Source organism: Blautia faecicola, assembly GCF_004123145.1.
Lineage (GTDB): Bacteria > Bacillota > Clostridia > Lachnospirales > Lachnospiraceae > Oliverpabstia > Oliverpabstia faecicola.
This window is the reverse complement of sequence record NZ_SDKC01000001.1, coordinates 552,472-667,814: the sequence shown is the minus strand read 5'-3', so window position 1 is coordinate 667,814 and position 115,343 is coordinate 552,472. Positions and strand designations below refer to the sequence as shown.

The window sequence follows — 115,343 nt, the reverse complement described above, 5'->3', positions numbered from 1 at the left end:
GGATATAAATTTCTTTCTGATTCGTTTCTATTTTGTGAATGGCTCTGATTAACCGCCGGCTTCCTTCTGTATCATCCAGATTTAGATATTCCTTCACCGTTTTTCCCTGTTCCAGCCGCTTCATCAGCCAACAGATAAAGTTTCTCGCAACCGGTGTGCTACATTCCGTTTTCAGTTCCTGTAACACCGCCAGCTGCGCCTGCTGCATCTGTTTTTCCGGAACCCGTCCCAGATGGCGATAGATTTCATCCACTTTTTCATCGCACAATACTATTTTCTGCAGAATATGATTTTTCTTTCCCCCTTTCCATACGGAACAAGTATATCCCATTTCTTCCAGATGTCCTGCTGTCCCATGAATTTCTTCATAAGCCAGTGAATTTTCATCAAAGTATATCGGCATGGTTTTGGGAGTTATCGGAAAAGCGATATGAACAGCTACTTCATTTTCCCCTCTGGATAACCTGCTTCTTTCATAAGAATCCAGTAAGGTTTGTAAAATTCGTTCTTCATATCTCATGGCAGTATTTCTCCACAAAACTCACTTTTTCATCTGTCATTATCAACAGCGTTTCCTCCATAGAAGGACCAATATACTGAATTTTATCTGGTGGTGCGGCAATAATAAGCTGTAATGGCAGACGATTCATAAACTCCAGTACACCACTGATCCGCTCATCGTCCATATTGTTAAATGCCTCATCAAACATCACCAGTCCTGTCGCTTCTCCTCCAATACTATTGGTATAAAGCTGTACAAAAGATGCCGCAACTGTCACATAGAACGGAGTCTGTGTCTCACCACCGCTCTTTTCTTCACGGACTTTGGAATAGTAAGAAAAAGTTCCATCTGAATGGATAATTTTTATATCATAATCCATATAGGTCCGATAATCGGTAAATTCTGCCAGCGTTTTTGAACTGCTTTCATTATTTAATGCCAGACGTTCAAACAACTCATCAATCACTTCTTTATGAGTTTCATGAAAGATACCGCTGAAAATAGATTCTCCCTGGATCACATTAAAATCATCCATGATCATGTCATAATAATTTCTGTAATGTCCGCTTGGCATATAGATAAATTCATATCTTTCATTACTGAATGTAATATCTTTCAATGCTTTGTTTAATTCCCTGAATTCACTCTGTGCCTGCTTCATATTTTCCTGCAGTTTTGCAAGGAACTGTTCTCTGAACTCTTCCTCTGCGGAAACACGGGCAGACTGTACCTTTTCTTCATACTCCAGAACGACTTCATGTATGTATACCTATCTGAAACATGTCCGAGATGCCTCACTCCAAATTTTCTTCCTATATCATGCAACAACCCTAATATATACGCCTTCTCAGTATCCATATTTCCACATGCACCGGCAATTTTTTCCGCACAGTAAGCCGCTGTCAGACAATGTCTTCCCCAAGATCCCGGATTGCAAGACACGCCACCCAAAAGCAGATTTAATTCCATATTTAATTAAAACTTCTGCTAAATCTCCACTAATTTCGCTGTAACTAATTCATCGTAAAACAATAGCAGGCTACCTCTTTGATATACTTTCTTCTATGTAATCAAGTTAAGACTTGTTACTCCCGAATGAGCATATCGTATCAGTTACCTGCTATAATTTATGTGAACCGAAAATTTTTCAAATTCAAATCCGTACTTTGTAGACCAGCGATTTTTAGTTTTTCAATCTGCTTAACAGCATCTGATAATGTCTTTGCCCAATATGCCGTCCGGCACATTGCAGACCGTCGACGCATTCTCTGACCTCATCCGAAGTCAGTTCCTGTTCCTCATAAGCAGCCATAAGAATACCTATCGTGCCCATGATTCTAATCCCCATCTGAGCCGATACATTTCTTCCCTTTGCTTCATCCATCAACAACAGATCCGCTTTTAATTCATCCGCCAGAACAATCGCCTCACTCTCGCCCTGATCAAGCCCCGTTGCTCTTTTCAATATACTGGCTGATTCTGGATTATTTACAGGCTTCACTGCAATGAATTTCGTTTGTCTGATCTGATCCGCTTCCAGCCGAAATCGTTCATCTACTGTCAGTTCATCAAAAACTGCCTGTGGAATTAAAACATCACCAAACAATTTTTCCAGTAAATCTATACGATTGATTTTAAGAAGTGATATCAACGGTGTTGTATCAGAGACAACAATCATACAGCAGCCTCCTTCTTTTTCACTTCTCTAAAAGCATTCAATTCATCATCCAGATCATCCATCGTCATATCAAAATAAGAATATCCAAGCTTATCGTACAGATCAATCAACTCTGATTTACGTATTCCCAGAATTTCAGCCGCACGACCATGAGATATCGTCTGATTCAGTATATATGGATACAACAACAATGCATTTCTGGTCAACTCCATCTCTGGATTCACAGTTACCAGATATTTTGACATTCCTACCGGAACTTTAATCGTTACAGATTCAGTTGTTAGCATAGTATCACGTCCTTTCTATTGGAGTTCTTGATAGACTCAATTTCGATCATTCTTTTTCACTCGTCTGTCTTTTCTATATTATATCTATTCTCACAATTTTCCACAACCATTTTTCACTGCCAATATCTTCTCTGATATTCTTTCCACCATGTTTATTATATGGCAAAATCAGTAAAATTTAACGTAGATTTTTAATGTATAATATTCCAGCAAATACTATCCATATGCCTTTCTGATCTTCCTCAGTTTAAATTACTCATCATCTGAATACTTATTTTTCTATCAGACTGAACTCTACAAATTTTTCACCATCAGAATCTCCCCACCATACGTTCCATCATCATATTTATTAGCGTGTGGAATTCTGCCACATTCGTTAAATCCAAGTCATTTTTTCTATATCCATGAATATACGTTTCTGAGAATGCTTCATGCATAATCACATCCTTTTTTTGAGCAGGTTCATGGCTTCTTTTTACAATATAAGCATATCAAAAAAGCAGAAGATATCTAATCCATTTCGGAATAAATATCTTCTGCTTTTAAGTTAATGACATTGACATAAATGCAGGCTTTCAGCATTTCTTGTCACTATATTCTTATTATACACCAACAGCTATAAAATTCAACGCAGCTTATTACGTCAGAATTGCTATCTCTTATACATGGTTTTTTCTTCCCCATCATCGGCGTTAGGAATTCCTGTGCCGAGCTGATCCCAGTTCAATATAACAGAATCAGTAAACGCATTGATAACCAGACCAGTTAATACATATCGTGATTCTTTTGCCATATTAATCGCATCAGAAATATATACTTCTCTTTGATAAAATTTCTTCCCATACTCTTTCATTTCCGCTGCACTTGTAAACACAGGAAAATAATATCTTTCTCCATTTTTCAGAATATCCATCTGGTTCTTCTCGCTGATATAGGGAACCCATACTTTACTGGTCTTCAAAGACTCTATCATGTCATTTTCTGCAGACCAGCTTTTCTCTTTTTTATAAATATTCAGTGCTTCTTTCAAACTTTTCGATGCGCCGGTTGAAACAAAACCATGATTCTCTTCCGGCTTCTTCTGCCAGTAAGTTTCGTTATTGGCAGCCTGGGATGTATGATATTGCGCATATGCATTATTCTGCGTTCTTCCGTCTGTGCTGTTTCCAGCAGGATTTCCCTGATTGTTTCCAACAGAGATTTCCTGATAAAGTTTCCATTTTTTATCGATCCGGATCGCACCAACTATAGAGAGTAAAAAGGATATAGCACCGATGCCTACTGATCCACCTGATGTAATTGCCAGAAGTACATATACCAATTCTATTATAGCCAGAATATAAGCCATTGTTGTTGTTTTCTTTTTAATTAAGAGAATTCCCAGAACAATACTGACAACCATAAACAACAAATTGAGCTTTACTGCTCCCATCTGGAACAAACCATCAAGGCTTCCTCCATTCCGAAGTATGCTTTGCGATATGTGTCCTATACTCGATAGAACGAATATACCTGATACGATAGATACCACACCTGCCCAGGTAAAAAAGGAACGGATCTTTTTAAAATTAGGTAATGCTGTAAATTCTTCCTTGGTAAGCCCCTTTGGAAGTGTACTGAGATCTACTTTTTGATTTTCTGCCATTTGTATTTACTCCTTTTATGTCTGCTCGTATTTCCAATTGTACTTTTTTATATTTGCTTTTATCTCTACTCTGTCTTCAGGACATATCTGACCTCTACGCGCCTGGATGCTGCAGCGTCTTCTTTGCCTTCTCCGTCCAGAATAAGATTGTTTTCTCCATTACCGACAACTTCGATAACATTCGCAAGTTCCGGATAACCTGCCTTAATATAATCTGCAACAGTCTGTGCTCTTTCCTCAGAAAGTTTTAAATTGTAAGCCTCGTCGCCTGCAGAATCGGTATAGCCCTCCACTACGATTGTGGATACCTTTCCTTCTTCTATCGCACCGGATATTACCGGTACATAGGCTGCAAGGAACTGATCCAGATAAGCCTTTCCCTCATCTGTCAGCTTCGACTTGTCCAAGGCAAACAGCACATTATTATCCATCTGTACCGTTCCCGTTGACTCATCGATCTTCGCAGAATCAAGACCCTGCTCTTTGAAAGCTCCCATGAGTCCGCTTGAGACCGCTGTCTGGTTTTCTTTCAGTTCTCCCAGCTCCTGTTCACTCATACTGCTCACATCTGCATCTGTCGCCAGATTATCACTTAATTCACCATTCCAATAAGCAGTAGAATCATAAACATAAGGATACCATTCGCCATCCACACAGATGGACAGACCGCCATCTGCTCCTCCATTTGGCCGGGCAGTGAGAAGAAAAATACCCGCGAGTTTTCCCCCTTCGCCTTCCTCGGATTCTCCAAGATCGTAATCATAGCGATAGGTACTGTCCCAGGTAAGGGCAAACTGATTACCTTCAATCTGTGCTGTTACATTCTCAGCTCTTTTGCCATCTGCCCACTCAATAGAAGAATCATAACCTTCTTCCGTACTCATAGTTATGTGAACGATTCCATCATATCCTGCTGTAGAATTCTCAGCATATCCCCATTCGTAAATTCCTTCATTCTTTTTTTCCGCATAAAGCATAGAAAAAGATTTAAGTCTTGTACTTTTTCCATCCTTAGACAAAATCAGATCCAATCCATCGAAGCCATAAGAGTATTCCGTCCATTCCTCGCGGTCCTGCACATAATACTCCAGCTTCGTTTCATCCTCTTCATCCGTAATCAAAGCTTCCAATCCCATATAGAGTTTGTCACCAACTACTTCATAGGCAAACTGGAAGAAATTATTTGTGGAATAAGAATATTCTCCATCTTCACTGTATTTTTTTCTTTCGACAAAGTTGACACGCATATGATTATATTGCCAATACTCATGCAGTGCGCTGATCTGCTGGTCTGTCAGCCCCACCTCATCTTTCAATTCTTCGTCGGTTTTTCCGGCAAGGTCCGAATTCAGAAAATCAGTATCTGCCTGCAGCTCTACAGGGAGAATCTGTACTTCGTATTCTTCCGAATCTGCAAGCTGCAAAGTCATATAGTCATAATCATCTGCATGCTTCTCCGCATAGGAACCATCTTCATCTTTATACTCTTCTTCGTTCCGATAACTTCCGTAAAGCATATAAGCCTGCGGATCTGACCCCAGATTCACCAAATCCGTTATTTCCATTTCTATATTTTGGGTTTGCATACTGACACTGCTACTACTGCTCTCACTACTATTCTTAATACCGGTTCCACACGCCGTAAACACCGCTGTGGACATCAAAAGGCCGAACCATACACAAAACTTTTTCATATCTTTCCTTTTCCCTTCAGCTTACTCCGTATAAACACTAAAAAACTGATCCGCCTGATCCACAGCATTCAGATCTGATCCCAAAATATCGATAGCTAACAGATAACGGGGATCCTGTTCGTTTACCAAATACACAGTCACACCATAAAAAGGAACGTCATAGTTTTTAAATGTGTATTGTGCCGCATAATGTTTCTCACCTAAAAATGTGATTTCTTCCACATTATTTTGAAATTCTGTAATCTGTGCATCTTCTCCCACAGCTTCTTTAATATCTTCCTCAGTCGCCACTGAATTCTCCGCTATGGTCTTTTCTTCATCCCACACACTTGTATCATCTAAAGCTGCAGCATTTTGAATGTTCACTCCAATATAAGTATCCTCATCCTCTGCTTCAAAAACTGTCGCGCTGCCCAGTGCTATCAGCGATCTTATCCAATCATAGGTGCTATCTGCATTAGAGGCTTCGATGGTATCCGCGTTTAGTTCGAGATTCGTTCTCTTTTCCAATGTATACGTATCCGGGAGGGCAATTGCAAAGCCAAAGGATGGGTTCTCGTATCCCTGGGATACATACCTTCCGATCATATCATTGCTTACTTTATCCTCCTCACCGGCAGCATCTGCTTCGGATTCGTCACTTGCATCTGTCTCTTCCTTTACAGATCCCATCAGTCCATCATCTGATTTTGATGATATATTGTCAGGTGACATCTTAATTTCTCCACATCCTGTTAACCCGGATAAACACAGACACCCTGCCGCAATAAGTGCAAAAATTTTATCTTTTCGATTTCTCATTCTCTCTCTTCCTTTCTTTTCCTGTAAATGTTCAGTACACTCGCAGGATGCTACCTGCTGAATAATTCCCTTGGCTTATCTTACGTTTTAAACCTTTCCACCCGCTTTCATCAGATATCCTCATTTACAAGGAGCAAAAGTCCCGGTATCATACCGACCCAGGTAGCCGCTATCTTTAAGCCGTTGCTGACCGGCTCCCGCCTGTCTATTCTGTTGAGAATTTTCTTTCTGATAGGGATACACCATAGCAGACCAATGCCGAGAGTACAGACACCCATCACAACTGTACAGATATTCAAAGACTTCCGTATCGCTTTCAGTTCCTTTTCATCCGGATAAGCACCTTCCAGCACAGCAGGTTCTGCTCCTGTATTCGCTTTTCCTTCTGTTCTATGTGTTGTAGTCTTTCCTGCATCATGAGTGACCTCATTTACGGAATCCCATCCTCCATGATCATCCTCACCTGCGGAACCCCATTCTCCTGTCAACTCATCTTTACCACCTGGTGGTGTAGGATCTTCATATGGCTTAGGCTCCGGTATCACCGGCATGCTTCCGTCAGTCTGTAATGCAGCCAGCGCCTGATACATCTCTCTGGCAGAAGAAAATCTGTCTTTTGGTTCATACGCACATGCTTTCAGAACAATATTCTGTAATTTTCTGCTTCCATATTTGGGTGGTGGCAAGGGATCACCTGTCACTCTTCTCAGCTGTGCCTGCTCGTTTTCTTCATTGCTGGGTATATAATCCGCATCGATAAAAGGGCGCTTGCGGTTGTTCAGCATCCAGTAAAGAACCAAGCCGAGACTGTAAATGTCAACCTCTTTCCCATATTCTTTTCTTGTAATTACTTCCGGTGCCATATATCGATCTGAGCCGGCAATCGTCGCCTGAGTTGTGTGATACATAGTTTTGGCAATTCCGAAATCGCCTAATTTATAATCTCCAAACTCCGATACCATAATATTTTCCGGCTTAATATCTCTATGTACGATATGTTTAGACTCACAAAGTATAAGCGCAGAGCAGATATCCATTCCGACTTTTATAACCTTTTCTTCCGGAATACTTCCTGCATACTGTTTGATCAACATAGTTAACGGGGTCAACAATTCCATCCGGATAAAAACATCCCATCCGATCCCGTCTTCATGCGGTTTTGTTGCAAAATCGTCGCAGCTGACAATATTCGTCTGCCCCTTAAACGCCAGCATGATCTGATACTCATCGACATACCGGTGGAGCATATCCTTATATTTGTTTCTTACGCTGACAATATCGTAACCATCTGTAAAATCCGCTTCAATGTCTTCTTTATCCTTGGGGAAAGAAATCACTTTTATGGCGGCATCTTCCATGACACCTGCAGAATTTCGCTGTGCCTGATATACACTGCCGTAGCCGCCCCGTCCCAGCTTTTTTACAATCTTCCATCCCTGCCAGGGCAGCGACGGATATCTCTCCTCTTCCATTTGCCTCTCCTCTGATTCTATCTGTTTATTTCCAGTACGATCGCTGTAATATTATCCTTACCGCCTGCTTCTAAAGCCGCTGCGAGGATTGTATCTACACACTTTGCCGGACTTTGCGTCTGCAGCAACATAGTTTCCAAAAACTCTATGGACACCATGTCACTCACACCATCACTACATATAAGAAAGCGATCTCCTTTTTTAAGCTGCAGGCTGTCCGCATATGGGAGCACGCGCACTTCCTCAGGATCCATTCCCATATACTGTGTCAGATATGGTTTTCGTCCATGAATCCCATTTTCTTTCATATAGGCTTCATCGGTCTGATCTTCGGAAATCTGCTGAAGTTTCCTGTCTCGTAAGAGAAAGCATCTGCTGTCCCCCACATTCACAGTCCATACCTGACTGCCTGTAAAATACAGTCCTGCCAGAGTAGATCCCATCATCTCTGCATTCAAACGAAGGGTTTCCTTAAATATCCTGTCATTTACGTGGGTGCACATTTTTTCCAGATAGTCTTTTTTATCTGCAATATCAGCTGCTTCTTCTGCATTCAAATACTGCTCTGTTGCCTTTGCAGCCATATAGGAAGCAATTTCACCATATTCTCCGCCTCCCATACCGTCAAAAACAGCAAAGAACCGATCCTTTTTTAAGGAAAAGCTTTTTTCCAGGATACTGCCAAGTCCATTGTTATCGCTTGCCATATAGCGGCCCGCGAAGAAAAAATTATCCTCATTGTTTTTTCTTCTCCTGCCTGTATGACAGCCACAGGCGGCAGAGATTCTCCCGAAGCCTGTCATTATGATACTATTCATCATTTTCATCGGTTTCTTCCAACGCAGTTCGAAAAACCTGCAATTGTGCATCTACAAAACCTACGAAAGATACGTTCTCGATATCCTCCTGCATAAAAAGGAACATGGTTTCTGAATCGATATAACCTTCCGGATAGGGAATCGCGATATAATCGTAGGTTTTTTCATCCCCTTCCATTTCAACCTCAATGCCAATTGTCATTAGCTTCTTTGTCGCACCTTTTAAAGTTACGACACTTCCATTTGGTAATAATTGCTTTGCCATTTTATTTTCCTTTCTCCTCTTAACCAAACGCCAGATCTGCTATTGTACTGCCAAGTTTGCCTGCTGACTGAATCGCTTTCATCGCACCTGTGACGACATCATATCCAAAATTACCTACAGAGGTTGGATCTATGCGAAGCACAGTCTTAATGATTCCATCTTTCTTGTAAAGTTTATGTGTATTTTCGATCACGTCCTTCATGTGAATTTCTCCCCACACCTTTGACGTTCCTGCGGTACCGGTTATTGCGGTTTGAAATTTTCCAAAAGATTTTCCAAGCTGATCTACACCATTTAAGAAAGAAACAATGTCCACTCCTGTATAGACCCAGTTGCCCATCTCTTCTCCCAGCTTCTTATCTCCAAAGAGGGCTTCTCCCGTCTCTCTGCCTTGTTTTACAAGAAATTCCTTTAATAAATTTGTATTACCGATCTTGTTAAAGTCGCCGGTATAGGTGTATGTTGCATCCATCATGGCATTATAAACATCATTACCGGCACTAAGCGCAAGGCAGGTAGCTACCGGAAGTGCTGCACCACCGGAACCTGCTACCAGAGCTACCGCACCGGCAATTTTGATGACACCTTCGCCGACTTTTACAGCGGCTTTACCATATTGAAGAGCTTTATAAACAAAGCCTTTCTCATCATAGGATTTTTTTATTTTTGCAACAGTCTTCTTCCCCTTTTTAATAACTGCTTTCGATACTCCTGCCAAATCTGCTTTCAATGAGTCCAGAAAACTGTCTTTTTTCTTTTTACTTTTTACTTTTACTTTCTTGGATGTCTTTTCGGCTTTCCTGTAATCCTCTATGACATCAATCACACCTTGTACCTGCCCGGAACTGATTCCCGCGCCTGCTTCTCCTCCAAACACCTTAACAAGAGACTGGTCTACCGACTGCATGGTTGCGGCACTGTTTTTCGCCGCAGCAGCCCCGCTGGAAAGAAGCTCTGTAATACCTGTGAAACTTTGCTGGGCACTGCTTATTTTTCCTGCGAAATTATGTGCTAACAGTTCACTCCAATGATTGTTTGTATCATTCAAGGTACCTGTAACCTTTGAAAACAGGGCTTCATACTCTGCTGTCAGATTCTGCATTTCACCAGCCTGCGCCAACAGGGTTTCCGGATCTAATATAATTCTGGATGCCATTCTTCTCCTCCTGTCCTTACAAATGTACTCCCGGAGTCTTTCTGAGAGTACATTACAGTTTCAAGCTTGCCAGCTCAATCACGGAAGACAACTTAAAATCTTCTGGTCCGCCTGATTTGCAAATCGGCATTACCCCTTCCGGGAGATTACTTGTCCTGTTTCCGGCTCCGATCGGCCGGATCGAAAGTATGGATCCAATCATACTTTCGACACTGGTAAACATTTCTGATATATTTTTCTCATCTGTCGTAAAGTTCTCTGCAACTATTTTCATGACATTTGCAAAATTTCCAGATTTCTCACTGATTTTCAAAATCTCCCGGGCATTCGAATGGGTGTAATCATTGATAGCATCCCTCTCTTTGCAATTCCAGTTATTATGTTCCGTGATGGAAGTCAGAATTCTTGCAGCCTCCTCCACTTCTCCATAAGCATTTGCAATGGTCTGTGCAATTTCCGTAATCGTCTGTGGATTCACATCTATAATCATCTTCTCATCTCCTAGCATCCCCTGATAGCACTTGCACCTTCCTGATCTCTTGATGCAAATTTTGTCCTGGCAGCCTCCATATAGGAGATAAATTCCTGTAAAAGTTCTTTCATCTGCCCTGCTTTTTGCATTCTCTCTGTCATAATATTAATATACGCCGTGCTTGCCTCTCCCTCCCAGGAAGAAGCAATCTGTGCCAAAAGTGACTGCGTCCGCGCATTCAAAGAATCCAGTTCATTCACATAAGCTCTCATAGAGGAAATATTATTCTGCAATCCATCTGTGTCGATTCTGATATTAGCCATGTCGAATCCCTCCACTCTAAACCATATTTTGTGATGCCATAATCGCCTTAAGCATTTCATCCTTTGCCTTATACACAGCAAGCACATGGCGAATATAATTTGTTGTTTCTTCCAGATTATTATCGAGCCTTTGAATCTGGTTGATCAGTTCCTGAGATTTATCATAAATAGCCTGTGCCGTCTGGCCTTTCGAATTTGCCCCTTCTGTCTGCGCTGCTCTCAGGCTCTGCAGTGCATTTTGCAGGATAGCCTGTGCCCGCTCGATTTTTCTGATATCCTCTCCGGCCGCGACATCATCAATCGTTATTTTTCCATTTTCATCTCTGTATGCCATTTTTTCAGTCTCCTGTCAGAATCTTTTTTACCTGCTCACAAACGACATTTTTTTCAACCAGGCGAAGTATCTTTTCCTCTGCCTGTTCCGGATCCATTTCATAGAAATATCCGCCTTTTTCTGCGTAAAAATAAAGACAGGTATCCTTTCCAATATGAGTACCTTTCAGAATGATACTTCTTTCTGCCTGGTCAGTCGCGATATATGCTTCTTTTTTCTCCGTCTGCACATTGTTTTCCAAAAGGGGAGAAAGCATCCTTTCTATCCCCTCTTTGTCCTGCACCCTGATCCGGTACTCCTGTGACCGGCACTCTACGGATGTGATCCGATTCTCCATATGATGAAATTTATAATGTACAGATTCTCCGACCTCTTCCCGCAAGATCAGTTCCGATTCATACATTCCCTGATAAAGAGGCTGTAATATTTCTATACATGCCGGCTCTACTTCCAGGTTGCCCAGGAAATCCTCCTGGGCATATCCCTTTCTTTCAAGACTATCCAGAATTTCCTGTTCTTTTATTTTCCCCCGTTTTCCAATATCCTTCATAGCGGCAATATAATCATAATCCAGATATTTTCCGCCGCTTACTTTTCCGATATAATAGATTTCTTCCGGGGACAGTAGTAATTCCTTCATTCTTTCCATCGCTCATTCCTTACTGACCCATGGATGCTGCAAGTCCTCCGTCAGTTTCCTCCATAGTATTGGCAGCGGTATCCAGCTTTTGTGCAAAGCTTTCCAGAAGTTCTCCAAAAGCCGTAAACTGACCATTGTAGCTTTCAAAATTTGATACATAAGCTGCTGCAGCCTCACCTTCGAATACGCCACTCATACTGTTTACGATTGTACGCATGCTGCTGATACACTGTTCAAAATTAGCTTTTTCACTGCGAAGACTTGTTGCGTTGCTTCTCATTTCCTCTGGAGTTACAATAATTTTCATTTGATTTCCACCTTTCTTTGATACGTCATTTCTGACTTTTTTATTCTTAAAAAACCTGTAAGGTTTTTAAGCTCCTGTCATTTGCTGATTTCTTTATTCCGGATACATTATTCTATTTGTATCCCTGTATTTCCAGGATATCTCCATTCCATACACACTCTTCCAGTAAAGAATTCTCCGGGTTTAATCTTCTACCTGTTCTTTTGTCCATAAAGCTGACCTTTTCCGGGTCAAACCAGGACAATGGATCCAGTCCTTCCAGCGAATCTGAAATATCCTGCATCAGATCTTTGATTTTCTGATGAACAGGAAGTTCCAAATCATATTCTTTTTTCTGATTTATTCTTATTGTGACTATGATTCGATTCATCTCCCTGCCTCCTGACTGTCTATGCACTTGATTTTCCTGCCGCCATTATCTGCAAAAAAGATTCCAAACCCTTTCTCCAGCTCTGCATTTCTCTGGCTTTGCGCAAAATTATTTTTATAAAAGCCTTCGTAATGCACTGCCGTATCAGACAACGCCAGAGCAGTTCCGGAAGATTTGAGATCCACGCCGAGCTGATCCTGCGTATAAAAATTGAAAAGATCGCCCTGCCGGATCCCACAGAGAACCAGCACACCATAGCCTTTCGTCTTTGTCATGATCCGGTGCAGCTGCATCTGTATATCATCCGGTAAGCTGTTACATTCTTTTATGTCATCAATAAGCAGGATGATCCAGGGTTCTTTCTCGATTTCCGTCGCAGCTTCTTTTCTTCTCTGCATACGACTCATCAATTCCTTTAAAATCTGAGCGAATACATCCTGTACTTTCTCGACTTCTGACAATCGCGCATAAGCAGTTCCTTTCTCCTGCAGCTTCGCCAGAGATTTTTTCTCTGTATCCAGACAATATAAAAGTGTATTTTCATCCACTTCCAATACCATCTGCCCTATTCTCTGAAGCATTGTGCTCTTTCCACATCCAACTCTTCCGGTAACAGCCATTGCCGTTGTTTCTCCCGGTTTTACATAAACCGCTTCTATGCTCTCTGTATCCAGTCCAACGGCTATCCCCTGCTCGCTGCCGCTGAGATCTGCCATGCTTTTCACCGAAATACTTTCCGGAAGAACCGGTATCTTCAAAGCCGGCTTTCCTCTCCAAGCTTCTGTCATGCTTTCTGCTTCTGCTTTCAGCGCCATTTCCCGCTCTTTATCATTTTCTCCCGGTTCGTACATTGCCTTCTGGAAATTGATCAGTTCCTGATTTACTTTGATCAGAGCGTTACCCACTCTATTCGGTAATCTTGTGTCCCTCACCTGTCCTATCAAAGTGCTGTATTCACTCCGGTCGGCCTGCATGAAAGAAATTGCCCCGGAAACATTGGCTGTCAGCTTATAAGGCACGCCTGTATTATTTACACCTGTATAAACAAAATAGATTCCTTTTGATGGTCCCTCACTGAAAAGACGAACAAATACGTCTTTATAATCCTGGTTTGACTCCAGAATGCCACTGAAGCGGTCGATCAAAACAAAGACAGCCGGCATCTCTTCACTGACCAGTTCCCGGTAAGCTTTCAGAGAATCCACTCTCTCCTGATTGAAAATTTTTCTTCTCTCCTCCTGAAAACTGATCAGCATATTTATGAGCTTGCCAAGCTTTTCTTCCTGTCCGGATCCCACAACGCCTCCTACCTGCGGGAAAGCCTCCATACCGGCCATATCTGCAATGATATAAAGATGTATATCCCGGGGAGAATACATGCGGCATAAAGATGTTGCAATTGTCCGAAGCAGAGATGTCTTCCCTGTCTGGGGGCTTCCAAAGACCCCAAAATTGCCTTCCTTCAGGAAGTCCATATACTGTACTCCCTGCATCTGAAGCTCCGGCCTGTCAAATATACCAACCGGCACCGATAACCATGGAGCCTCTGTCATCTCCCATTTTTCTCCGTCAAAGCTGCCTTCCACCGGCAGCTTCTTCCAGCTGAAGAGATCCGGAAGTTCTGTTTTCCACGGTGATGGCTGTTTCTCTATACCTGCCGCTTGGGCTGTTTTCGCTATATAAGCTATCACAGCCTCAATTTCTTTCTTATCCGAAACAAATCGTGTATGATTTTCTTCTACTGTTTTGATGCGCGAACCATCCATGGTTACATAACGCACTTCCAAAGCACCCTGTTCTTTATTTTCCCGATAAGGAGCACCGGACCAGGCGGATTGAATCAGTGCGAAGGTTTCTGCCTTTTCGGAGGTTCCAACCCTTACATAAGCTCTTCCTGCCTGTGTGATCATGGCCGCATCCGGTTCATGAATCATCACCTTACTGGCGGCAGCGTTTTGCACCTTCATACAGATCTGATACTGGGTATTATTCCAGGTTCCCTCATCTACCGCATCTGCAGGACTCTGGGTAGCCAGAATCAGATGTACTCCCAGAGAGCTTCCCTTTGCAGCTATGGAATCAACCATTTTCTTGACAACCGGTCTTTCCTTGATCAGCTCTTTAAATTCGTCAAACACAATCAGAAGCCTTGGTACAGCTTCCTGAAATTCTCCCTTGTGATGCCCTTTTATGTACTCCTTGATATCCTTGGCACCTACCGAAGCAAAAATGTCTTCTCTTCGCCGCAGTTCGTACTCCAGAGATTGCATACATCTGTCAATGCCACTGCCAACATCTGTAATAATCCCACAAACATGTGGCAGTTCTTCAAGAGCATATGCCGTACTCCCGCCTTTATAATCAATCACTACAAATGAAACATCTTCCGGATGATAATTGCAGGCAATGGACAAAAGCCATGAAATAAGTAATTCACTCTTTCCTGATCCTGTCATACCTGCCACAAGCCCATGAGAGCAGTGTCTGTGAAGGGATAAGGAAAACAGCTTGCCACCCTCTCCTTCTCCTAAAGGTGCCGTGATATTCACAGCACTGTCATTCTTTTTCCATCTCTCCAGTACGTTCAGATCCCGCACCCTGTTTACATCCATGCATTGCAGGAAGGTAAGCGAAGATGGGATCTGTCCCCTGGCAGCGGCATCTTCAGCCTCGATCGCCGACATCTGTCTGCAAAACGCATCAAACTTTCTCTGCGAAATCGGCGGATCCATAGTAAACCACATTTTTTCATCTGCTCTGTATTTGTAAAAAGCAGTAGCCGTCCTGTCATCATAAGGATCGTCTACATTTACGATATACTGACAAAAGTTCGGCAGATAATACTGTTCATCATATAAAAAGATTGTTGAGATACCCATTGCAGGATCATTTTCGGAAAGCATAGGCAGAAAGCACTCCGTTTTTTTCCTGGAAGCAAAAAGAAAAATATAATGTGGAACCGGACTCATCCCGTTTTTCCATTTTGCCTGAAAATCCGGATCTTTTCGTTCCGCAAGGATACTGTTTACTTTTTCCCGGAATTTCGCATAAGAATCCACATGGTCTTTTTCTCCGCTTAGTGTGGCGCTCTCGAAAGATTCTGCAGTAAGTGGATCAAAACTCAAGTATCTCGTCTGTAATTCATCATCCCAGATATGCGGAAGCCAGCGCATAGATTTCCATTCTTCCTCTTCTTCCGGATCAAAAACGCCTACAATACGAACGTCTCTAAAGAAATGTAGTGTGGAAAGTGAAACCAGCAGATTCTTCAGTAAGTCTGTTACCTTGCGTCTGTTTCCGATCACACCCACAGAACTATACTTTAGGAGATCCAGTCTGGCAGGAACATCATCTACCAGATGCGTCTCCTGTATAATCCGATCCGTTAACTCCTCCAGTTCATCCCTTTCCATATGAAAATCGTTGACATCCGTAGGAGGCTTTACCTCTACGCAAAGAGGGGCGTACCCGGCTCCCATCCTGACTTGTAAAAAGTCTGAGTCTGTCGCTGTTCTCTCCCATAAAGAAGTCGACATCTTATTTAAAATTGTTTCACAGATTTCCGGCGCAGGATTCTCCTGATTCGTGATTTCTCTTTGCTTTTCTCCAATGGCACGAATATGTGCTTTTTCTCCGGCAATATAGTCCGCATATTTCCGGAAGCGTTCTTCTTCTTCGACCATAAGCATCTTACGTGCTTTTTTATTACTGTTTCCAATCAAACTCCCAACAGGAGAAATCATCATCGCCGCGCGCATAGCAAGCATAGCAGGAGAAAAAGTCGACATGGCAATGGATGCTCCCGCCATGGCACCGCTGCTTAAAAGTGGCAAAAAGTTCGCTTTTCTGATAGAAAATTTTTGTGGTTTATTGGGTAAATGCGATAATCTCACCTCATCCACAGGCAAAGACTCTCTGATTCTCGGCGAGCGATGGTATATAGGATATCCCTTCCGCGTAGAGACAATATCCGTCGCCATCCCGGGGTGATTGATCTCCTTCTGATATTTGAATTCCGGTGTTTCATGAAGGTTATAAAAATATAGTCTGTTCTCCTTGCAGATCATACGCAGATCACAAATGTCAATTTCGTCCCCGGATTTCAGCATTGCTTTTTTCACGGGACTTCCATTCAGATAGGTGCCATATGTGCTCTCCAGATCCTCTATTCGAATTCTGCCTCTTTCGGCTGTGATAAGCAGGTGATTTCTGCTCACATAGGACTCATTCAGAACAATATCATTCTTTTTAGATCTTCCAATATGAATCTGACACTCATAAGGAATAGCATATGATTCCGGATATTCTCCTGTATCCCTTGTAAAACTTACTTCTATCTTCGGATATCCGCAAATGTGAACTAATCTGGCTTCTTCGTTAATTTCCTTTACTGACAGAGGGATTGTCTTTGCAGTTAACTTCAATACTTGTTTTTTTTTCGTTAAAACACATCCCAAGCTGCCCATCTATACCAAGCTCTGACATCGGAAATAAATCTTTTTTTCCGGATCCAAGGGTATATTTTATTCCGCCTTCTATATTCACTCGATATAAGTATTTTTCAGTTAAAATTGTAACTACATAGTTCATATTGTTCTTTCGATTCCTTCCTGCAGGTACAAGATATCTTCTCTCTGTTTTATTCAGGCATCGTAGCTGTTCAGTATCTTTACAGTTACAAGCCCAAATGTCTCGCGGGATACTACCTGCCGAATAGTTATCCGACATCTTTTCATATCAGGTTCAGCAGAACTTCAAGCTTCCTGTTTTTCGGGAACGCCGGTGTTCCATCTTTTTTCATAATTTGCCAAACCATGAAATAGATACCTTCGATCGGTGGAGTTGCAAATTCCACTTTGACGGAGATCCGTTCACCAGGCATAACACGTTTTTTGAATGGTACACATAATTCTCTTTTTGCGTACGAAAAGTTATCCCCATTGATACACTCTAAATAATACTCATTCCATATAGTTGTTCCTGTATTTTCAATGATCCATGTATGCGAATGCAGCTTTCCCGAGATACTTGTGACCGGATGCCGGGGTATTTCTTCTATTACCTTATAATTCCCGCCATTTTTTACCCGGGATATTTTCTCATCTTCCAAATCCAATACCATGAAATGTAATCCTAGTCCTAATCTGTCCGGAAAAGCCTCATTACCATTACCATCTTTCATTTTCCAGTTCATAACATAAGTTCCGGGTGTTTCCGGTGCATAAAACGATACACTGGGAGACACCTTATCCCCCGGGTAAACAATTTGGGGGAGAGGAAGGATTCTGTTTTTTTCGTCTAATTCAATCACAGACTGGTTGCATTCGTAATAACGATTTTCCCATAAAATATTACCCACATTTTTCATTACCCACGTATGATTTATTATTTCTCCGGGAGATACAATGCCCATATCCGGTGGGTATTCATATTGAAATAATATGCCGTCTTTCTCTGTTGAACTATTACTATCCTCTTCTTCCTTAAAATGTATATTATGTTCCCGATTATATATATACTGTATATAAATCTGATTAATTTCTTTTGGGAAAATGGCCAAAAGGACATAAAACGTCAGGACGTTTTCCCATCTTGTTTTCAGGCGGTTCGCCTCAGTATCAAACAAATATCTTCTGAGATTTCTGGAAATCTCAACTTCTTCTTCATCTATGATCTGCAAAAATCTGTCATTCATGCACTCTTCAGAAATCTGACCGGATAAAAGAGTCTTCGCTTTTCCTTCTATCCTTGAAATAGTCCATGGATGTTCAAACAAATATGTACGCAATGCTGCAATATACCGTGCTTCTTTTTTACAATCTGAAAGGAATCTGCTTCTTCTCGCTTTGTCATTCCAGATTTTATAATTAAGCCATCGTATTTCTATCGGAAGAAGTTCTTCGAAAAACTCTTTTTTCGAACGATATTTGGGAGGAACCTTCCAAACGGATGGGAGTTTTCCACATTTACCTGGATAAAAAATCTCATAAACTTCTTTTAAATTCATTCCGGCTGCCCTCTCTTTATTATCAGTAAACGCGATGGTGCTGAGCGATAGTTGTATTCTATCATTATAAGGTTGTATTTGCATTGCTTTTTAAGTTGTAAAAATTATTTGTTCTTTGGCTTTATTCTCCGGAATTCCATAAAATGCTTCTCCGATATATACTGAATCTGTTCCATCATCTTCTTGGCAAAAGAGGAAATATACTCCCGCTTAAATTCTTGCTTTTTTCTTGCGATTGCATTAATGATTCAAATGCTATACAATTTTGAATATATTCGCTAAAATAGAATCTAATTTCTACAGAAAGCGAGGCACACATCATGAAACTTACTATTCTAGGTACCGGCAATGCCATGGTCACGAAATGCTACAATACCTGTTTTGCTATTGAAAATGATGGTCACTATTTTCTGGTTGATGGTGGCGGTGGCAATACTATTATGAAGCAGTTAAAAAATGTGGATATTGACTGGCGGGAAATCACAGATGTCTTTGTTACGCATAAACACATAGACCATATTATGGGAATTGTCTGGATTATGCGTCTGTTTGGTCAAAATATTGCAGAAAAAGGTCTGGAGCGGGAACTGAATATTTATGGGCATGAAGAAGTCATTCATATCCTGCACTCCATGGCAGAATTGCTCCTTCAGAAGAAACACTGCGCTGCCATTGGCAAACAGATTCATATGATTAAAGTAAAAGACGGAGAAGAAAAAGACATTCTAAAACATAAAGTAACCTTTTTTGATATTCAATCTACTAAGGCAAAGCAGTTTGGCTTTTCCATGGCCTTAGACGATGGGGAAAAATTAACCTGCTGCGGTGATGAACCATTTAACCCTTGTGAGGAAACATATGCCAAAGACAGCAAATGGCTTCTTCATGAAGCATTCTGCCTTTATGCGCAAGCTGACAAATACCAGCCCTATAAGAAGCATCATTCCACGGTAAAGGATGCCTGTGAACTGACTGAAACCCTACAGATCCGGAACTTGATCCTGTATCATACCGAAGATGACACACTAAAGCATCGGAAAGAGCTATATACAAAAGAAGGCTCCATGTATTACCATGGAACCCTCTATGTCCCGAATGATCTGGATAAATTTGAATTATAAATAACGCTCGTATAACATAAGCAACAATCCACTTTTCTTTGTTTCCAAATATAATGCTTGTCACAACATCCACAAACTTTAACTATTGTCTTAAAAGTACAATCTATTTTTCCGGAAAATAATAATACGAAAGGATGCACTCCGGTAACTTCTCCATTACCTTGGCACATCCTTTCGTATTATTATTTTCTGTTATTCTTCTTAATGACAGCTATGGCTTCCACATCCATGCTCGCCACAGGTATGTCCTTCCCCGTGGCTGTGCTCGTGATGAGAACACTTCACATTTGGATTATACTCAAGTGTTTCATTGATAAAAGCTTCTACTGCTTCATCTGCATCTCCGGAAACTCCTCCGAAAAGCTTGATGCCTGCTGCCGCTAACGCTGTCTGTGCGCCGCCTCCGATTCCGCCACAAATCAAAACATCTGCATTCAATGCATTAAGAACTCCTGCCAATGCGCCATGTCCGCTTCCATTCGTATCTACTACTTCTGAATGTACTACTTTTCCTTCCTCTATATCGTAAATCTTAAATGTCTCTGTGTGTCCAAAGTGCTGGAAAATCTGTCCATTTTCATATGTTACTGCTATTCTCATAATACCTTCTCCTTTTTCTGCTGCATATTTTTTGTAAATTTCCTGTTTGTAACATCCTCCAAAGCTGCAGTTGCCGCTCTGACCGTCACAGATTCTGAAATCCCCGCCCTCAATTCTGAGCGGATGTCCGTCAATAAGTGCATCTGCTATTTTCTTCCGGGCAATCTCGTAAATCCGCTGGACCGTCGTTCTTGCAATCTGCATAGATACTGCACACTGCTCCTGACTGTAACCTTTCTTGTCCAAAAGACGGATTGTCTCGTACTCATCTACCGTCAGAACAATGGGTGTTTTTTTCTCCGTATCATCTGCCGGAAGAAATTCTAAAACATTGGGGAAATGGCAGACTTTTCTGCATTTTACTGGTCTCGACATAAACTGCTCCTTGCTCTCTTTTCTTATATAATAGTCCTATAAAAGGCATATGTCAATAACGTTTTTGACATATGCCTTTTATAGACCACCTAATAGTATTACTTATTTTCATTATTTTTTAATTTACAGATGCCCTGCGTCATTGTTCCCATTGGACAAAATGCACACCAGGTTCTTGGCTTATATAACGTCATTACGATCAACCCTAACAGCAGAGATGTAAGCATCAAACTATAAAATCCAAAACTAAACTGTGCCACCCAATCAGCTACTGTTCCTGCAGTATATGTCCATCCCCATGGAACACGGAAGGTCCAAAATAGTTTGATGGCTTCACGCAAGGAGGATGCTCCGGCACCAACTAAATATGTCTGAAATACCATGTTACCAAACATTGTAAGGAAAAATATCAAAAAGCCATATCGGAACCATTTTGAACTCATCCATCTCGGGGTTGGTTTATTTCTTGAGCATTTTAAATCTCCACCAAGCTTACTAAAAAGCTGGCCACGTCCACACAAATGATTACAGAAAAATTTATTTCCACCGAATATTGCTATTCCTAACGGCACCAAGAAATCAATCATCCCAAACCAAGCGAACAAAATATTAAAAAAACCAAGAGCAAAATAAATGATCGCCCATATCCATAAATAATCATACCAATGCTTCTTTTTCTTCACACTGTTACCCTCTCTCTCATTTCAATACAGCCTACTGGACAGGACTTTGCACATTTTCCGCATCCTACACACAATGTTTCTTCTACTACCGCATAGCACCCACGATGGACTTTAACCGCTGCCAACGGACAAGTATTTTCGCATACTCCGCAGGCAACGCATCTTTTTTTATCGACACTTGCCACTCTTTTTGCCAATGCTTTGTTCCCCTTTCAAATTTGTTATCTCTATTGTACCTGAAAAAGGTAAATTCTTCTGTGATATTATTACATAAGAATTTACCTTGACCGCTAATAACTAAAATGACATATTTTTATTATACATCACCTTTATATTTATATATGATGTTTAGAATCTCCTCAATTGTTCTAATAATTATTTTTTGTTTTTCTTTCATTGTTATAGATTTGCTTTCTTCTTCAGATAACGAAGAATAAAGGTGGATAGTATTAGCATGATGCCATATTTCATCGCAAATTTTCTCAATTTCATCAGTACTCCGAAATGCCTGATCTGTTTGCATTTGCAAGTGTTCTCGTTGCTCTTCCAGATGATTCATCTGTTCTAGTAACTGATCCCTTTCTTTCTGCAATTGATCATGTTGTGCTTGCAGTTGATCCATTTGTATTTTAATTTCGCTCATCTTATCTTTCTGTCTCCGCATAAGCATCATCAAATATGCAACTATGAATGCAAATAATAGTATTATATACAGCATAAACGTCTCCTCACGACACATATATTTTGACGGTTTTCCGAAAATCAACTATCGACAATGGCATAGAAAGAATAGTTACTTTCCCTGGTTCCTTTTTAATCTCAACAGAATCGGAATTACCTGTGATTAAAATTACAGGTGTCGTCCTGTCAGCACGCCATGGCTGATTCGGTTGTCTCGTCATATCTTCGGTAACAATCCAAAGATCCGGCTTATGTTTTCCTAATGTTGTTTTAGCACTTTCCGGTGTGTAAAACAGCATGATCTGCTCTGAAATAAACTGCAATGCTTCTTTTAATCCTTTTGCATAGCGTTCATTGCCACAGATCAGTGCAATAATAGAAGCATCTTTCTTTTTTTGTGTTACCTGAATAAAATCTAAAACTGGTGTATTATAGAGACTAAAGTCTTTTTCCAAATTAACTTTATCATAGTAACTCTTTGCCGCTTTGCACATTCTCAGACAAAACTGTTCTATGTCTATACGAATATCGATTCTGTTCTCCTGTATGTTCATACTGTCCAACTGACAAACTGACATTCCACAGTTTAATCCAAGATGAAAGTGTATATTATTTTCATCATTTAAAAATCCTTTGTTTTGATGAAGATATTCACACCGAAGCTGCCAACAGCGTTCTCCGCAAATATATGGCTTTTCATCGGATTGAGATAGTTTAAAGTGCTCCCCTGCATATTCATCAAACCAGCGGATATACTGGGTTCCCACATCACGGGTCGGATTTTTTTGCCGATCCAGCATAACCCGCCCATCTCGATAATGTTTAACAATTTCCGGGAAAGCAATACCTCCGCAAATATCTGGCAAAGTCAATGCCAATGCCAGTGCAGACTGCCATCGTCTATCTACAATATTCAGTTCTACCTCTTCAATTCGGTCCAAAAATGTAAAACTGACATCTCCCTGCATTCTTTTTCCCTCCCTCATATTTACATCAATCATGTACTATAATCAGTATATTTTTATTTATGGCATATGTCAATTATAGAATTGACGCATCTTAAAAAAGCAAGTATACTATGTTCATAAAGGAGATAACTGTTATGAACTTCGAAAATTATTTTCCACTATGGAGTGACTTAAACATAGCACAGAAAAAACTAATTTCAGACAATTTAATCACACAGGTTGTTAAAAAAGGAACGATCATTCACAATGGAAACCTGGACTGTACTGGATTATTACTGGTTAAATCCGGGCAGCTTCGAACCTACATACTTTCAGATGAAGGACGGGAGATTACACTTTACCGTCTGTTCGATATGGATATGTGTCTTTTATCCGCCTCATGTATCATGCGGTCCATCCAATTTGAAGTAACCATTGAAGCAGAAAAAGATACGGATCTTTGGATTATCCCTGCTGAAATCTATAAGGGTATCATGAAGGATTCTGCTCCTGTCGCAAACTATACCAATGAGTTAATGGCTACCCGTTTTTCTGATGTCATGTGGCTGATTGAACAAATCATGTGGAAGAGTTTGGATAAGCGTGTTGCTTCATTTCTTTTAGAAGAGACCTCTATCGAAGGAACAAATGAATTAAAGATCACTCACGAAACCATCGCCAACCATCTTGGTTCCCACAGGGAAGTTATCACTCGAATGCTCCGATACTTTCAAAGCGAAGGACTCGTCAAACTCTCCCGCGGTAAAATCACAATCCTTGATTCGAAAAGACTGGAAACACTACAAAGATCATAAAACTGTTTTTCTATAACATTTAAAGAATCCTCCATTTATCAGAATTATGAAAGTCGTTCTAATAAATGGGGGATCTTTTTATACTACGATTAAACTATAAAAAATTTGTTTATTTCTAATAATCCATACCGCATGCATATGCCCTTTCGATCAGCGTACGGTCATTAACCACTGCATCATAGAAGCGGAATCCACCGGAAAAGTTATATGTTTCATATCCATTTCCTTCCAGAATACGGCTGGCAATGTAACTGCGCAGACCACTTTGGCATATCAGATACACAGGCTTTCCTTTCTCAATTTCGTTAATTCGTTCCCTCAGTTCATCTACAGGAGTATTTTTGAATCCATTAATATGCCCCCTGCTAAATTCATCTACCGTTCTCACATCCAGCAACACAGCATTTTTATCTTTAGAAATCTTATCCATATCTTCCAAATGCCATTGTTTTAAGGTCCCTTTTGCTATATTGTCTATCATGAATCCTGCCATATTTACATGATCCTTTGCAGAGGAATAAGGCGGTGCATATGCGAGATCCAAATCTTTCAACTGGGTTGCCTTCAGCCCTGCATGAATTGCTGTTGCCAGTACATCAATACGTTTATCAACTCCTTCATATCCAATAATCTGAGCACCAAGCAAGCGATAAGTCTCTTTTTCAAAAACCACCTTCATGGTCATCACTTTTCCACCGGGATAGTAACCGGCATGACTCATAGGCGAAAGAATTACTGTATCTACCTCTAATCCTGACTTTTTGGCATTGGTTTCATTGATACCTGTGGTAGCTGCTGTCATATCAAATACTTTGATAACGGAGCTTCCCTGACTGCCCAGGTAACGGCTATCACCGCCACAAATGTTATCAGCAATGATTCTGCCCTGTTTATTGGCTGGTCCTGCTAAAGAAATCAGCGCATCATCACCCGTAACATAATGTTTTACCTGAACTGCATCACCTGCTGCATAAATATCCGGTGCAGAAGTTTCCATTCTGTCATTCACTACGATACTTTCTTTGATGCCAAGTTTCAGACCGGCTTCTTTTGCTAATGCTGTGTCTGGTGTGACTCCGATTGCCAGCACTACCATATCAGCCTGAAGGGATGGATTATCTTTTAATAAGATCTCCACTCCATTGTCTTTTCCTTTAAATCCTTCTACTGTATAGCCTAGTACCAGTTTTATTCCATGCTTTCTCATTTCATTATGGATCATGGATGCCATATCCGGGTCAAATGGATTCATCAGCTGCTTAGGCCGCTGGACGATTGTAACATCCATGCCAAGCTCCCTCAAATTTTCTGCCAGCTCTAAGCCAATAAAACCTCCACCAGCCAACACTGCAGATTTTGGATGATTCTTACTAATATATTCCTTTATCCGAAAAGTATCTTCTACTGTACGAAGTGTAAAAAGCTTATCAATACCTACTCCAGGAAGTCTCGGCTGTGTTGGCTTTGCACCTGGAGAAAGGATCAGCTTATCATATTTTTCTTCAAATATCTCACCATTCTCCAAATTTTTCACTGAAACAGTTTTACGATCCGGATGTATGGAGATAACTTCATGATGAATTTTCATGTTAATACGGAAGCGTGCGAAAAAACTCTCCGGTGTCTGTAGTGTAAGTTCTTCCTGATCTGTGATCACATCGCCAATATAATACGGAAGCCCACAATTCGCATAAGATATGTATCCAGATCTTTCAAATACAGTAATTTCTGCATGTTCATCCAGTCTTCGTATTCTTGCTGCAGCTGTAGCTCCTCCGGCTACACCGCCTACGATTATTACCTTCATCTTATTTTTCCACCTTTCCTGAATAAGCAACAATGCCACCGATATTATTTACTTTAGAATATCCCATTCGTTGCAACAACCCTGTTGCTTGACGACTTCGGGCTCCGGAATAACAGTATACAAACAGTGGAATTTCTGTATTTTTCGCTACTGAAACAACATTGTTAAGTTGTTGTAACGGTACATTTTTACTTTCTGGTATATTCCCTTCCTGATATTCCTGCGGAGTACGTACATCCATCAGAACTGCACCAGCAGTCCTTTTATATTCCTCTATCCCTTGATTAATATTCGCCTGTTTAAGGAAATCAAAAAATCTCATTAGCGCACCTCCTTAAAGCATTTCTAAAATTGCATTCTTAGGTCTCGCACCTGAAACCTGTTGTACAATCTTCCCATTCTTCATAACCACCAAAGTTGGGATACTCATAATACTAAATTCACTTGCCAGTTCAGGCTGCTCATCCACATTGATTTTACCAACTTTGATATCAGGGCGTTCACCTGCAATCTCCTCTATGACAGGAACCACCATACGACAAGGAGCACACCAAGGCGCCCAAAAATCCAAAAGGACAGGTTTATCAGAATTCATTACTTCATTCTGGAAATTATTTTTATTGATATTAATTGCAGTCATTTTATAATCCTCCCTATCATTACTTTGTGGCTTTATTATAATCTGAATTTTATTTCTTTTCTGTGATGACATCACCATACCACATTGCCTTAACTTCTTGCCATACCATCTACACTTAGTATAACACCTGTAATATAACTCGCTTCATCTGAAGCAAGAAACACAAATGCATTGGCAATATCTTCTGGCTGTCCAAGACGACGCAATGGAATTCTTTCAATCATAGGTTCGATAACTTCCTTTGGCACGGCCTTCATCATATCAGTTTCTGTAATCCCAGGTGCAACTGCATTAACACGAATACCTTTAGGTCCTAGTTCTCTTGCTAATGATACAGTCAATCCGTTTACTGCAAACTTGGATGCAGGATAAGCAAACCCACTTGGCTGTCCAGAAATACTCACCATGGAAGAAGTTGAGAGAATGACCCCCTTGCCTCTTGCCACCATACATTCTGCAGCTACACGAGTAGTATTAAATACTCCTTTTACATTTAGATCCATGACTTTATCAAAAGTCTCCTCTGTATAATCCATAAATGAAGTGTTTTCTGAAATTCCTGCATTATTTACCAGTATATCGACACATCCATATTTTTCAATTGCCTCTTTAAAGGCCTTTCTGACAGACTCCATGCTTGCAAGATTTGGACTAATTCCAGCAACTATTGCATTGGGATATTTTTCTTTTAATTTATCTACAGCAGTATCTGCCGATTCCTGTGAACTTGCCGCCAATACAACTGTAGCGCCTTCCTTCAAGAATTTATCAGCTGTAGCAAATCCTATGCCACGGCTTCCACCCGTAATGATTGCAACTTTATCTTTTAATCTCATTTAGACTACCTCCTTACTTAGTTTCTAGCTACATTATAAGCAAAAGGTAGATTATTTTCTGTGATATCATCACAAAATATCGCAATAAAAAACCCTGTTGCTCACGCAACAGGGTTTTGATTTATCCATCCATATTTAACACAAGATTAGGCTTCTATTCAACTTCTGAAAACTGATCTTTTCCAACATTACATAATGGGCATTCAAAATCTTCCGGAACATCCTCCCACTTTGTTCCTGGTGCAATACCACCTTCAGGATAACCTTCCTCTTCATCATATTCCCATCCGCAAACGTCACATACATATTTCATTCGTTTGTTCCTCCCTAAAAATATATTAATACGCAGTATATTTTACTGTTGTATCTGAATTATTTTGTAATCTTGGCACAAATGTCAAGTGTTTTTAGCATTTCCAGAACCTATGAAGATTGCAGTATGCATATACTTCTTCTAAAGATTCTCCATCGCAAAGACAAGAATCTGCTACCGGCTCCTGCCCTGGATTTAACTGTTTTCTGTATATTCTCTGGTTTGTATTTAATGTAATCCACTAAATGAAATGCTCTTCAAGCATTGGATGTTTTGTCTCTCCGATCACGACATGAACATGACTGCCTTCTACCGTATATACAGGTACATGCTTCTCAACAGTAGCATATGTCTTCATCGGACTGGCAAACGGAATACCATGACTGATATCCATTGCTTATCCCTCTGCCTTGTTCTTGTCTGCATCGATAAGGACAAGCTCTGTAAACAAGCCACTCTGCATCAGAGCAAATATCGATGCCGAACCAACAAATCCACAGCCTATCATTACTGCTTTTTTTGAATTAATCACTTCCTTCTTCGTAATAATCTCATCCCCTTAATAATTCTCTTCATGTACTTCAAAATAGCTCTGTGGATGATTACATACCGGGCATACTTCAGGTGCCTTGGTTCCTACCACAATATGTCCGCAGTTACGGCATTCCCATACTTTAACTTCACTCTTTTCAAAAACTTTAGCAGTTTCAATATTCTTAAGAAGTGCACGATATCTTTCCTCATGGTGCTTCTCAATCTCACCTACTGCCCTGAATTTTGCTGCAAGCTCAGGGAATCCTTCTTCCTCAGCTGTTTTAGCAAAGCCTTCATACATATCTGTCCACTCATAATTTTCGCCTTCTGCCGCTGCCGCCAGGTTTTCCTTTGTATCACCAATTCCTGCTAATTCCTTGAACCACATCTTTGCATGTTCTTTCTCATTATCTGCGGTTTTTAAAAACAATGCTGACATCTGCTCGTAGCCTTCCTTTTTCGCTACAGAAGCAAAATAGGTATACTTATTTCTTGCCTGCGATTCCCCTGCAAATGCCTCCTGTAAATTTTTCTCAGTCTGTGTTCCTACGTATTTGTTTGCTGCCATTTCTTTTTCCTCCGTTTTCTTTACTATTTTTTCAAAATCTGATGCTGGGTGCTTACATAAAGGACATATAAAATCATCCGGTAATTCTTCTCCTACATATTCGTATCCACAAATTCTGCAACGCCATATTGTCTGCCCATCCTCGGTTTTTCCGACTGTCTGTGGCTTAGGTTTAATATTATTCTGGTAATAATCATATGTGACAGAAGGAACATTACTTAAAACTTCCATATCTGTTATCTCACCGATAAACATTGTATGTGATCCTAAGTCCTCCGTTTTATTAACTGTTACAGAAATGTATGCATTTGTACCTTCTGTAATATAATAAATACCATTTGTACCCCTAGCACACTTTTCAAATGCTTCAAATTTATTGGTATCCCTTCCTGATTGGAAGCCAAAATGTTTGAACAATTCAAACTGTGCCTTCTGACTTAAGACTGATACTGTGAATTTTCCAGTTCTCTGAATCATGTCATGCGTGTAATTTGCTTTATTGACACAGATACTTAACTGGTTCGGTTCAGAAGCTGCCTGAATGGCTGTATTAATAATACATCCATTGTCTTTTTCATCTTCTCTGGCAGTCAGTACAAACAATCCATAACTCAACTTATACATTGCTTTCCTATCCATTTTTTTCCTCCTTTACCTTCTCCCTGCATTTTGGGCAAATACCTTTAAATGAAATATCATAATCCAAAAATTCGATTCCATGAGTGTTATGAATTCTTTCCAGCAAATCCGGTATTTCATCCATATCCACATCTGAAACTTCACCGCATTTTGCACACCTGACATGGTAATGATTTTTCAATGAAAAATCGAACCTATTCGGTCCATCCGGAACTTCAACCTTCCTTAACGAACCCTCATCTACCAATATATCAAGATTTCTATATACAGTTCCTTTTCCGATTGTAGGATGTGCTGCTTTTATAAATTCATACACTTCATTTGCTGTAACATGTCTTCTCATTTCGTATACGGCATTTCTTACAAGATCTTTTTGAATGGTATTTCTCCTACTCGTCATCAGTCCTCCTTGTTAGGATTTGTTCTTAATAAGGATTATATATCATTATTATTCTATCGTCAATAAAAATAGTAATAATTCTCATTATTACAAAAGATGCCCGTGCGCGCTTCTTTAATCTAATCATTTTTCTATTTTTCGTTCAAAAACATATTCAGTATCTGATGATAAATCAGACCGGAATGAATAACCAAGTCTGTCGAATTTCTTAATATCCACCGGATTCTCAATATTATTTTCTGCCATAAATCTGACCATTTCACCACGAGCCATCTTGGCATATGTACCTTTTGTTACCATTTTATCTCCAGAAGCTTCACAAAATGTAACCGAAATATATCTGTCCTGTGGTGTCAAATACTTTTCTATACATTTTGAGTATTCTTTTGATGCAAGATTAATGATAATCCTGCTGTCATCTATTACTGAGCGGTATAACAAGTCACCCCAGTACTCATACAGATTTTTGGCATCTCCAATCCTGATCTTTGCCTGCATTTCCAAACGATAAGGTGTCACACCATCCATTGGTTTCAGAGCACCATAAAATGCAGACAATATTCTCAAATGATTTTGCACATACTCAAGCTGCATATCTTCAAACACAGATGGTGCCATATATTGAAAAGCAATTCCTTCATATGATAAAACAGCCGGACTGAGCATCTGATAAAGATTCATATTTCCCAATCTATTGAAATTTTGTTCTGCAATCTTGTCATTACATTTCCAAATGCCTTTCAGTTCCTCTTTTGACTTACTTTTCAACCAACTTTGTATCTCTGTCGTCTTTTCAATAAATTCAGGCAATGCATCCGGTGCTATGCTGTCAGTATCTGTAATCATCTTTTTAGCAGGGGATAATATTATCTTCATTAATCTAATTCCTTAAGCATATTTTCAGGATCATCTGCAGCCTTGACTTTATCATTTGCCTTTATAATAACCCCCTGTTCATCAATAAGATATGTGGTTCTTACTACTCCCATAGATACTTTGCCATAATTTTTCTTTTCTTTCCATACATCATAAGCTTCAATAACTTTTCGCTCTGGATCTGCTAAAAGTGTAAATGCCAATCCATATTTTTCCTCAAATCTCTTGTGAGACGCTACAGAATCCTTACTGACTCCAAGAATAACTGCACCTTTTTCGGTAAACTGAGGGTATCTCTCGGAAAAACCACATGCCTGTTTCGTGCATCCCGCTGTATTATCCTTGGGATAGAAATATAAAATCACTTTTTTTCCTGTATAATCCGATAATCTATGTATTTTTCCATTTTGATCGGGCAACTCAAAATCAGGTGCCTTAATTCCTACTTCCAACATTATTTATTCCTCCCTATCTGTAACTTTCTCTTTTTTTGCCTTTTCTTTTCTATTCCCAGTAATCATTTTATGACCTGTATATATCGCCATTACCATACATAACATAGAACTTAAAGCAAAGTATTTATGACTTGATTTTAGCTTTTTATATCCAGTGTAATAAGTCCCAAACATTGTAATTAATGCTCCAACTGATCAATATTTATGTGCTTTCATGTAATTCCTCCATTTTTTCAGTGTATTCAATTGTAATTATACTCTACCACATTCCTATGTCAATTTGACAATAGCACATTTCTTGTATTTCTTCCTCTGAAAAAATATGATCCTTATATTTATCCCCCATATCAGTTTTAAATCTATCAAGGCAAGCCTGAACTAAAGGATCATCTGAATCCCAATTATTGATATCAATCCCAATTATTGATATCAATCTCTTTTCTTTTTAACTTGTCTTTTACAATTAATACCCAACTTCTTCCTGCCTCTTCTAAAGTAACAATAGAGCTAAGCAATCCAATTGCCGCCATTAGATCCATTCGTCAATTACCTTCTCTCTTAATTCTTGTATTCTTATCCTAACCACATTGGTTAAGATGTGGTTAGGATATTTTCTTACGAAAAATATTTCTGATTTTTACTTGATGGCTTTTTCGGTATAGTCATCTTTAACACACCATTTTTCAGCATAGGTGTTAAATACTTTCTTCTAAAACTTGTCCTGCTATCAAAATCAAATTCATCCATTATTTCTTGGACCGACTTCGGGTCTTTACAAAAATCGATAATCAGCTTATTCACATCCTGACCATTTTGGTTAGGATGATGGTCAGGATGCTGACCATCATCTCTCAACAACCTCAAATACCTATCACAAGCCTTGCAAAGAACCATAATTCCAGCCTTATTAATCTCGTATTCCGGCAATGGTCCATCATACAACGCACAGGCTTGTATCTGTAATTTTATTAGGAATTCGCTCTAATAAATCTCTTGCATTATCAATACCTACAACATTACCATCGTCATCCGTACCTATGTATATTGTTCCACCGTAGGCATTGGCATGTCCACAAATCCATTTTTAATACTCATCCTGCCATGATTCCTTCCACTCTATGGATTGATGTTCATTTTCCTTCATATATCCATCAACTTTCCAAATTACTACTTGTCCACTTCCGTAAAGAAGTATTCCAATGTATCTACAAACATATTTGCATCAAACAATTCTTTTATCTGTTCCCGATTCATCCAAGCAACCTGTGCCACTTCATCCGTTGTAGCATTGCCCAAATCAACCTCTCCATCATATTCAAACAGCCAAACATCCATAATATCATTAAAGATTTTTCCCTCAATGATTTTACGTGTCTTTGTAAAAAGAACTTGTCCATTTTCCGGCAACAAATCAACACCAACCTCTTCCTTTGCCTCTCGAATTGCTCCCTGTAAACTATCTTCTCCCTTCACAACCGAACCGCCTACACATTCCCACATCAAAGGATATGTTGGCCTATTTGCGGAACGCTGCGAGATAAGGTACTCTCCCTTAGAATTACGAATCCAGACATGCACCACCAGATGGTATCCTTCTATCGGTAACTGTTCTCCTCTGATATGGTCTTTCCCAAGAAGTTCTCTATTCTCGTTATACAAATCCCATATTTCTGCGTCTGGCACATACTCCACAATATCCCCAAAGTCTGCATGTAAGGTTTTGCAGATTTTGCTAAGAATCGTTAGGCTCACCTCTTCATCACGGCGAAGCTTTGTCATTGTATTAGGAGCAATTTCTGCCTTCTTACGCAAATCCGATTTGCTCATTTCTTTATCCACTAATAATTTCCATAATCGTTTATATGATACAGCCATAATAGTATCTCCCATTTTATTTCCTATTTCGGTTACCCAACCAACTTATCCAACATCTCGATAATCTTTTCTTTCTCGCCACTACCATTAGTCATAAATCTCAGTAATGGAACTTCATACAACTCCATTATATGATTTTTTAACAAATCTCTTGAAGCCTGAACAGTATCCTCTTTATGGTATTCATATCCGTCAACTTCAATCGCCAACACAGGCTTTTTACCAATTCTGTTATAAATCAGAAAATCTAAATGTGTTGCTGGATTCATTGCATACTGACATTCCTGCTCATTTAATAGTTCTGGATTCTTAATCAACATATTCAACGGAAAATGACAAACAACATCCAGGCTTGAATACTTGTTAGCAGAGATAATGTCCTCTATCAATGAATACATCAGATTTTCCGAATCATATTCTGATACTTTTTTGTGCTTCTGCAAGTATACCCTTCTTTCCTCAGTATACTGCTTGTAAAGGTAATCAAAAATCGAATAAATCTTGCTTTCAGTAACCTCAAAATTATTATACTGAATGTAATCTATCAATTCTGTTATATTACGCTCTCTTGATTGCTCGTTTCCAGTTACAACCAGCATCAATTTCTTTTTGGCTCTTGATACAGCAACATTGATTAAATATGGATCATCTGCAAAATCAGATATTTCATCATCCACGGTAGATATAATAATATTCTCTTTCTCCTTGCCCTGGAACTTATGCACTGTAGCAGCATCAATATCTGTAATCTCCTTGCTTAATGCTTCTACCTGATTTTTGTACGGTGCAATAATTCCGGTTTCTTCCGGATTTGAAACATATTTTGGTATAATCTCATTTTTAATAACATCTATCTGGCGCTGACTATAATGGTTACGCTCATGATTTCCCGCCACTGTTTTTACTACAGATAAAACATCCTCTTCACCCTTATCCGTTGTCATTATAATCAATTCTCCACGGTAAAATTTCTGGTTACAGAAATTTATTATTTTAGGGTGACACCTGTAATGTTCCCGCAACAATGTTTGTGTTACATTTGGCATAACATCCAAAATGGATTGCAGAAAACTGTTTGTATACTGATATCCTTCACTCACATTAAAACTGTCAAATATAGCTTTTGCTTTGGCTTTTATATCATCTGTAATAACATTGGGAAGTTGCTTGGTATCCCCCACAATAACAACATTCCTTGCACAGGACAATGCCAACGCACCAGTTGCAATATCTACCTGTGATGCTTCATCCATGATAAGGTAATCATACACCACATCTGAATTCAGGCTGTTTCTTGATGAAAATGTTGTACTTAATATAACCGGATACTCAGCCAATACATCGTATGGTTCCTTCCACAGATTATTTTCACTAAAAGTTTTCCTACTGCTGTTACCTTCATATTTCCTTGCCAGTTTGTCTTTTAGGACAACCATTGACTGATTGCATAAATCCTCAAGCAAATTCTTATTAACACTATTTAAATACTTTTCAATATCTGCAATTTCCGCAGACAACTCCGCCTGCTTCGCACAATAATACATTGCCTGAAAGGTTGTAATTATCTTTGAAATATCTTGTTTATAGAAATTCCAATCGATTACTCCATATTTTAATAAGGCTTTTATCTTAAACCAGAATCCTATTGCCTTTTTTTCTTCTGAAATCAACTGGCACTCCTGCCACAATACCATCCAATGTTTTGAAGATAGTTTTTTCTTAAACTTTATATTGTCTGTTTCAACATCCGATTCTTCAACATATTGATTGAAATATTCCTGTTCAGTAACCAACTGTGAAAGTTCCTGCCTTAAACACGCCAGTTTTTCCTGCTTATCAAAAACACTTTTTAACTGACTGGATTGCTCTGCTATTTCCTTCTGCAAAACACTTGGATCTTCTCCCGTTTTCCACGACGAAAAATCGGGATAAGCAGCGTCCTGATGCTCAACAAATAATTTCTTATTTTTAGAACTTCCTAATGTTGCAGCAATAAAACCCAAATTGTATTTTGGAGAAGATAATTTTTCATATACATTTTCCGTTGCCGAATTATTATTGGATACTATCTGTACCGTTTTCCCTTGCATTAATATATTGGCAATAATATTCAATATCGTTTGTGTCTTCCCTGTTCCTGGAGGCCCCTGTATAACACTAATCTGATTCTCCATGGCATTTTTTACAGCCTTATACTGACTGTTGTTGCATCCAAATGGAAAAATTGGAATATATTCACGTCCTGCTCTTTTTCCTTGCAATGATGATGGATTCAAATACTTTGCTAAAGCTACATCACTACCCACAAAAGAAATCTTGTCAAACTTCTTAGACAATAATTTTTCACCAGTCTCTTCATTCTTAAGATTACTCAAACCTGCAATTTGCTTTATATATTCAAATACATTTGATGACTGACTTTGATTAAGACATGACTCTATAATATGCAAGTCGTTCCGACGATAGTCTCTTTCACTACCATCGCCAAAACAAATGTGCCAATAAGACTCACTTCCGCTTCTAAATACATATATTGCATTAACATCAAAGAACTCTCGTCCTTCTCTGCTAATCCGATACATGTTAGGATTCAAAACCTCCGGATCAGTCAACTTTTCCACATTCAAATATGCATACGAGTATGTTTTTCCATTATTGAATTTTACATCCCATTTTTGGGTATTTCTATTGTAACCACATGACATTATTTCGGATGTCTTTATTTCACGCTTGATAATGACCATATAATATCGTGTATTCATCTATTCCTCACTACTTCTTATCCGCACGCTGCTTGCCCTTAAATTCCTTCTGCACATGGCAATGTTCCTGTTTACCAACCAACTTATCACCTTCAAAATCCAGTTCTATAATATATGGCATCCAATCTATAATTCTCAGAAAATCTTCACATCCAAAGCTATTGTCATAAAAATTCAATATCGTACTAAGGGCAGTACCATGGGTTCCTATAACAATCTCTTTATCTGTATTATCTGATAAAATCTCGTTCAACGCCTCTATATTACGATTTTGAACCATAGCAATGGATTCTCCACCATCTTCATGATAATCATGGTCAGCCCAGCGTTTCTGAAACATTCCGTGGTTGTTTCCATCAGAACCTTTTTCACGCTCCCTTAATCTCTCATCCGTTATAATCTCTTTTGTGAAAAAAGCTGCTGCCTCTGCAATAGTATCCATACTACGTTTATATGGACTACAATAAAATGCATCTATTTTTTTGTCCTTCAAAAATTCCAATACAATCTCAGAATCTTTCTTTCCTTCTTCTGTCAAAGGTCTCGTTCTGTCTTCTTCCCAATCATGCTCCGGTTGTGCGTGACGCACAAAATACACTTTTGTCATACTATATCAGCTCCATTTCATCTTCCATTTTTACAAATCCGTATCTCTCATACAAAGGTCGTCCCATATCCGTTGCCTCTAATGCAATCTGTAGCACACCCTGTTCCTTCGCATCCTTCACCAGCAAATCCAATGTGTGAATTGCAATTCCCTGTCTTCTATATTCCGGTGCCGTATACATATTCATAATATACGCCTTTTTACCTGTCGGATTATGATAGGTCGGCATAACCTGATAAAAGCTGACACCACCAGCTCCGATAAACTTTCCGTTATCATACACCAAATATGCAATATGCTCTCCGTTTTTCAACGCACGCCTATAGTATGCATATGATTCCTCCTCCACAACGGACATATCCTCATCATCTGACAATTTGTTAGCGGCACGAAGGACAATTATTCTTGTTCTTACCAATTCATCGATATCTTCCATTGTTGCTCTTTTATAGTAAAGCTGTAATATTTCATCTAAATCATTTTTGTTTGCTTCTCTAATCATTTTTTCATCCAATCTATATCTTAAAGTTTCATCAGCCCATTTTCATCAAAGTAATAAATATTCTCTTTCTTATATCCATACTTTGAATCTGGAAATGATATGTGCGGTTCAAATGTAAAATACTTCACATCGCCAAGCTTGGTCATATTACCTTTTTCAATGTAAACTCTATCACCTTTAGTTTTCACAATGGAATGTCCCAGGTTGCCCATAAAATCAAGATTCACAAATCCATTTTCCACTATGCACTCATTCATATGATAGTACAATTTCTCAAAGGTTGTTTCCTTCGTAGCAAAGCGTAACAATTCTGCATGTAATTTCTCTTCCATCTGGAGACCGCTTTTCCATTCCGGATTTTTAATCAGCCCTATATTCTCTACAACCATGCCGTTTTCTACAATAATAGTTCTCGCATAGTCTCCCCAGATATTCCCCACCTGCGGACTTAAATCAATGGTTATTATATCGTTATTTCCTATAACTCTATCCGAAGTTACATACTGCTTACCAGATACAGAAACAGTTGTTTCATCTCCTGCAAATACAAATGCACCAACATCCCAATACCAGAACGAATCTGCACCCAACTCTAACAGTTTTTCCTCAGATAACTTTCGTATCTCGAGTAAATTCATTCCCGGCTTGATAGTATTCTTTATGTATTCTATAGTCTGTTTTGCTGCCAACTGTATCTGGCTGTAAGACTGCTTTTCTATCTGCATATACTTTTCAATCAATTTAGGCTGAATCAACGGATATGTCCAGTTTTGTGGCAACTCATCCATAAGTACAACCTTTTCCATCTCACTATCCAGTTGACCTGAAAATTCCCTTATCTCCGCAAAACATAATAATCCAAATGTTTCCTCACCGGTCTCATTTACACTATTCTTACCCGTAACGGAATAAACACATATTGGATTAATATCAAACTGTATGGCACCTGTTTCTTCCTGAAGTTCTCTCTTAGCAGTTTCCAAAATATCTTCTCCAACTTCGCGATGACCTCCCGGAGCCTCATAGGTATCTCGCTCCTTATGTTTGCAAAATACCCATTTACCATTGCTCTGTGAAATAATTACTGCAAATTTCAATAGTGAATCATCTACTGTATCATAAAATTTTACTTCCAACATATCACTTTTCTCCTTCCCATTCTGCCATAAACTCTTCAAGAAAGTCCTTCATAACAGCTTGTCTATGCTCAGCCATTTTCTTTGCAGTCTCAATATTCATCATATCTTTAAGCAGCAAGAGTTTTTCACAATCATCAGCAAATATTTCCTTAACAAATTAATTGCACTTTCTATCATGATCCCAAACCTCCAGTATTAATCGCTAATTCAGATTTAAAATATTCTTGAAGAATTCTAAAAAACCATCTTCAACAGCCACCTGCTCTAATTTATCTTCCGGCAAATCGTAATAGTATTTATTCGTCTTTATATCAAGAGATATGCTATCCAACGGGAATCCCTCTTTTCTAATCGTGCTGTGAGGTTTATCTGTTAAAATAAATTTCTCGCTTTCCATAGACGGCTCCATTGCCTCATATATATGCGTATTATCCATTACAAAACAAATTGCATTCCTGTACCTTGCCACAAGATTCCCATATGCTTTTACCAATCCTGAATAATAATCTATCATTTCATCATCTGACAAACATTTTCCATTCACATTACGAACATGCACGCCAGGCTGAACCTCATCTGGGACATTATCAAAATACAATCCTGAATCACAAGAAAATACAGGAATTTGAAAAGCCTCATAATATGCCATTGCTTTCAGCCTTGCATTTTCAAGAGGGGTATTGCCATCCTCTATTACTTTTGGAACAATCTTGCCCTCTGCTCTCATATCATTTAATCCAATTAATTCTATATCTAACTGCTCAAGTCGGTTCCTCATTGCAGATAATTTTGCCAGATTCCCCGTTCCATATAGTAATTTCATTTTATTATTACCTACAACCCTTTCAAATCCTTTACATCACAATCTCACTATCAAAATACTGTTCCTGAAAATGAATCTGCTCACAGATTTCTTCCTTGGTAAATGCCATACCTTCCGGTGCAACAACCCATTTCTCTTCCACATCATCATTTCTATGAACAATAGCGATAATCTTACCTGTGAACTTTTCTATCGCTTCATCCACACCTAATATGTAAACATCCTGCTCTTCTCCGTCCGGTGCCATGATGCCTTCCACATACCCATAATTTATTGGATAATACATATTCTTATGTTCTGGGTGGTAACTGCCCAATGGTCTGTCAACAGTTACGGTTACTGTTCTACCAATAACAGAACTAATTTCTGCATACTCGATAATATCATGTCTCATTTTCTATTCTTCCTTTAGCAAATCCGCATATACCTTTGCTACAATGCTATTCGCATCCATTTCACAGGTAATAAGCTGTTCCTTAAGAACAGCAGAGAAATCTTTTTCTCTCCACCATCCGCGCATATGTTCCTCACCAAATTCTTGGCTTTTACTCCTTGTTTGATGTCGTCTTATCGTCTCCTCAAACGGAATATCAAAATAATACGAATATACATTTGAACCATATAATTCGTTCGCCACCTTAAACAAGGGATTATACCATTCCTCGTACATAATTCCTTCCAGAATAACAATATCACTATGCTCATATCCATATTTCAAAAGTTCTATCATAAGCGGTAATGCTTTAGTATCTATGCCATCTTTAACCCACAATATATTCCTTCTGATTTCATCTTGCGAAATGAGCATTGTATTGTAACCAAATTTCTTTTGTAATTCCTTAGCCACCGTTGTCTTTCCACTTCCCGAATTCCCTCTAAGTATAATTAGTTTTCCCATATCCTCTCCGTTACTCAAAATACCATTATCTTAATCAAAGCATAATTTTCACCTACAAACTCCATTTCTTCCAGCATATCACATCACATATTCTCCTTCAATAAACTTTCGCATTTTCTTGCGATTGTTTCTCAATTAGTAGTATCAAAAACTCCACTAGACTGATTCAGGTGCTATAGCCCACGCCATAGCACCCAAATCATTACAACTATCTGCTATTCCTATTTCGCTCGCCCTTCTTCTCTCGCATGCCAGATTTATAAGTGAACCGTTTTTTCTCAGCGAGATGCAAACGATACCTCCTTGCATAGCACTTTCTCTGGTACGGTGAAAAAACAGCTTTTCTTGCCGGCAGTAATGAAACAGCTCGATTTACAAGAGCTGCAAGACTTGCGTCCCCATATCGAAACATAGCTTCCAGACTCTCCCTGCACAAATCCTCTGAAATGGTATCCAATCTTTTAAACCGCTTCATCCCCGGAACCTTTACAGCGATATGTTTGCCCTGTTTTACTTCAAATCCCAGCTTCTCCAGAAGAAATATAAAATGCTCCATATTTTCTGCACTGATAGCACAAAATAAGGCATCCTGCTTGATCCATTTGGAAAACAGGAATTTCCTATGATGGTAATATAGCAGGCAATTCAGTTACTCCGGATACAGCATATGCCAATGCAGGACTTCCATATGGTCCTATGCCCCAAAAACGGCATCAGGAAAAATAATCCCGATGCCGCAAAGAAAAGCTATCTAATAACAAAACAATGTGAAATAGAGTAATTGCGGTTAGTAGCAAAAGAAAAAGTCTCGGAATCCGCTTGTTTAGCGGATTCCAAGACTCGCGGCTACTATTCAAACTCGCAAATAAAATCTCACCACTATACTTTTTAGTATTATGGTTCTATTTGGTTTTATATGTGTTCAACTGTCGTGAATCCATAGGCTGTACTGAACGGTGTTATCAATTTGTTATCACATCTCTGTTATCACTCAAAGATTCTCGTGATATCCTGATATCGGTTAACTACACGATAAATCTCTACATATTCGTTACCAACCTTGTAGATAATCACATAATCTTCCCATATTGCATATTTATAATCTGTCCGAAAGCTGACTCGTTTAGAAAGATCGGATCCCATTCCCGGAAACATCTGAAGATTTTCAAATTTTCCGTAAATTTCCTTTATTGTCTTTGCAGCATATTCTTCATTATCCTCAGCAATGTAATCCCGGATATCTTTCAAATCCTTTGCAACAATCGGATTGATCCGCAGTTTTAACATCTTATTCCCCCACAAGTGCTTTCAATTCATCCAAATCCAGCCAGCCTTCTCCGTCTTTCACTGCTTCTTCAGCTTCCTGCAACTTCAGCAGAAGTTTTTTCTCTGCACGATCACGCTCATAGTCTTCAATATCCATGACAACGAAACGTCCTCTGCCATTCTTAGTCAGATATACCGGTTCTCCTTTGTGACAGTTTTTCAGAACTTCATTATAATTTCTCAAATCAGATACTGGTAAAATATTTGCCATATTCTTTCAGCTCCTTCCTTTGATTTCAAATTGTTTCTTCTACTTTTATTATACACGAAAAGCTGTAAAATTCAACGTAGATTTTTACAGCTCTTATCATTTCTATATATTTTTATCGCAATCTATTTCAAATACTGAGCAAAAATCGCCTCCAGTTCTTTATTCCCTTTCAAAAATTCATACTCTTCTTTATTTTCAATTTCTGTAGCTAATGCGCGAACAAAATTATTTCCAACGCCTGAAAAAGACTTTCCCTGTACTGTATCCGCATATCTGTAATATAAAGGTGATTCCACCATCTTCCATGGCTTCTGTGACTCCATCAGCACTTCTTTTATCAACTGAATACATTTTTCTACATCCTTTCGATACACGGCAATCAATAGATATGGTACTACTTTACCGTAATCCCACAGACCAAAGAACGATACCATATGTTCTGTGATTTCGGCAATCTCCTCTGCTTTACAATGATTTCCGATTTCTTCTTCCATTTCTATCAACTTATACAGATAGTTTTGTATATTCGTAACTGTCTGCATCAGTTTTCCCTCTAAAAAGAACGCCGCAACATCTGTCCCTTCCTGGTGTGCTAATACATTCGTTTTCATAATTGTGGCATCTATCACAGTATCTGGAATTTTATCCAAAAAGATGTTTGCTTCTTTATATTTTTCCATTTGTATATATTTCGCCGCAAGCATAAAAATACTGGAAATCCTTACCTTTTCATCCGGACTTTCAGCAGTTTGTTCCAGCCATTCAACAATCACATTATTACATTCCAACTTTTTCTCATCATCGATATCGGATAAAGTTAGCGCCGCATTTAAAACAGTAGCAATTGAATAAATCAACGAATCACAATGAGGATATTCCTTTATTTTATTTTTTCCCATCTCAAAGGCTTTTATAAAGCTATCCAATGAAACTTCCGAAAGCTCATTCACAAATTGTCCAATCTCTTTTTCTGTCAATTCTTCACGAAATGAAAATAATTCATTCATATCAATTTTTAATAATCGAGCAAGTGCCGGAAGTAATGATATATCTGGATATGTGTTTCCTTTTTCCCATTTATTTACCGCAGGAGTAGAAACGTCCAAATAATCCGCCACCTGTTCTTGAGTTAATCCCGCAGTTTTCCGATAGTTTTTTATCTTCTCACCAATTTGCATTGTTCCTACCTCCTGTTTATATTCTCATTATAGTATTCCTAATATGTGTTTCCAATTGAGCTTTCGTTTAATTATGGCTTCGATTTCTTAACTAACGGTTAAAATCTGCGAGAAAAATGTTCTATTTTATAATTCGGCAGATCAAGATATCCTTAAATTCAATTAATTCAAAAATAAGTGTATCAGTACTCCAATCAAGAAGCAAATCATCGCTGTAACACCCGCACTGATAATAACCTTTAATATATTTTGATAAGGACGTTTTCCCACTTCAACTGCCTTATGAAGTTCATCCAATTTTTTTCCTCCGTAAGTGCAACAATTTCCTTATAAGTTTGTATATCATTTTTCTTTTTTAGTTTTTCAACCTTTAACGCCCAGTACTTTGTAATAATAAATAAAATCCCAAACGGAATATACGCATACCTCCCGAGCCACATAAACAAAGGTACTGCCGATATAACATCTGGGAACTTTGCCTGCAATGACCAGGAAACCCTGTTCAGCCAGTTCCTGATTCAGCTTACGAATAATCTTATAAGCATGTCCAACAGAAACGCCCAACATCTCAGCGAGTTCACTTGCGGTAATATAAATTTTGTTTTCTCCTATCATATTTCTTTCCCCCCTTTTCAATCGTAGCTTTTTCTCTACTTTTTTATATTTTCATTATATGTAGCGGCATCGCTATTGCCAAGTATTTTAAAATGTCTATAGAAAAATTTTTTAATCATGGTATAATGTAGCTATCTCGATACAGAAAAGGTGATAAAAATGACCATAGGCGAAAAGATTAAGTATTGCAGAAAACAAATCGGTATCACACAGGATAAATTGGCTGAATTAACTGGTATCCATCCTGTTTCCATTCGAAAATATGAAACAAACAAAATGCAGCCACAACCTCCTCAATTAGAGAAGATCGCAGCAGCTCTCGGTGTTAGTTATAACGCACTGAACGGCAGTGACACTGCCGGGCTCCGTCTGAAAACAGTCGGTGACCTCATGGGCGTACTTATGGTGCTTTGTAATTCCGGCATCCTACAGATCAGTGGTGAACGGGGAGAAGATAATCTATTGAAAGAAGAAACAGTCTCTATCCAATTCAATCCTATCCTTTCCTCTTATCTGAAATTTGGATATACCACCAGAGGAAAAGCACACACATTATCCTTGCAGGATATTCTGCTAAATATTAAGAGCTACAAAGTGTTGAATGACCTGTTAAAATGGGAAAAAATGAATTTCATCTACCATAGTGCTTTAAAGTCTGCCGGAGAAAATCCAAACGAGGCTACTCAAGCAGCTATTGATGAAATTGCAGAAACGAAAGAACAAGTAGAATTGGAATTGCAGAAAAGCCAGATATTACTTGATACATCTAATGGCGTTAAAGTAAAAGTAAATCCTAATTCTTTGAAGTGAAAACTTGTTATAAGGAGCATATATGTCAAATAAAATAGATAAGCCAAAACAAACTGCTCCGCAGCTAATTACTAAAATGAAAAGTAAGGGCATCACTTTTAAATACATCACTGAAGAAAAGGCTGCTGAGTATCTTACTGATAAAAACAATTACTTACGCACCGCTGCATATCGGAAAAATTATCAAAAATATAATAACGGTTTAAATATTGGGAAATACATAGATCTTGACTTTTCCTATTTGCAAGAGCTATCAACCATCGATATGCACTTTCGTTTTTTAGTATCAAAAATGTGTTTAGATATTGAACACGATCTCAAAGTGCGAATGTTAAAAGATATAGAAACCGATTCTACAACCGATGGCTATGATATTGTAAATACATTTCTAAGTCACAACAGCTACATCATTGGCAAATTGGAAGCTACCAGCGCTTCTCCTTTTACAAGTGATTTGATTCATAAGTACTTTACAGTCCAACGAATATATAACCCTCAAAAAGGGAAAAAAGAAAACAAAATCACCTTATATGATGACTGTCCAGCTTGGGTTCTTTTAGAAATACTTACATTTGGCGATTTTATAAAATTCGACGGTGTGAAATTTTTTCTGTAAATTCAGAGCTTCTATGATAATTGATGCGGCTTAACAGCAGATTTCTGTGTTAAGCCGTTGTTTATTTAATAGCAAAAATAAGCTGGTATGTCAAGAGCGCCCAGAGAATTCTGGGCGTATATTTACTCTTGATATTCCGGCTTTTATTGCTATATCTGCATTCTGTCCGGGTACATGACTTCGAGTTCACCACGGACTTTGCCCCAATTACGGATTGGCATTGTCCATTTTTTGGCTATTTCAAAAGTCCCCAGGTATAGTGCTTTCACCAGTGCCTGTGAGCTCGGAAATACGCTTCTCTGCTTGTTTAGCCTGCGATAGCATGAATTCAACGATTCAATGGCATTTGTAGTATAAAACGCAGTACGAACCTCTTTGGAAAATTTAAAAATCGGGGAGATTGCGTCCCAGTTATCATGCCAGCGGTTCATGGCACTCGGATATTGTCCCGACCATTTTTCGGTAACGGTCTTTAACTGTTTTCTGGCAGCTTTTTCATCGGCAGCTGTATAGATTGTTTTTAAGTCTTTAGCAAAAGACTTCATATCCTTGTTTGCAACGTATTTGAGTGTATTTCTCACCATATGCACTATGCAGCGCTGTTGTTCCGTTTCAGGAAATGCGGCGGAGATTGCATCCTTGATTCCTGTCAGTCCATCAGAGCAGAGAATAAGAATGTCCTGAACGCCTCGATTTTTCAGACTATTCAGCACTGACAGCCAATACTTGCTGCTTTCATTTTCACCTACAACAATGCTTAATACTTCTTTCATTCCGTCTTCGTTAATTCCAAGGACGACATATGCAGCAAGCTTTCTGATCACACCATCGTCACGCACAGAAAAATGTACAGCATCAATAAAAACGATTGGATATACCGCTGACAATGGGCGAGTTTGCCATTCTTCTATTCTGGGAAGAAGCTTATCTGTGATATCGGATACCATTCCTTCACTGACTTCAAAACCATAAATATCCTCTATCGTTTCTGAAATCTGTCGTGTGGTCATTCCTTTTGCATACATCGAAATGATCTTGTCATCGATGGAAGAGATGTCTTTCTGGCGTTTTGGAAGCACCTGCGGCTCAAAGGAACTCTGGCGATCCTGAGGAACATTAACCTCAAATTCACCATATTTGCTTCGAACGGTCTTAGGCTTGGTTCCATTGCGATAGTTAGGCTCGCCGGATCTTTCATAACGATCATAGCCAAGATGATTATCCATTTCTGTTTCAAGCATATCTTGGATTGTTCCGGACAGAAGATCCTTTAATGCCTCCTGGATATCGTCAGCAGACTGGATATCATACTCTTGGAGCAATCCCTGAATCAGATTTCTCTTTCCTTCAGTCATTGGTTTTGGTTTGTAAACTTCTTTTTTTCTGTTTGCCATAATAAAAGGCCTCCTATGATTTTAATATTTTATCATAGAAGACCTTTATATTGTTTAATTTACAGAATTTTTTTCACAGGCTCTAAAATTCTACGAATTTTACTACTCTACAAGATCATATAGCAAAATATCTTTCCCTGTTATAAACCTTGTCAAGAGTTTAAGAAACGGAGCCGCACATAATAATTGTATATTAGCAGATTTGGCACATGGAACTTCTCGTCCGCCTGCAGAAATTAGCCAGGCTATTGCAAAAATAGCTTCTATCAATACCACTCAACGGCAGAAGAAACTCTCTTGTCGTCCAATGCTTGAATTCATAGCTTTGCTTTATACTTACAATTTAATAGTATCAGATAAGGTGAAACATCATAGAACACTGGAATTAGAAGATTTGTTCTTCAACCGAATGCTCCAAAAAGGAGGTTTTTTTCTAAAAAATGAATTGATTAAAAGCAATTACGAATTTGCTTGCAAGGTTATTGACTTTCTCTTTTAAAAATTTTCAAATCATAGTTAGAATAATTTGTCAATACTTTTTTTCAAAATCTGTTGACTTTTTGGATCTATCTACATATAATAATATCAGAATCATAAAAACGTATTACGTTTTTGTAAGGGCGGCGTTGCGACGGCGTTCTATTTTTTTGTTCAAAAATAAATTGTACTCAACAGACATAGTAAGAGCCCGGAAACCCGCATAAATGCTGGATTTCCGAGCTCCATTTTTGTTCCGGGGCACACCACATTATCCTCAAAGGACAAAATCCAGTATCCTCACTATCCTCACATCCCACAGCAAAGCTACACAGCAAAACCCTCCGGCACTACAGCGCAATTCCACAGCACATTCCGCAGTGGTAATCCTGACAACCCAACTTCTATTGCGTCCCATATAACAGTATCATCTTACACAGCAGCACTATCGCAATGTCACTTTCGCAGCATCATCCAAAGCATCCCACACACCCTGCAACATCAGGAAATATCAACGTTTCGCAGTGTTACCCATGCCCTTGTAGTTTCGCAGCAAACTCACGCAGTGATGTTTCGTCTACTTCTATTCTATACAGAAAGCTGTAAAATTCAACGTGGATTTTTACAGCTTTTTCCGATATCACGTTGCTTATTTACGCCTCATTTTATCTGAGTCAGAATCCTGTGTGACCGGGGCAGAAATGACAAAAAAGAACAGCAACAGAGCTACGCTGCGGTATTACTCTCTGTTGCTGATAGGATAATCATTTTTGCCTTTTACAGGATAATAGGGTGTGCCCTGTGATATAGTGAAATATATATTAGGAAATAAAACGATACTGTATAAGAAAAGGTAAATTCTTTTCGTACACAGTTTTTTCATGACAAACGGCTGATTTCCACGCTATTTTTAACCCAAATGGCTGCATGAAAATTGTACACAAAACCATTTGTTTTTTTATACAGCAGTATCCATTCGATTTCCTAATAAAGGAAGTTGAAAGCATCCGATTATTGTGATATATTAAACATAAAGAAAGTCACCTGCTGTAACAGATGCCTCTTAGGAGCCCCACTCCAAAAGGTGGAGTTTCCCAAGCTAGCTTGTTTCTCTAAATAGTGACGCCTACTCTGGTTGCGACAGAGTAGGCATTTTTATTTTCGCTTGTTTCTCTTGTCGAGAAAGGCAAGCAACGCAATAACTAAGCTGCCAAAGGACATCAGCAGAGCGAATATCCCAATGAAAATCGAAATGATCTCATAAGCCGTCATCGGCGCCACGTCTACACTCCGTTTCGGTCGGCGCTAAACAAGCGTCCCCCGGACGCTTAACGCCCTGTCATGGGTACTTTTCTTAGATAGTATCCTAATATAAGAACTAATGCTTCTGCAAGGATAAATAAAAATAATTGATTATCTGTTGTTATTTCAACCCTGCCTCCTTAAACTTTTCCAATTTGTAATGATGCTCATTATCCAATTCCTTAACACCATTTTTGTAATCATATCCAAATTTTCTATAAAACTCCGTTGCTGTAATGGATGCCGGTATCTCAATTCTGCTTGCTCTTACATAAAATTCATCCGTTTCTAATGTATTTATGATTTTTCTTCCAACACCCTTTCCATGAAATTCTGGGAGGACAAAAATGGACAAAAGTATACTTTCTGTTTCACTTCCCCAAAAACTTGAGATAGAACCTGTTCCAATTATTTTTCCATCAAATTCAAAGACATACATATGCGCATAACTTGCCACATTCAGAACCTTTTCCGTATTGTAAGCCTTTGCAAGTTTCTCCATTGCTGATATGCCATAATCTTTACTGTTAACCTCTAAGAAATTCCTGACAATAAGATTTCTGACCTCTTGGGCATCCTCTTCCTTAAATCTCCTTACCTTCATATTTTCTATCATTGACTATCTCCTCAAATCTGCTTTGAAACAAAGTGTACAATTTCTTTCCCTGACTCAAGGATATATGGTATCAACTCTAAAGGATATACCTTAGTACCCTTCTTTAAATCTTCTAGTGAAACCCAACAGAAATCCAAATCAATTCTTTCATTATCCAGCTCATCATATCCATGAAACACACCATCTAATGGAATATTATCATCCATCAGATGTACATTATAATATAAGCATATCTGATGACAGGGTCTTTTTCCCCATGGAAAATAAATTTCTCCGATTGCTAACAAATTATCTACCTCTATCTTAGCATGAAGCTCTTCTTCAAATTCCCGTTTAAGAGTTTCCATACTTGTCTCCATAGCCGCAACATGTCCGCCAATAATGGCATAATCATCATTCTTCGGACGCTGTAACAAGATTTTACCATTATGTTTCAATATACCGCCAACTCTGTATGAAAATACAAAATCATCATTTTTAAATAAAATATCCACTTAACCACCTCCAACCTGTTCATAAAACTTGTAGTAAAAATATATTTATAAGATCATAAATCTCCTGGTGCAAATGTATCTTTCTCACATATAAGGTAAATGTCTTTATTCATTTTCCCCTCAAAATATCGCTTCAAATTCATATTGGAATTCCACTTGTCCTGCGGATAAAAGCCATACCTTTTCTTTACGTCATTCATCCTATTTTCTATATCAAGAACTCCTTCCGCTCCTGCCAAACAATCGCACAATTGAATTAACCGGTCATATTCATCATATATGGTCTTTGCTAATTCAGTTTTTATAATTGTCAATTCTTCATCTGTAACATCAAATTTTCCGATGTATTCATCTATCGTATGATTATTAAAAGAATGGGTTAAACATATCTTTGCTACTTCATCATATCCCAATGATTTCATATATACGTATCCATCATAAACATGTCCAAGATGTCTTACACCAAATTTTCTTCCTATATCATGTAGTAAACCTAATATATATGCTTTCTCAACATCCATATCACCACATGCACTTGCTATTTTTTCTGCACAGTGTGCTGCTGTTAAACAATGTTTTCCCCAAGGTCCCGGATTAAATAATAACCCATCACGAATTAACTTCAGTGCTTCTTCTCTTGTTGGCAACATAGCTTGTACCTTCTTCCTTTTTTATTTACCTTTTCAAAACTGATAACTCCATTACTCTCCCCACAAATAGAGCCAAACCAGAGCCATTTGATAAAACAAATGCCGGAAACCCGCATAAATACAGGCTTTCGGCATTTTAATCTGTTATTCAAACTCCTTTGCGGACTGCGTTTCATGACACGCAAAGGCTGTTATTAGAAGCTTATGTTTCGAACATGCGTTCTGATTTTGTGCTTTTCGCACCGCTTATGATGGAATAAACTCCAAAATAACTCCATTCTACTCTTTGTTATTTTGTTGTTCTTCTCTTGCGTACAGGAGATCCAATGCCTGACATACAACACCACTCATGCTCTGATAGTGTCTTTCTGCATACTCAACAAGTCTCTGTTTTTGTTCTGGAGTCACCCGTACTCGTATGTTTTCTTCTTTGCCATCTTTTGGTGTTTTTCTAGCCAAACATATCACTTCCCTTCCACAAGTGCAGTTTACTACTGATTACTACAAAATGTCAATCTATTTTTGTTATTTATCTATATATTCTCTTGGACTAATCTTGAGCTATCTTGGACTAATTTACTTCTCACTCCTGTAGATCTTTATCTACAATCTCCCAGTAACCATTCTTTGGAGATCCATGTCTTATAAGAATACCATATTCTTTTAACTTCTTAATATTGTTCTCTATATTTCGACTGGCAACACCGATTTTTTCAGCTAACTTAACCGCTGATAATTGATGATCTTCTGAAAGCAATTTTATAATCTTTTGCTGTGTATCGTTGAGGTCTGTTCTCCACGCTACTTCCGATGTTTCTCCGATGCTTCTCCGATGCTTCTCCGATGCTTCTCCGATGTTTTCTTTTTCATTTATCATCTGAAATGAATTACGAAACAGCTCTACCCGAAACATATTATCGAATTCCTGAAATTTCGGCTTCGGAAGTCCATACTCTTCTGCAGCATTAAGGATTCTTTTTATTCCGCTTCCCCATGCCTCTACAAGTCCCATCTGACTGAATATATTGGCAATGCCTTTATTCCGGATCTTCGAATGACCATTCATGACTTCCTCATAAGTTAATCCGTTATATAATCCACCCGGAGAAGTCACCTCCAGTCTGTCATCATAAACTGCGACCTGAATACAAGATTCATCCAACAGGTTACGGTGACAATGCGCATTAATAATCATTTCCCTGATTGCTTCCGGCGGTAGCTCATATTTCTCTTTTCGCACCAAGCCATCAATTGTTGCTCCAAGCCGAATATTTCTCAATACAAAATCTACTGCTTCTTCGATTTGTGTATAAATTGGTCCTGTAAATTCTCTCTTATCCAGAAACACTGCACGATCTTTTCCCTTGAATACCGCACATTGTGTTTTGGAGAATGAAAAATAATCTGATGTCAGCAACGCATAGGCATTCGTTGCCAGAAGCTGTCCCTCGCTCTGCTTCAAGATTTTCCAGTTTATCAGCTGCTCTTTCTTTACAGAATGTTCTGACATTCCTGCTTTCTTCCGGAACTTTTCGATATCCTGACAAAGTTTCTCTGTTGCTTCCTCTGAAACAGGATAACCCACACAGGTAAGTTCATCCCATGAGATTCTGGCACCTTCCATTTCCAGCTCTTTTATCTTCTCTGGAAATGCCTGTCTTGATGTACCTGCTACACGGATGTAAGTACCATTATCTTTTCCCTTTGATTTCAGATAATATGGTCTATTCTTTCCTGCTTCTACTGATACAACAATAACTGTTTTCCCGCTTACCGTCTGCGGCTCAATATCAGGAATGATCTGTGGCACACAGGAATCAGAAACTGCATTGGCAATTCCATCCATCAGCTGAAACAACACATCATTTTCCACACCAACAATCTGGTGTGTTTTATCATCTACTCCAACAATCAGCTTGCCACCTTGTGTATTGGCAAAAGCTACGATTGTCTTCATGTACTTTTCACTTTTATCAGGTAAGGATACCTTGTACTCAATATTTTTCGATTCCCCGGAAAACATAGTATCTTCTACCATTCTTTCACTCCTAATCTATACTCGCACCACTGGTGCGAATAATTCTATTTCCAGAGTAAACCTCTCTGGATCATTAACACTATTATACGTTCTATCCTTCTTTTCTAGCAAGCAAGAAAACAAAACAGTTCATTTTTTCTTACCATTTTCTTCTGTTCTTTTTTGATTCCAGATAAAGTCTCGTCATCTCATCCATGAAAATAGTTTTGTCCTCATTGGCCATAGTTCCACTGGCAAATAAAGCAGCTGTCTGTTCAAGAATCTGTCTTGCCTGTTTAGCACCAGAATATTCACTTGGCTCATCATTACCCAAGCACACGGTTTCATTATCATCCATAAGATAAGAAACCCTACACTGAAATGCATCTGCCAGTTTTTGATATAAACTGCTCTGCTTTGGATATCGTCCATCAACTTCCCAAGCTCGAATTGTTCTATAAGAAACGCCCACCATAGCACCCAGCTTTTGTTGAGTCATTTTTTTCTCTATTCGCAACTTTCTAATTTTATCACCAAATGTCATAAATATACTTCTTTCTACTTTTGTATGGTTTGTATCTTTAAAATCATAGTAAAATTATCGTTGCTCCGTGTCACCCTGGTCAGAGCCATTATTGTCATTATTTCTCCGTATGTATGTGTCTATTACTTACAAAATTCAAATGCCACATAATACACATAATCATTTTTTGAAAGATAATCTGTTTTGCTATTTATAAAATCGTCTAAAGTTGGAACACTCATTTCGTCGTTATCATAAACAAAAGCAATTAGTGGCTGTTGCTCACTGTATTTAATGTCTACGGCATTTTTTATTTCAGTTGCCGTTCTGCCATAGTATTCTCTATCTTCAACATTTTCTAAAATAGGAATTTCAGTTGACAACTTATTTCCATCTCCGGAAACAATTAATTTAATTACATAATTATCGAAATCCGGCACCATTACAATTTCACCACTTTTTGGCGAAGCAATATCTTCAAATCCCATTTCTACTTTATCGTGATCACTCAATTTTCCTGATTCGTATCGGTAAATATGTAATCTGAGTTTTTTATATTTATCCGTTGTGATAAACTTATATACGAATGCTCCATCCGATCCAGCAAACAGTTCTGCTGTCTGCATTTCTATACTGTCTTTTGCAACAGGCGAAATGTAATTCTGTGGTTTTTTCAAACGGTATATGGTAAATCCGATTACTGATACCACACAAATAAAAATAAATACTAATATACATTTCATAACTTTCAGACATTTCTGCTTATTTATATTATCTTTGATCACTTCAATGATATTTGTTTCTGACTTCTGAATCATGTTCTCTTGGGCTATATCTTCTCCAGCCAGAAACTCATTGAGGCTAATACCAAGAATTGAACAAAGTTCTTTATAAACAGATACATCCGGAAGGCAAACGCCTCGCTCCCATTTAGAAACAGACTTATCACTCATACCTAATTTTTCTGCCAGTTGCTTTTGTGTCATCCCCAGGGACTTTCGTTTACTTGCAATATATTTTCCAATTTTAATAAGATCCATCCATCTACCTCCTTTTTTATTGATCATACTCTATTTTAGAGAAAAAACACACCCCTCGAAGGTAGAATATTAAAAGGGAACGCAAAAACGTCCCCTTTATAAGTTCCTGTTGTTCCTCGATCTGGTTTATCATATTCTCCATCAGCGGAATAACTTCTCTGCTTTCTTCTAATGTCATTCAATCGATCCTTCCATTGCTTTAATAAAATTCCAACCTGTCCAAACACTTCCTGCAACTTTTTCAATATTGCATTCTGCTTCTTGATAATTCGATTTTCCTCTACAAAGGACTTGATTGAGATTATCGACATTGCCAAGGAGAAACATTTAAAACTCATCCTTGGCACCTTTGAGGTGGACTGTACAGGGGATACCTTAGACCCGATGGTTGAAGGCATGGTCAAGATGATGGGCGTATTTGCGAACTGGAACGCAACATGATTTCCGAACGTGTCACCTCAGGAATGCGAAATGCCGCCGCCAAGGGGAAAGTCATCGGACGTCCCCACACGACCGTTACAGATATCCCCCAGCGTTTCATGAAAAGTTATCCACTTTACGAGAAGCACAAAATCAACCAGTCGGAGCTTGCACGGATAACCGGACTAAACAGAGGTACAGTTAGAAAATATATAAAAATGCTGGACGAAAAAAAGACGAAGTATTGGGAAATTAGGATTTTTAGAAAATCTATTTTTATGCTATTAAAAAATCAGGAAATAGATTTGAGTAAAAAACCAATTTCCCAATTTCTGTAAATGAATATTTATTTTCGCTATTCCTCCCCGTTGGGGAAGTGAGACACCGCCCCCACCGATTTCCCAAAAATGTTCCCAAAAACATAAAAAAATCCCCAAAAACAAGATTTAGGGGAAATTTTTTATTTTGGGGAAAAATCATAAAATCGCTGTAACCCTTGATTTTACTGGGTTTGCGGGCAGTTGCCGCTTTTCCCAAAAACGGCATATTGAAAATATACTATGTTCCGGGGCACACCACATTATCCTCAAAGGGCAAAATCCAGTATCCTCACTATCCTCACATTCCACAGCAAAACCACACAGCCAAACCCTCCGGCACTGCAAAACCCTCCGGCACTGCAGCGCAATTCCACAGCACATTCCGCAGTGGTAATCCTGACAACCCAACTTCTATCGCGTCCCATATAACAGTATCATCTTACACAGCAGCACTATCGCAATATCACTTTCGCAGCATCATCAAAAACATCCCTCACACCCTGCAACACCAGGAAATATCAACGTTTCGCAGTGTTACCCATTCCCTTGTAGTTTCGCAGCAAACTCACGCAGTGATGTTTCGTCTATTTCTATTCTATACAGAAAGCTGTAAAATTCAACGTGGATTTTTACAGCTTTTGCCGATATCACGTTGCTTATTTACGCCTCATTTTATCTGAGTCAGAATCCTGTGTGAACGGGGCAGAAATGACAAAAAAGAACAGCAACAGAGCTACGCTACGGTATTACTCTCTGTTGCTGATAGGATAATCATTTTTGCCTTTTACAGGATAATGGGGTGTGCCCTGTGATATTTGCAATTATTCAAACTCGACGAATCCTAATCAATTTTGTTTAGAGATTATTCTCTGTCGTATTCGTGGTACTTTTGATTATTTGATATATCCATATTATCCTGCCCATATGGGCTAATGTTATCAATTTGTTATCGGGATTGATAACAGTCGCCCTGTCACTGCGGATAATAGCAATATGTTCCAGCTCAAATTATAAGCGATTTTGCTTGGAGAATCAAGCACTGTCCTGACAATTATTATAAACTAAATCATTTGGTGCCTATAGATAATTTTCTATTCTATTCACTCTTAAGCATCGAAAAATAGAGGCCCCGAAAGCCTGATTGTAAGCCGTTTTTAAGGGATAAACTTTGAGGGGGAAGGTTTGTACCTTACCCTCTATTTTGTGTTTGAAAGCGCAACAATCCATCAAAGCTTTTTCCCGATCATCATAAGCCAGCGCTGATTAAAATAGATTTTCCCATTTTTTTCATAAGGATTAAAGCCTGTTAATCCACTGCCATTTATTTCATCCATAAGCCATTTGGATATGTCTGCGGCTATTTGGGCAGGTGTATTAGTAAGAGCGAGCCAAGCAGATAATGAAACAGGAAGTTCCGTGCAATCCATCGTTGTAATAGGCAAGCGACTATCTTGGAACATTTCTGTAAATTCTTCCTTGCTCAAATTACGCATATGTGAGGGATCACGCAGGGTTTCTATTTCATCTTCTGTATTGCGCAATGTTTCTTCGGCTGCCTCCATATCCATGACAACCAGTTTACCGCCTGTTTTCAATACCCGTACCATTTCTGAAAAACAGCGTTTTGGATTTGGAAAATGGTGAAAAGCAAGACGGGAGATTACAATGTCAAAGCTGTTATCTGAAAATGACAATTTCTCGGCGTCGCCCTGCACAAAATCCATATTCAAAAGCCTTTGTTTTGCGGCTTCAGCTTTTCCAACAGCAAGCATAGCGGTTGTCATATCAAGGCAGGTCACATTTTTTACACATGGGGCAAGAGAACGCCCGCAGATACAAGTTCCTGCCGCCACCTCTAAAACGGTATCTGTTTTTTGAGGCTTGACACACGAAATCATATGTTCCAAGTATTCCTGCTTTGTAAAGTTCATTGATTTTGTTTCAAAGTTCTGCGCCTGCTCAGTAAAGGATTTTTGGATTGTTTTTGCATTGGCTGAAATCATAAGGCTGTTCCTTTCTTCGGTACGAAAAATAAGGACATATCCGTTTTCTCTAATGTGAGCAGTTGTACTTTTTTCTCAATGCCGCCTGCATATCCTGTCAGGCTCCCATTTGTACCGACAACACGATGACAGGGAATTATGAGGGAAATGGAATTATGCCCCACCGCACCGCCGACAGCCTGTGCGGACATTTTTGAAAGTCCTTTTTGCTTTGCTATTCTATCCGCAATTTCACCGTAAGTCATTGTCTTTCCAAATGGAATAGTCAGCATAATTTCCCATACGGATTTACGGAAAGGCGTTGTCTGCATACACAGCGACGGTGTGAAATCAGGTGCTTTGCCGCTGAAATAAATATCCAGCCAGTGAACAGACTGCTCAAATATCGGCAAAGGCTTTTCTTCATATTCTTTTGGGAGCGTGTCTCCAAAATATTTTTGCCCGTCAAACCAAAGCCCTGTCAGCTCTGTTCCGTTGCTCGAAAGTGTGATACCGCCTAAAGGCGAGTCATAGTGATATGTATAGGTCATAAGTTTACACCTCCAAATATTCATTGGAGTCCGCAGGTGCCTCTGTTCTATTCATCATTGTATAGCTACGGACTGGCGTTACAACCGTGATCTTGTAGTCTGCAAAATCATTCATTCTCCCGTGTTCTTGCGCCATACGGTGTGCGGCAAAGTTCCGCCATTTTGAAACACATTCTTCATTTTCCCATACGGACATACTGAGCAGTTTTCCCTCCGTGGCAAGAGAAGAAAAACGCTCTGCTCTGATAAATCCCTCTGCATTTGCAAGGCTCTCCTTCAGTGAACCTACCATTTTCAAATAATCATCCATTCTCCCGTTTTTTACGGTCACTTCAAATAATACGATAGTGTTGCCCATTTATTTTCCCTCCTGTGATTGATTAACCAATTTCGGCTTACATCTTTTACAAGGACGATAGCCTTTTTCTATTGCTTCTTCCATTGTGCCAAAAAATACGATATTTTTTTCAAGCGGTAATCTTGCAGGGCAGCCCGGTCGGCATATAATTTTTGTTGTTTTCACACCAAAAATAAATTTACCGTCATACGAACTATTCCTGTTTTGAATTGCTTGCAATTTCTCTTGCTCGTTCATTTTTCTTGTTCTCCTTTTTGGGAGCGTAATCTTTCATTTCAGGTATCGCACCGCCGGCTACCACCCAAAAGTACAAGCTTGCCACACTGCAATAAGGGCTTAACCGCCTGCGATATTTTTCAAACAATTTACGGTCTATTTTCCGATGATGATATACCATCCGCATACCACGCAAGACAGCTAAATCACCGTAGCTGAATACATTAGGGCGCTGCATACAAAAAAGCAAAATCATTTCGGCAGTCCACACACCGATACCTTTCAGTGACGACAATTCCTCTATTGCCTCATCGTCCGTTTTGTCCCAAATCCCCTCCAAATCAAACGCCCCGTTTTGTACTTTTACAGCGAAGTCTGTGATATACTCGGCTTTTTTAAAAGTCATTCCAAAAGACTGTAAATGATTGATCCCGGCGGCAAGAACGGTATCGGCATTCACTACGCCAAGATTATCCTGCATTCTCTGCCAGATTGTTGCCTGCGCCTTTGTAGAAATCTGCTGACCGATAATGTGATGAACAACCGAAGAAAACAAATCGCTGTCCACTTCACGCTCGATTTTCCCGATTTTATCAATCACTTCTGCAAGGCGTTTATCTTTTTGTTTTAGATATATAATCTCTTTTTCGCCATACTGAAAAAACATTCTTGCTCCACCTCCCATCTTGACTTTGGATTTATTGCTTAATATAATATTATCACAATTAAATGCGATATAATATTAGAATATCGTCGAGTATTATCATAATATGTTCAATCAAGGATAAAGCAAAACCCTGTGTGTTAGGATAGTTGTCAGTGAAAGATAATTACTTTTGTGGTAGTATAGAGCCATCACAGGAAGGAGCTTTCACTATGAACTATAGTCCAGAATTAAAGGATGCACTCCTTAGAAGGATGCTTCCACCAAACAATGAATCCATTACCAAGATTTCCAGGGAAGAAGGTATCTCTGAACAGACACTTCGTAACTGGCGGGATAAAGCCAGAAAGGAAGGTTATGCCGCTCCTGGTACAGATGCTGTCCCTGACGACTGGAGCACACAGGACAAATTTTTAGTTGTCGTTGAAACAGCAAGCATGAATGAGACGGAACTTGCTGAGTATGCCCGTAAAAAAGGACTTTATATTGAACAGATCAAAGCCTGGAAAGATGCCTGCATGAATGCAAATGGCGGTATCGCGAAGGAAGCTTCCCGGCTTAACCGTGAACTCAAGGATTCTGAAAAAGAACGCAGAAAACTTGAAAAAGAATTACAGCGCAAGGAAAAAGCTCTTGCGGAAGCGGCAGCTTTACTTGTACTGTCAAAAAAAGCAAATGCGATCTGGGGGGATCCAGAGGACGAATGATCAGCGCCCCAGACCGCGAAACTGCTGTACTGCTGATCGATGAGGCCATTGCATCGGGGGCTACCTGCAAAAAGGCATGTGACCGTCTCGGGATCACGGAACGGACTTTCTACCGTTGGAAAAAACGAAAGACAGATACGGATTCCTATGGGGATGGACGTCCTTCAGCAGATCACTCGGATCCTGCAAATAAGATATCGGCAGAGATACGCCGGGAGATCATAAGTATCTGTAACAGGCCAGAATACGCAAGCATGGCACCATGTGAGATCGTTCCTGCATTAGCCGATGAGGGGATTTATGTTGCCTCTGAATCAACCTTTTACCGTGTATTGCGGGAAGAAAAAATGTTAAATCATCGTGGACGCAGCGAAGCACCAAAACACAACCGTCCATCTACATACAGCGCAACAGCTCCGAATCAGGTGTATATGTGGGATATCACTTATCTGAATGGACCACATAAAGGGATGTTTTATTACCTGTACCTTTTTTCAGACCTTTATGACCGTAGTATCGTTGGCTGGGAAGTCTACGAAGAAGAAAGTGCAGACTGTGCCAGCAGCTTGATCAAAAGGATCTGTCTGAAACAAGGCCGGCTCACTACAGAACCGTTAGTGTTACATTCTGATAACGGCTCACCCATGAAAGGGGCAACAATGCTGGCGACACTGTATCAGCTTGGAATCACCCCTTCAAACAGCAGACCGCGTGTGAGCAATGATAATCCATACGCCGAAAGCCTATTCAAAACGCTGAAGTATCGTCCGAATTATCAGCCCAAAGGATTTGGAACACTGGAAGAGGCACGGGAATGGGTCAGCCTGTTTGTAAAGTGGTATAACCACGATCACCATCACAGTGGGTTGAAGTTTCTTACTCCATACCAGCGCCGCAGCGGCTTGTCTGATAAGATACTGGCCAAACGCAAAGAGGTCTACGAAGCTGCCAAAGCAGAGCATCCAGAACGTTGGAATGGACGTGCAACCCGTGACTGGAGTCTTCCAGATACAGTGTATCTGAATCCGGATAAGATGCCGGAGCAGCTTGAAACAGAAGCTGAAAAGACTGCTGTATCATAAAAATCAATTCATTCAAAATGCTAGCGCTCAAGCAGGGTTCTGTGCCTGACGTGATTGCCAATAAATTAGATCATTTATTGATACTCACGTCAGGTACAGAACAATATCTGATAACCTGCACGAACAAAAAATATAAATTTTTACTGACAACTACCTTGACAATCAGCGTTATCCCTCCACTATTAAATAGTACAATTTTATTTTTTATGGACTATAAATTCATTTTCATCATCCCTACACTTTTTTCGAAAGCTTAGTTTTAACTGTCCTGAATAATCTTCAAAACTATCCTGCTCATAATTCTCTACATCTTCTAGTACTATTTCAAGCCATATTCTTGCATCCAGTGAATTTATTTCTACGGTTTCTCCACAAGTAATGTATCCAGATAAATCTGAATAAGGAACCATAAATCTAACTTATCCATTTATATTATTTACAAAATAAATACTTTTCATGTATTTAATTATGTGGCGGTAATCCTTTATATCTAGACGTATAAACCTCTTCAATTCGTTGCGCATACTTTTCAATTCGTAAGCTTGAGTCTATATCTGGTATAGTGTTACTAATTCTTCCAGTCACGGCATCCCACACTACAAGAGCAATTGATTCAGCCTTATGATTCTCTTCATCAACACCAAAACGTTCATTCATTCTCTCTAATGTATGAATAATTCCTTCTGCCTGACTGTCATTTAAAGCTTGTTCCGGAATAACAACTAAAAATAAAGCCAACGCATATCTAAAACGCGTATGTAATGTTGTAGCCTCAGCCGCAATATCATTAATCATATTTTGCCAATTCTTTTTTATACTCTTCGCATCATTTAGAGTTTTACTATCATATGCAATCCGAACCCCATCCGGTCTATATGCCATATCAAAATTCTGTGGACGTACTCCGCCTATAATTCTTGTATCACCGACCTCAACACAATCTGCAACAGGCGGTAATAAGGCATTTTGACTTAATGGTGCTTTCACTGGAATGCCACCAAGCATCTGTGCAATAGCATCCCCCACAATTGGATCAAGAGCCTTTCCAAAGTCCATAGCCTGCTTTCTATCAAAACAATTAGCATTTTTAGCCTTGCCAACAGTTGACGAAACAGTATCAAGCCAAGTCTTCCCCCATGGCTGAAGTAAATTTTGCGAAAATGTAATATTAGAAATTGGCTGTAACTTTGCCATGTGATTCATCTCCATTCAATAATGGATAATTATATCATACAAATATATATTTTACACCGCCTTTCTTCAAAAGTGTTTTATATCAAATTTTTTATTGTGTGATATAATCTATGTAATTCAACAATATCCATATCCAATATCGGTTCATACATAAATGAATTTACGTGAATATGTTCTGGTGTCATTATATTTACTTCATTTAGTATTTTAATTTTATCAGCATCTCCAAATTGTTTGTATCCATTAAAAAGTTCTCGAGTTTGATTCCCATTATTCTGCACAAAATTCATAAATTCCACATTTGTTCCTCTATAATTTTGTTTATTTTTTCTCCATGATAGCTGGCCTGTATAATTATGAATCTGTTGAATTATATACTCTTCCGCTTTATGTCGTATACCAATAGATAATACTATTTTATTTTCCAATTTAGTGTCAGATGTTGTAATATCGTCACATACTGAATATAACTTGCTTAAAACTACGACATCAGTTCCAACCGATGCATCAAATTGTGTTACTCCTGCGTAATGTTTATATAACGGTTCAATATCTCCAAAAGTAATTCTCCGAGAATCTTGTTTTTCATGTAATAAAGAAGTTAAGAATAAGAAATCCTCTCCTGTATGTGAAATATTTTGATCTACACCATATTCTATCAAATTCCTTACAAATGGTAGTAACGCAAAAATATCTTTTTCTTTAGGATTATTTTTCCAATTTTTGAATGGTTTGTCCTGATAATATTCTACTTCTAATTTCAATACATCATTAGAATAATCTGCAATGAGACGATTACTTCTATTAACCGATAATCTACTTGCAACTGTACGATAAAAATCAAAATTATGGGTTAAAATCAACATATAAATATTCGATACTTGAGCTAGTTCATATAAATACTCTATAATTGCATATTTATTTTTGTAATCAAATGAATCTGCAATATCATCAATAACAAGTAATGTTTCTTCCCCTGTATTTTTTATCTGCTCAATATCAAAAATAATGTTCAGTAAATAAAGTGCCCTTTTCTCCCCTTGACTGAGCGTATCTAATTTTTCAAGCTTACTTCTATCAATTGTTTTTACAGTATCTCCTTTTTTAAACGAAAATTCAACTTGTGGTACACTTTCTCCTATAATAGCACCTTTCAAATTAACAACGTTCATCATAAACGGAACCGTAAAACGTTGATTAAATATGTCTAATGCCTTTTTCCATGGCGTATCGTCAATTTCAAGTGCATCTATCGCTTCTGAGAAGTCATTATACTTATCACATAATTCTTCAAACAATATACTATTATGTCTAATATAAGATCCCCACAAACATTTCTTCAATGTCTGCAACTTATCTAATGCAAGAAATCCTATAATTTCTGGATTAGTTTCTATAATATCCTTCAATACAATTCCCTTAGAATCATTAAGCAAATTTTCTATCGCTTTATATGCTGGTGTTTGTTGAATTTTAGTTTCAATATTTGATATGTGCTGTTCTAATGCTTCTGAATTAGTAATAGCATCCTGTCCAGAAAGTATTACTTTATTTTGTTTAACAAAAAAAGCATCTTTTACTAAAGATTTTTTCAAATCCTTAAGTTTTGGCAACGTAAGATTTCCTTTTTCCAAATATTCAAATGAAGAATATATTTCATCTGAAGAAGTAATAAAATCACGTATGCCTTCTTGAAATTTCGTGTCTTTAATTTTTTTCAAAACTGTATCATCAAAAATTACGGAGTACGGAATATCACTACATTCTATTTCTGGTTCATAGGAAGCAAGTTCCATTAAATTAGAAAGAATATCTTTTTCATTAAAATCAAAATCTTTCACAATTGTTGGTTCCAGTTCGTATACAGTTTTTCCCAGAGATGTTCTTTTTATTTTAAGTCCAGAATCCTTTTCCAAAGCTTTCAGTAATTTTGTGCGAACTTTAAAAACATCTTTTAACTGTGTTTGAATATCTCCTTTTATCAACAATGAAGAAATATCTGATTCGTAAGAACTCTCATAAGATTTTACAACAAACACCTGTTTCTTTTCTATATCTTGCCCATCAATTTGCACTATCGCTGATCCTGGCTCACCAAATATAGCATCTGAAATATTTTCCTTTTTTCCTTGCTGAATTAATTGAAAAGTTTTTGCAAATGATGTCTTCATAAGACCATTTCTTGCATATATAGAAAATGTATTGCCTTTTCCAAAATCAAATTCATGATTTAATGAGTCAATTCCAAAACAATTTGTCAACTCTATATTAAGCTTGTTCATTTAACATCCCCCATTACAACTTTTAATATTACGAAATTCTTTTTTCCTTTCTTCCAATCCGACGTTCACTTAATTTTGTCCATATATTTCTTAATGTACCAACTTCATATTTTGTTAATCCTAAGCCTTCTATCAGCAATATCTGATCTGTATAATCCAATACTTCGTCAATCCTGTCATCTCGAATTAGTTTGTCTATTTTATTAACATCTAGCTTTTCTGCATTCTTCATCGGAATTTTTAACTGACGTATTTCTCCTGGTTCAAATGTTAATACTCCACCACCATAACTTCTTCCTGTTATTTCTGCCAATGCCAATGTAAAAGAGTTTAAAAAAGCTGCTGCTACAAACTCAGGATTAACTCCATCTAAGAAACGTACTTTATGAATTGTATCTGTGCTTACAGCCTTTACATGATTCAATATAATTCGCGGATAACGATTAACCTGTCTTAAAATAAAGGCATCTGGCTCCCAAGATTGCGGAACACAATACCAATTTTTTCTTATTCGGCATTTATATCCTTTATTATATCCTTGTTCTACACCATAATTAATGTACTCTTGTTCTGCTTTACTAAGTTCTGAAAAAGGCAAATTTTTAGGCATAAACATATATACTTTTTTCCCATTTTCAATCAATGTCTTAAAATCACGTTCTGACAAAATAACACCTTTTAATTGCTCTGTTCTCCCAATAACCATACGAGTCGAATTAGCAAGTTGATACTCATCAACTGTATTCCTGTTCAACAAAAAGAATGCATTTTCTCCGCTTACTAATCCCACATTTATTTCGAATAACTCTGTGGTAAACGGTATCTTTTCACACTCTCTTAATCGCCTAATTAATTTTATTTCCTTGTTTGTCAAATAATATTTAATCCATTTTTCTGTACTATGATTAAGTTCTTTTATTTCATAGTTGTAGAAATTATTAAGATCAAGCTCTTTTAAATCATCCAAATCACTTAATTCAATTACCTGAATTCCCTTATCCTCAGATTTTTTCTCTCCTAATAACAAAATCACTTCTTGTTGAATCTCTTCAAAAACTAATTTCTGAAAAGTAATTAATGTTAATCTGTCAAAATATCGTGCTAGAAATTCTCTCGTTTCTCCTGCGTAATTTACTTGAAATAGTTCTGCTGGAATGACCATCCCTAATCTTCCATTTTCACTTAATGCCAAACACGATAGGACCAAAAAAGGTAACCAAATATTAGTTAATTTCGTCGGATGAAATCCATTTTCCTTCATATAGGAAAACGCAATTTCTCTCGATTTTTCATCAAAATCTTGGTAACGGATAAATGGTGGATTTCCCACAATTGCATCATAATCACTTTTTCCCGCAACCTTATCTCTATAAAATGCAAAGAAATCTTGACATTCTACATTCGTACCATATTTCATTGCTTTTCTCGCTTCATCAAGACATAATTCTACTCCTGTAATATCAGTTGTAATATCTAAATTTAAATTAAGATTTTCTATTCTTTCTACTATAGCTTTTAAAAAATTCCCATCACCACAACTGGGTTCTAATATTTTTTTTGTGTTTTTATTTATTATCCACTTACAAATAAATTCCGTAATAGCCTGTGGGGTATAATATCCCCCACGCAGCTTATCAAAACTTTTTTTACTCTTCATCTAAATCCTCTCGTCTACAATTCTCAGCTCCATATAATTTTGAAATTAACCCATCCAATTTCTTATCCTCTATTTGAATTAATCTCTTATATGTTTCTTTTTGAGGTTTTGTCTGTTGTTGATCCCTCTTATTTTTTAATTCCATAAGGTTCTTAACCGTATCGACTATCGCATCATGGATTTTCACTTCATTTGAATCATCAAAGTTTATTCTATAGATTGGTAACTGCGCAACAAATTGTTTTCCATGTGAATAATAGTCACCTCGAAACTTACTTGCTTTGCTCTTTACAACCATTTCTATCATCCAATAATTTAGTACTGCCTGAATGTAAAACAATGATTCTTTTGTATCTTCTTTCTTTTCTAATCCATAGAATGGCCCATTTCCTCCACCGGTAAAACAAATTGTTCTAGTATCATATACATAATTTCCCTGAGTTGCCAAAACTGACCAAACTAAATGTTCACCTTTTACAAATCTCTTTAAACTTTGGCTTCTACCAAATTGATACCAATTATTCTCTGACATGTTATTGATGCTCCGCTTACACAGCTCTTCTTTAAAGGATTCAAAATATTTCAATGTCTTAGGGAATAATTGTTTCATTTCATCTATTGAATATAATACCTGTTTCTTTCCCTTCTGATAATACGGAAAAATAATTCTTCTATTTTCCTCAATTTTTGCATATTTTTCTAATTGCATATCATAAATACACGGTTTAGTAATTGCAGCTTCAATTTCTTGTTTTCTTCCGTTGCAATCAATAAATTTTATAATCCCTTTTTCCTCTGATTTTGGTTCAATAATATATATTGGATCTGCACTTGTTTGCAAACCTACAAAAATATCAGCTAATGAATCTAACGACTGACATTTCCCTTTCTTCTTTTCCAAAGTTCGCACTATTTCATTGGATAAAAAAGTCCAAGGTGCTGCACTAAGATACTCGATAGGATATTCTTTCATTTCAGCTGATTCTGTTGCATAAAATTTATTAATATCTTTAACAAAACCAATCTCAAATGTCTTCCTCTCATTTTTTTCAACAAATAATAAGCACGTATACGTACTTCTTCCCTTAAAAACCTGTTCTGTTCCAAAGTGAATTATTTGTTTAACACATTTTTTCTCTGATAACAATTTTCGTAAAGAAGCACCAGACTTGATAAGCATAAATTTATGCGGAATAATATATCCCATTTTCCCTTTTGGTTTCAATAATTGCAGTCCTTTTTCCATAAATAAAAAATATTTATCCAATAAATCTGATTTTGCCGTTTCATATTTTGAAACTTCAGATTTATAATATTCATATTCATTTTCAGAAAAATGCACCATATTCTGAACCCGAATATATGGAGGATTTCCTACAATTGCATCGAATTTTTCTCCTTCAAATTCGTTTTCCCAATTGAATATTTTAATTTTTTCAACCATTTCCGGATCATTCAATATATTAGAGTTAAACTCTATGTATTTTTCGTCTACAAGACTATTGCCATTTTTAATATTGTTATCTAAACTAGGTAAAATCCGACAGTTATTGTTTTTTACAAAACTTTCCATTTCATATAGAGAGCTATCTTCTATAAGTTTTATAAGCAAACTAAACTTAGCAACTTCTACCGCCAAAATATCAATATCTACTCCCCATATATTATTCTGTAAAATCTCTCTCTTTTTTTCATATGACAACTTAAAGTTATTTCCTACATCACTAATAAGTAATCCTTTTTGTATCGCCATATCTAAACAATTTTTCATATAATATTCAATATAACGATTTATAATAAATTCATATGCAGAAAGCAAAAAGTTTCCGGAACCACAGCAAATATCTGCTATTCTATAGCTATCCCATTCCGTAAATTTTTCATCAGAAAATAATGGTGTCAATGTGGTTTTCACAATAATATCTGCAATATTTTTAGGCGTATTTACTACGCCCTGAGAATCCACAATCTCTGGTTTTCTTTCTGCAACCACAATTCCATCTTTAATTACTATTTCTTCTTCCAAAAATAATTCATAAATTTGACCGATAATAAATGGATCAACTATGCTAAACTCGTAGCAACTATTTGGATAATACAATTCTTTAAAAATATCCACAAGTATACTATCAGATATTTCAAATTGTTCCCCATCAATCAGTTCAAATAAACCAGAATCATACTTTTTATCTGCCGCTGTAAATACCTTTTTCAGCTCTGCATATGTACCTATATTTTTAAGGCTTTCATATTTTTCTAATTCCCTATCTTCACATATTCTCAAAAATACAATTCGGTTAATCAATTTCTGAACAAAAATGTTTAATGTTTCCTGATTAATCGTAGAATTATTTTTAACAATATCCTCGCTTAATACCAATCTCCATTCTTTTATTTGTGATAAAAAATATTTATCAAATGGTTCTTTCTTTAATGAACTAGATATATTTTCAAAGGTTTTTTCAAAGGCTCCTGAAATTACAGTCTCATATGAAACCAATCTAGATATCTCATCAAATTTATCTACATATTCTGTAAAATGGAAATGAGCAACTTGCGCAACTGAAGGTTTATCATTCTCATTCGGTCTTACTGATGTATCATAGATAACCAAATCCGTAAAATTCGATAATACAGATATTTCAAGATTTCCATTCCAACCATATCGTCTAGTTTGAAATGCCGCTTCTTTACTTGCCATAATATCTACATTAGGTTTTTTAGTTTCTAAAAAAAAGTATGGTGTAGATCCCACATGAAATTCATAATCAGGCTTCTTTTTTACTTGTTTACCATTTTCTTCTACAAAAACCGATGCTTCATGTTTTACTTCTCTTAAATGTTGCGGCAAATTCTTTTTGTTTTGCACATCCCATCCTAATATTTCAAAAAATGGATTCACAAAATCATTACGAACTTCTGTCTCATTGTAATCTGGTCTGTTGTATTGTTTAAAGTGTTTCTGATAAGCTTCTACAAGTTTAAGTAATCTATCGTTTTCCATCCTTTTCCTCCCCTACTTTTTTCTCTTTAAAAGTGTCAATTTCAACCAAATCACCAATATCACAATTAAATTCATTACATATCTTTTCTAAAACTGTCAAAGTTACTGCTTCCCCATTTGTCATTTTAGCAATTGTTCCACTGCTAATCCCTGTTCTTCGTTTTAAATCCCCTTTTTTCATTCCATTATCAATTAGAATTTTCCACAGTCCGTTATATGAAATTGCCATCTTTTACCTCTCTCTTTATCTTTCGAATATACGTTCTGTTTAGTATAACATTATTTCTTTCCTCCGTCAACAATGCGTCCATAAAAATAGATACTATATCTATTTTTATAGATATAATATCTATTTTTTTATATTTCTGAATTAAGTGCTATCTCTTTAAATCTAATTGATTATAATCTCATGAATCACAATCTCCTCCGCACATGCCCGGATATTATTCATTTTCCCAACCCATGCCATCTGATCCTGCATCTTCAATTCTTCTGTTACTCCCTGCTTTTCTTTCATCTGCTCCACCAGTCTGTCCATCATCTGATTACACTCCTCATCAATCAGATGCAAGTGCTCATTTAACTTCCCTGCAAGCACCAACTCCAGATATAATCCTTTCCGATGCTCCTGCAAATATGACTTTCTCAGCATTCCATACTTTCCAATCGGATACTCTGTCTCTTCCGGGAGGTACAGGTCTGGATAATACAGACCGTCCTCTCCTAAAGTATAACTGATTCCATTTTCTCCCATAATGTGTTTCTCCATGATTGTCCTCCTATCTTGCTCCCCGATCTTTGTTCTGACTACGGGTATGCTGTTTATTTTTCTGTTCATTCTGTATTTCTTGTTTCTTTTCTGCCAGCTTCGCCCTAATACCATGTGCTACTGGCTCTTTGCCAGTTTCTTTCTTCCATTTTGCTATTGCAGTTCGATACTCGCTATACTCAGTTTGAGAAGCCTTAAAATCTTTTAAAAAATCCTGTACACTTCTATAACCGATCTTCTGCACAATCCTTGGAAGGTAATCTTTCATATCTCTGATCTGGCTTTTCAGTTCATCAATTTCTTTCTGCAATTCTTTTTTCTTTCTCCCTTTAAACCATCCCGTGACCTCTGACAGTTCTTTCTTCTTTGCAGAAAGCTGTTTTGGTTTCTGTTGAATTGCATCGTTTTGATCTTCCAGTTCTTGATTCACTTTAAATAGTTTCGGATACTTTGATGCAAGCCTCGTCATTTTAGGTTGTTCCGGTTCTGCCTTTTCTTCTTTTGTTGTCTTGACTGCTTCCATGCTATTTTCAGCAACATGCTCTGGGTGTTCTGCTTCCGTTTGCTCTGTCTGTTTTGGCACTTCCCTGGGTTTTTTAAAAAGCACACTTGCTATCAAAAACTCCAATGCCTCAACAGCCACTGTTACAACTCTGAAAAATAATCGTGGTCTGTTTCCACGCCGGGCAATTGATTCCATGATTGGTTCCGTGATTTCTTTTCGCTTCACTTCCATTATCTTCGGTTCCGGCACTCCACTAATCAATGCCATATCAACAGCTCTGTTCCATTCCCGGCGTTTTTGGTTATCTGCTTCTATTTCCTGTGCCTTCGGATTATTTTTTCCGATTTTCTTTGTTGCAAGATAAACTCTGCCACGCTCAAATACCTGTAGTTTCTGTTTCTCGTCCTGCACATAAATATTGATTAAATCTGTATAAGAATGCTTTACCTCATCCAGAAATGAATTGCACTTGAAGCGTTCATCTTTCGCAGTAAACAGCTTCTTCTCATAGACTTCTCCTTTCTTCACAATACTGCAGCGTTCTCGGATCCCACCATCTTCTCCTAATATCTCTTTCTTGGTTCGGACATGTTTTCCATGTTCATCATAAAACATATTTCTACTGGCAATCTTAATGATTGGTTCATCCAGTAGCTTCCGTTCTGCAAATATCAAATGAATGTGATAATTAGTCTTTCTTTTATTGTGGTGCAAAGCAGCAATACACTCTGTTCCATAATTCTGTTTAAAATGATTTGTAAAAAGTTGCAACAATCTGTCTGGCTGATATTCTGTAAAACTCTCTGGCAAAGCAATAATCAATTCTCTTGCCTCAATACATTTTCCTTCTGTCCCGCTTTTTACAAATTCTTCCTGATTACATTTTGCAAGTTCCCGCCAAAATTTCCGTTCTGTGGTTTCATAAACTGCATAAAGATTTTCCTGTTTTGCGTGACTGGATATATAAGTGATCCTGCCTTTTACATTGCTTAGTTTTGTCATTTGAATAAATGAATTTCTTCCGATAGGCACTTCCTCCTTGTCTTCGGCAAAATAAATTCTGCCATATCATTTGTGAGTGGATGCACCGGCATCCGTTTACGAACTATCCGCCTGTCGGCAGAACAGCTCCCGGCAGGGCGAAATATCCTGAGTACAAATCTTTGATTTGTGCGATGGGTGTATTTCGCTCTCAAACGCCGAGGGCTTTGTGAGATGCTTCTTACATCTACCACAACTTGGCTTTCGCTTTTCATTTTGGGCGTATCCGCTCTCTTTTTCTGCCCGTATCCGGGCTTGTTTTTTTCACTAACAACAAACCGACTATTACTCTTCCTGTCTGCTTTATTCCCGTATCCTTGCCCGTACATACTCCAGATCTCCACAATACGGTGTTCCAACCAAATACCATTCTCTCGCCAGATTCATTTCCATTCGTGTCTTTACCCACTGATCATCAACTAGAACTTCCAGACATTCTCCACAGTGAAATCCTGGATCAATCCATAAGTCTGATGACAATAATCCATATCTTTTGTTATAACTGTTGTAACCTAATCTTCCTTCTCTCATGGTGTCATTCTCCCTTCATTTATCATTTCCGCAGGGACGCCCTGAATCAGGGCCCCCTTTTGAAAAGTTTTTTCTTCGCCAATCAACTACCGGCTACACCTTACAAACCTTCTCTTTGTCTGCTATTTACAGGTGCGTGGCACGCTCCTGTCATAAGGTCATCAAGCAGAATCTTTACCAACGAAAGTTCTCATGCATTCCACACTTATCCAAATACTCTTGTCTTGCCTTTTCCCGTTCTTCCTCGGTTGGTGCTGTTTTGAATGTTGTATATAACTGACGTTTTACCATACTGTCTAATTTTTCCATCAATGCTTTTTCTATCTCCGGCAGATATTCCTCGTTCCCGGCAAGATGATACTGGAACAATGCCAGTAATAAATCTTTTGGTATCTGTACCTGTAATTTTCTTTCCGTGACGATAGTGACGATATTTTCGCTACCGTCACGCTATATAAAATACCGTCACAACCGTCACATACCGTCACGCTTGTTTTCCAACAAAGGCTAATCTGATCTTTCTTCCATCATGTCCCCGCTCCGCTTTATACTGGATTCCATATTCCAGAATCAATCGTTCCAGGCTGACATTTAATTTTCGTGATAATGCGTTCGGCTGCATTTCCACCTGCAATACTTCCACAAGCTCTGTTGCTGTTCCTGCCCACTCTGGCGTAGTTTCTGTTACAAGTTCTTTGATTTTTTCCAACACTGGATCTTCTGGTTCTTTCCAAAGTTCTGTCTCTGTCTTGGTAAGTTCTCAGACACATCTCTCACGGTTAAAGTTCAGCCACAATTTCTGATCCTGCTGGTCTCGCCCTGCCACTTCCAGAACTGCCTTATTATCTGTCCGTTTTTCTTTCTGCATGACGAATGCTCCATCCGCAGCTCCAAGCAATCCATTCGTGCCAGAAATCATATCAAAACTATCAGAAGATTCCATTTTCCTTGTATGATGCACAACCAGAAAACAGATGCCATATTTATCACTGAATGCTTTCAGCTTTGTTACAATCTCGTAATCGCTGGCATAACTGAATTTATCTCCACCGACCTCTCGAACCTTCTGAAGAGTATCAATGATAATCAGTCTTGCATCTTTATGCTCCGTCACAAATGTTACAAGCTGTCTTTCCAGTCCGTCATTGAGCGATTTAGATTTTGTAGCGAAATAGAAATTCTCACTGCCTTCCATTCCAAACATCTGTGATAACCGCTTTTGCAACCTTGCATAATCATCTTCCAACGCCAGATACAGAACCGTTCCCTGTCTGACTGAAAAGCCCCACAATGGAAGTCCCTTACTGATGTGATACCCGATCTGTGCCATAAAGAATGATTTTCCAATTTTCGGTGAACCGACAAACAGGTAAGTTCCGTTATACAGAAGTCTATCTACAATTGGCAGTTTTGGTGGATATGCGGTATCGTATAATTCCATCATAGAAACTGTTTCCAGATCATCTGGATTCTTTTTATTTGCTGATTTTGCTGTATTTTCCGCATTATTTGTGGCTTGCAGATTGCCCTTACCGGGCAAATCTGCTATACTTTGGTTGGTTAATCTATTACTTGATGGCTGTTCCACATCTGTGCCAACAGATGCAATCGGAGCAGTCATTTTTTCTTTTGCTGTCATTCATTTTCCCCTTTCAATCCATACAATGTCTCTGCGACCAATCTCAGGGTACTCAGCAACTCTTCGTTTTCCTCACTGCATTTTTCCAGACGCTTCAATTCTTCATAAATCTCTGCCATCTGATTTCGCAATGCTTTATACACTCTTGGATTTCCTTGTACCACAATTTCTCGATCAGTTAATCGTTTTGTGATATAGTCCTGCTTGCTAAGTCCTGACAATCGGACACATGCATCAATTTGCTCTGCCTCTTCCGGGGATACCCGGAATGCTACGATTTTGTTTCTCCATCTTCCTTTACTGTCCAGATTTTTCTCCATTTAATTTTTCCATCCTTTCAATATCCAACTGTTCTGCCATCTGTGTCTGCTCACTTGGAAACAGATGCGCATATCGGTAAGTGATATCAATGCTCTCATGTCCCATTCGGTCTGCAATTGCTAATACCGTAAATCCCATATTGATCAATAACGATACATGGGAATGTCGCAAATCATGCACACGAATTCGCTTTACCCCAGACACTTTTGATCCTCTGTTCATTTCATGATGCAGATACGATTTGGAAATTTTGAAAATTCTTTCGTCTTCCTTCAGACCGTAAAGCATTCCCATATAATCCTGCATCTCATCACATATAAATTGTGGCATCTTGATAAATCTGTTACTTTTAAATGTCTTTGGTGGGGTAATCACATCTTCCCGGTTTAATCTTTGATATGATTTGTTAATTCGTAGTGTATGCGTTGTAAAGTCAAAATCCGCTGGTGTCAGGGCAAGCAACTCTCCTTCACGGATACCACACCAGTAAAGCATTTCAAAAGCGTAGTAAGAAACTGGTTTATCCATCATCACATCTGCAAATTTCAAATACTCTTCTTTCGTCCAGAACAACATTTCCTTATATTCCTCTATTGCTATATTTCCAGCTTTCTGTGCCGGATTAGAAGGCAAATGATAAAAATCAACCGCATGATTGAAAATGGCACTTAACTGGCTGTGGATTTTCCGCAGATATGAAGCAGAATACCCTTTTCCATTCGCTCTCTTAAATGCAAGCAAATGATTCTGCCATGCAATCACATCTTTTGGTTCAATTTCTGCAATCTTTCTCTCCCCAAAGTATGGAAGAATTTTTGTTCTGGCAATATTATTCTTAGTTCCCCATGTGTTATCCCGAATTCGTTCCTTTTTATCTTCTACATAGATTTCATAAAAACTTGCGAAAGTCATATCCAGTTTTGCATCATGCTTTAACATTTGTTCGTGTTCCCACATCTGCGCTTCTCGCTTCGTAGGAAATCCTCGTTTTGAAGTCTGTTTCGTTTTCCCTGTCCAGTCGGTATACCGATAAACCACTCGCCACTTCCCAGTGACATTATCTTTGTAAATACTCATACAAATTCTCCTCTCTCTTACACTTCGCTGTAACATACTTTTTTGCGGAAATAATTGGTGTTTACTCTGCCAGCTACCGTAAGATAACCCAGCTTCTGTAATTCATCATTTAACTGTTTGACAATCTTATAAGCATAAGACTTGGAAACTCCCAGTTCCGCTGCAACTTCTTCTACTGTCATAAAAGTTCTGTTCGTCACATCTCATCTCTCCTTTCTATCTTAACGCATTTTGTTTAAGTTACTACATTTGCATGATACTAAACATTTTAATTTAAGTCAAGCGATTTTATGAGGACATTAAATTTTTTTGTTTAAGTTCTTCTTGCTATCCAAAATTGCTCATGCTATACTGAACCTAAACAGAATTGTTTTATTTTCTATCACAATTAATTACGGCAACACGAATGACCACTATAAGGAGGCAAACAAGAATGGCAATCGGACAACGTATCAAATTTTTTCGCAACCGCAAAGGCATGACACAAAAGCAACTCGGAGAACAACTGGGATTCATGGGAAAAACCTCAGATGTCCGCATGGCTCAGTATGAATCTGAAGCCAGAGTTCCTAAGATTGATCTTGTAAAACAAATGTCTCAGATCTTTGATATCAATACTCATGCCTTAACAGTTCCAGATATTGATACTCACATAGGTCTGATGCATACACTATTTGCACTGGAAGATATGTATGGTCTGAAGGTAAAAAATGTAGATGGACAACCTCATCTCTGCCTTGACTCTTCCATATCTGCTCCCGGCTCATCTGTCGATGAAATGTTTCGTGCATGGATGGAACAATCTGACAAACTGGAAAACGATGAAATCAGCAAGGAAGAATATGATGAATGGAGATATAAGTACCCGGAACTGGATACTTACCAGAAACGTGCCAAGGTACCATCTCAGGAGCTGAGTGATTACCTCGTAAAAGAATTGACTAAAAAAGAAAAATAAAAGAAGAGAATAGAAAAACCTTACCGATATTCAGTTTTTTACTTCTGAAAATCAGTAAGGTTTCTTTATATACGTTATGAAATAAAATTTCTATCTCTTGAATAATCACAAAATGTTGCCATTTTGTTGCCAATCACTAAGCAAATTTGCTTGCAACCCGCATAAATACTGGTTTCTTGTGGTTGTGTGGATTATTCAAACTCCAGACTGACAGTACGGGGTATTAACAAAGATTGCTGAATTTTAGGCGTTTTGGAACAATTTGAAGCGCTATAAACAAATAAAAGAAATTTTTAAAATGCAATAAAAATGCAATGAAGCCTATCTCTATTCTCCGATAATTTTAGATAGCTTCTAACTTGATACCTAAATAAAAACTGTGTTATACGAAAGGAATTATCAATATGAATTACCAATTAGAACTCAAACAAATCGTGGAATTTCCACGCTGTCGCATTTACCGTGACTTCATACAAACACTAATCACAACGAAGAGCATCCGAACCACCGGAGGCTCTTTTCTTTTTTACTATCTGGTTTTATGCTCCTATGCAAATTATCGGACATCCTATCGCCGGATGGAACACATCACCTACACAGTCGGTCCCGGAGAATGGATCTGCTCCGTCACAGATCTTCAGAATTGGTTCCGCTGCCGCTTCCAGCATCAGGTATTATCTATCCTCAAGTTTTTTGAAGAACAGAATTATATTACCTATTCTCTCCTTGGCAAAAACAAGCTGGTCAAATTCAAAATAACCGACTGGCCTAAAGACAACACCATATTGGAATATAACTATCCCTGTAAAAAAGATACAGGGTTTTTCTTTTTCCCGATTGCCAAAGTTCACGAACTAATTGGCATAGGGAAATGCTCGGAGATGGATATTCTTTTAGATCTTTGGATTCATGCTGTCTACAACGATGCCACCGTACAGGGTTCGGATTCCGGTCCGGTTGTATATTACCGGAACAATACTGGCAATCCCCTTACCAGTTTTCATTCACTGGGCGACCGTTGGGGACTGTCAAAGGCATCGGTCTCCCGACTTCTGAAGAAACTGGAGGAAAAAGAATACATCACACTCATCTCATTTACAGGAAAACACGGAAGCGTAATTTATCTCAACAATTACCTGTCCGTAATGTTCAACATCAGCGATGTAATGATTGACAAGGAGGAAATCGCCATGAAGATGCAACTGCCAATCCATATACCTGAAGAAATTACTGTGGAAGAATCTGGTTCCGCCACAGTTTCAGAAACTGTCATGGATACACAAATTACCGTTTCAAAAAATGATTCCTGCGTTCCGGATTCGCATATGAAATATATCGTGCAAAAAGTCGCAGAGCTATTGGATTCACAAGGGATTCCATGCTGCCACTGTTCCAAAACCCGCTATATATTATCTCCCTTATCAGCCTGCAAAGATATATTAAATCAATATACTCTAAATATTATCTGCCCCTACGGGAACGCTGCTTACCGCTTCGAACTGTCCATAAGTCCAGGGGACGAGTCTGTCCAAAAGAAGCCTGCCATGGCAGCCCACACTGCCCTGAAGGGAGGTGAATAGGCATGGCAAACCGTAACACACAGGGGTTTCCTTCCCCGGAAGAAGATCCACGTTTCCATGACACCTACCAGTTTTTACGCAGATACCGGGATGCAACCTACAGCCTGAAGGTAGTCGTACACCAGATGGAACACCAATTTAAGCTCCAGTATGACAATGACATCGACAAATTTCTGGACTCCATCTATGCAGCCGGTGCTGATCTTACCGGAAGTGACATCGAACAACGGGCAAAAAGTATTGCCAGAAGCAACCAGATGCTGAAGCTTTTGGAATCATCCATCGATCTCCTCCGGAACAATCACAAGCATGGAGAACAGTATTACTGGATTCTCTACTACGCTTTTCTCTCTCCACAGGAAATGAAAAATACAGATGAGATATTGGATAAGCTGGCTCACCACATCACCAATATTTCCTACCGCACCTATTACCGGAAACGCAGGGCTGCGATTGAAGCACTCAGTACCATTCTTTGGGGATTTACTGCAAAAGAAACACTGGATACGCTCAACAAGTTCTTTCCGGAATAGCATCGCTCATAAAATGGCACAGAAATGACCTGCTTCTGCGATTGAAGCGTAAATTTACCCATGCTACAATAGGTATTGCTTATAGTTTTCCTTATTTCCAGCACCCATAGATGGTGCTTTTTTTGTACCTGTAAATTCAATCGCTGACAGCAGGTCATATGTACTATGTACGTACACTATACTTACAATACCAAATGTATTCTGTACGTACAGCCATACGTATAAAGTTTCCTATTATATATAGAAGGGAGTCAATCATGAAAACAAGGAACGAAATCTATCAAGGAGAGGGAGCCAAGCTCTTACGGTTCATTACCACTTACCATACTCTGAAGTATGACCAGGTTTTACAACTTTTCTCCCGACATGAGCAGTCTATCAAGTCATTGGTTACCAGCCTCATCAAACAAGGGCGCATCATTTACGATAAAGAGCATGACCTTCTTTGTGACAGCCAGCAGTCTGCTGAGAATCCTGACTATGCTATAATTACATGCTTTTGGGTACTGCTGGATTTTAAGAAAGGTATTGTATACCACACCAGTGGCGAATTTCCAATCAAGCTCAATTTCTTTTCGCAAGATGAACAATACGAAATCATCTATATCGGTGAAGAACAGGAGGCTCTGATTAATCATGTGATGGAAAGTATCCCATCAAATGGTTCCAAGCGCCTGATTGTCTTAGAATCCGAAAGCCAGGCTGCCAAAATCACCATTGATGATGTAGCCGCTTACTGCCTTGTAAATGAATCCGGTGCTGTCAGTTACTACATGAGAAAGTAGGTTATTATGACGCAAAATACACCAACCATTTACCAGCGGCTTGAAAAACTGGAAGGGGAGCTGCAAAAACTGACGAATACCGTTTACGCTCTGAAGGTCACTGATATCCAGAATTATGATAAAAATTTTGAGGAACTGAGCGTCAGTGCTGCTCTTAGAGCGGAGCGGATTGCCTGCCAGATGCGTAACCTTGTCTGTCCGGCTCTCTCCCCAAATCAAGCAGCTTATCTTCCCAAAGCGGCAGATGCACAGGGAATCCGGATTGCAGAACAGCAGGGGATTCTCACCATTACGCTTCCCGGACTGCTTCCGAAACGAAGAGTCCACACAAACACTGCATTTCTCCATGAACCGCTTAATTATATGCTTCGGGAGTATGTAAAACAAAATGCCCTGCCCCTCTATCGTGACTGCATGATATGCTTCAGTCAAATATATGACAGGGAACTTCCTCAAAGACGTATCCGGGATTATGACAATCTGGAGTTTAAACAGATTCTGGATACACTTTGTACTTATGTTCTGACAGATGACAGCGGCTTTTTCTGTGATTCCTACTACACGACACAGCTTGGCTTAAAGGACTGTACACTGGTATCGGTTATGGAAAAAGCTGACTTTCCGAAATGGCTGCAGAACCAGAAAAATCATCACGAAAGCATGTCGGAAAATCTCCTGACTTCTCAGGCAGAAATCCGACATCGGTAAGAACCACCGCAGGGAACTTTGTTTTCTTGCTTTTTTTATCTCCAAACCACCGGAGATTTACCCAAGTATAGGCTTGCATGGGTAAGAACTGAATTGAGGTGATGCTTATTTGATAAGACCTGACACTACGAAATACCGCTTACTGGAAATGATAGGGATGTGCGGGGAATTTCCCGCAGACCAGCTAAACAGACTCATCCCAAGTGCCTCCTATGCGGAAAAACTCATTACGGATTTGAAGGCGGAACACCTCATCCGTACCCACTACCGGGATGCTCTCAGAGGCTACCGTCTTACAAAAGCTGCGAAAGAGATGCTGTTATCTGTCTCGCCGCTACGCTTCCAGTGCTATCTGACCGGCAATACCGAGACGAACCTCATCCGAAGTGAAGTATCCCGACGTATCCGCTTACATCAGAAAGCCGAAACGTATCTGACACTCCTTCATGCCGGGATTCCCTTTTATCCGGATGTAAAACCTGACATCTTCTGTAATCACCGCGAAGCTGGTTCCATCGGTATGCGAAGCCTTCCTCTTTTTTACGCTTCCAGAGAAATTAAGGAATTGGGCCCGGAGACCACGAAGATTAGGAACTCCCGCAGCATGGGCATCCTGATGGCACCGCAATGTGTCTATGTCCTTTATAACACGGGAAACGGAGTCCTGAAATGGGAATATCGAACGGAAGTCCGCTTAAACGCCTTCCTGCAGCATTACCTGCAAGGCTACCCTTACAACGGACATCCACAGATCCGGGCAATCATGACCGGAACCGACATGGAAATGGCTTTCCGGCTGTTTACCAGTACCGGAGGCTACAAAAAGAGCCTGTTTATGCTGGACACCTCCTTCGAGCATTTCCATTACCTTCCCAATACTCCGGAAGGGGAAGTGCTTTTAAAACTGCTGGTTCACCCTGAGATCATGGAAAAGCTGGACAACCTCCTGCTGTCCGATCTGGGCTGCCGCAGCGATTCAATTCCACTGGAACATGATGCCACGGATGCTTCCGGGAACCCCATCCTTCTTGCTTATGATTTTGACATGCAGCGAATCAACCGGTTCAATACCGGCTTAAATGTATACGGCAGATCCGGGAACCTGATCTGTTTCGATTTTCAGATTCCGGTCCTGAAAAAATACTTAACTGCCACAATCCATTTCTCCAGTATTGACCTTTGCAAATTCAAAAGGGGGTTTTTACATGAACCGTAAATGGTGGAAGCTCATTTATATGCTTCCGATCACCTTCTGCACCCTCTATGCAGGAGGCTATGTTGCTCAATTTATCCGCAACTATCAGACCTGGGAATCTGCCGGCAATTTTGCCGGAAACGGAACTGCCCCGCAGATCCCCTCCCCGCACCCGCTCGCCTGTCTGGATGCCCTGACTGCTTTCCCGTACAATCTGTATGGGATTTTTCTATGTCTGGCAGCTTTTGGACTCCTGACCTTCCTTCTCATGCGTATGGGATTTGACCGAAACGGGGAAATAACAGACCGGGGCCGGAACCTGAATTATTCCACAAAGGGAACCTATGGGACTTCCGGTTTTATGACTTTGGAGGAAATGCATCAGGTACTGGAGCTTACGAATGATGTCAAGAAACACAAGGGAACCATTCTTGGAAAACTGAACGGAAAAGCCGTTTGTCTCCCGAAGGATACCCGCATGAACCGGAATATTGCCGTTTACGGTGCCAGCGGTTCCATGAAAAGCCGGGCCTTTGCACGCAACATGATCTTCCAGTGTGTTGCCCGCGGGGAAAGCCTCATCATCACCGATCCAAAATCGGAATTGTACGAAAGTACAGCCACTTACCTTGAGAATGCCGGATATATCGTGAAATCCTTTAATCTTGTAAACCCGGAAAACTCGGATAGTTGGAATTGTCTGGGTGAAATTGGCGGACAGGAAACCATGGCACAGGTATTTGCTGATGTCATCATCCAGAATACCGGTTCTGCCAAAGGCGATCACTTCTGGGACAATGCCGAGATGAACTTATTAAAAGCTCTGATTCTCTATGTGGATCAGGGATTCCCACCGGAGGCAAAGAATATCGGACAGGTATACAAACTCCTGACCATGAGTTCGGAAAAAGAACTGAACAGCCTCTTTGACCTGCTTCCGGTCTCCCATCCGGCAAAAGTCCCCTACTGCATCTATAAGCAGGCAAGTGACACGGTACGTTCCGGCGTCATCATCGGACTCGGTTCCAGACTTCAGGTATTCCAGAACAAGCTGATCCGCCAGATCACTTCCTATGATGAGATCAACCTGACGCTGCCGGGAAAAGAAAAATGTGCATACTTCTGCATCACTTCGGATCAAGACAGCACTTTTGATTTTCTTTCTTCCCTGTTTATGACCTTCGTATTTATCAAACTGGTCCGTTATGCAGACACCTATGGGGAAGATGGAAAACTGCCGGTTCCGGTACATATCCTGGCTGATGAGCTGGCGAATACGGGAGCAATCCTATCGCTCAACAAAAAGATTTCCGTGATCCGAAGTCGAAACCTCAGTATTTCCTGCATTTTCCAAAACCTGCCTCAGATGCAGAACCGGTATCCCTTAAACCAATGGCAGGAAATCATCGGGAACTGCGACACTCAGCTATTTTTAGGCTGTACGGATGAGGTAACTGCTACATTTATCTCTAACCGCTCCGGTGATGTGACCGTTGGTGTCAGCAGCGAAGCCAAACAATTAAATAGCTGGAGGGTATCCGATTATACACCGGAATACCGCCAGACCAGATCCATCGGGAAACGAAAGCTCTTAACTCCGGATGAGATCCTGCGGCTCCCGCTGGATACTGCACTGATTATCCTGCGTGGTCAGAAGGTACTGCAGGTAGAAAAATACGATTACACCCTGCACCCGGATGCCCAAAAACTCATTCCCCGGAAGGCTTCCGAACATATTCCGGAATGGAGAAAAGGAGCATGTAGTGAAGAATATACGTACACTCCAACTATTCCTGCTTCCCACCCGAAAAAAACCGCTTCTTATGGAAAGCAGAAAAAGAAAAAAGCTGAACCGCACTTTGACCAGCAAAGCGTTTATCAGGAACCTGGCTATCACGATTTCCCGGATGACTTCTCAGCAGATAACTATTCGGATCACACAGACATGGTTCCTTTAGATAAAGATTCTATCATGTCATAATTTGAAAGGAGACACTATGATGCCAAACGAAACAACCAACACACCTATTTTAACTCTGGATTCCGATGCGAAGCTGGAAACAGCCCAGTCCATTTCAGACCTTACCTGGCATGAGATCCAGAATGCCTACCGTACCCGCCGGATCTTAACCGGAATGCTTGGCGGTATCGAGAAAACAGAAAACGGCAGCCTCATTGCCGTGGTTTACTACAAGGATTTCCGTACTGTCATCCCAGTAACTGAGATGATGATCCATCTCATGCAGGATGAAGCACACGATTATGGGGAGCTTGCTCTGCGGCAGAACAAAATCCTCAACAATATGCTTGGATGTGAGATTGATTTTCTGATTAAGGGATTAGATCCGAAGACACGCAGCATTGTCGCCAGCCGGAAAGAAGCGATGCTGAAGAAACGCCAGATCTTCTATCTGGATAAAGATGCTTCCGGAATGCCGAAAGTTTATGAAGACCGTATCGTGCAGGCAAGAGTCATTGCTGTTGCGGAAAAGGTAGTCCGGGCAGAAATTTTCGGTGTGGAAACCTCCATTCTTGCCAGAGACCTGTCCTTCGACTGGATGGGTGATGCCAGAGAACGCTTCCAGGTAGGCGATCACATCCTGGTACGCATCCTGGATGTGCGGGCAGACTCACCGGAGCAGGTCATTGTCCACGCAGATGTCAAAAGTGTGGAAGGCAACACCAGCAAGGAAAACATGAAAAAATGTAAGATTCAGGGAAAATACGCCGGAACTGTGGAAGACATCCATAAAGGCACCGTCTTTGTCCGGCTCTCCATCGGTGTCAATGCCATTGCCCACTCCTGCTATGACAGCCGGACAGTCGGGAAAAAGGATCAGGTATCCTTTGTGGTGACGCATATTGATGAAGAGCGTAATGTTGCCCTCGGCATCATCACCCGCATCATCAAGCAGACCATATAAGGCTTCCACCTTATTTTTAAATAGCTTTTTTTCATATACAGCACCAATTAGTCCAGCAAATACTCACGATACAGCTACATAAGGTGACAGAATAAAGTATTTTTCAGACCATTACCTTATTGTACTGAAAACGGTAACGTGTTATACTGATTCGGTATTACTGAACCGGAAAGACGGATGCATTTCGATTTTGCCCTCTAGTATCCAAGGAGGGTGATGCCCATGAATACAATGGAAGTATTGACTTTACTATTGGTAATTTTTGCGGCTTTGACTTATATAGATCGACATAATAAGAAATAGCATCCACGACCCTAGGAAAGTTTTGGATGCTATGACTTATACATAGAATATAAAATTTAACTGAGGGCATCAGATTTTGCATCTGAATACCTTTCTTGAGTTCATTATACACTGGGGGATTTGAGAAATCAAGTCCCCCTTTTTATTATGACATTGATTAGTATCTGCATTAAACATCAGAAATTTATATTCTTACTCACTGAAACGAATTCTCTCTATCAATGAATCTTTCCTTACTGACTTTGCAATGAATATTGCCAATAACATCTGTATCACAAACAATGTTAAAATTATAATAATAGCTGCTGTTACCGGATAATGGTATGTGCTGATATCAAACATTCCTGTACGCTTTGCATATAAAAACAACGGATATCCTGCAAGACTTCCCACTCCGATACTGATAATAAGAGTGCCTACTGTATAGAATATACCTTCCAACTGGAGCATCTTCATCAACTGACGGTCCGACATTCCGATTGCCTGCATCATGCCAAGCTCCTTTTTTCGCACATGGACACTATTGATCATTGTGTTAATCAAGTTCATAATGCTGATTGCTGCCAGAATGATGATAAATGCATAACATGCACCTCTAGTCATCTGTATGGCATTTTCCCATGTATCGTACTCATTCTTCCAGGTACGCATCTGCAGTCTGCCTGATCCATCCACAATAGCCTGTAGAGATGCTTCCAGTGCCTCATCATAATCCTTATCTGCAATCACCTGAAAATAGCTGGAAGAATTATTTATGGTAAGTTTCTCTGCCCCTTCTTTTGCCATGATAAGACAGTTATAGTTTGTCAGACCTCCTCCATATTCACCAATTGCTGCCACTTCAATCTCTTTTTGAAAGGTATTATCTCCATCATGAATATTGAGTTTCAGCTTATCTCCCACTTTAATATCTGGATACCAGTGAAGTAGCGCGCGGTCCAGAATCACTTTATCCCCGGATTTCAATTCCTCGTATGTGACATTGCCTTCAGTGATTCCTTTTTTCAGCTCTTCTGCGTATTCTTCCGGCACTCCATTGATAAATTCGGTTCCAATTTTTTCTTCAAAAGGTCCTCCTGATACCTTCAACGCGGTAAACACATCTACCCGCTCAACACCGTCAAGCTCCTCTATCTGCTGCTTTAGTCCTTCATTTAATGGATTATTCTTTTGAACCTCCGCCCATTCATATTCAGGATGCTCTTTATTCCCGGATTCCACAATTGGAGAAATCTCATATTGCCCCACAATCGAACTCTTTGCACTTTCCATCGGATTTGCACAAGACAGCACCGTTGCTACCATCATGACAAATATTCCGGTAACGGCCATAGATACAATCGTGATAGTACTCTTCTTTTTATTCTCTGCAAGATTTCTCTTGGTCAGTCGTCCGATATTCAGAAATTGATATCCCTTCCTGCTGCTTTTCTGTCGCTTACTGCCTCCCTGGTAACGCATAGCTTCTATTTCTGATACCTTCGCCGCCATACGCATAGGCTTCATCAGTGACAGATACACTGTACACAGAGTCACTGCAATTGCCAACAGATAAATCCACCAATAATAAAGTTGGACTTCTCCTTTAGCTACAACCTTGTATGCCTCTGTTATAAGTACGTTTGAATCCTTTGCATGTTCTACAAACTGGAGAAGTACAACTTTCACAGCAACTGTTCCGATCAAAAGTCCTATCGGAATGGCAAACAACGCCACTCCCATTCCCTCTCTTAGTACGATTTGTCTAAGCTGCCGTTTCGTAGCCCCGATTGCCTTTAACTTTCCAAATTCCCGAACCCTCTGGTTCATAGATACATAATAAACACTATAAATTGTGATAATGCCCGCCAATACAACAATAAGCATGATTCCTACAATCACCGGAATTGTAGCCGGATCCACATAATTTGCTGCAAGATACTCTTTATTAATATTCATGTCATCCTCGGAAATCCCGAACTGTCTGGCAATATTCTGTATCGTCTCTGTATAATCTGCAGTCGTATTTCCTTTCTGTCCATTCACCTGAAGTAAAAACCGATATTTCACCTGTTCTACCGGTATCTCCGCTTTCAGAAAGGCCTCTGAAACCAATGATGTATATTGTTTTTGTTCTTTGCTGCTCTCATTATCTGCTAAAAAACCACAGATTCGAAAGTCTTTCTCCTTCGTATAATCCAGTCCGTCATCTTTCAGAATCTGATAAGGTACTGTGATAGTGTCACCGATTTTCCCATTCTGTCCTAATGCTTCCAGTATTCCTTTTGAAACCACAATATCATTTTCTTTCTGCGGAAGTTGCCCCTCTTTCAGCTTCACTTTATAAAGTTCCATCCCTGTTCTGTCCATATACATCATGGAAACCGTCGCATCTTCCAGATTCATGTACCCCGCATCGCTGCGGAGTCCGTAAGTTTTCACATCATGATGTGCCGCCAGTTTCATAACTGTACTCTCGTCCACGTTCCGATAAAGGGCATGCCATGTTGGATAAATCTTATTGATTACCGCAAAGTTCACTTCCACCATATCTTTTCCGATTGATGGGATTACGAACAGCAGTAATGTTGTCAGGATAATGGCAATTCCAATCAGTATGTTTTTGCTCTTATAATGCCGCATATTGCAATATGCAACTCTGGTCGTCATCTTCATTATCTTCTCACCGCCTTGCCATCTTCAATGATAATCATTTCATCCGCCATCTGGGCAATCGTTTCATCATGGGTAATCATGATAAGCGTCTGCCCGAAATCCGACACGCAGCTTTTCAATAGGCTCATAACCTCTAGCTCAGTCTGGGAATCAAGGTTTCCAGTCGGCTCATCCGCCAAAATTATCGCCGGTCTTGTCACCAATGCCCTGGCTATCGCAGTTCTCTGTTTCTGTCCACCAGACAAAGCAGACGGCATCGCATCTTTCTTATCCTGCAGTCCGATTTTTTTGAGAATATCTTCCACTTCCCGCGGCTTTACCTTGCGATTATCAAGTCCCAGCGGAAGAACGATATTCTCCCACACATTCAGCGATGGAATCAGATTAAAATCCTGAAAGATAAATCCTATCTTCTTTCTTCGAAACTGTGCCAGTTTATCATCTTTTCGAGAATAGATATCGGTTCCATCAATCCATACTTTGCCGGAATCCGGTCTGTCAAGCCCTCCAATCAGATGCAGAAGTGTAGATTTTCCGGAGCCGGAACGTCCTACGATAGCTGTAAACTTGCCTCTCTCTATCTGTAAACTTGTATGATCCACGGCTCTCACCTGATTCTCGCCTTCTCCATAATACTTTACTAGATCTTCTACTTTTAAAATACTACTCATATCTTCAAGTCCCCTTTCCATTTCATACCCCTACTATAACATTCCTGCATTACAAAACCCTTACAACAACCATAACAGTTTTGTAAGGGTTCCGACTATTCTCCTATTATGAGCGGCAGTGTCACTTTAAATATCATACCTTTCTCAGCCTTTCTTTTGGCTGCTATTGTCCCCCCCTGTTCTTCTATGATCTTTCTGGCAAGATACAGACCGACACCCGCTCCGTCTTTTACCTGTTCCTTTGCTTTCCTTCCCCGGTAAAATCTCTGATAGATCTTATGCAGTTCCTCCGCAGGAATGCCCATTCCTTCATCTTCTACTTCAATAAGCACATTGCTTGCTAGCTCCTGCGTCCTCACTGTAATCGTTGTATGTTCCGGTGAATATTTGACTGCATTCTCAAGGATATTCGTTAATGCTTCTACCGTCCATTTTGAATCATGGTTCACAACTATATCATCATCCATCTCCACCTGAATGGAAATATCTTTTCCTCTTGCCTTCATATAAATCTGACTGACAGCCTCTGTTAGCGTTTTCTTCAGGCTTTCATGAAGCGAATGTATCTGGATCATATGTGTTTCCAGCCTTGAAAGATTTACCAGTTCATTCAAGAGCTGTTCCAGTTTGGTAAGTTCCTGTGATTCCTGCTCCAGAAACTCCCTCTGTTCTTCTCCTGTAACCCGATTTTCTGCCACCAGCTCATGACTCATCCGGAGTGATGCAAGCGGAGTCTTCAACTGATGGGAAATATCTGTAATCAGACTCTTCGTACCATTTTCTTCCTGCTCCAGACGTTCCTTCAAATCTTCGAAATATTGCCCCAGCTCCTTTACAGATTCCCACACCTTTAACCATTGTTCCGATTCTGATGTTTCTTCAGGATATGTTTGGAATTTTCCTTTTCTGAATTCCTGCAGACATTCATATAATTGCTGTAATTGTTCCTCATCACCGTATCTGCTCCAGTTTTTTCTTCGGTCCAGGTACAAGAACAGGCTACATACTATGACTCCCACTAGTAATCCAATTCCCCAGATAATCCTTATAACCACATCTGAAGATCCACTCCCTGAGTGATAACCATAAGTTTCTTCCAGCATCTGTACGACTCTTTCTATCTTCTGATCGTCCCGGTCTCTTATAAAATCTACTGTTCCTGACTTTTCCCAGATTGCAACTATTTCCCCTTCCAGTTCAGGATGTTCTGCAAGGAGCAGTGCTATCTGCGTTGCTTTCGCATTTTCCTCATACTTTGTTATCAGATACATTCCTACTGTAAAAAATACTGCAAAGATTACATATACGATAAAATACCGTTTTAATTTTTGTTTACCTTTCCGGTCCATATATATCCCAGTCCTCTCACATTCGCTATCTCTTCTGTTCCAAGTTTATTCTTCAGTCTGCTTATATTGACAGTAACCGTATTATCATCGACAAATTGACCGTCTATATCCCATACATGCTCCAGGATACTTTCTTTTGAAACAATCTGTCCTGCATTCTCCCAGAGATACAGCAACAGAGAGAATTCTTTCTTACTTAAAGTAACTGGTTCATCCCCTTTATACACCTGCATCGTTTTCATATGCACCGTAATCTCTCCGGAAGACATAATCTGTGCCTGTACCTTAGAAAGCCGTCTCATCAATGCGTTCACCTTCGACACCAAAGCCATCAGTGAAAATGGTTTGGTAATATAATCATCTGCCCCTGTATCATAACCATTTACAATATCTATTTCCTGATCCAAAGCCGTAAGATAGATAAGATATGTATCTCCACCTGCACGTACCATCCTTCCAAAATCCAGTCCTGTACCATCCGGCAATGTAATATCGCTGATAACAAGAGCATAATCTCCTTTTTGAAATGCTTCTTTTGCTTCCTTTATTGTATAAACCTGACGAACCTCATACCCTTCCCGTGAAAGTAACAGGGCAATTCCCCGATTTAGATTCAAGTCATCCTCCAGTAATAATATTTTCTGCATCAAATACTCCACCTCTATTTGTAATAACCTGTTCTTTTATCATATCAGTCCTATCTTTTGTCTACAATAAAAATAAAATTAACATACATACTTTTCCTTCATATGTTCAAGGATTTCACCGGATACTGCTTCAGAAATCGATCAATCCATTTCTGATTGCTTCTCTGTAACATCCGAAGTCTGGATAAAAGCTGTAGACAACTGCAGCTCTATGTTACTAAAGTCCTATCCATCAATACAGGAGTTATAGAATGCCGTGAAGATACCGTCAAATTCCATTTCAATAATATGTAGGCTGTCCATTGTGTGCTCCAGATAAGTCAGTGTTCCTCTATCCAAATCTATACTCGGCTTTCCTAGTGAGTTTGCTATTACATCTGGATTTGTAATTCCAAACATCTCCTTTATATCCGGCATAAGATAATCCACGATATCCGGCAGCCTTTTCTCATACGCCTGTGCCAGTTCAACTGCATGCTTCTCATAATCGGAATGTATACTGTCACAGACAAATTCAATCCCGTTTATTTCCATCTTATAGTAATCATTATTCTCATCATAGACAAACGCTGTACCCTTACTTTTTTTATTTTTTTCCAAAATCCCCATGATATATCTACACTTTCCCGGTTCTTCCGCCATACACAGTCTAAAAAACTGTAACTTAATGCTTACGTTTGTAAAAAATAACTCCTGCCAAAATCAATAAAATAATTCCAACTACAATCATAAAAATAAAATTATCACCATTTAACTTCCCTGCTATGAAAATAGAAGTCGGGCCATCCGCACCACCAATAACAGAAACGGCTGTGTTTTCTTTCTGCTTCAGTACAATGCCAATGACTGCCAATACAATTCCTAAAATTCCGGCTATGATTCCCAATCGCTTTTTCATTGCTACCACCTCAAATCATTTTTATCTGCTCAATCAAATGTAAATTGTTATGCAAGTATTTCTATGCAAATGAAGCATAGATAACCCATATTTCTGCAAACATTACCAATAAAAGTACACCATCTATCATCCAATTAAACTGAATGTCCGTTAAGAAAGTTTTTGAATGTGTCAGGCAATATTTTACTTTTTCTCGTCCAGTCAAAAAAGTGATAAGCACTTGTAATATAGGAAATAAAAATATTTGTATTTTTCTTCCATAATCATCCGCAATCCCATTTGCAAAATGTACTGGAATAATACTCGGTAAGAAAAATATACTTACAAGAGCAAGCAAAAATCCTATTATACAAATTATCCATGTGAATTTTCTAGTATTGATAAATTTCATAACAATCCTTCTTTCTGCTAAATTCAAGTTTTTCCAATACATAACACGTACTTACATTATACTCCTCACCAATGCAAACCTCAATTTATTCTCCATCCTTTTTCCCGTTATTAAGCTTCGGGCAGTAAAATGCCTTTACTTCCACCCCATCTTCCTCCGACTCAATTTCCACATAATAATCCCGGATAAAGTATCCCGCATTATGCTCCTGAATGGCGTACAGCTCCAATGTCTGAAAATCCACCAGTACCAGATCACGGGGCTTGGGTTTTTGCGTTTCCTCACAGAATACCTCCATGCTTTCCACCAGCTTATCCAGGCATTCCTGACACAGATGGTTCTGTACTTTTTTCACATCGAAGATACTATCTTCCCCGTAATCCACCGATACTTCGGAAATCCCGTAATCCGACATCTGCTCCGTATGGAAAAAGCAGCCGCCTTCTCCTGTCCCGGTATAACCCATATGCCCGTTTCCCTGCGGGCCGGTAAGATTCCCGTCCTCATCATGATTCCGGATATGCATATCCATCACATACCAGTGATTGGTACAGATCACTCCCAGATCGTCAAACTTCCGGAAATAATCCATCATACTCCGTTCATCGCTTCCACACAGCCAGCACTGTTTTGGATCTTTCAGCTTGCTTTCTACTGATTCAGGCACCTTTCTTTCTACCGGGTGATATTCCTGCTCCTGTGTTTTTTCAAGATAACCTGTCAGATCCAGCCGGCTGATTCCCAGTCCGATCAGAATTCCTGACGCACATGCCAATAATCCCACATATCCCTTTTTCATATTATAGTCATCCTTTAAGAATTAGTTTTATAATGCTTTTAGGATTACTATATCAAATCTTGCAATCACTTTCATCATAAATCGCATATTTTTATGTGTTTTATTGCATATACAGCTTTCAAAAAAACTGCCTGCGGCAATTTCGCAGACAGCTTCTATTTCATCATCTCTTCAATTATCACATCCAGCATCCGAAGCACGCTTTCCTGCTTCTTCGGTGTGAGCCTTTCCAGCTTTCCTTCCACTACAGAAGTATGTTCCATTCTGGTAAGAGGAATCACTTCCTTCAGCACTTCATTCGGTTCCGCACCTAATACATTCAACAGCTTTACAAATGTTTCCATCGTAGGTGTTTTCACTTCCCGCTCAATCGCACCCAGATGGTTGGTACTGATATCCACCAGTTCAGCCAGTCTCTCCTGCGTAATTCCTGCCTCTTCCCTGTACCTGCGGATTGCCTTTCCCATTCCTTTCACACGCACACCTCCTCCTTCCAGTATTCACTAACGCTTAAAGCATTAGTCATGTAAATCCAGTATAATTGGTTGCAAATCACGCTTACAGTATCCATAAGGATTGCATTTATAACGCTTTTAGCGTTGGTCACATTTTTGGCACTCCATCGTCTGTAACTGGCACAGTCCTGCGATTGTAGCGGTAATTTACCCATGTTAAAATTGATATTGTCAAAATTATATGCAGAACGAAACGCAGCACTGCCGTATGGGAAGCCTCTCCTGCGGCAAATAAGCTGCGTTTTTTCTGTAAGATAGGAGGATCTTTACAATTTCATACTTTGATTTAGGACGCAGCCTGCATTGACCGGGCTGCGTCCTTTCTTGAGGCAGGAAAACCATAAGCAAAGGCAGGGGAGGTAATTCTCCTGCCGCTCTTATAAAAAGGAGGTACTTTTACGTGAAACACAAACTGAAAAACGCTCCGCCGGACACAAAACGGCATGTCAATTATGGCAGATGCCTGTATGCTGCATTTCTGGCTGTCACAGTCCTCTGCGGATACACACAGCCGGTTTTTGCCGCTACCATCTGGACCAAAGCCAATGAGATCATGAAGGATGTCTATAACCAGATTATCCTCATTTCCACCATTGCTGCAGTCGTAACGGCATCGGTTGCCCTTCTGATGATGAATTTTTCCAAAAGCGGAAAAACCGTGGACGAATCACGTGCATGGCTCAAGCGTATCGTCATTACCTGGGCGATCTTAAACGGGCTTGGCTTTATCATGGCTTACATCACCCCGTTCTTTGCAGGCGGAAAATGGAACGGATAGACGAAAGGAGATGCCACTATGGGAATACTTGACGGAATCGTGGAATGGATTGCCGAACAGGTCATGAACATTCTGGATCTGATCACCACTTCAGTCCTCGGTGCTCTGGGCTGTTCCATGGATACGTTTCTTCGCTACTTTCCTGCTGCCGAGACCATGTATCAGGTCTTTCTGGCACTGGGCATCGGGCTGATCCTCTTAAACTGGGTATGGCAGCTCTTTAAAAATTACTTTATGGGAGCCGGTATCGAAGCGGAAGATCCCATTAAGCTGTCCATCCGTTCCTTCCTCTTTATCTTTCTCACCTTCTATGCGAAAGATATTGTGGATCTGCTCCTGAAGATTTCAGGAACACCGTACAACTGGATTCTGACGGAAGACCTGCCGCCTTTAAAATTTGCGGATTTTAACTCCGTAGTCACAGTCATCCTGGGAGTCTGTGCAAATGGGGCGGTAGCCATCATTGCACTGATTCTGGTACTGATTCTGGCGTGGAACTACATCAAACTGCTCTTTGAAGCGGCAGAACGCTATATTCTTCTGGGGGTACTGGTCTACACAGCCCCGGCAGCTTTTTCCATGGGTGCCAGCCAGTCAACCGGAAATATCTTCAAAAGCTGGTGCCGGATGCTTGGCGGCCAGTTCTTTTTGCTTCTGATGAATGCGTGGTGCCTGCGGCTGTTTACTTCTATGGTCGGCACCTTCCTTGCCAATCCGTTATCCCTATAAGAAAGGAGGACCAAAATGAAACTTAGAAAGAAACTCATACCATTCCTGGTACTAACTGCCTGTCTGGTACTGTTTTGCTCCATGCCGGTCTTTGCAGCGGAGCTTACGGAAGCAGACGTGGAAGCGGCAGTTGCCAGTCAGGGAAAGGAAGCGGTAACCGGAAATGTCTTCGTCTGGTTCCTGTGTGCCATTGCCTTTTTAAAGGTATCCCAGAAAATTGATTCTTTTCTGGCATCGCTTGGCATCAATGTCGGCAATACCGGAGGAAACATGATGGCTGAACTTCTGATTGCAGGACGGAGCCTGACCGGTTCCATGCGTTCCCATGGTGGTGGCGGCTACCACAAAGCCTCTTCTCCCGGAAGTGCGGCTGTCGCAGGAAGCTTCCTATCCGGCGGGCTTGCCGGGGCAGTGGGAAGACAGGTACAAAGAGAAGCGGTCAATTCCGCAACCGGTTATACCGAACACAGCAGTATCGGAAACATGCTCTACCAGTCATCCCTGAACAAAGGCGGAGACTTTGCCAATCAGGTCATCAGCAACATTGCACAGGGAAATTACGGTCAGGTAGGTTCCATCAAGGGAGCAGACGCACAGAAAGCCTTTACTTCCTATATGGGCATCAATCCGGGCGGCGGTTCTTCCTATGATAATGTAGAAATCGGTGGCGGAAGGATCACCGGTACCGAAACCGGAAGCTCCGGAAACCGGGATTTTGCCCTGTACCATGCCGACCAGTATGCAGCTCCTACTCAGGGCTCCTACTCTACGGTACAGTCCGTGGATGGTTCCACCTGGTACAAGCAGTATGCACAGGATACGGTCGAAAAAACACCATATACTTCCGGCAGCGGCAAAGTAGCCTACAATGAATCCATTGTCCAGAAACTGCCGCCAGCCCCACAGCGAAAGGAGCGTATGTAACATGCCAAAAACAGCCTTGATGGGCAGTCCTCTTGCTGTCATCGGTACAGTATTCCGGCACAGGCGCACCCTTGCGAAAACTGGAGCAGCCGTCGGCGGTGTACTGATGCTTCCCATTCTGTTCCTTGTCATGCTTCCGGGACTCGTCTTCGGAGACCTCTCTGAAAATACCGGAGCACTGACCAGCAACACGGTAATCAGTGAAAATATCCGGGCTTCCAATCAGGCAATCGTGGAGGTGCTTCAGGAAAGCCATGATGCACTGCTTGCTAAGATCAATGCGGAAATTGCCAGACTCCCGGAAGGAGATACTGCCTCTATCAGCGATCCTTACGCTTCCAGTATCATCGTAAATGCGAACCAGCTCATCGCACAGTTTTGTGCCAGCCAGGATGACTATAAAAATATAAATATCAGCAAACTCAAAAGCCTGATCCGGGAAAACGAGGACGGGCTTTTTTCTTATGACGTTACTTCAGAAACGGCCACGGTGGAAGTTCCGGCGGAAGAGGAAAATGCACCACCCAGAAAGGTTACTTTTACCCGCCATACCTACACGGTCAGCTATGCCGGAGATGCCTACTTTGCAGATCACGTCTTTCATCTGACCGATAAGCAGAAAAAAACGGCAGACAGTTATGTGGAAAACCTGACCATGTTCTTTGGCGGCTCCGCTTCCGGTCTTGCCATGGCGGTAGGTGTCAGCGATGAGGTGCTGGCTTACCGGGCTACCATCCAGCAGGTCGCACAGAAATACGGCATGGAAGCTTATGTGGAACTCCTCATGGCAGTCATGATGCAGGAAAGCGGCGGGCGTGGAAGCGATCCCATGCAGGCGGCAGAAGGCGGCTTTAATAAGAAATACCCCCATGTCCCCAACGGCATCACCGATCCTGCTTATTCCATCGAATGTGGGATTCAGGAATTAAAGTATGCACTGGATAAAGCAGGATGTACCGGACCTACCGACCTGGACCGCATCAAGCTGGCGCTTCAGGGTTACAATTACGGCTCCGGCTATATCGACTGGGCAATGGAACGTGACGGCGGTTATACCAAAGAAAACGCCATTGCTTATTCGGATATGATGTGTGCCCGTCCGAACTGGCATTATGACCGGTATGGGGACAAGGAATATGTGGAGCATGTTCTCCGGTATTATCAGATTACCAATACCGGCGGAAGCTATCCGGCAAACGGAATGCAGATTCCGCACTATCTCCAGACCGATTACGGGAACATTCCTTATGGCGGCGGCTCCATCGCATCTTCCGGCTGCGGGCCTACCAGCTTTGCCATGATCGCCAGCTACCTGACCGGGAATACCATTACCCCTCCGGATGCGGTGGCATGGTGCGGGAATTCCTATTACAAGCCGGGAGTTGGAACCTACTGGAGCTACTTTCAGGCTGCAGCCAGTCATTTCGGCTGTGGCAGCGTCACACAGACCAGCAATGCCAATACGGTACTTCAGGCACTCTCCGAAGGCTGTCCGGTCATCTCCTCTCAGCGGGCAGGACTTTTCACCAGCGGCGGACACTTCATCGTACTCCGGGGTGTTACGGCAAACGGCAAGGTACTGGTCAATGATCCCAATGACAGTGACGCAAAGAACTATATTAACCGTGAATTTGATATGATGTCGGAAATCCATGCCACGGCAAATGCCTACTGGATCTTCGACAAAAAATAAAGGAGCCATTATGAACAGAACAAAAGTGATTCTTTCCATTTTTCTGATGCTGTTTCTGCTGCTTGCCGGACTGGTTCTCCCCAGTTTCTGGAAAAGCCAGAAAAAAGAAGTTTCCGGAAACAAAGGCAGGGAACCGGCAAAAGAAACAGCAGAAACAAATTCCGATACCCCCATGCCGGAATATCTGGATTTTGATGCTTTAAAAGCATTTTTCTCCGACAGCCAGATTGCTTCTCTCAAAGAGCAGTTTCCTGTCTACCTAAAAGAATATGTCAAAAAAGAACAGACAAGCATCACCTTCCTGCCGGGAAAAACCAGCTACCCTACCGAAACAACCGTCTGCCTGATGTTTTCACTTTCCGATCAGGATACGCTTCCGGTTACCTACCACACCCCGACAGGTGTGTTTTTATTTGGAGAAGACGGGGTACAGGTCTCTGCAGATACGACTGTTTACGAAAAGCAGACCGATGATTCCCTGCCATCACTGACTTCGCAGGACATCGAACACTTGCAGGAAGGCGGGTATCCGGATACTTCTGACAGCCCGGAAGCTCCGGACACAGAATCCGGCAGTGCCTCTGTGCCTTCCGAAGATGCGAAAGATACGAAAAAGGAGGTGCAGCCATGACACAGCCAGAAGAAACACCGGTTTCCTTTATCCCGCCCAACTTCATTGAGAAAGGCAAGATTCTAAACGGAACCTTTGACATCCGCAATGCCATAGAAAGCATTGTTCTTTCCCTGGCAATCGGTATCCCTGTTTTCCACCTGCCGCTGTCCCTGACTGCCCGCATCATCATTCTCTGCATGACCGCACTTCCGGCGGCAATGGTAGCCCTGATTGGAATCGGCGGAGAGAGCATCACTTCCTTTCTGATGAATGCCCTGCGTTTTGTAGTGAACCGCAGGGTAATCTGGAGGTCCGACAGTCTTCCGGAAGGAAAGCCACGCAGGAAACCACGTTTCAAAGAGCCAAAGACAAAGAAACACCGGAAAGCAGAAAAAATGGCAGAGCCTTCCAAAGTAATGGCATCGGCTCCCCCGCAGTCTGAACCGGACGCACCAGCCCCGCCAAAAAGTAAAAAAAAAGAACACCGGCAGTTTGATACCTCCACCAAGCGGGGCATCAAAAAACAGGCAAAGGAAGATATCCGTTATCTGAAGTGGGAGCAGAAAGAAGCCAGCCGACAGAAAAAAGAGGCGGCGAAACAGATAAAAATCCAGAAAAAAACGGAAGCCCGGAGACGAAAGGAGGAAGAAAAACGGGCAGTTTCCGAAAAGCGGGCGGCAAAAAAAGAGCAGAAAAAGAAGGTGGTTTCCAAGAAGGACGCCTCATCTGCCACGGCAAACCCCGTTTCCCGAAAAAAGCGAAAGAAAGACCAGACCTTGGAGGATTATCTTCCGGTGGAAAAAATCGAAAACGGGATCGTCTATACCACAGACGGACGGTACGTGAAGATCCTGGAGATTGAACCAATCAACTTCCTGCTTCGAAGTGCCAGAGAACAGCAGGGCATCATTTACAGCTTTATCAGCTACTTAAAGATCAGCCCGGTCAAACTCCAGATCAAGATGATCTCCAAAAAAGCAGACATCAATAAGCATTTGGAGCAGTCCCGGCTGGAGCTGGAGCGGGAAACCGATCCTCATTGTCAGGAACTGCAGCGTGACTACATCCAGTTTGTCCAGAACTTAAGTTCCAGAGAAGCAGTATCCAGACGGTTCTTTCTGATTTTTGAGTATGAACCCTTCAACGCCAACCGGAAGGAGGAGGAACGGGAAATCCTTGCCGCCCTTGAGACGGCATCCCAGACTGCCAAAACCTTTCTGTACCAGTGCGGGAATGAAGTGGTCACCCATGACAATGAGGATAAATTTACCACAGATGTCCTGTACACACTGTTAAACCGTACCCTTTGTACGGAGGTTCCGCTTCCGGACCGGATCAGCACTGTACTGTCCGCCTATACAAAGGAAAATCGCATGGAGGAACTGGATCACATCCGGATCAACGAGTTTCTCGCACCGGAAAGTGTGGATTTCAGGCACTCCCATTATGTGCAGATCAATGGGCTTTACCATTCCTACCTGCTTGTGCCGTCTGACGGCTACAAAAACCGGGTAACTCCCGGATGGCTGTCACTCCTTGTCAATGCCGGGGAAGGGATTGATATTGATTTCTTTCTCCAGAAACAGCCAAAGGACAAGATTCAGCAGCGTCTCGGTCAGCAGATCCGTATCAACCGTTCCAAATTAAAGGATGCGTCCGATACCAACACTGACTATGACGATCTGGACTCTGCGATCCGCTCCGGTTACTTCTTAAAACAAGGGCTTGCCAATAACGAAGATTTCTATTACATGAATCTTCTCATCACCATTACTGCTTCCACGTTGGAAGAACTGCAATGGCGGATTCAGGAAATGAAAAAGCTCCTGATCTCGCAGGATATGAACTTACACTCCTGCTACTTTTTACAGGAACAGGGCTTTCTCTCCTCCCTGCCGCTGGCAAATCTGGACAAGAAGCTTTTTAAGCTGTCCAAGCGGAACGTACTGACTTCCGGGGCGGCAAGCTGCTATCCCTTCGTCAGCTACAGTATCTGCGATGATAACGGAATCCTCTTTGGGGTAAACAAGCATAACAATTCCCTGGTCATTGCGGATATCTTTGATTCCAGGCAGTACAAGAACAGCAACATCTGTATCTTAGGCTGTTCGGGAGCAGGAAAGACCTTCACCATGCAGACCATGGCACTAAGGATGCGAAGAAAAGGCATCCAGGTGTTCATCATCGCTCCCCTAAAGGGACACGAATTTTACCGGGCTGCAAGGAATGTCGGCGGAGAATTTATCCAGATCTCCCCTGCCAGCAAAAACTGTATCAACATCATGGAAATCCGAAAGGTGGATAATTCTGTAAATGAACTTTTAGACGGACCGACCCTCGATGCCTCCGCACTGGCTGGCAAGATTCAGCGGCTTCATATCTTTTTCAGCCTGCTGATCCCGGATATGTCCCATGAGGAGAAGCAGCTTCTGGATGAAGCCCTGATCAAAACCTATGCCTTAAAAGGGATTACACATAAAAATGAATCCCTGACAGATCCGCAGCATCCGGAGCAGTACAAAAAGATGCCCATTCTGGAGGATGTCTACAATGTCCTGCTGGAAAGCGAGGATACCAAACGTCTGGCTCATATCCTGAACCGCCTGGTTCACGGTTCTGCTTCTTCCTTTAACCAGCAGACCAATGTGGACCTGACCAATAAATATACGGTACTGGATATCTCCGAACTGACCGGTTCCAGCGATCTTTTAACGGTCGGCATGTTCGTTGCCCTGGATTATGTCTGGGATAAAGCGAAGGAAAACCGTACCGAAGAGAAAGCCATCTTTGTCGATGAGGTCTGGCAGCTCATCGGTGCATCCAGCAACCGACTTGCAGCGGAATTCGTACTGGAGATTGCCAAGATCATCCGGGCTTACTCTGGAGCCGGCATCTTTGCCACGCAGGATTTAAACGACTTCTTTGCTCTGGATGACGGAAAATACGGCAAAGGCATCATCAACAACTGCAAGACCAAGATCATTCTCAATATGGAGGATGAAGAGGCGCAGCGAGTGAAGACCATCCTGCACCTGTCGGAAACGGAAGTTATGAACATCACCCATTTCCAACGAGGAAACGGTCTGATCTCAACCAACAACAATAACATCACTGTGGAATTTAAGGCTTCCAATCTTGAAAAGGAGCTGATTACCACAGATCGGCAGGAGCTTCTGGAAATCCTTGCGAAGCAGAAGAAACAGGCCGTGTAACTTTGGGCAGCACTGACGCTGCCCTTTTCATTTGAACTTCAAGAAGGAGGAGACTTATGTTACAGACATACAAATCCTATACCAGACGGACGCTGGCTATGCTGCTGGCAGTCCTTGTCGCAGTCGGCGCATTGTTTTCCGGCAGTTTTCCGGTTCATGCAGCCGACGGCACCATCAGCTATAAGGCAGGTGCCAATATCCCTTACGGCAGCTATTTTACCTCCCGCATGAGTTTTGACGGGAGCAATACTGCTTACTGCGTGGAACCACTGAGGAAAACACCTTCCTCTGGTTCCTATTCCTATGACCTTTTAAGCCAGAACTCCCCGCTCAGAAAAGCTCTCTACTACTTAAACGGCGGCTACGGCTACGATAAAGTCGTCAAGGATAAATATTTCAGCGGCTGGAGTGATGACAACAGCTATGTCATCGGACATCTGGTTGTCGCTTACATCTATGCCGGCAATTCTGCTGACACCGGAGCCTTCCATGGCGCTCCGCAGTCCTATATTGATAAAGCACTGGAAGTAGCCAGTGCCATCCAGGGACTTCCGAACCCGCCGGAAGGCTTTCGGGCATTCATCGTTCCGGGACAGGGCAGCCAGACCATTGCCGGAAGCTGGTATCAGGTTCCAAACGGCTGGATCGAACTGAAAAAATCTTCTGCCAACGGAAGCGTATCGGACGGGAATCCGAATTACAGCTTAAAGGGTGCTGTGTATGGGATCTATCAGGGTGAGAAGCTCATCCAGAAACTGACCACCGATGAAAACGGGTATGCCAGATCCGGCGAACTGGAGGAAGGCGATTATACCGTAAAAGAGCTCTCTGCTTCCAAAGGCTACATTGTAGACACCAAAGCTCACAAAGTCACTGTAAAAGCAGAACAGACTTCTGCTGCAAACGTAACAGAGATTCCGCAGAATAATCCCATGGATCTGGTGCTTGAAAAGCTGGATGCTGAAACAAAGAAAGCCTCCCCACAGGGAGCAGCTTCCCTTGCAAACACAGAATTTACAGTCAAGTTCTATACCGAGCAGTCTGACAGCGATCCTGCAGAAGCTGGAAAGAAACCGGCACGTACCTGGGTATTAAAAACAGACGCTTCCGGAAAGATGCATTTTACGAAAGATTATTTTATAAGCGGCGATGCCTTCTATTATACAAGTGACGGCAAAACGGTCTGCCTTCCACTTGGTACTGTAACTGTACAGGAAAGCAAAGCCCCTGCGGGTTATCAGCTCAATCCAACTATTTTTGTACAAAAGATTGAAGCGGAGGGCAATCAGGAAACCATTTCCGTATACCAGTCTTCAACCGCAGAAGAATCCGTCATTCGTGGCGGAGTCAAAATCCAGAAACGTGACATCGAAACCGGAAAAGCAAAACCGCAGGGTTCTGCCACTTTGGAAGGTGCGGTCTTTACAATTACTACTTTAAATGACAATCCTGTACTGGTAGACGGGAAATCCTATACCAAAGATCAGGTGGTCCTTACCCTTACTACAGATAAATCCGGTATTGCTGCAACTGCAAAAGATGCTCTCCCATTCGGACATTACCGTGTGGATGAAACAACTGCACCTTCCGGTTATCTGAACAGCGGAAAGATCTCTGTAGAATTTGACATCACAGAACAGGGAAAAATCGTGGAACTGACTGCAAAAGACAATTCCATCTCCAATCAGGTCATCCGCGGGGATCTGGAATTTGTCAAGATTGCTGACGGCAGCCAGAACCGTCTAGCAAATGTGCCATTTAAGATCACTTCCAAAACAACAGGCGAAAGCCATGTGATTGTGACAGATGCCAACGGTTATGCCAGCACTTCCTCCAAATGGAACAAACATACCGCAAATACCAACCGGGGTGAGTCTTCGGAAGACGGCATCTGGTTCGGCACCTCCAAACCGGATGATTCCAAAGGTGCTCTCATTTACGATACTTACACTCTGGCGGAACAGCGTTGTGATTCCAACAAAGGCATGGATCTTTTAACCTTTGAAGTCAAGGTTTATAAGGATTCTGTTCTGATACAGGTTGGAACTCTGACCGATGATGCCATTGAGATCGGCACGACTGCTCTGGATGCCGAGACCGGTACACACATGAGCCAGCCGGCAAAAGAAGTGACCATTGAAGACGTTGTGGAATACGAAGGACTGAAAAAGGGCCAGAAATACAAACTGACCGGAACCTTAATGGATAAAGAAACCGGGGAACCAATCCTTGTGGATGAAAAACCGGTGATTTCTGAAACTGAATTTACTGCAAAGAAATCCTCCGGCTCCGTCAAAGTAACCTTTACCTTTGATGCAACTTCCTTAAAGGGCAAAACAACCGTAGTCTTCGAGGAATTATATCAGGATGAGATGCAGCTTGCAGTCCATACCGACATCAACGATGAAGACCAGACCATCTATTTCCCGGAAATCAAGACTACTGCGAAAGATACGGACACGAACTCCAATATTTCCTGTGCAAAGAAAGAAATCACGCTGGTGGATACGGTTTCCTTTAAGGGGCTGGTTCCTAACCAGAAATATGAAGTGACCGGAACTCTGATGGATAAAGAAACAAAGAAACCAGTCGAAGCAGACGGAAAACCGGTGACAGCAAAAGCATCCTTCAAGCCAAAAGAATCCGCTGGTACGGTAGAGGTTACCTTTACCTTTGATGCCAGCTCCTTAAAAGGGAAAACGGTAGTTGTCTTTGAATCCCTGGCTTACAAAGACAAGGAAGTTGCCGTACACGCAGACATTGCGGATGAAGGACAGACTATTTACTTCCCGGAAATCAAAACCACTGCAACAGATGCTGCTTCCGGCACACACTATGCAAAACCGGAAAAGGAACTGACGCTTACGGATCTGGTGGAATACGAAAACCTGATCCCAGGCAAAGAGTACAAACTGACAGGCACACTCATGAATGCGGAAACCGAAAAACCGTTCGAGGTGGGCGGAAAGGCTGTGACAGCGGAAACAAGCTTCACACCGGAAGAACTAAGTGGAAGTGTCGAGCTTTCCTTTACCTTTGATGCCTCTGCTCTCTCCGGTAAAACACTCGTTGCCTTTGAAACACTTAGCTATGAAGAACACAAAGTAGCGGTACATGCGGACATCAAGGATGCCAACCAGACCATCTACTTCCCGGAAATCAAAACCACAGCCAAAGACGGCAGTGACGGGGATCAGGATGTCTCTGCTTCCAAGGAAGCGACTATCGTAGATACGGTCACTTATCATGGTCTGATGCCTGGATCTGAGTACAAAGTCATCGGAACCCTGATGAATAAGGAAACCGGAGAGGCTTTGTTAAAAGACGGAAAACCAGTTACCGCTCAGGCAGAATTTAAAGCAGAAAAAGCTGGCGGCTCTGTGGAAGTTACCTTTACCTTCGACGCTTCTGCTCTTGCAGGACAGGATGTGGTTGTCTTTGAAAAGCTCTACTATACAGACGGAAAAACCGAGCATGAGATTGCTTCCCATGAGGATCTGAAGGATGAAGGTCAGACCGTACACATGACAGAGCTTCCGAAAGAACCGGAGACGCCTCCGGTAGCTCCGCCTGTAAAGACCGGCGATGAGACGCCGCTTCTCCTGTATGCCGGAATCGCCATAGCTGCACTTGCAGGTGCAAGTGTCCTGGGCATCGTTTACTTCAAACGCAAAAAGAAACATCAGTAACTCATAACGAAGACTCCTGCAGGCAGCTCCCACATGGAACTGCCTGCTTCTTTAGTAGGTGATGAATATGAAACACCCCCACTGCAAGACAGATGCCAAGCACATCCGTCATTTTCTGAACCTCTGTGAAGGGAACTGGCACTCCTGTATCTACGTCTGGTGCCGCACTTGTAACGCACAGGAAAGCTGTGAGAACTCTGGCTTTTTATTCCATCCGGATGAAACGGGAAGCCCCTGCATCCTCCCTCTTTCAGATGCAGCGCTTTTGTTTCCCCGGATACCGGAGCCAACCGAATGTACCGGAAGCATGAGCATTGCTGCTTTTACAGAGCTTTATCTGCCCTATCTGGCCGCTCAGAAGCTGCCTTTAAAGCCATGTCCCATTCCGGCACTGCTCCGGCTTCAGGAGAACCAGCAATATGACTGGTAACAAAAAGTTGCACTTTCAGGCTCTTATACGTACAGGATATGTAAAGAAAGGAGGCACTGCCTATGTTAAACGTAATTTCAATCATCCAATGTATCGATCAGGTCTTTACGAACCTGATATTTATTCCCATGATTTTTGTCCTGTATATGAAATTCCGTCCGAAAAAGCCATGGACCAGAAGGCGCAGGAACACTTACCTGCTCTGTCTGGTACTGATCAGCTTATTCCTGCTACGGATTTTCTGTGAGAAGTTCATCTTTACACCGGTTAATTATCCACGTTTCACAGACAGCGGCTTATTCCCGCTCATCCGAGCAATTTTCTATCCCGGCATCTGAAAAATGGGGATTCGTGCCATTTAGTCCGAATCTGGGATCAGTATCCGCTTGCGTCCTATGGGAATTCATCACCTGCTTACTTACAATATAAGTATACAGTACGTACTGGTTATTCACGTACACGTTACGTATCGTGTATGTACAAGCGAGGTGAAAACAGATGAAGAAACCAAAAATCATCCGCTGCCCTTACTGCGGCGGAACAGCAATATTAAGAGATGCATCCTTTGTATATGGAACGCATTCTCATGGCGGACAGGTTTATGTCTGCTCCCACTATCCATCCTGCAATTCCTATGTCGGCGTGCATCCGGGAACCAGAACTCCCAAAGGGACTCTTGCCAACCGGGAACTCCGGCAGAAACGGATTCAGGCACACCGGATCTTCGATGAGATCTGGAAACAGGGAATCCTGAGTAAAGCGGAAGCCTACCGATGGGTGGCAGACAAGTTCTGCCTGACAGAAAAGCAGGCACACATCGGACAGTTCAGCAATTATATGTGTGACCAGCTTATCCAGGCATCCGCAGATGTCCTGAAAAACAACCATATTCCCTGCCGCCTCCGGGCGGCCAGTTGAAAGGCGGTGACAGAAGATGACTATACCACTGAATACCGCTCAAAAACAACTGGTGGAAACATCCATGGATCTGGTGCCGCAAATGATCCGTTCCATGACACGAACCTCCGCCTATGTATCCGAGGAGGAACAGCAGGAATTATGCCAGATCGGTTATCTGGCTCTGTGCCGGGCGGCTGCCCGCTTTGATAAGGACAGACCTTTCCTGCCGTATGCCAGAACCCTTATCCGCCACGCCATCTTTGACTACTGGCGGGAAACTGCCCGTGACCGCTCCATGCTGTGTTCTCTTCAGGAAACTCCGGTGGAAGGGGAATCCCTCTCCTATCAGGAACTGTTCTCCTACGAAGATGCACAGGCATCACAGCCGGAAACGGATACCGCCCAGACACTGCTGCTGGAACATATCTCCCGGCTTGGTACCGGTCAGTGCTCCACCATCCAAAAGGGAATCGCTTCCCTTTGGCTGCAGCAGCAGGGCTATACCAGTTTTGACCTTGCAAGGCACTATCAAGTACCAGCCAATCGTGTACGGGCATGGCAGAGCAAAGCACGGAAACTATTACAGCAGGATGATGCACTCTATGCACTTCTGACTTAACTTTGAAGGAGGGAACTTTTATGCTGACACTTTATACTGCTGTCGGAACCTTAAAATTTCAAAAAACGACAGGCGGAAAATCCATTCCTCTTGTAATCAACAATGGTCAAGAATATGGACTATCCGATGACGAACTGCTACTTTGGAGCTGTCTTGCTTTTCAGATTCTGACGCTCCATGAACTCCAGGATGCCTATACCCTGCGCCAGATACAGAAAGAAGATCCGAAAGGCTTATCCTTCCAACACTATCTAAACCGACTTTCCTTACGTGGTCTGGTTGTAAGCGGAATTGGACTGACAGGGGTGGATGCCTTATATCGCCTTCTCGGCAGTCTGACCATTATTCCCTTGAAGGATACCTTTCCCATCCGGCTCTTTGGTTGCATTCAGCTTTATCTGGAAGGAAGTATTTGTGCAAAAGAGTTTGGCAGATATTTAAAGAATATACCCTCTTCACCGATGGAAGATACCATTCTGAAGCTGGCTGATAAGGTATCCCTCACGACCGCTGAGCTTGTCACAAGTATGGAGCAGGAAAAAGTAATCCACAACGAATCGGATATTATGGATGAGTTATACACAGAACCGGAGACAACTTACCAAACACTTGTGGATGATGTCCAGATTCACCATACCCAGTATCCAGTGCTACAGGCTATTGCTAATTTGTACCTGAATAAACAAATCACATTTCATACATGTTAAAGGAAGGAACCTTATGCCAAAACCATTTTTTACAAAGCTGGTTGCCATCAGTGCAATCGGCTTTTTCTGTGTACTTTTTGGGTGCATCTTCGGAATTGCCACCCACGACCGACTCTTCATTCTTATGAGTCTCTTAATCGGAATCTGCAGCATCCTGCGTGCACTCAGTTTCTACCACCTGATCCATACACATGCTTATCTGTCACTGGACGTAAGCTGCACGAAACGGGAACAGACACTCTTCGGGAAAAACCAGCAATATTGGTTTGCCAGTGATAACGGAAAGGAATACGCCTTCTCACTGGAAAAGAATATCAAACTCCTAGCGGGACATCGGTATCGGCTGTACTTCCGGAAACCACAGCAGGGGACAGGGCAATCGATGCCATGTGCCGGAGATTTTCTCGGATATGAAGAACTCACCGATCAACTGCCGGAACTTCCGGAGACATCCGTTTAGACAAAATTTAAGCCTCCCAAACTGTGTAAAACAGCGCAGGAGGCTTAACCTATTTACATGTTTTCTTTTTTGATGAAAGAGTATACAAATTGTACTACACCAATAACAATCAAGACAACCGCAATAACAGTTACAGTAGTGCAGGACATTTGGTACTCCTCTGCACTATCCCCACCCGCCACTGCTGCTTGCTATGCTACTCTTCCTAACAGTGGCATTATTTCTTTCAAAAGAGAAGTACCCGCTATCATAAGCAAGCCCAATATAATTTCTATACTTCCCAAAACATACACAATCTTTTTCATATCTAACACCCTTTCCTGCTTTTATAACTCAAAAGTTTCTAATTTGATCTGTTCGATCAACTGAAATTTGTCGCTTACGAGGTCAAATCCTTACTTATAACTTACGGACTTACCATTTCCAATGGGAAAGTTACACTCCAATTTCCTGTGATAAGTGTGTCACTCGTCACAAAATATCCATATGCATCATATTCAGCTAGTTCAATATCTGACAAATCGTAAATATACTCTACATATCTCTCTTGATATTCACTATCAGTAGAAAATTCAACATTTGCATTACAAGTGATTTTCTCACCCTCATTATTTTGAAAATAAATATAACCATGATTATCAGTTTTCAAAACGTTTTCATATCTAACTTGTATATGCAGATCCCCGTCTACATAGCCCATAGCTGTAATATCCACACCCTCAACAGGAGAATAAAGTATACCTGTTGCTTTCAATGCACGGAAATTGTTTTCGACTTCACTATAGTTTGTTCCACTGCCACCAAAAATGTGAGTTGGGGTAACTGTTTCAGGTGCAGTGCTAATATTGTTCATATCCAAATCAGATAATACCATATCATACTCCTGTTTGTTGCTCAACATTTCTCTGACACGAAAGGTGATTTTTTCACCTATAATGTCCTGCTCATTCCATTGCGATATAGAAATCAGGAAAGTGGCGGTTTTCGTTTTGGTATCGTAACTTATATTTTCGCATGAACTGCTACAATCAAAAGGTGTATTGATACTATAGCTGTCAAATAGATCTGTTGTTTCATCAATTTTATCTCCGTCAATATCTTGTGCAGAAATAAAAATCTTTGCTTCGCTACCCTCAACATAAGCCGAAATGACCTCGAACTTAATACCATTATCCTCGCAAGACATTCTAACAGGCTTTAACTTTTGGGCGATTGTTGGAGATACCTTGTAGAGCAGATTGTAAGCAGGTTCATAGTCAGCTGCTGCCAATGCCGGAACAGACATTGTAAAGACAAGCATAATTGTAGCAGCAGCGGCAACAGCTCTCCTCATAATGAAATGTTTTCTTACACCCTTTTTCCCAATTTGAAAATCTGCAGCTTCTTCGATATACCGATTACTGATATTACTAATCGCATCAGAGATATTTCTTCTTGTCATATTTTCACTCCCTCTTTCTTTAGATATTTCTTCAGTTTTTCCCTAATCCTGAAAAGACGAACAGATACATCGTTGCTGCTTATCTGAAACTTCTCCGCAATATCTGATATAGAATCTGAATACCAATAACGCCGCACAAACATAACTCGATTCTCTTTGTCCAATGTATCAAGAAAATCATCAATAATGCGTGACAGTTCTTTTGCGTCTAGTTCAGATTCAATCGTCTTACCCGATGGAATACAACTTTCCAACTCATCTAAGGCAACATCATAGAAACTGTTACGCTTGACAGATGTATTGGAATGATACTTTTTGATAGACAGATTACGAACAATTCGACTGATATACGTCAACAATGGATTTGGATTCTGAGGCGGTATTGTATTCCATGCGCCTAAATAAGCGTCATTAACACATTCTTCTGCATCAAGTTTGTTATTTAAGATATTATTTGCAATTTTGCTACATACAGAACCATATTTTTGCGACAGCTCCACAATCGCTTGTTCTGAGCGCGCATAAAACAACTCAATAATTTTGCTATCGTCCAATCCTGGCATCACCGTCCTTTCTGCCTCATCTATGTACTACGCTTTCAAAACGAAATCTTACAAGGAAATTGAAAATATTTTCAATTATAATATATTTTTATGTTCTCCTGTTTGCTATGAGTAGTGTAGAGCCACTTTGCATAAATGAAAGAAGGCGCCTTCGCTTTTTGTGAGCGGAGCCGCCTCTTAACCTAACCATAAATATGCTATTTCAAATTTTCAATTCGAACAAGCTGAGATTTGTATGTTCTCAATCAATAGAAGAAGCGGAATTATATCCTACCACACCAAGCTTCTTCATTTTTACCTCGCCACAGAAGATAATCATTATCGTATTAAGAATCTTTCAATTCCATGATAACTATTTCCGGTCGATTGTTGATTCGCACCAGAATAATACTGTTTCCAATACCTCTGCTCACAATCATAGTTGTTCCATTCTCTGTATAGGTGCCTGCGTCATATTTCGGGAAAAGTCCTTGACCAGGAGCAATAACTCATCCCCAAAATGGCAATCGAAATTCCTCCATAAATTCACTTCTCCGCACCCTATTTCAATTCAGTTCTCAATATTTCGATTTCATCAATATTTTCAATTCTAAGTAATTTCGTAATCTGATTATTCTTCTTATCAGTAAACCGGACTTTCATCCACTCATCATCCGTATCCAACACCAGACATTTCATTTCTGTACTTCCCACCAACTGTAAAGCATCATCTGATTTTATTTTACACTCCGTATTGACCAATTCATTTATCAATTTTGACATATTATTTTCACCTCGTTGTTTTCTTTCCAATCTTTTCACCGCTGCTTCAAGCCTTTTTACCTTCCCAGGATATGAGGAATAACAAAGCAACACAGCTAATGCAATGAATCCTATCCATTCCATAATCTTACAACCTCCTTCTCTGGTCGATTCTGTCTAATGCACACATTATACTCCACACACATCAAAACAACAATTTATTCTCTGCCTTTTTCCGCCCCGCCAGATACCTGTGCCGGTATTTAAGTTCTGCATACTCTGTGATTCGTTTCATGTAGACTGCATCATAAGCTCCGCCTACAGCACCAACCACCGGAATTCCCTGTAAGAACTTCATATACAGAAGCTCTTTTGACAAAGCTCCCGCTGTTTGTTCGATCTGCTCCTTATCCTGATACTCTTCCGGCAGTATTCCACTTCTGATAAATTCATTCAGTTTACCATCCATCTCACAAAGCGTTTCACCGGAGGATACTGCTCCCTGTATCAACAGCAAGATAAAATACTTTTCTTCTCTGCTTTCATAACTGAACCCGTATTGTAAAGCAGTCTCGTAAATATTCCTTAAAATCATCCCTGTAAATACCGGAATATCCGGCAGACCGATTCCCAATACGCCCATCCCGATTCCGGACGCACCGGATAGCAGCAAATTCTTCGTTCCCGTATCTCTTGCCTTTTTAGAAAAAGAGAGGAGGGATTTGGAATTCTGTTTTACATCCGCCGTATACTGCCGCACCTGATAATCCTGCTCCAGTTTTGCCCGCTGATACGTCTTTTCAATAACCCCGGTTCCTTTCTCGAAAATCAGAGCAAATGCCTTTGCAAAAGCGGTATCCAATGTTTTCTGAAGTTTCGGCGGTATCTTTTCCTCCAGTTTCTGATTCAGAATGCTCTCCCTTTTCTCTGAACGCTTCTGAAGGAATCTCTGCTCCTGTACTTCCAGCTTTTCCCACTCCTTCTGAAGCGGTGTCCTTTTATCAAATAATCGCATCTTAATACACCTCCGCACCAAACGGCATCAATGCCAGTTTCGCCAGTTTAAACTGCTGCAAACCAAACGGGATTCCGATAATCGTCACACATAAAGCTGCACCCAACGCCAGATGTTCCAGTGCAAGAGGCAGACCGGATACGATCAGCCAGATGATATTCAAAAGGAACGAACCAGCTCCGCCACCATACTGCACCTCTTTTCCAAAGGGGAAAAAACTAAGCGCCGCAAATTTAAAGCACTGCATCCCTACCGGAATCCCCACAACGGTAATACACCAAAGGCAGCCTGCCAGACACCAGCTCAGCCCGCTGACTGCGCCGCCAAACACAAACCACAACACATTTCCCAGACATCCCATATGCTACACCTCCACATTCATTCGATTTCTCACATCAGCAAGTATCGTTTCTATCCGGTTGATGGCATCATCCACCTGTTCTCTTGCATCTGCAATCTTGCTCTGCACCATGTAATCTGCCACCAGCCCGTCCAGAAAGAAATCCGCAAAGGAAAGGAAGCTGCCGATTTCCATGCGCAGATCCAAGGAAACCTGCACATCTCTTAATTCTCTCTGAAAACGCTGAATATCGCTTTTCGCCTGTTCCATCAACGCAGCTGCGTCATTCATTTTAGAATGCTTCACAAAGTCACTGATAAAGCCTCCTCCAAGCATATCAAAAATGCCCCAGTTTCTCGCACTTCCCAACTTATCCCTTGCTGCGTAAAGGCTCTGAAGCGCCCGCTCCCCTGCCTGTACTGCTTCCTGCATTTCCCGTTTCATCATTTCGTTACTCATCGTTTATCCTCTCTTTCTTTTTAGCAGACTATTGCGGCAGATTTTCTATATTTCATAATAAAAAAAGACTCCTATCATGACCTCTGCCACAATAAAAGTCTTGCTATCTCATTTGCTACGGGTATCTCTCGATACCGGTTGTCGGTTACAAAACCACCTCTTTCAAGGCGTTCAGCTACTCCCTTTTTTGCTTGAGATGAATATAACATATTGGAAATAATTTGTCAAATCATGCATTTTTCTTTTCCAACCGTTCCGCTTCTCTGGCAAATACATGCGAGATATCAAACAGTTCCGGTACATCTGATATGGTACACACATTCACACAATAATTGAGCCATGGAAATTCTTTTGTCATCTGATAAATAACTGCCATGGCTTTTGCTTCTGACATTGCTTCCACCGAATGATATCCCGATCCCTGAATATGCTCAAATCCGTTTGCTTCAAAAAAGTCCCTTACATCCGCATATGCATTATGCCAGTCACCTTTCGGATAATATTCCTTTAGTGCTTGTGTATTCAGGTCAAAATTGATGCCTTTCCTCTGTAAGCTGTCCATCTGTTAGTTCCTTATAAAGTCTGTAATCAGGTTCTCCTTTTCTGTTCCGTTATACCAGAAACACTCTAACAAATTCTCTGCAATTCCTACGGAGTTTTTCAACTGAAAGATTGCTGCCCAGAATCTTCCATAGTCCTGCTTGCGTCCCCGGTCAAGATAAATCCTGCTTCCAAGGGCTTTGACTGCACAGCTTAAATCCTCCTGCTCAAAAATCTGATCTGCCTGTTCACACATCTGATTTACCGTTTCCGGAGCGAGCTTGCTTGTATCAAATTTAAGTTCTACTTTATACATTATACTCATCCTTTCATACAACAAATGACTGAGTGACTCTTCTCTTTCTACTGTAATTCTACCATGAAACCTATATAAAGTCATTCCCCATTTTCACTTGCTTTAATATAAATTTTTCCTTTTATTTTGGAAACACAATCTCCACACAGAACTCATTCCCTTCTATCCGGGCGCTGATTTTCCCATCCATACGAAGTACCAGCTCTTTCGCAATTGATAAGCCGAGACCGCTGGAAGTCTTACTGCGTGCTTCATCCGCTTTATAAAACCGTTCAAACACCTGATCTACATTTATTTTTTCCACATGACATACTTGATTTTTTATCTGTATCCGGATGTTGTTTTCAACTTCTTCCAGTGAAATACTGATTTTCTTCTCCCCGTGATCCAGTCCGTTTTTTATGATATTCTGAAAAATTCTCTGGATTCCCTGTTCATTTCCGTTCATAAACAGCAGTTTATCTGTAATCTGTATCTCCGGTTCAATTCCTCTGCCCGTCCATTCATCGTAGTAGGAAAATATGGTATCTTTCAAAATCTTGTTGATACAGCAGGATGACATTTCCAGATGAAAAGAATCGTTTTTAAGTTTTGTAAAAGTAAATAATTCTTCCAGCATTTCTTTCAGGCTGCCGATTCTCTCCTGTATGATCTTCATATACCGTCTCTGCTCTTCCTGGTCTTCACAGGTTTCCATTAACTGAAAATATCCGTCAAGGGATGTCAAAGGAGTACGGATATCATGTGAGAGATTTGTATATGTATCCGAAATCATCTCCTCTTTCTTCAAGTATTCCTTCTTTTCCCTTCGCTTCAGTTCCAGCCATTCGTTTAAAACATCTGCCAACTCACCAATGCCTCCAAAATCCATTTCTCTGGTAATCAGCATGTTGCTGTCGTGCTTCATCAGAAACGACAACTGGCGGCAGATGTCTTTCACCTGCCGCTGGTATTTCCAAAATAACATTCCTTGTACCAGTATCACTGCTATCAATAGCACGAACCCTAGTTTTATCATTTAGATATCTCTCTTTCTGAATACCCATGCTGTCAGTAATGTAACCACGATTCCGAACGCCGCCGCAATCACAACTGCCGTCAGGCATTCCTTATTGGTCGGTGACATGGATAAAAGTGCAATCTTTCCTGTCACTGTATATTTCAAAATCTGGAAATTCTCCACACCTGCCTTCTGGATCAAATGATTGATCACTCCGTATAAGACAATCATGGTATTCATGCACAGGCAGATAACAATCGTCATGCTGAACACGTTGCTGTTCAAAACCACCGCAATCGCCATACTGATTAGTACCAGTGCATAATGAAGCAAAATCTGAATACCAAAGTATCTCAGCAACTCGCTTCCATTCCCCCACTCCAGATATCCGAAGTACATCTGCTGTGCAATAATCTGAATGATGAAATAAAGCAGCATGGTAACAGTCGTATACACAAACAACACGGAAGCTTTGGAAAAGATCAGGTTTCTCCGGCTCCTTACCTGCCCGCCGATATTTTTAATATAACCGCTTCCTATATCTGCACTGGAAAACAGCACTGTAAAAATCACCAGAAACAACGCCACAAACTTCGCCTGCAGGTTTGCATATACCTGATCAAAGACCGTTACTTTTTCTCCCGGCTGTGTCGGCAGGAATACGGACATTCCCATATTGATGGTTTCTGGTTTCACTGTTTCTGCAATGCTTTCTGTCTGCTGTTGTTCCGCTTCCTTGTTCATCGTATCAATATCCAGTTTCGACATGGATGTGGAGAAGAATATAGCTGCCGCCATCACAATCCATACCACATACATACTTTTTGTCCGGACCATCCGGTACAGATCCATTTTTATCATATTAAGCATTTTGATTCCCTCCTGTCAGATTCAAGAAATAGGTTTCCAGTTCTTCACTGGTAATGGAAATTCCATTGACCAAAATTCCTGCTTTTGCCAGTTCCATATTGACATTGGCGCTTTCATTCAATCGTTCAAATATATGGATATGGCTCTTATCTGTAACCTGATAGTTGGTAAATCCCATTCTGTCCAGAATCGGGACTGCCTGCTCCGGATGGATTAACTCTATTTCAATCCGTTCACTGCAGCGTTTCATCAGTTCTTCGCTTGTCAGCTCCTGCAGAAGACTTCCATTATGGATAATTCCATAATCCGTTGCAATCTTAGATAATTCCTCTAAAATATGACTGGATATCAAAATCGTCATATTCCGTTCATCTCGCAGTCTCTGTATGGTATCACGCACCTCTGCAATTCCCTGGGGATCAAGCCCATTGATCGGTTCATCAAGGACCAGGAGATCCGGCTCCCCGACCAGTGCCAGCCCGATTCCGAGACGCTGCTTCATTCCAAGGGAAAAATGTTTCGTTTTTTTCTTTCCGACACCTTCCAGTCCGACCGTCTCTAAGATATCTTCGATGTATCCCTTTTTCCGAATACCAAACAATTCACATTTTATTTTCAGGTTTGTATATGCATTCATGTTGCCATACAGCCCCGGTGCTTCAATCAGACACCCCACACGAGAACGAATCCTCTCCAGTTCTTTTCCTTTACACCCGAACATCTCAATCTCTCCAGCTGTCGGTCTTGCAAGTCCACTGATCATCTTCAGGCAAGTCGTCTTTCCCGCACCGTTCCGTCCGATAAATCCATAGATAGCACCCTTTTTTATGTGAAGGTTTACTTTATCCACTGCCTTATGATGACCATACTGCTTCGTCAATCCATTTGTACTTAATAACAATTCACTCAATGCTTTCATCTCCTTTTCTTATCTGCTGTTATCATATCGGATAAATCCTAATCAAACGCAAATAAATAGTAAAAAAAGAGTAAAGATTAAGAATGCAGACGGTAGCCGATTCCCCATACGGTATCAATATATTCCTCCTGCGTTACTGCTTTTATCTTTTTCCGGATATTGCTGATATGTACATCCAGTGTCTTTGTCTCTCCCATATAGTGTTCATCCCACGCATATTCAAAAATCTCTTCTTTGCTGAAGACCTGTTTCGGATGCTCCAGTAAAAGCTCCAGAATTGCAAATTCCTGCTTTGTAATTTTGGGAAGCAGCACTCCGGCAATCCGGACTTCAAAGCGCTCACGGTCCAGTTCCAGGTTTTTATATGACACGCTTTTATGTTCCGGCTCCTGCTGCATATGGCGGAGCTGAACCTGAATCCGGGCAAGCACCTCCTGTATCTCAAACGGTTTTGTAATGTAATCATCTGCCCCACTGGTAAGAAGCCCGATTTTTTCATCCAATCCGTCTTTGGCTGTCAGGACAATAACCGGCGTATTGCCCTGTTTCCGAATCTGGGCAAGCACCTCTTCTCCTGAAATTCCCGGAAGCATCAGATCCAATAGAATCAAAGAAAAGCCCGCCTTATCCATCTGGAACAGCATCCTCGCTTCCGTCCCGGAAAAAGCCTGTACCGTCTCATACCCTGCTTTCTGTAATGCCGTATATAAAAGATTATTGATATCCGTATCGTCTTCTACAATCAGAATTCTGTTTTTCTGCTCCATTTTTCTCATCCTTCCATTTTCCGATTTAAACAATATTATATTGCACTTTTATAACTATGTCCAAAATTCTTTTGATATTATCCTTCCACCTCGTCTACATATGCTATATATAGTTCTAATTCTTTTGACATATGCTATATCTTGTGTTAATATAATCTTGTATTTAAGTTTTTGTGCTGTCCCGTCATGGGAGTCTGGACCATTCATCCAGAAGCATATGCAGTTTAAGTTTGGAAAATCGTGTCATTATACTGCCGTTTTATACGGTGCTATAATGGCACTTTTTTTATTTTAATCTATTTTAACGCCCAAAGAGGCAGAAAGGAGAATTTTTATGTCAGCAATTTTAACAATTTTAGGGAGGGCCACAAGAGATCCTGAGATGCAGCAAGGAAAAAATTCCGGTACGGAATATGTTTCTCTGGACATTGCAGTTTCACAGCGAGGCCAGGATGGAAAGGAAGAAACCATTTACTATCAGTGCTATTTTAACAAGTTCCTTGCAGAACGCTTAGCAAAAGCAGGCGTAAAGAAAGGAACCGGGCTGATGATCTATGGTGATCTGGAGCTTCATCCGTTCATTTATCAGAAAGGAAAGAATGCGGGGCAGGCAAATGCCGGTCCGAGGATCAATGTCAAGGACTGGCACTTTGTACCATCCAACCGTTCTGACAGCAATACCGGACATCCGGGTGCAAACCAGAACAGCCAGCCGAATGGTGGTGCGGCAACGCCCGGTGCAGCCGGCAATGGCAGCTACCCAATGCAGGGAAATCCCAATGGCAGCTACCAGAATCAGGCAATGCCTGGCGGCTATCCACAGCAGGGAATGGCTCCTGCTAACGGTGCCTACACGCCTCCTGCAAATGGCGGACAGTATCAGGCTCCGCCAAACGGAACCGGTCAGCCACAGAGCAGCTACCCGCCGCAGGGCAGTTATACCGGAATGCCAAATTACGGAGGTATGCCGGGCAGTCAGCCAACTGACGGCTTTCAAAATGTGCCGGAACAGATGGCATCCCAGTTGCCCTATTAACTCTCAAGGAACCCTATGTTGAGGAATTGCATTTATCATCTTTGTGATGATGCAGTTCCTCTTTTTCATGTCCGGAAGCGGCGATTTCCCATCCAGCTTCCGGGCTTGTCTAAGAATCATGAATCAGAAAGGAATCAGCTCATGAAAAAATCAAATCGAAAAAAATTCTTACAGTTTGTCGTGCTTGTACTGTTTCTTGCAGCACTTTTCGTACCACAGGATGCCAACCGGCTTCTGATTGCAGGCATTGCCCTGATCGGTATCGGAGTCACGCTGTTCAGTTATCTTCTCCCGCTTTTCACGGAACGCCTGAAAAACAGGGAGCATAAGCTACGAAAACGCCCAGAAAGAACTCGTCATCTGGAAGGAACACCTGATCTGGAAACCATTCTCTGGAGACAGATCAAATTCCAGA

The 115,343-nt window shown here is 40.5% G+C and carries 129 protein-coding genes and 6 pseudogenes (2 of these 135 only partly in view); 32 read left to right on the top strand and 103 right to left on the bottom strand.

Annotated elements, in window-relative coordinates; genetic code table 11:
- From ETP43_RS03110 to ETP43_RS03010, 21 genes are all read right to left on the bottom strand, one after another.
- Positions 1–520 carry the beginning of a Wadjet anti-phage system protein JetD domain-containing protein gene (locus ETP43_RS03110; protein WP_129257001.1) on the bottom strand. The gene continues 698 nt to the left of window position 1, outside the view, so only the first 520 of its 1,218 coding nucleotides appear in the window; the start codon lies at positions 518–520; its stop codon lies beyond the left edge, outside the window.
- Positions 510–1,121, bottom strand: coding sequence for an SbcC/MukB-like Walker B domain-containing protein (locus ETP43_RS03105; RefSeq protein ID WP_243114173.1), 612 nt, complete (start codon positions 1,119–1,121; stop codon positions 510–512). The genes ETP43_RS03110 and ETP43_RS03105 overlap by 11 nt, the downstream gene beginning before the upstream one ends.
- A 38-nt stretch (positions 1,122–1,159) precedes the next feature.
- Positions 1,160–1,471: an HDOD domain-containing protein gene (locus ETP43_RS18250; RefSeq protein ID WP_334295486.1), complete on the bottom strand. Its 312-nt coding sequence runs from the start codon at positions 1,469–1,471 to the stop codon at positions 1,160–1,162.
- A gap of 214 nt (positions 1,472–1,685) precedes the next feature.
- Entirely contained in the window at positions 1,686–2,180 is a 495-nt protein-coding gene (locus tag ETP43_RS03095; RefSeq protein WP_129257000.1) for a DUF3368 domain-containing protein, read from the bottom strand.
- On the bottom strand, positions 2,177–2,467 hold the full coding sequence (locus tag ETP43_RS03090; RefSeq protein WP_022400253.1) for a hypothetical protein: 291 nt from the start codon (positions 2,465–2,467) through the stop codon (positions 2,177–2,179). Before ETP43_RS03090 ends, ETP43_RS03095 begins: the two co-directional genes overlap by 4 nt.
- A 652-nt stretch (positions 2,468–3,119) precedes the next feature.
- On the bottom strand, positions 3,120–4,112 hold the full coding sequence (locus ETP43_RS03085) for an SseB family protein (RefSeq protein ID WP_129256999.1): 993 nt from the start codon (positions 4,110–4,112) through the stop codon (positions 3,120–3,122).
- Between the two features lie 65 nt (positions 4,113–4,177).
- A complete protein-coding gene (locus tag ETP43_RS03080; RefSeq protein WP_118635131.1) occupies positions 4,178–5,806 on the bottom strand; it encodes an OmpA family protein in 1,629 nt (542 codons plus the stop codon).
- Between the two features lie 21 nt (positions 5,807–5,827).
- Positions 5,828–6,607 (bottom strand): hypothetical protein, encoded by a 780-nt coding sequence (locus tag ETP43_RS03075; protein ID WP_022400258.1) that lies wholly within the window; start codon positions 6,605–6,607, stop codon positions 5,828–5,830.
- Between the two features lie 110 nt (positions 6,608–6,717).
- A complete protein-coding gene (locus tag ETP43_RS03070) occupies positions 6,718–8,079 on the bottom strand; it encodes a serine/threonine protein kinase (RefSeq protein ID WP_118635132.1) in 1,362 nt (453 codons plus the stop codon).
- A gap of 17 nt (positions 8,080–8,096) precedes the next feature.
- The gene (locus ETP43_RS03065; protein WP_164979582.1) at positions 8,097–8,786 is read right to left on the bottom strand and encodes a PP2C family protein-serine/threonine phosphatase; all 690 of its coding nucleotides are present in this window, start codon (positions 8,784–8,786) and stop codon (positions 8,097–8,099) included.
- 103 nt (positions 8,787–8,889) lie between these two features.
- Positions 8,890–9,162, bottom strand: a complete 273-nt coding sequence (locus ETP43_RS03060; protein WP_022171892.1) for a DUF4176 domain-containing protein — start codon at positions 9,160–9,162, stop codon at positions 8,890–8,892.
- Positions 9,163–9,181: 19 nt separating this feature from the next.
- Complete coding sequence (locus tag ETP43_RS03055) at positions 9,182–10,318, bottom strand: WXG100 family type VII secretion target (protein ID WP_129256997.1); 1,137 nt, start codon at positions 10,316–10,318, stop codon at positions 9,182–9,184.
- Between the two features lie 52 nt (positions 10,319–10,370).
- A complete protein-coding gene (locus tag ETP43_RS03050) occupies positions 10,371–10,808 on the bottom strand; it encodes a hypothetical protein (protein WP_118635135.1) in 438 nt (145 codons plus the stop codon).
- A gap of 11 nt (positions 10,809–10,819) precedes the next feature.
- Positions 10,820–11,113, bottom strand: a complete 294-nt coding sequence (locus ETP43_RS03045; RefSeq protein WP_158580536.1) for a WXG100 family type VII secretion target — start codon at positions 11,111–11,113, stop codon at positions 10,820–10,822.
- Between the two features lie 16 nt (positions 11,114–11,129).
- Positions 11,130–11,447, bottom strand: coding sequence for a hypothetical protein (locus ETP43_RS03040; RefSeq protein ID WP_022400264.1), 318 nt, complete (start codon positions 11,445–11,447; stop codon positions 11,130–11,132).
- A gap of 4 nt (positions 11,448–11,451) precedes the next feature.
- Positions 11,452–12,096, bottom strand: coding sequence for a hypothetical protein (locus ETP43_RS03035; protein WP_129256996.1), 645 nt, complete (start codon positions 12,094–12,096; stop codon positions 11,452–11,454).
- A 10-nt stretch (positions 12,097–12,106) separates the two neighbouring features.
- A complete protein-coding gene (locus tag ETP43_RS03030; RefSeq protein WP_022171897.1) occupies positions 12,107–12,394 on the bottom strand; it encodes a WXG100 family type VII secretion target in 288 nt (95 codons plus the stop codon).
- Positions 12,395–12,506: 112 nt separating this feature from the next.
- Entirely contained in the window at positions 12,507–12,764 is a 258-nt protein-coding gene (locus tag ETP43_RS03025; RefSeq protein ID WP_022171898.1) for an EsaB/YukD family protein, read from the bottom strand.
- Complete coding sequence (gene essC, locus ETP43_RS03020; RefSeq protein WP_164979581.1) at positions 12,761–17,188, bottom strand: type VII secretion protein EssC; 4,428 nt, start codon at positions 17,186–17,188, stop codon at positions 12,761–12,763. Before essC ends, ETP43_RS03025 begins: the two co-directional genes overlap by 4 nt.
- Complete coding sequence (locus ETP43_RS03015; RefSeq protein WP_129256994.1) at positions 17,142–17,354, bottom strand: hypothetical protein; 213 nt, start codon at positions 17,352–17,354, stop codon at positions 17,142–17,144. The genes essC and ETP43_RS03015 overlap by 47 nt, the downstream gene beginning before the upstream one ends.
- A gap of 142 nt (positions 17,355–17,496) precedes the next feature.
- Positions 17,497–18,771 (bottom strand): NBR1-Ig-like domain-containing protein, encoded by a 1,275-nt coding sequence (locus ETP43_RS03010; RefSeq protein ID WP_164979580.1) that lies wholly within the window; start codon positions 18,769–18,771, stop codon positions 17,497–17,499.
- Positions 18,772–19,091: 320 nt separating this feature from the next.
- Here ETP43_RS03010 and ETP43_RS03000 point away from each other — a divergent pair, with 320 nt between their 5' ends.
- Complete coding sequence (locus ETP43_RS03000; protein ID WP_129256992.1) at positions 19,092–19,892, top strand: MBL fold metallo-hydrolase; 801 nt, start codon at positions 19,092–19,094, stop codon at positions 19,890–19,892.
- A 201-nt stretch (positions 19,893–20,093) separates the two neighbouring features.
- On the opposite strand, the gene ETP43_RS02995 is transcribed toward ETP43_RS03000, so the two are convergent.
- From ETP43_RS02995 to ETP43_RS02975, 5 genes are all read right to left on the bottom strand, one after another.
- Complete coding sequence (locus ETP43_RS02995; protein ID WP_129256991.1) at positions 20,094–20,867, bottom strand: NifB/NifX family molybdenum-iron cluster-binding protein; 774 nt, start codon at positions 20,865–20,867, stop codon at positions 20,094–20,096.
- A 98-nt stretch (positions 20,868–20,965) separates the two neighbouring features.
- Positions 20,966–21,550 carry a 4Fe-4S binding protein gene (locus tag ETP43_RS02990; RefSeq protein WP_129256990.1) on the bottom strand — a complete coding sequence of 195 codons (585 nt, stop codon included), beginning with the start codon at positions 21,548–21,550 and terminating at the stop codon, positions 20,966–20,968.
- On the bottom strand, positions 21,547–21,735 hold the full coding sequence (locus ETP43_RS18245; protein ID WP_334295500.1) for a 4Fe-4S binding protein: 189 nt from the start codon (positions 21,733–21,735) through the stop codon (positions 21,547–21,549). The genes ETP43_RS02990 and ETP43_RS18245 overlap by 4 nt, the downstream gene beginning before the upstream one ends.
- 131 nt (positions 21,736–21,866) lie before the next feature.
- Positions 21,867–22,193, bottom strand: a complete 327-nt coding sequence (locus ETP43_RS02980; RefSeq protein WP_243007075.1) for a hypothetical protein — start codon at positions 22,191–22,193, stop codon at positions 21,867–21,869.
- Positions 22,194–22,278: 85 nt separating this feature from the next.
- Positions 22,279–23,232 carry a hypothetical protein gene (locus ETP43_RS02975; RefSeq protein ID WP_243114172.1) on the bottom strand — a complete coding sequence of 318 codons (954 nt, stop codon included), beginning with the start codon at positions 23,230–23,232 and terminating at the stop codon, positions 22,279–22,281.
- A gap of 101 nt (positions 23,233–23,333) precedes the next feature.
- Here ETP43_RS02975 and ETP43_RS02970 point away from each other — a divergent pair, with 101 nt between their 5' ends.
- The gene (locus ETP43_RS02970) at positions 23,334–23,993 is read left to right on the top strand and encodes a Crp/Fnr family transcriptional regulator (protein ID WP_243114171.1); all 660 of its coding nucleotides are present in this window, start codon (positions 23,334–23,336) and stop codon (positions 23,991–23,993) included.
- Between the two features lie 115 nt (positions 23,994–24,108).
- On the opposite strand, the gene ETP43_RS02965 is transcribed toward ETP43_RS02970, so the two are convergent.
- From ETP43_RS02965 to ETP43_RS18760, 28 genes and pseudogenes are all read right to left on the bottom strand, one after another.
- Complete coding sequence (locus tag ETP43_RS02965) at positions 24,109–25,800, bottom strand: FAD-dependent oxidoreductase (RefSeq protein WP_129256985.1); 1,692 nt, start codon at positions 25,798–25,800, stop codon at positions 24,109–24,111.
- Between the two features lies 1 nt (position 25,801).
- Positions 25,802–26,122, bottom strand: a complete 321-nt coding sequence (locus tag ETP43_RS02960; RefSeq protein WP_129256984.1) for a rhodanese-like domain-containing protein — start codon at positions 26,120–26,122, stop codon at positions 25,802–25,804.
- A gap of 12 nt (positions 26,123–26,134) precedes the next feature.
- Positions 26,135–26,440: a thioredoxin gene (trxA, locus tag ETP43_RS02955; protein ID WP_129256983.1), complete on the bottom strand. Its 306-nt coding sequence runs from the start codon at positions 26,438–26,440 to the stop codon at positions 26,135–26,137.
- 89 nt (positions 26,441–26,529) lie between these two features.
- Positions 26,530–27,276, bottom strand: coding sequence for an SDR family NAD(P)-dependent oxidoreductase (locus ETP43_RS02950; RefSeq protein ID WP_129256982.1), 747 nt, complete (start codon positions 27,274–27,276; stop codon positions 26,530–26,532).
- Positions 27,277–27,430: 154 nt separating this feature from the next.
- Complete coding sequence (locus tag ETP43_RS02945; protein ID WP_005339874.1) at positions 27,431–27,589, bottom strand: rubredoxin; 159 nt, start codon at positions 27,587–27,589, stop codon at positions 27,431–27,433.
- A gap of 94 nt (positions 27,590–27,683) precedes the next feature.
- A pseudogene (locus tag ETP43_RS18240) lies at positions 27,684–27,941 on the bottom strand (desulfoferrodoxin family protein); the annotation flags it as partial.
- 48 nt (positions 27,942–27,989) lie between these two features.
- Positions 27,990–28,097: pseudogene (locus tag ETP43_RS18235) on the bottom strand (L-lactate dehydrogenase); the annotation flags it as partial.
- A gap of 51 nt (positions 28,098–28,148) precedes the next feature.
- A complete protein-coding gene (gene rbr, locus ETP43_RS18230) occupies positions 28,149–28,691 on the bottom strand; it encodes a rubrerythrin (protein ID WP_117649977.1) in 543 nt (180 codons plus the stop codon).
- 18 nt (positions 28,692–28,709) lie between these two features.
- Positions 28,710–29,330: pseudogene (locus ETP43_RS18225) on the bottom strand (flavin reductase); the annotation flags it as partial.
- Positions 29,323–29,730 (bottom strand): Fur family transcriptional regulator, encoded by a 408-nt coding sequence (locus ETP43_RS02925; RefSeq protein WP_129256980.1) that lies wholly within the window; start codon positions 29,728–29,730, stop codon positions 29,323–29,325. The gene ETP43_RS02925 and the pseudogene ETP43_RS18225, both read right to left, overlap by 8 nt.
- A 123-nt stretch (positions 29,731–29,853) precedes the next feature.
- Positions 29,854–30,606, bottom strand: a complete 753-nt coding sequence (gene yaaA / locus ETP43_RS02920; protein ID WP_129256979.1) for a peroxide stress protein YaaA — start codon at positions 30,604–30,606, stop codon at positions 29,854–29,856.
- Complete coding sequence (bcp, locus tag ETP43_RS02915; protein WP_129256978.1) at positions 30,606–31,061, bottom strand: thioredoxin-dependent thiol peroxidase; 456 nt, start codon at positions 31,059–31,061, stop codon at positions 30,606–30,608. The genes yaaA and bcp overlap by 1 nt, the downstream gene beginning before the upstream one ends.
- 3 nt (positions 31,062–31,064) lie before the next feature.
- Positions 31,065–31,277 (bottom strand): annotated as a pseudogene (locus tag ETP43_RS02910) (DUF6219 family protein).
- A 399-nt stretch (positions 31,278–31,676) separates the two neighbouring features.
- On the bottom strand, positions 31,677–32,003 hold the full coding sequence (locus ETP43_RS17460; RefSeq protein WP_243114168.1) for a Fic family protein: 327 nt from the start codon (positions 32,001–32,003) through the stop codon (positions 31,677–31,679).
- A complete protein-coding gene (locus ETP43_RS17455; RefSeq protein ID WP_243114324.1) occupies positions 31,996–32,100 on the bottom strand; it encodes a hypothetical protein in 105 nt (34 codons plus the stop codon). Before ETP43_RS17455 ends, ETP43_RS17460 begins: the two co-directional genes overlap by 8 nt.
- A gap of 128 nt (positions 32,101–32,228) precedes the next feature.
- Positions 32,229–32,936: a helix-turn-helix domain-containing protein gene (locus ETP43_RS02900; protein WP_129256977.1), complete on the bottom strand. Its 708-nt coding sequence runs from the start codon at positions 32,934–32,936 to the stop codon at positions 32,229–32,231.
- 32 nt (positions 32,937–32,968) lie between these two features.
- Positions 32,969–35,680 carry an AAA domain-containing protein gene (locus ETP43_RS02895; protein WP_330546330.1) on the bottom strand — a complete coding sequence of 904 codons (2,712 nt, stop codon included), beginning with the start codon at positions 35,678–35,680 and terminating at the stop codon, positions 32,969–32,971.
- Positions 35,681–35,708: 28 nt separating this feature from the next.
- Entirely contained in the window at positions 35,709–36,305 is a 597-nt protein-coding gene (locus ETP43_RS02890; RefSeq protein WP_129256976.1) for a histidine phosphatase family protein, read from the bottom strand.
- 1 nt (position 36,306) lies between these two features.
- A complete protein-coding gene (locus ETP43_RS02885; RefSeq protein ID WP_330546329.1) occupies positions 36,307–36,807 on the bottom strand; it encodes a GNAT family N-acetyltransferase in 501 nt (166 codons plus the stop codon).
- Positions 36,808–36,827: 20 nt separating this feature from the next.
- A complete protein-coding gene (locus ETP43_RS02880; RefSeq protein ID WP_129256975.1) occupies positions 36,828–37,946 on the bottom strand; it encodes a M24 family metallopeptidase in 1,119 nt (372 codons plus the stop codon).
- 202 nt (positions 37,947–38,148) lie between these two features.
- Positions 38,149–38,769: a non-canonical purine NTP pyrophosphatase gene (locus ETP43_RS02875; RefSeq protein WP_129256974.1), complete on the bottom strand. Its 621-nt coding sequence runs from the start codon at positions 38,767–38,769 to the stop codon at positions 38,149–38,151.
- A 31-nt stretch (positions 38,770–38,800) separates the two neighbouring features.
- Positions 38,801–39,163, bottom strand: coding sequence for an inorganic pyrophosphatase (locus tag ETP43_RS02870; RefSeq protein ID WP_129256973.1), 363 nt, complete (start codon positions 39,161–39,163; stop codon positions 38,801–38,803).
- 3 nt (positions 39,164–39,166) lie between these two features.
- The gene (locus ETP43_RS02865; RefSeq protein ID WP_129256972.1) at positions 39,167–39,667 is read right to left on the bottom strand and encodes a kinase; all 501 of its coding nucleotides are present in this window, start codon (positions 39,665–39,667) and stop codon (positions 39,167–39,169) included.
- Positions 39,668–39,875: 208 nt separating this feature from the next.
- A complete protein-coding gene (locus ETP43_RS17005; protein ID WP_164979577.1) occupies positions 39,876–40,223 on the bottom strand; it encodes a hypothetical protein in 348 nt (115 codons plus the stop codon).
- Between the two features lie 431 nt (positions 40,224–40,654).
- Positions 40,655–40,954 (bottom strand): type II toxin-antitoxin system RelE/ParE family toxin, encoded by a 300-nt coding sequence (locus ETP43_RS02860; RefSeq protein WP_129256971.1) that lies wholly within the window; start codon positions 40,952–40,954, stop codon positions 40,655–40,657.
- 1 nt (position 40,955) lies between these two features.
- Entirely contained in the window at positions 40,956–41,204 is a 249-nt protein-coding gene (locus ETP43_RS02855) for a type II toxin-antitoxin system prevent-host-death family antitoxin (RefSeq protein ID WP_021905858.1), read from the bottom strand.
- A gap of 122 nt (positions 41,205–41,326) precedes the next feature.
- Positions 41,327–42,382 carry a helix-turn-helix domain-containing protein gene (locus ETP43_RS02850; RefSeq protein WP_129256970.1) on the bottom strand — a complete coding sequence of 352 codons (1,056 nt, stop codon included), beginning with the start codon at positions 42,380–42,382 and terminating at the stop codon, positions 41,327–41,329.
- Positions 42,383–42,745: 363 nt separating this feature from the next.
- On the bottom strand, positions 42,746–42,997 hold the full coding sequence (locus tag ETP43_RS18760) for a helix-turn-helix domain-containing protein (RefSeq protein ID WP_330546327.1): 252 nt from the start codon (positions 42,995–42,997) through the stop codon (positions 42,746–42,748).
- A 159-nt stretch (positions 42,998–43,156) separates the two neighbouring features.
- Here ETP43_RS18760 and ETP43_RS02835 point away from each other — a divergent pair, with 159 nt between their 5' ends.
- Together ETP43_RS02835 and ETP43_RS02830 are read left to right on the top strand one after the other, a co-directional pair.
- On the top strand, positions 43,157–43,807 hold the full coding sequence (locus ETP43_RS02835; protein WP_129256969.1) for a helix-turn-helix domain-containing protein: 651 nt from the start codon (positions 43,157–43,159) through the stop codon (positions 43,805–43,807).
- A gap of 22 nt (positions 43,808–43,829) precedes the next feature.
- Complete coding sequence (locus tag ETP43_RS02830; RefSeq protein ID WP_129256968.1) at positions 43,830–44,423, top strand: Abi family protein; 594 nt, start codon at positions 43,830–43,832, stop codon at positions 44,421–44,423.
- 149 nt (positions 44,424–44,572) lie between these two features.
- On the opposite strand, the gene ETP43_RS02825 is transcribed toward ETP43_RS02830, so the two are convergent.
- Positions 44,573–45,817 carry an IS256 family transposase gene (locus ETP43_RS02825; protein ID WP_129256967.1) on the bottom strand — a complete coding sequence of 415 codons (1,245 nt, stop codon included), beginning with the start codon at positions 45,815–45,817 and terminating at the stop codon, positions 44,573–44,575.
- Between the two features lie 202 nt (positions 45,818–46,019).
- Between ETP43_RS02825 and ETP43_RS02820 the strand changes: the two genes are divergently transcribed.
- Complete coding sequence (locus tag ETP43_RS02820; protein WP_129256966.1) at positions 46,020–46,316, top strand: hypothetical protein; 297 nt, start codon at positions 46,020–46,022, stop codon at positions 46,314–46,316.
- A gap of 1,401 nt (positions 46,317–47,717) precedes the next feature.
- Here the strand turns inward: ETP43_RS02820 and ETP43_RS02815 are convergent.
- The 7 genes from ETP43_RS02815 to ETP43_RS02785 all read right to left on the bottom strand — a co-directional run bounded on the left by ETP43_RS02815 (position 47,718) and on the right by ETP43_RS02785 (position 52,936).
- The gene (locus tag ETP43_RS02815; RefSeq protein ID WP_330546326.1) at positions 47,718–48,212 is read right to left on the bottom strand and encodes a GNAT family N-acetyltransferase; all 495 of its coding nucleotides are present in this window, start codon (positions 48,210–48,212) and stop codon (positions 47,718–47,720) included.
- An 11-nt stretch (positions 48,213–48,223) separates the two neighbouring features.
- Positions 48,224–48,706 (bottom strand): NUDIX hydrolase, encoded by a 483-nt coding sequence (locus tag ETP43_RS02810; protein WP_118567931.1) that lies wholly within the window; start codon positions 48,704–48,706, stop codon positions 48,224–48,226.
- Positions 48,707–48,759: 53 nt separating this feature from the next.
- On the bottom strand, positions 48,760–49,356 hold the full coding sequence (locus ETP43_RS02805; RefSeq protein WP_117525383.1) for an HD domain-containing protein: 597 nt from the start codon (positions 49,354–49,356) through the stop codon (positions 48,760–48,762).
- A gap of 279 nt (positions 49,357–49,635) precedes the next feature.
- Entirely contained in the window at positions 49,636–49,815 is a 180-nt protein-coding gene (locus tag ETP43_RS02800; protein WP_028086473.1) for a hypothetical protein, read from the bottom strand.
- 124 nt (positions 49,816–49,939) lie between these two features.
- Entirely contained in the window at positions 49,940–51,394 is a 1,455-nt protein-coding gene (locus ETP43_RS02795; protein WP_129256965.1) for an ATP-binding protein, read from the bottom strand.
- Between the two features lie 139 nt (positions 51,395–51,533).
- Positions 51,534–51,917 (bottom strand): helix-turn-helix domain-containing protein, encoded by a 384-nt coding sequence (locus tag ETP43_RS02790; RefSeq protein WP_129256964.1) that lies wholly within the window; start codon positions 51,915–51,917, stop codon positions 51,534–51,536.
- A gap of 122 nt (positions 51,918–52,039) precedes the next feature.
- Positions 52,040–52,936 (bottom strand): helix-turn-helix domain-containing protein, encoded by an 897-nt coding sequence (locus ETP43_RS02785; RefSeq protein WP_129256963.1) that lies wholly within the window; start codon positions 52,934–52,936, stop codon positions 52,040–52,042.
- A gap of 291 nt (positions 52,937–53,227) precedes the next feature.
- Between ETP43_RS02785 and ETP43_RS17445 the strand changes: the two genes are divergently transcribed.
- The 3 genes from ETP43_RS17445 to ETP43_RS17000 all read left to right on the top strand — a co-directional run bounded on the left by ETP43_RS17445 (position 53,228) and on the right by ETP43_RS17000 (position 54,356).
- A complete protein-coding gene (locus tag ETP43_RS17445; RefSeq protein WP_243114358.1) occupies positions 53,228–53,377 on the top strand; it encodes a hypothetical protein in 150 nt (49 codons plus the stop codon).
- Positions 53,374–53,694, top strand: a complete 321-nt coding sequence (locus tag ETP43_RS17440) for a winged helix-turn-helix transcriptional regulator (protein ID WP_243114167.1) — start codon at positions 53,374–53,376, stop codon at positions 53,692–53,694. The genes ETP43_RS17445 and ETP43_RS17440 overlap by 4 nt, the downstream gene beginning before the upstream one ends.
- A 158-nt stretch (positions 53,695–53,852) precedes the next feature.
- Entirely contained in the window at positions 53,853–54,356 is a 504-nt protein-coding gene (locus ETP43_RS17000) for a hypothetical protein (RefSeq protein WP_164979576.1), read from the top strand.
- Between the two features lie 546 nt (positions 54,357–54,902).
- On the opposite strand, the gene ETP43_RS02775 is transcribed toward ETP43_RS17000, so the two are convergent.
- Genes ETP43_RS02775 through ETP43_RS02755 form a run of 5 tightly spaced genes read right to left on the bottom strand, consistent with a single transcriptional unit; the run spans position 54,903 to position 57,450 of the window.
- Positions 54,903–55,679, bottom strand: a complete 777-nt coding sequence (locus tag ETP43_RS02775; RefSeq protein WP_117467313.1) for a class I SAM-dependent methyltransferase — start codon at positions 55,677–55,679, stop codon at positions 54,903–54,905.
- Complete coding sequence (locus ETP43_RS02770) at positions 55,676–56,209, bottom strand: methylated-DNA--[protein]-cysteine S-methyltransferase (protein ID WP_117526112.1); 534 nt, start codon at positions 56,207–56,209, stop codon at positions 55,676–55,678. The genes ETP43_RS02775 and ETP43_RS02770 overlap by 4 nt, the downstream gene beginning before the upstream one ends.
- Before the next feature lie 4 nt (positions 56,210–56,213).
- A complete protein-coding gene (locus ETP43_RS02765; RefSeq protein ID WP_117467315.1) occupies positions 56,214–56,567 on the bottom strand; it encodes an antibiotic biosynthesis monooxygenase family protein in 354 nt (117 codons plus the stop codon).
- On the bottom strand, positions 56,568–56,804 hold the full coding sequence (locus ETP43_RS02760) for an Ada metal-binding domain-containing protein (RefSeq protein WP_118316825.1): 237 nt from the start codon (positions 56,802–56,804) through the stop codon (positions 56,568–56,570).
- Positions 56,761–57,450 (bottom strand): DNA-3-methyladenine glycosylase family protein, encoded by a 690-nt coding sequence (locus tag ETP43_RS02755; RefSeq protein WP_118316826.1) that lies wholly within the window; start codon positions 57,448–57,450, stop codon positions 56,761–56,763. Before ETP43_RS02755 ends, ETP43_RS02760 begins: the two co-directional genes overlap by 44 nt.
- A gap of 209 nt (positions 57,451–57,659) precedes the next feature.
- On the opposite strand from ETP43_RS02755, the gene ETP43_RS02750 reads away from it, so the two are divergent.
- Positions 57,660–59,236 (top strand): IS3 family transposase gene (locus tag ETP43_RS02750; RefSeq protein WP_408608685.1). Its coding sequence is split into 2 segments (ribosomal slippage): positions 57,660–58,122 and positions 58,122–59,236, totalling 1,578 coding nucleotides; the frame shifts between segments, so codons are not numbered across the junction.
- A 197-nt stretch (positions 59,237–59,433) separates the two neighbouring features.
- Here ETP43_RS02750 and ETP43_RS02745 read toward each other — a convergent pair.
- From ETP43_RS02745 to ETP43_RS02680, 14 genes and pseudogenes are all read right to left on the bottom strand, one after another.
- Positions 59,434–59,646 (bottom strand): hypothetical protein, encoded by a 213-nt coding sequence (locus tag ETP43_RS02745; protein ID WP_129256962.1) that lies wholly within the window; start codon positions 59,644–59,646, stop codon positions 59,434–59,436.
- A 52-nt stretch (positions 59,647–59,698) separates the two neighbouring features.
- Positions 59,699–60,430 (bottom strand): hypothetical protein, encoded by a 732-nt coding sequence (locus ETP43_RS02740; protein WP_129256961.1) that lies wholly within the window; start codon positions 60,428–60,430, stop codon positions 59,699–59,701.
- Positions 60,431–60,507: 77 nt separating this feature from the next.
- On the bottom strand, positions 60,508–62,712 hold the full coding sequence (locus tag ETP43_RS02735; RefSeq protein WP_117557631.1) for a hypothetical protein: 2,205 nt from the start codon (positions 62,710–62,712) through the stop codon (positions 60,508–60,510).
- Between the two features lie 28 nt (positions 62,713–62,740).
- Positions 62,741–64,369 (bottom strand): N-6 DNA methylase, encoded by a 1,629-nt coding sequence (locus ETP43_RS02730; RefSeq protein WP_117557632.1) that lies wholly within the window; start codon positions 64,367–64,369, stop codon positions 62,741–62,743.
- Entirely contained in the window at positions 64,359–67,373 is a 3,015-nt protein-coding gene (locus ETP43_RS02725; protein ID WP_129256960.1) for an Eco57I restriction-modification methylase domain-containing protein, read from the bottom strand. Before ETP43_RS02725 ends, ETP43_RS02730 begins: the two co-directional genes overlap by 11 nt.
- Positions 67,360–67,602, bottom strand: a complete 243-nt coding sequence (locus ETP43_RS02720; protein ID WP_117499436.1) for a helix-turn-helix domain-containing protein — start codon at positions 67,600–67,602, stop codon at positions 67,360–67,362. The genes ETP43_RS02725 and ETP43_RS02720 overlap by 14 nt, the downstream gene beginning before the upstream one ends.
- A 162-nt stretch (positions 67,603–67,764) precedes the next feature.
- Positions 67,765–68,142: a TnpV protein gene (locus ETP43_RS02715; RefSeq protein ID WP_117675616.1), complete on the bottom strand. Its 378-nt coding sequence runs from the start codon at positions 68,140–68,142 to the stop codon at positions 67,765–67,767.
- A 10-nt stretch (positions 68,143–68,152) separates the two neighbouring features.
- Complete coding sequence (locus tag ETP43_RS02710) at positions 68,153–69,649, bottom strand: coiled-coil domain-containing protein (RefSeq protein WP_181951931.1); 1,497 nt, start codon at positions 69,647–69,649, stop codon at positions 68,153–68,155.
- 342 nt (positions 69,650–69,991) lie between these two features.
- On the bottom strand, positions 69,992–70,219 hold the full coding sequence (locus ETP43_RS02705) for a DUF5348 domain-containing protein (protein WP_087272793.1): 228 nt from the start codon (positions 70,217–70,219) through the stop codon (positions 69,992–69,994).
- 174 nt (positions 70,220–70,393) lie between these two features.
- Positions 70,394–70,588: a complexin-2 gene (locus tag ETP43_RS02700; RefSeq protein ID WP_243114166.1), complete on the bottom strand. Its 195-nt coding sequence runs from the start codon at positions 70,586–70,588 to the stop codon at positions 70,394–70,396.
- 115 nt (positions 70,589–70,703) lie between these two features.
- A pseudogene (locus tag ETP43_RS02695) lies at positions 70,704–71,858 on the bottom strand (AAA family ATPase).
- Positions 71,855–72,178, bottom strand: a complete 324-nt coding sequence (locus tag ETP43_RS02690; protein WP_005340449.1) for a plasmid mobilization protein — start codon at positions 72,176–72,178, stop codon at positions 71,855–71,857. Before ETP43_RS02690 ends, ETP43_RS02695 begins: the two are co-directional and overlap by 4 nt.
- Positions 72,156–73,256, bottom strand: a complete 1,101-nt coding sequence (locus ETP43_RS02685; protein WP_129256958.1) for a site-specific integrase — start codon at positions 73,254–73,256, stop codon at positions 72,156–72,158. The genes ETP43_RS02690 and ETP43_RS02685 overlap by 23 nt, the downstream gene beginning before the upstream one ends.
- Positions 73,257–73,273: 17 nt before the next feature.
- A complete protein-coding gene (locus ETP43_RS02680; protein WP_026650251.1) occupies positions 73,274–73,456 on the bottom strand; it encodes a helix-turn-helix domain-containing protein in 183 nt (60 codons plus the stop codon).
- Positions 73,457–73,689: 233 nt separating this feature from the next.
- On the opposite strand from ETP43_RS02680, the gene ETP43_RS02675 reads away from it, so the two are divergent.
- From ETP43_RS02675 to ETP43_RS02640, 8 genes are all read left to right on the top strand, one after another.
- Positions 73,690–74,214 (top strand): helix-turn-helix domain-containing protein, encoded by a 525-nt coding sequence (locus ETP43_RS02675; protein WP_117787659.1) that lies wholly within the window; start codon positions 73,690–73,692, stop codon positions 74,212–74,214.
- Between the two features lie 404 nt (positions 74,215–74,618).
- Positions 74,619–75,794 (top strand): MarR family transcriptional regulator, encoded by a 1,176-nt coding sequence (locus ETP43_RS02670; protein WP_243114165.1) that lies wholly within the window; start codon positions 74,619–74,621, stop codon positions 75,792–75,794.
- A 2-nt stretch (positions 75,795–75,796) separates the two neighbouring features.
- Positions 75,797–76,327, top strand: coding sequence for a hypothetical protein (locus ETP43_RS16995; protein ID WP_005333547.1), 531 nt, complete (start codon positions 75,797–75,799; stop codon positions 76,325–76,327).
- Positions 76,328–76,584: 257 nt separating this feature from the next.
- The gene (locus tag ETP43_RS02660; protein WP_117536971.1) at positions 76,585–77,112 is read left to right on the top strand and encodes a DUF5697 family protein; all 528 of its coding nucleotides are present in this window, start codon (positions 76,585–76,587) and stop codon (positions 77,110–77,112) included.
- Between the two features lie 6 nt (positions 77,113–77,118).
- On the top strand, positions 77,119–77,820 hold the full coding sequence (locus tag ETP43_RS02655) for a DUF6100 family protein (RefSeq protein WP_118710266.1): 702 nt from the start codon (positions 77,119–77,121) through the stop codon (positions 77,818–77,820).
- A 109-nt stretch (positions 77,821–77,929) separates the two neighbouring features.
- Entirely contained in the window at positions 77,930–79,036 is a 1,107-nt protein-coding gene (locus ETP43_RS02650; RefSeq protein WP_022415648.1) for a hypothetical protein, read from the top strand.
- On the top strand, positions 79,026–80,996 hold the full coding sequence (locus tag ETP43_RS02645; protein WP_022415647.1) for a VirD4-like conjugal transfer protein, CD1115 family: 1,971 nt from the start codon (positions 79,026–79,028) through the stop codon (positions 80,994–80,996). The genes ETP43_RS02650 and ETP43_RS02645 overlap by 11 nt, the downstream gene beginning before the upstream one ends.
- Positions 80,997–81,015: 19 nt before the next feature.
- Positions 81,016–81,939 carry a S1 RNA-binding domain-containing protein gene (locus tag ETP43_RS02640; protein WP_023921587.1) on the top strand — a complete coding sequence of 308 codons (924 nt, stop codon included), beginning with the start codon at positions 81,016–81,018 and terminating at the stop codon, positions 81,937–81,939.
- Between the two features lie 495 nt (positions 81,940–82,434).
- On the opposite strand, the gene ETP43_RS02635 is transcribed toward ETP43_RS02640, so the two are convergent.
- The 9 genes from ETP43_RS02635 to ETP43_RS02595 all read right to left on the bottom strand — a co-directional run bounded on the left by ETP43_RS02635 (position 82,435) and on the right by ETP43_RS02595 (position 90,119).
- Positions 82,435–84,891: an ABC transporter permease gene (locus ETP43_RS02635; RefSeq protein WP_243114164.1), complete on the bottom strand. Its 2,457-nt coding sequence runs from the start codon at positions 84,889–84,891 to the stop codon at positions 82,435–82,437.
- Positions 84,892–84,896: 5 nt separating this feature from the next.
- Positions 84,897–85,568: an ABC transporter ATP-binding protein gene (locus ETP43_RS02630; RefSeq protein WP_172676439.1), complete on the bottom strand. Its 672-nt coding sequence runs from the start codon at positions 85,566–85,568 to the stop codon at positions 84,897–84,899.
- 95 nt (positions 85,569–85,663) lie between these two features.
- Positions 85,664–86,917 carry a sensor histidine kinase gene (locus ETP43_RS02625; protein ID WP_005333534.1) on the bottom strand — a complete coding sequence of 418 codons (1,254 nt, stop codon included), beginning with the start codon at positions 86,915–86,917 and terminating at the stop codon, positions 85,664–85,666.
- Positions 86,890–87,564: a response regulator transcription factor gene (locus ETP43_RS02620; protein ID WP_005333533.1), complete on the bottom strand. Its 675-nt coding sequence runs from the start codon at positions 87,562–87,564 to the stop codon at positions 86,890–86,892. Before ETP43_RS02620 ends, ETP43_RS02625 begins: the two co-directional genes overlap by 28 nt.
- Before the next feature lie 225 nt (positions 87,565–87,789).
- Entirely contained in the window at positions 87,790–88,164 is a 375-nt protein-coding gene (locus tag ETP43_RS02615) for a hypothetical protein (RefSeq protein ID WP_330383125.1), read from the bottom strand.
- 64 nt (positions 88,165–88,228) lie between these two features.
- Complete coding sequence (locus ETP43_RS02610; RefSeq protein WP_005333531.1) at positions 88,229–88,462, bottom strand: LPXTG cell wall anchor domain-containing protein; 234 nt, start codon at positions 88,460–88,462, stop codon at positions 88,229–88,231.
- Positions 88,463–88,523: 61 nt separating this feature from the next.
- A complete protein-coding gene (locus tag ETP43_RS02605; RefSeq protein ID WP_022415592.1) occupies positions 88,524–88,853 on the bottom strand; it encodes a DUF1648 domain-containing protein in 330 nt (109 codons plus the stop codon).
- An 85-nt stretch (positions 88,854–88,938) separates the two neighbouring features.
- Positions 88,939–89,652, bottom strand: coding sequence for a hypothetical protein (locus tag ETP43_RS02600; protein ID WP_005333529.1), 714 nt, complete (start codon positions 89,650–89,652; stop codon positions 88,939–88,941).
- Positions 89,653–89,807: 155 nt separating this feature from the next.
- Positions 89,808–90,119 (bottom strand): helix-turn-helix domain-containing protein, encoded by a 312-nt coding sequence (locus ETP43_RS02595; protein WP_179960461.1) that lies wholly within the window; start codon positions 90,117–90,119, stop codon positions 89,808–89,810.
- A gap of 448 nt (positions 90,120–90,567) precedes the next feature.
- Here ETP43_RS02595 and ETP43_RS02585 point away from each other — a divergent pair, with 448 nt between their 5' ends.
- The 13 genes from ETP43_RS02585 (at position 90,568) to ETP43_RS02530 (ending at position 104,921) form a co-directional block, all read left to right on the top strand.
- Positions 90,568–90,945: a hypothetical protein gene (locus ETP43_RS02585; protein ID WP_005333524.1), complete on the top strand. Its 378-nt coding sequence runs from the start codon at positions 90,568–90,570 to the stop codon at positions 90,943–90,945.
- An 18-nt stretch (positions 90,946–90,963) separates the two neighbouring features.
- Entirely contained in the window at positions 90,964–91,674 is a 711-nt protein-coding gene (locus tag ETP43_RS02580) for a hypothetical protein (protein WP_005333522.1), read from the top strand.
- Between the two features lie 15 nt (positions 91,675–91,689).
- Positions 91,690–92,598, top strand: a complete 909-nt coding sequence (locus ETP43_RS02575; protein ID WP_005333520.1) for a hypothetical protein — start codon at positions 91,690–91,692, stop codon at positions 92,596–92,598.
- A 1-nt stretch (position 92,599) separates the two neighbouring features.
- Complete coding sequence (locus ETP43_RS02570; RefSeq protein ID WP_005333517.1) at positions 92,600–94,291, top strand: lysozyme family protein; 1,692 nt, start codon at positions 92,600–92,602, stop codon at positions 94,289–94,291.
- Positions 94,292–94,301: 10 nt separating this feature from the next.
- A complete protein-coding gene (locus ETP43_RS02565) occupies positions 94,302–94,922 on the top strand; it encodes a DUF5038 domain-containing protein (RefSeq protein ID WP_164979575.1) in 621 nt (206 codons plus the stop codon).
- Positions 94,919–98,116, top strand: coding sequence for a TraG/VirB4 family ATPase (locus ETP43_RS02560; RefSeq protein ID WP_129256956.1), 3,198 nt, complete (start codon positions 94,919–94,921; stop codon positions 98,114–98,116). The genes ETP43_RS02565 and ETP43_RS02560 overlap by 4 nt, the downstream gene beginning before the upstream one ends.
- A 56-nt stretch (positions 98,117–98,172) precedes the next feature.
- Complete coding sequence (locus ETP43_RS02555; RefSeq protein WP_243114163.1) at positions 98,173–101,805, top strand: VaFE repeat-containing surface-anchored protein; 3,633 nt, start codon at positions 98,173–98,175, stop codon at positions 101,803–101,805.
- 61 nt (positions 101,806–101,866) lie between these two features.
- The gene (locus tag ETP43_RS16990; protein ID WP_136017835.1) at positions 101,867–102,235 is read left to right on the top strand and encodes a hypothetical protein; all 369 of its coding nucleotides are present in this window, start codon (positions 101,867–101,869) and stop codon (positions 102,233–102,235) included.
- The gene (locus ETP43_RS02550; protein WP_181951930.1) at positions 102,225–102,482 is read left to right on the top strand and encodes a hypothetical protein; all 258 of its coding nucleotides are present in this window, start codon (positions 102,225–102,227) and stop codon (positions 102,480–102,482) included. The genes ETP43_RS16990 and ETP43_RS02550 overlap by 11 nt, the downstream gene beginning before the upstream one ends.
- Before the next feature lie 251 nt (positions 102,483–102,733).
- Complete coding sequence (locus ETP43_RS02545) at positions 102,734–103,153, top strand: DUF3268 family zinc-finger domain-containing protein (RefSeq protein ID WP_117603936.1); 420 nt, start codon at positions 102,734–102,736, stop codon at positions 103,151–103,153.
- Between the two features lie 16 nt (positions 103,154–103,169).
- The gene (locus tag ETP43_RS02540) at positions 103,170–103,754 is read left to right on the top strand and encodes a sigma-70 family RNA polymerase sigma factor (protein WP_117603935.1); all 585 of its coding nucleotides are present in this window, start codon (positions 103,170–103,172) and stop codon (positions 103,752–103,754) included.
- Between the two features lie 20 nt (positions 103,755–103,774).
- On the top strand, positions 103,775–104,461 hold the full coding sequence (locus tag ETP43_RS02535) for a cell division protein (RefSeq protein WP_117603934.1): 687 nt from the start codon (positions 103,775–103,777) through the stop codon (positions 104,459–104,461).
- 13 nt (positions 104,462–104,474) lie between these two features.
- A complete protein-coding gene (locus ETP43_RS02530) occupies positions 104,475–104,921 on the top strand; it encodes a hypothetical protein (RefSeq protein ID WP_117603933.1) in 447 nt (148 codons plus the stop codon).
- Between the two features lie 406 nt (positions 104,922–105,327).
- Here ETP43_RS02530 and ETP43_RS02525 read toward each other — a convergent pair whose 3' ends face one another.
- The 13 genes and pseudogenes from ETP43_RS02525 to ETP43_RS02465 form a co-directional block, all read right to left on the bottom strand.
- Positions 105,328–106,362 carry a DUF4179 domain-containing protein gene (locus ETP43_RS02525; RefSeq protein ID WP_129256954.1) on the bottom strand — a complete coding sequence of 345 codons (1,035 nt, stop codon included), beginning with the start codon at positions 106,360–106,362 and terminating at the stop codon, positions 105,328–105,330.
- The gene (locus tag ETP43_RS02520) at positions 106,359–106,925 is read right to left on the bottom strand and encodes an RNA polymerase sigma factor (RefSeq protein ID WP_117603931.1); all 567 of its coding nucleotides are present in this window, start codon (positions 106,923–106,925) and stop codon (positions 106,359–106,361) included. The genes ETP43_RS02525 and ETP43_RS02520 overlap by 4 nt, the downstream gene beginning before the upstream one ends.
- A 326-nt stretch (positions 106,926–107,251) precedes the next feature.
- Positions 107,252–107,440 (bottom strand): annotated as a pseudogene (locus tag ETP43_RS18210) (metallophosphoesterase); the annotation flags it as partial.
- A 25-nt stretch (positions 107,441–107,465) separates the two neighbouring features.
- The gene (locus tag ETP43_RS02510; RefSeq protein ID WP_117603930.1) at positions 107,466–107,810 is read right to left on the bottom strand and encodes a hypothetical protein; all 345 of its coding nucleotides are present in this window, start codon (positions 107,808–107,810) and stop codon (positions 107,466–107,468) included.
- Between the two features lie 61 nt (positions 107,811–107,871).
- Positions 107,872–108,681 carry an EcsC family protein gene (locus ETP43_RS02505; protein ID WP_117603929.1) on the bottom strand — a complete coding sequence of 270 codons (810 nt, stop codon included), beginning with the start codon at positions 108,679–108,681 and terminating at the stop codon, positions 107,872–107,874.
- Between the two features lies 1 nt (position 108,682).
- Entirely contained in the window at positions 108,683–109,042 is a 360-nt protein-coding gene (locus tag ETP43_RS02500) for a YccF domain-containing protein (RefSeq protein WP_055248419.1), read from the bottom strand.
- Positions 109,043–109,045: 3 nt separating this feature from the next.
- Complete coding sequence (locus tag ETP43_RS02495; protein WP_117603928.1) at positions 109,046–109,480, bottom strand: hypothetical protein; 435 nt, start codon at positions 109,478–109,480, stop codon at positions 109,046–109,048.
- Between the two features lie 229 nt (positions 109,481–109,709).
- Complete coding sequence (locus ETP43_RS02490) at positions 109,710–110,042, bottom strand: hypothetical protein (protein ID WP_005333489.1); 333 nt, start codon at positions 110,040–110,042, stop codon at positions 109,710–109,712.
- A 3-nt stretch (positions 110,043–110,045) separates the two neighbouring features.
- On the bottom strand, positions 110,046–110,336 hold the full coding sequence (locus ETP43_RS02485) for a hypothetical protein (RefSeq protein WP_022415108.1): 291 nt from the start codon (positions 110,334–110,336) through the stop codon (positions 110,046–110,048).
- A gap of 121 nt (positions 110,337–110,457) precedes the next feature.
- Complete coding sequence (locus ETP43_RS02480; protein ID WP_005333486.1) at positions 110,458–111,354, bottom strand: sensor histidine kinase; 897 nt, start codon at positions 111,352–111,354, stop codon at positions 110,458–110,460.
- Positions 111,355–112,206 (bottom strand): ABC transporter permease, encoded by an 852-nt coding sequence (locus tag ETP43_RS02475; RefSeq protein ID WP_008373910.1) that lies wholly within the window; start codon positions 112,204–112,206, stop codon positions 111,355–111,357.
- Positions 112,199–113,125: an ABC transporter ATP-binding protein gene (locus ETP43_RS02470; protein ID WP_008373911.1), complete on the bottom strand. Its 927-nt coding sequence runs from the start codon at positions 113,123–113,125 to the stop codon at positions 112,199–112,201. Before ETP43_RS02470 ends, ETP43_RS02475 begins: the two co-directional genes overlap by 8 nt.
- Positions 113,126–113,202: 77 nt before the next feature.
- A complete protein-coding gene (locus ETP43_RS02465; RefSeq protein ID WP_005333481.1) occupies positions 113,203–113,901 on the bottom strand; it encodes a response regulator transcription factor in 699 nt (232 codons plus the stop codon).
- A 325-nt stretch (positions 113,902–114,226) separates the two neighbouring features.
- Between ETP43_RS02465 and ETP43_RS02455 the strand changes: the two genes are divergently transcribed.
- Together ETP43_RS02455 and ETP43_RS02450 are read left to right on the top strand one after the other, a co-directional pair.
- Positions 114,227–114,928: a single-stranded DNA-binding protein gene (locus tag ETP43_RS02455; RefSeq protein WP_005333477.1), complete on the top strand. Its 702-nt coding sequence runs from the start codon at positions 114,227–114,229 to the stop codon at positions 114,926–114,928.
- A 141-nt stretch (positions 114,929–115,069) separates the two neighbouring features.
- Positions 115,070–115,343 carry the 5' portion of a hypothetical protein gene (locus ETP43_RS02450; protein ID WP_022415111.1) on the top strand. The gene runs 503 nt beyond the window's last position, so the window shows 274 of its 777 coding nt (coding positions 1–274); its start codon is at positions 115,070–115,072; its stop codon lies off the right edge, out of view.

What these genes read in the sequence shown, in the direction of transcription:
- ETP43_RS02925 (WP_129256980.1), bottom strand. Translation starts at nt 29,730, where the DNA reads ATGACGAGTAGGAGAAATACCATTCAAAAAGATCTTGTAAGAAATGCC.
- ETP43_RS02595 (WP_179960461.1), bottom strand. Translation starts at nt 90,119, where the DNA reads ATGGGAAAGGCAATCCGCAGGTACAGGGAAGAGGCAGGAATTACGCAG.
- ETP43_RS02575 (WP_005333520.1), top strand. Translation starts at nt 91,690, where the DNA reads ATGAAACTTAGAAAGAAACTCATACCATTCCTGGTACTAACTGCCTGT.
- ETP43_RS02995 (WP_129256991.1), bottom strand. Translation starts at nt 20,867, where the DNA reads ATGTCGAGACCAGTAAAATGCAGAAAAGTCTGCCATTTCCCCAATGTT.
- ETP43_RS03055 (WP_129256997.1), bottom strand. Translation starts at nt 10,318, where the DNA reads ATGGCATCCAGAATTATATTAGATCCGGAAACCCTGTTGGCGCAGGCT.
- ETP43_RS02535 (WP_117603934.1), top strand. Translation starts at nt 103,775, where the DNA reads ATGCTGACACTTTATACTGCTGTCGGAACCTTAAAATTTCAAAAAACG.
- ETP43_RS02835 (WP_129256969.1), top strand. Translation starts at nt 43,157, where the DNA reads ATGACCATAGGCGAAAAGATTAAGTATTGCAGAAAACAAATCGGTATC.
- ETP43_RS02555 (WP_243114163.1), top strand. Translation starts at nt 98,173, where the DNA reads ATGTTACAGACATACAAATCCTATACCAGACGGACGCTGGCTATGCTG.
- ETP43_RS02725 (WP_129256960.1), bottom strand. Translation starts at nt 67,373, where the DNA reads ATGGAAAACGATAGATTACTTAAACTTGTAGAAGCTTATCAGAAACAC.
- ETP43_RS02885 (WP_330546329.1), bottom strand. Translation starts at nt 36,807, where the DNA reads ATGATTAGAGAAGCAAACAAAAATGATTTAGATGAAATATTACAGCTT.
- ETP43_RS02720 (WP_117499436.1), bottom strand. Translation starts at nt 67,602, where the DNA reads ATGGCAATTTCATATAACGGACTGTGGAAAATTCTAATTGATAATGGA.
- ETP43_RS03000 (WP_129256992.1), top strand. Translation starts at nt 19,092, where the DNA reads ATGAAACTTACTATTCTAGGTACCGGCAATGCCATGGTCACGAAATGC.
- ETP43_RS16990 (WP_136017835.1), top strand. Translation starts at nt 101,867, where the DNA reads ATGAATATGAAACACCCCCACTGCAAGACAGATGCCAAGCACATCCGT.
- ETP43_RS02880 (WP_129256975.1), bottom strand. Translation starts at nt 37,946, where the DNA reads ATGTTGGAAGTAAAATTTTATGATACAGTAGATGATTCACTATTGAAA.
- ETP43_RS02635 (WP_243114164.1), bottom strand. Translation starts at nt 84,891, where the DNA reads ATGACGACCAGAGTTGCATATTGCAATATGCGGCATTATAAGAGCAAA.
- ETP43_RS02570 (WP_005333517.1), top strand. Translation starts at nt 92,600, where the DNA reads ATGCCAAAAACAGCCTTGATGGGCAGTCCTCTTGCTGTCATCGGTACA.
- ETP43_RS02785 (WP_129256963.1), bottom strand. Translation starts at nt 52,936, where the DNA reads ATGGATCTTATTAAAATTGGAAAATATATTGCAAGTAAACGAAAGTCC.
- ETP43_RS02770 (WP_117526112.1), bottom strand. Translation starts at nt 56,209, where the DNA reads ATGACCTATACATATCACTATGACTCGCCTTTAGGCGGTATCACACTT.
- ETP43_RS03095 (WP_129257000.1), bottom strand. Translation starts at nt 2,180, where the DNA reads ATGATTGTTGTCTCTGATACAACACCGTTGATATCACTTCTTAAAATC.
- trxA (WP_129256983.1), bottom strand. Translation starts at nt 26,440, where the DNA reads ATGACTGCAATTAATATCAATAAAAATAATTTCCAGAATGAAGTAATG.
- ETP43_RS02730 (WP_117557632.1), bottom strand. Translation starts at nt 64,369, where the DNA reads ATGAAGAGTAAAAAAAGTTTTGATAAGCTGCGTGGGGGATATTATACC.
- ETP43_RS02500 (WP_055248419.1), bottom strand. Translation starts at nt 109,042, where the DNA reads ATGGGATGTCTGGGAAATGTGTTGTGGTTTGTGTTTGGCGGCGCAGTC.
- ETP43_RS02860 (WP_129256971.1), bottom strand. Translation starts at nt 40,954, where the DNA reads ATGTTAAAACTGCGGATCAATCCGATTGTTGCAAAGGATTTGAAAGAT.
- ETP43_RS02605 (WP_022415592.1), bottom strand. Translation starts at nt 88,853, where the DNA reads ATGAAATTTATCAATACTAGAAAATTCACATGGATAATTTGTATAATA.
- ETP43_RS17440 (WP_243114167.1), top strand. Translation starts at nt 53,374, where the DNA reads ATGATTTCCGAACGTGTCACCTCAGGAATGCGAAATGCCGCCGCCAAG.
- ETP43_RS03015 (WP_129256994.1), bottom strand. Translation starts at nt 17,354, where the DNA reads ATGAACTATGTAGTTACAATTTTAACTGAAAAATACTTATATCGAGTG.
- ETP43_RS03060 (WP_022171892.1), bottom strand. Translation starts at nt 9,162, where the DNA reads ATGGCAAAGCAATTATTACCAAATGGAAGTGTCGTAACTTTAAAAGGT.
- ETP43_RS02960 (WP_129256984.1), bottom strand. Translation starts at nt 26,122, where the DNA reads ATGAGATTTTTTGATTTCCTTAAACAGGCGAATATTAATCAAGGGATA.
- ETP43_RS02485 (WP_022415108.1), bottom strand. Translation starts at nt 110,336, where the DNA reads ATGTATAAAGTAGAACTTAAATTTGATACAAGCAAGCTCGCTCCGGAA.
- ETP43_RS02710 (WP_181951931.1), bottom strand. Translation starts at nt 69,649, where the DNA reads ATGACAAAACTAAGCAATGTAAAAGGCAGGATCACTTATATATCCAGT.
- ETP43_RS02715 (WP_117675616.1), bottom strand. Translation starts at nt 68,142, where the DNA reads ATGGAGAAACACATTATGGGAGAAAATGGAATCAGTTATACTTTAGGA.
- ETP43_RS02610 (WP_005333531.1), bottom strand. Translation starts at nt 88,462, where the DNA reads ATGAAAAAGCGATTGGGAATCATAGCCGGAATTTTAGGAATTGTATTG.
- ETP43_RS02530 (WP_117603933.1), top strand. Translation starts at nt 104,475, where the DNA reads ATGCCAAAACCATTTTTTACAAAGCTGGTTGCCATCAGTGCAATCGGC.
- ETP43_RS02855 (WP_021905858.1), bottom strand. Translation starts at nt 41,204, where the DNA reads ATGGCAAATATTTTACCAGTATCTGATTTGAGAAATTATAATGAAGTT.
- ETP43_RS02510 (WP_117603930.1), bottom strand. Translation starts at nt 107,810, where the DNA reads ATGGAATGGATAGGATTCATTGCATTAGCTGTGTTGCTTTGTTATTCC.
- ETP43_RS03090 (WP_022400253.1), bottom strand. Translation starts at nt 2,467, where the DNA reads ATGCTAACAACTGAATCTGTAACGATTAAAGTTCCGGTAGGAATGTCA.
- ETP43_RS02825 (WP_129256967.1), bottom strand. Translation starts at nt 45,817, where the DNA reads ATGGCAAACAGAAAAAAAGAAGTTTACAAACCAAAACCAATGACTGAA.
- ETP43_RS02465 (WP_005333481.1), bottom strand. Translation starts at nt 113,901, where the DNA reads ATGAGAAAAATGGAGCAGAAAAACAGAATTCTGATTGTAGAAGACGAT.
- ETP43_RS02790 (WP_129256964.1), bottom strand. Translation starts at nt 51,917, where the DNA reads ATGACATTTGGTGATAAAATTAGAAAGTTGCGAATAGAGAAAAAAATG.
- ETP43_RS03035 (WP_129256996.1), bottom strand. Translation starts at nt 12,096, where the DNA reads ATGGAAAGAATGAAGGAATTACTACTGTCCCCGGAAGAAATCTATTAT.
- ETP43_RS02640 (WP_023921587.1), top strand. Translation starts at nt 81,016, where the DNA reads ATGCCAAACGAAACAACCAACACACCTATTTTAACTCTGGATTCCGAT.
- ETP43_RS02565 (WP_164979575.1), top strand. Translation starts at nt 94,302, where the DNA reads ATGAACAGAACAAAAGTGATTCTTTCCATTTTTCTGATGCTGTTTCTG.
- ETP43_RS02865 (WP_129256972.1), bottom strand. Translation starts at nt 39,667, where the DNA reads ATGGGAAAACTAATTATACTTAGAGGGAATTCGGGAAGTGGAAAGACA.
- ETP43_RS02470 (WP_008373911.1), bottom strand. Translation starts at nt 113,125, where the DNA reads ATGAAAGCATTGAGTGAATTGTTATTAAGTACAAATGGATTGACGAAG.
- ETP43_RS02965 (WP_129256985.1), bottom strand. Translation starts at nt 25,800, where the DNA reads ATGAAGGTAATAATCGTAGGCGGTGTAGCCGGAGGAGCTACAGCTGCA.
- ETP43_RS02620 (WP_005333533.1), bottom strand. Translation starts at nt 87,564, where the DNA reads ATGCAGAAAATATTATTACTGGAGGATGACTTGAATCTAAATCGGGGA.
- ETP43_RS02945 (WP_005339874.1), bottom strand. Translation starts at nt 27,589, where the DNA reads ATGAAATATGTATGTGACGTTTGCGGATGGGAATATGATGAAGAGGAA.
- ETP43_RS02685 (WP_129256958.1), bottom strand. Translation starts at nt 73,256, where the DNA reads ATGAGTATTTACAAAGATAATGTCACTGGGAAGTGGCGAGTGGTTTAT.
- ETP43_RS02735 (WP_117557631.1), bottom strand. Translation starts at nt 62,712, where the DNA reads ATGAACAAGCTTAATATAGAGTTGACAAATTGTTTTGGAATTGACTCA.
- ETP43_RS02745 (WP_129256962.1), bottom strand. Translation starts at nt 59,646, where the DNA reads ATGGTTCCTTATTCAGATTTATCTGGATACATTACTTGTGGAGAAACC.
- ETP43_RS02765 (WP_117467315.1), bottom strand. Translation starts at nt 56,567, where the DNA reads ATGGGCAACACTATCGTATTATTTGAAGTGACCGTAAAAAACGGGAGA.
- ETP43_RS02805 (WP_117525383.1), bottom strand. Translation starts at nt 49,356, where the DNA reads ATGTTGCCAACAAGAGAAGAAGCACTGAAGTTAATTCGTGATGGGTTA.
- ETP43_RS17005 (WP_164979577.1), bottom strand. Translation starts at nt 40,223, where the DNA reads ATGGAGCATTTTATATTTCTTCTGGAGAAGCTGGGATTTGAAGTAAAA.
- ETP43_RS03025 (WP_022171898.1), bottom strand. Translation starts at nt 12,764, where the DNA reads ATGAATCGAATCATAGTCACAATAAGAATAAATCAGAAAAAAGAATAT.
- ETP43_RS02475 (WP_008373910.1), bottom strand. Translation starts at nt 112,206, where the DNA reads ATGCTTAATATGATAAAAATGGATCTGTACCGGATGGTCCGGACAAAA.
- ETP43_RS02525 (WP_129256954.1), bottom strand. Translation starts at nt 106,362, where the DNA reads ATGACAAGAAGAAATATCTCTGATGCGATTAGTAATATCAGTAATCGG.
- ETP43_RS03010 (WP_164979580.1), bottom strand. Translation starts at nt 18,771, where the DNA reads ATGAATTTAAAAGAAGTTTATGAGATTTTTTATCCAGGTAAATGTGGA.
- ETP43_RS02890 (WP_129256976.1), bottom strand. Translation starts at nt 36,305, where the DNA reads ATGACAAAAGTGTATTTTGTGCGTCACGCACAACCGGAGCATGATTGG.
- ETP43_RS02655 (WP_118710266.1), top strand. Translation starts at nt 77,119, where the DNA reads ATGACGCAAAATACACCAACCATTTACCAGCGGCTTGAAAAACTGGAA.
- ETP43_RS02625 (WP_005333534.1), bottom strand. Translation starts at nt 86,917, where the DNA reads ATGGACCGGAAAGGTAAACAAAAATTAAAACGGTATTTTATCGTATAT.
- ETP43_RS02690 (WP_005340449.1), bottom strand. Translation starts at nt 72,178, where the DNA reads ATGGAGAAAAATCTGGACAGTAAAGGAAGATGGAGAAACAAAATCGTA.
- ETP43_RS16995 (WP_005333547.1), top strand. Translation starts at nt 75,797, where the DNA reads ATGGCAAACCGTAACACACAGGGGTTTCCTTCCCCGGAAGAAGATCCA.
- rbr (WP_117649977.1), bottom strand. Translation starts at nt 28,691, where the DNA reads ATGGCAGCAAACAAATACGTAGGAACACAGACTGAGAAAAATTTACAG.
- ETP43_RS02545 (WP_117603936.1), top strand. Translation starts at nt 102,734, where the DNA reads ATGAAGAAACCAAAAATCATCCGCTGCCCTTACTGCGGCGGAACAGCA.
- ETP43_RS02660 (WP_117536971.1), top strand. Translation starts at nt 76,585, where the DNA reads ATGAAAACAAGGAACGAAATCTATCAAGGAGAGGGAGCCAAGCTCTTA.
- ETP43_RS03065 (WP_164979582.1), bottom strand. Translation starts at nt 8,786, where the DNA reads ATGGCAAGCGATAACAATGGACTTGGCAGTATCCTGGAAAAAAGCTTT.
- ETP43_RS02520 (WP_117603931.1), bottom strand. Translation starts at nt 106,925, where the DNA reads ATGCCAGGATTGGACGATAGCAAAATTATTGAGTTGTTTTATGCGCGC.
- ETP43_RS02495 (WP_117603928.1), bottom strand. Translation starts at nt 109,480, where the DNA reads ATGAGTAACGAAATGATGAAACGGGAAATGCAGGAAGCAGTACAGGCA.
- ETP43_RS02540 (WP_117603935.1), top strand. Translation starts at nt 103,170, where the DNA reads ATGACTATACCACTGAATACCGCTCAAAAACAACTGGTGGAAACATCC.
- ETP43_RS03045 (WP_158580536.1), bottom strand. Translation starts at nt 11,113, where the DNA reads ATGGCTAATATCAGAATCGACACAGATGGATTGCAGAATAATATTTCC.
- ETP43_RS03085 (WP_129256999.1), bottom strand. Translation starts at nt 4,112, where the DNA reads ATGGCAGAAAATCAAAAAGTAGATCTCAGTACACTTCCAAAGGGGCTT.
- ETP43_RS02775 (WP_117467313.1), bottom strand. Translation starts at nt 55,679, where the DNA reads ATGATTTCAGCCAATGCAAAAACAATCCAAAAATCCTTTACTGAGCAG.
- ETP43_RS02560 (WP_129256956.1), top strand. Translation starts at nt 94,919, where the DNA reads ATGACACAGCCAGAAGAAACACCGGTTTCCTTTATCCCGCCCAACTTC.
- ETP43_RS03030 (WP_022171897.1), bottom strand. Translation starts at nt 12,394, where the DNA reads ATGAAAATTATTGTAACTCCAGAGGAAATGAGAAGCAACGCAACAAGT.
- ETP43_RS02675 (WP_117787659.1), top strand. Translation starts at nt 73,690, where the DNA reads ATGGCAATCGGACAACGTATCAAATTTTTTCGCAACCGCAAAGGCATG.
- ETP43_RS03050 (WP_118635135.1), bottom strand. Translation starts at nt 10,808, where the DNA reads ATGATTATAGATGTGAATCCACAGACGATTACGGAAATTGCACAGACC.
- ETP43_RS02950 (WP_129256982.1), bottom strand. Translation starts at nt 27,276, where the DNA reads ATGAGATTAAAAGATAAAGTTGCAATCATTACGGGTGGAAGCCGTGGC.
- ETP43_RS03040 (WP_022400264.1), bottom strand. Translation starts at nt 11,447, where the DNA reads ATGGCATACAGAGATGAAAATGGAAAAATAACGATTGATGATGTCGCG.
- ETP43_RS02455 (WP_005333477.1), top strand. Translation starts at nt 114,227, where the DNA reads ATGTCAGCAATTTTAACAATTTTAGGGAGGGCCACAAGAGATCCTGAG.
- ETP43_RS02490 (WP_005333489.1), bottom strand. Translation starts at nt 110,042, where the DNA reads ATGGACAGCTTACAGAGGAAAGGCATCAATTTTGACCTGAATACACAA.
- bcp (WP_129256978.1), bottom strand. Translation starts at nt 31,061, where the DNA reads ATGTTGGAAGTAGGAATTAAGGCACCTGATTTTGAGTTGCCCGATCAA.
- ETP43_RS02480 (WP_005333486.1), bottom strand. Translation starts at nt 111,354, where the DNA reads ATGATAAAACTAGGGTTCGTGCTATTGATAGCAGTGATACTGGTACAA.
- ETP43_RS02875 (WP_129256974.1), bottom strand. Translation starts at nt 38,769, where the DNA reads ATGAAATTACTATATGGAACGGGGAATCTGGCAAAATTATCTGCAATG.
- ETP43_RS03070 (WP_118635132.1), bottom strand. Translation starts at nt 8,079, where the DNA reads ATGGAAGAGGAGAGATATCCGTCGCTGCCCTGGCAGGGATGGAAGATT.
- ETP43_RS02870 (WP_129256973.1), bottom strand. Translation starts at nt 39,163, where the DNA reads ATGAGACATGATATTATCGAGTATGCAGAAATTAGTTCTGTTATTGGT.
- ETP43_RS03080 (WP_118635131.1), bottom strand. Translation starts at nt 5,806, where the DNA reads ATGAAAAAGTTTTGTGTATGGTTCGGCCTTTTGATGTCCACAGCGGTG.
- ETP43_RS02975 (WP_243114172.1), bottom strand. Translation starts at nt 23,232, where the DNA reads ATGATTGATGTAAATATGAGGGAGGGAAAAAGAATGCAGGGAGATGTC.
- ETP43_RS02580 (WP_005333522.1), top strand. Translation starts at nt 90,964, where the DNA reads ATGGGAATACTTGACGGAATCGTGGAATGGATTGCCGAACAGGTCATG.
- ETP43_RS02900 (WP_129256977.1), bottom strand. Translation starts at nt 32,936, where the DNA reads ATGGCTGTATCATATAAACGATTATGGAAATTATTAGTGGATAAAGAA.
- ETP43_RS02895 (WP_330546330.1), bottom strand. Translation starts at nt 35,680, where the DNA reads ATGGTCATTATCAAGCGTGAAATAAAGACATCCGAAATAATGTCATGT.
- ETP43_RS18250 (WP_334295486.1), bottom strand. Translation starts at nt 1,471, where the DNA reads ATGGAATTAAATCTGCTTTTGGGTGGCGTGTCTTGCAATCCGGGATCT.
- ETP43_RS02670 (WP_243114165.1), top strand. Translation starts at nt 74,619, where the DNA reads ATGAATTACCAATTAGAACTCAAACAAATCGTGGAATTTCCACGCTGT.
- ETP43_RS02760 (WP_118316825.1), bottom strand. Translation starts at nt 56,804, where the DNA reads ATGAACGAGCAAGAGAAATTGCAAGCAATTCAAAACAGGAATAGTTCG.
- ETP43_RS02815 (WP_330546326.1), bottom strand. Translation starts at nt 48,212, where the DNA reads ATGATAGAAAATATGAAGGTAAGGAGATTTAAGGAAGAGGATGCCCAA.
- ETP43_RS02645 (WP_022415647.1), top strand. Translation starts at nt 79,026, where the DNA reads ATGAACCGTAAATGGTGGAAGCTCATTTATATGCTTCCGATCACCTTC.
- yaaA (WP_129256979.1), bottom strand. Translation starts at nt 30,606, where the DNA reads ATGAAGATAATATTATCCCCTGCTAAAAAGATGATTACAGATACTGAC.
- ETP43_RS18760 (WP_330546327.1), bottom strand. Translation starts at nt 42,997, where the DNA reads ATGATAGGAGAAAACAAAATTTATATTACCGCAAGTGAACTCGCTGAG.
- ETP43_RS02600 (WP_005333529.1), bottom strand. Translation starts at nt 89,652, where the DNA reads ATGAAAAAGGGATATGTGGGATTATTGGCATGTGCGTCAGGAATTCTG.
- ETP43_RS02850 (WP_129256970.1), bottom strand. Translation starts at nt 42,382, where the DNA reads ATGCAAATTGGTGAGAAGATAAAAAACTATCGGAAAACTGCGGGATTA.
- ETP43_RS03075 (WP_022400258.1), bottom strand. Translation starts at nt 6,607, where the DNA reads ATGAGAAATCGAAAAGATAAAATTTTTGCACTTATTGCGGCAGGGTGT.
- ETP43_RS02830 (WP_129256968.1), top strand. Translation starts at nt 43,830, where the DNA reads ATGTCAAATAAAATAGATAAGCCAAAACAAACTGCTCCGCAGCTAATT.
- ETP43_RS02740 (WP_129256961.1), bottom strand. Translation starts at nt 60,430, where the DNA reads ATGGCAAAGTTACAGCCAATTTCTAATATTACATTTTCGCAAAATTTA.
- ETP43_RS02630 (WP_172676439.1), bottom strand. Translation starts at nt 85,568, where the DNA reads ATGAGTAGTATTTTAAAAGTAGAAGATCTAGTAAAGTATTATGGAGAA.
- ETP43_RS02505 (WP_117603929.1), bottom strand. Translation starts at nt 108,681, where the DNA reads ATGCGATTATTTGATAAAAGGACACCGCTTCAGAAGGAGTGGGAAAAG.
- ETP43_RS02970 (WP_243114171.1), top strand. Translation starts at nt 23,334, where the DNA reads ATGAACTTCGAAAATTATTTTCCACTATGGAGTGACTTAAACATAGCA.
- ETP43_RS02550 (WP_181951930.1), top strand. Translation starts at nt 102,225, where the DNA reads ATGACTGGTAACAAAAAGTTGCACTTTCAGGCTCTTATACGTACAGGA.
- ETP43_RS02980 (WP_243007075.1), bottom strand. Translation starts at nt 22,193, where the DNA reads ATGAGCGAAATTAAAATACAAATGGATCAACTGCAAGCACAACATGAT.
- ETP43_RS02705 (WP_087272793.1), bottom strand. Translation starts at nt 70,219, where the DNA reads ATGAGAGAAGGAAGATTAGGTTACAACAGTTATAACAAAAGATATGGA.
- ETP43_RS02755 (WP_118316826.1), bottom strand. Translation starts at nt 57,450, where the DNA reads ATGTTTTTTCAGTATGGCGAAAAAGAGATTATATATCTAAAACAAAAA.
- ETP43_RS02795 (WP_129256965.1), bottom strand. Translation starts at nt 51,394, where the DNA reads ATGGTAGAAGATACTATGTTTTCCGGGGAATCGAAAAATATTGAGTAC.